This is a genomic window from Chitinophaga sp. W3I9, from assembly GCF_050434025.1.
Classification (GTDB): Bacteria; Bacteroidota; Bacteroidia; order Chitinophagales; family Chitinophagaceae; genus Chitinophaga.
The window spans coordinates 1,982,952-2,098,294 of sequence record NZ_JBNPWC010000001.1 but is presented as its reverse complement, the minus strand read 5'-3'; the positions used below and the strand labels follow the sequence as shown (position 1 = coordinate 2,098,294).

The window sequence follows — 115,343 nt, the reverse complement described above, 5'->3', positions numbered from 1 at the left end:
ATACCTGCCCGTTTTGTAATTTGATGATGCTGGTGCTGCCTTGTTTGCCGAGCGTATCATTTTTGGCTTCATCCAGCACAATCTGGGAGCCGTCTGCCAGGGTGAGCATGGCTTTATTGCCGCCGGGGGCGATGTCATTTTTATAACGCTGTGCGAGTGCAGGAACGGGTTTCATGGTGGCTACCGGCCGGAGCAGGAAATATAAACCGGTGGCTAACAGCAGGCCGGTAACTATGGCGGCAGCCCACCAGAGGCGGTGTATAAACTTCACCGGTTGCACGGTTTCCACAAAAGGAGTGGTAAGGTCTGCGCCGGTAATACTTTGCAGCAAAGCGGTGCGGGCGGCAGTATCGACGGGGGTGGTATCCGCAGGCGCCTGCCACATCAGATCCGTCAGCGCGGCCATGAGTATTTCCATGTTGCCGTCGTCTTCCAGCAATGTGTACAACTCTTCCTGCTCTTCGACCGTTTCGTTACCGGAAAGTCGCTGTTGCAATAAATATATGACCCTTTGCTCCTGCATGCGTAAAAAGAAAACCGGGATTTAAACGGCTCCCCGGTATTAAGAATAGGCTAACGACCTAAAGGACCTATCTGTTTAAAAATATTTTTTACCTGCAAATAAAAATCAGGTAAACAAGCGGGATGGCATGCCCGTTGCGACGCAGGTGCTCCCGTATGGCTTTCAGGGAAAACACCAGGGCATTTTTAACAGAGTTGGGCGACAAATCCAGCTCTGTGGCTATTTCCGGGATCTTCATACCACGATTGCGGCTCATCTGGTAAATGCGCCGGCGTTGCGGCGACAGCAACATCACGGCTTCTTCTATAACAGTATGCAATTCTTTCAGTGTGAGCCGCCGGGTAGCGGTATCGGTGTCATCGGCGGTAACCACTGCCGTTCCGCGCAGGCGGTATTCGTTGGCTTCTTTTTTCAGGTAAGTATAACACTCGTTGGCGGCCACTTTAAATAGCCAGGCTTTCGGATGGTCGATGTCCGCGAGCTTGTCGCGGCTCAGCCATACCCGCAGGAAAGTAGCCTGGATCACCTCTTTGGCGTTCTCGGGCGACTTCACCATTTTCCGGATAAATGGTTCCAGCGTTGTCAGGGAAGTATTGAAGAGGATACCAAACGCCGCTTCATCGCCCTCAGAAATGCGCTGAAACAGTGATTTGTCAATATAGATATTGTCGTGCATTATCGTTGCAGAATACGCTGATGGTTGATAAGGTTGGTGGTATCGCCACTAAAGTAATGAAAATTGAGCGGATCCTCACTGCCTCCTCATTTGAATAAATCAGATCTCATTCAGGAAGTCTGTCATCGACTGCTCCGTCAGCAGGTTCAGTTTCTTCCGGAGGCGGTACCGCTTTATTTCCACGCCCCGCACCGAAATGGCCATCAGCTGCGCAATTTCTTTGGTAGATAATTTCAGCTGCAGGTAAGCACAAACCTTCAGATCGGTATTCGTCAAGGCAGGGAATTTGCTTTTCAGCTTCTTCAGGAAGTTATTGTTGATCTCATCAAAATGAGCGGCGAACTGATCCCAGTTATCATTATTCTTTTCTACATCATTTAACAATAACAGCGCGTTCTTGATTTCCGGGTTGTTACCATTCTTTTTATATACCGATGCCAGGATATCTTTTACTTTCACCAGCGCATCGCCTCTCTCCACCAGGTGCATGGACGCATCTGCCAGCGCGTTGTTTTTAAAATGTATTTCATTCGCCAGCTTTTCATTCTGCAGCTTGATGATTTCCTTTTCGTTTTTTTCCCAGCTCCAGCTGGTGAATATATTTAAGACGCTGCTGCTCCTCGTCAAAGCGGCGCTGCTGGATGCGCAGGTTCCTTTCCTGCCAGCGGTTCAGGAGATATAGCACAGCGAGGAACAACAACACATAGCCAATATACGCCCAGGTAGTTTTATACCATGCGGGCAGCACTTCAAAACTGTAGGTCACCACTTCTGATTCATGTCCGAGGTTATCGTGTGCTTTTATTTTAAAAAGATATTTACCGTCCGGAAGGTTGGTGTAATCCTTTTCTGTTTTGGGCGACCAGGCGGACCAGCGCTGATCGTATCCTTCCAGCTGGTAGCTGTATTCTATATTACTTTGCAGTCCGTATGCCGGCGAGCTGTATTCAAAATGGAAGGAGTTATATCCTTTTGGTAAAGCCACCATTTCGGTGTCATCCTGTAAATAACCGGCCGCTCCGCGGTGATGGAAATAGCCGCCGAAAATAACACTGTCGGATTTACCAAAAGCCTTTACCTGCCCCAGTAAAACCTTCACCGCCTGTTTGTTGGTGGCATACTTTTCATAGTTCAGGTGAATAGTGCCTTTTTCGGAGCCAATGAAAATATTCTCTTTATTATAGGGATAAATGTTTTCAAATCCCAGTAATATCTTGCCGTTCAGCTCTGGTATCCAGGTAATGGTAAATGGTTTATCGCCGGAAGACTGGTTGAAATTCACCACCCCAATATCCTTGCCGCTGCAAAACCAGATATTACCATCGGCATCTTCATTCATATACCGTATTTCCATGTTGCCCAGTATGGGCGTCAGGAAGGCGGAAGGAACAAACCGGTTGGTGGCCGGATCAAATTCATATACCCCTTTACCCGTGCAGAACACCACGCGGTTCTTTATCTTAAAAACATAATTACTCAGCGCTGAAGGCAGCCCCGCACTATCCGTGAGCAATTGGGAAGAAACGGTTTTGTTATCGGCCGACAGCTGCAGCTTATAAACGCCCCGGTACGGGTGCGACGCCCAGATGATGTTGTTATTATCTATTTCCAGGAAACGCAGCGACTCTCCTACCCCTTCCAGTTTTCCTTTATCGGTAAACTGGCCGGCACTGTATTCCAGCAGCTGCACGCCGGTATAACTGCCTACCAGGACGTTTTTTGCAGGATACACTGCCGATACCGGTTTATACAGCCAGGCGCCGGGTTCAGCAAATAGCGGCACGGCGCTGTGATCTTTCAGGACAGCGCTGCCGGTGTGTTGTGCCAGCAGGATGTGATTGTTCACCTCATCGAGGCGCCACACTTCTGCCTTGCTGTTCCTTACGCGGGTAAAATCACCTTTGGAGAAACTGAGATCGCCCGAGGCAGCCGCCAGCGGCACGTACCAGGCGCCGTCCGATGTGGCAATGTACAGTTCATTATTAAAGATACGGGTGGAGTATCCCGACAGCTCATTGCTTTTACTGGGTGTAATATATTTTATGGCGGCATTGTAGGCGATAAAGCTGATACCATTATTGAGCCCGGCCCAGAGGTTATTATGTTTATCAAGGAAGACGCTGATCACGTCATTATTCTGAAGTCCTTCCGTGCGGGAAATCTTTTGCACCACTTCGCCGTTGAAGTTGAGCACCACGCAACCTTCCGTGGAGGTGCCTGCCACAAATTCCATGGCGTTGATCTGTGCGGAGATATTCACATTGCCGGTGGAAAAGGCTGCGTGTTGCTGGATGATGGAGTCGTTGCGTAAAAGGAATTGTCCTTTTGCCTGGGTTATCACCAGGAGCGTATCAGCCCCGATGCCTATAATGCCGGATATGAGGCCGTCTGTAAATTTATGGCCGGTATTAACGGGCTGCCATTCATTATTTTTAAACAGCATCAGTCCATTATACTTATCCTGTGCATACAGTCTATGGCCGGCCTGTTTCAGGTACAACCACTCGCTGGGATATACTTTAATACTGTTATTCCGGTATTCGAAGATGCGGTCGGAAGCCTGGAAGAAAACAGCTTCTTTTATAAATTTCTATCCGCCAGATGTCCGCAAACTTATTATGTGAGGCAGGAACAAGGTCCCTCAGGGAGGTATAAACGAGATTACCGTTTGGCCCGGGTGCGAAGTAGCCGAGTTCTCCCTGGCCACCGGCATAGATCCGGTCGACCGTATCAATGGCCAATGCGCGCACAATAGTACGGTTTGGAAGCGGGTATGCTTTCCAGTGACTGCCATCATAGGTAAGCATTCCTTCGTTGTTGGCGAAGTACATGATGCCTTTGCTGTCCTGTTCAATATCCCAGGTTTGGGTGCCTGCCTGGAAGTCGCTTTTACTATAATTGATGATCCGGGGCAACCCGATCGTATTCTGACCTGCGGCCATCCGGAAACACCCGATGCATAAAAAAAACAGCCACCATCTTTTCATAAAATATAGGATTACTTCCGGTGATGTAGTAATGATGTAGTTTAAATTTATTAATAATCAATCATTTATCCAATTGTGATGCAGTATAGATGTAGTCGGAAAATTGGCTTCGTTCTGTGGAAGGTGTAATTTTAGCCCAATCAAAACAGTATAAAAATAGTACTTAGTCAACTGAAATCATCCATCCATTTAAAAAAATGCAGAACACCACGATGCTGTAAAAAAGATCACCTGCAGCCATAAAATGAAATAAACATCAACGGGATTTCACGTTTACCGCCAGCACACCGATGCTGGTGAAAGTACCCCGCATGTAAAATCGTCAACAAAAAATTCACGTATGAAAAAACTCTTACAAAGCATTCTTATCCCGCTATTGCTATTATTTGCCTCCACATTGTGGGCGCAAAACAAAACCGTTACCGGTAAGGTAACAGATGAAACCGGGGCGCCTATACCCGGCGCTTCTGTAATAGCTAAACTATCCAAAACTGCCGTAGCAGCAGATGCCAATGGCGCCTTCTCTATATCCGTAACACCGGAAGAGAAAGTGCTGGATATCTCCGCCATCGGATATACCACCTTTCATATAGCGGTAGGAGCTTCGCCGTTAGCAGTACAGCTGGCGCTCTCCAATAAAGAACTGGGAGAAGTAGTGGTAGTAGGTTACGGCACCCAGAAGGTAACCAAAATATCCGGCGCCATCTCCACAGTGAAGGGAGCGGATATCGCCAATCTCCGGCCCGTAAGGGCAGAAGAAGCCCTGCAGGGAAGGGCTTCCGGCGTAAGCGTTATCCAAAGCGGTTCCCCCGGCGCCAAGCCTACTGTGCTGATACGCGGTATCCCCTCTTACAGCGGTTCCGACCCACTGGTGGTAATAGATGGCGTACCTCAAACGCTGGACGACCTGAATGCCGTGAACGCAGCAGACATTGAATCCATCAACGTGCTGAAAGATGCTGCTACCACCGCTATTTATGGCGTAAAAGGCGGCAACGGCGTGATTATGGTCACCACCCGCAGCGGCAGAAGGAATCAACGGCCCGAAATTACCGTGAACGCCAATTATGGCATACAGGAAGTATTCAAAACCATAGGAGTGCTGAATGCCACTGAATACGCCGGCATCATCAATGAAGGCAGCGTAGCTTCCGGCGGCAACATCATCTTTCCCGACCTTTCCAAAATGGGCGTAGGTACCAACTGGCAGAAAGAGATTTTCCACCAGGCGCCCATGCAAAATTATAATGCCAGCGCAAGAGGCGGTGGAGACAAGATCACCTATTTCATTTCCGGCAGCTACCTTGGACAGGATGGTATTGTTGGCGGCGGCAGTAAATCCAATTTCAACAGGATCAATGGTACTGCCAATATCACCGCCGATGTCACCAATCGCCTGAAATTGATCGTGAACACCAGCTTCGCCAATATTAAAAATAAAGGAATACAGGAAAATTCGTTCAATTCCATTATCGGCAGCGCACTGAACTTTGATCCTACCCTGCCGGTATATAATGAAATACCGAATACACCCGGTAAATATAGCTTCAGTAACCTCCTTACCTCCGAAATTTTCAACCCGCTTACCAAACTGGAAAATACCTACAATACTTCCAGCGGCAACAAACTGTTCGGAAAAGTAGAACTACAGTACGATATCCTGAAGAACCTAAAAGCGACCACCCGCTTTGGCTATACCAATTACGACCAAACCGGCAAGAACTTTACGCCGCTGGTGTTTTATGGTCCGCTGAACGTGGAAAACACCATGGGTGCGGATGGCAATGCCATTCCGCTCAAAAATGAACTGGGCATGCTGGCGGGTTCCACCCACAACAGCGTGAGCGAGTTTAAGAACAGCGCAGCCAGTTTTACGTCAGAAACCTATCTGAACTATAACTTCAATATCAAAAATGATCATCACTTTGATGCGGTAGCCGGTATCTCCTTTTTTAAATCTACTAACAACGGCATGACCGTTACCCGGCAGGACGTACCTTTCAACTCGTGGCAGTTTGCAGATTACAACGCCGCCACCGGTATCAATACCGCTGCTATTCCTTATATTATAGATACGGTGATCAATAATGTACCAGTAAAGATCTATAACTCCAAAGGAGATATTCCCGCCAACCTGAACGGACAAACAGCCAGCAAATACAACGGATTCCGTAAAAATTTATCTTACTTCGGCAGGATCAACTATGATTACAAAGATAAATACCTCGCCTCCGTTACCATGCGCAGGGATGGTTCCTTTGCCTTTGGTACAGATAATAAATTCGCAGACTTCCTTTCCGGTTCACTGGGCTGGGTAGCGTCTTCAGAAAATTTCTTTCACTCTGATTTTGTCAACTATCTGAAAATAAGAGGCAGCTATGGTACTGTGGGAAATGAAAACACCAACCCGGCTTTCCCCAGGATTGTAACAGGCGGTCCTAATTACGACGACGGCAATAACAACGGATATACTTTTGGCAATACTTTCCTGTCGGGATCTACGGTAGGTTCCTATGCCAATACTACGCTGAGCTGGGAAAAACAAACCCAGTTTAATGCTGGTTTTGATGTTACCTTCTTCCATAACAAGTTTAACCTCAGCGCCGATTACTTCCAGAAAAGCGTAAAGGGTTTGCTGTTCAAACCTATTGTATCCCTTTTCCTGGGAACGGCTAAAGTGCCGGATGCCAACATCGGTTCTACCAAAAGCAGTGGTATAGATCTCAACCTCGGTTACACCGATAAAATAGGCCGCGACCTTTCCATTAATACCAACGTGACTTTCACCACTTCCGAAAACGAAGTAACCGGCACCAACTCTGATAACTCCTTCATACTGTATGGTGGCAGTTATTTCAATGGTCAGTCGCAAACGGTTACTGCTTTTGAAACCGGCAAAGCGCCCGGCTATTTCTACGGATTCAAAACAGCCGGCTTATTCCAGTCGGCCGACGAAGTAAACAAAGCGCCCAAACAAAGTGGGGCGCAGCCCGGCGATATCCGCTTTGTGGATGTAAACGGCGATGGAGAAATTACGGACAAGGATAAAACAAACATCGGCAATCCCTTCCCGAAATTCACGATGGGCTGGAACCTTTCTCTGGGTTATAAAAACTTCGACCTGAACATTTTCACGTATGCTTCTGTTGGCAACGATATCTACCGGGCATACGAAAGAAATGCTACATATACCAACAAATTCCGCGATATACTCGCCCGCTGGACCGGGCCCGGAAGTACCAATGATGCCCGTCACCCACGCTACTCTTTTACGGACGCCAACAATAATGCGCGGGTATCCGACCGCTACGTGGAAGATGGTTCTTTCGTAAAACTAAAAAACATACAGCTGGGATATACCTTCCCCCGTTCTGTGCTGGACCGTGCAGGATTTAAACAGGTACGTGTATTTGCCCAGGTTAAAAACGCGTATACGTTTACCCGTTACTCCGGCTTTGATCCTGAAATCGCCGGTGGTATAATGGAATCGGGCATCGACAGAGGCGCTTATCCACAGGCCAGGACCTGGTCTTTAGGTATTGATTTAAAACTGTAATGTTCAAAGTAAAAAGACAACAAATGAAAAACATACTGAAAATAGCAGGCATACTTTATTTCACGATTGCCATGAGCTCCTGCAAAAAGTGGGTCGATTACAAACCGAGCGACAGCTTTAACGTAACAGACCAGGATTACCTGAAAAGTGAAAGCGATTACCGGACCATGGCGGTGAGTACCTACTCTCCTATCCAGTGGCTGAACCAGGCGGTACCCATTGGTGATATTGCTTCCGACAACTCCGTAAGCGGCGGTGAAAGTGCCTCCGATGTACTGGGATTACAACAGATGGATGATTATGCCATCACCACCAATAATGATTACTTAACGGAGATATGGTCTGCTTCCTATGAGGGCATTAACCGTGTAAACTACCTGACCCAGTTTAAGGACAAGAACCCCGGCGGCGGCACGGTTGATTTTCCCGGCAAAGAAGCGCTGTATGGAGAAACCTATTTCCTGCGGGCGTATTATTATTTCACGCTGGTGAAATTTTTTGGAGATGTCCCCCTGTTTGCTGATAAAAGATTAACACTGGCCGATTCCAGGACATTGCCCAGGTCTCCCAAAGCAGATGTATATAAACAGATAGAGCTGGATCTGAACAATGCCATTGCTGTATTACCTGCTACGCAGCCACAGGCCGGACGTATTACCAAATACGCCGCACAGGCATTGCTGGGGAAAGTACTGCTCTATCAGAACAAGTTCAACGAAGCCGCGGCCATGCTGGAGAATGTGGTGAATGGCCCGTTTACGCTGGTAGCTGAATTTGGAGATATTTTTCTGCAGTCAGGAGAAAATGGTATTGAGTCTGTTTTTGAAATTCAATATTCCAATCTTTCTCCCTACTACAACTGGGGCGCCGCTACCCGTGGACAGGGCAACTATGCTGTACAGCAGTGTGGAATACGGGGATTAAACGGTGGCAGTCCCTATGCCTCCGGATGGAGCACCAACTTACCCACCCAGAACCTCGCCAACGCCTACGCTGCAGGCGATCAGCGGAAAGACGTTACGGTACTGGATATAGAAGCCTACAAAAATGCACACCCGGATTTTAAAATTACTTACCAGGTAGCACCTTATAAAAATACCGGTTTATACAACCAGAAATATTTACCAAGAAAAGGAGAAACTTCCGGTCAGCTGGAACTAAACTATCTCAATAACTACAGAACTATCCGTTATGCCGATGTATTACTGATGGCCGCAGAAGCCAACAACCGTGCTACCACACCCAATGATGCCAAAGCACAAACCTACCTGAACAAAGTTCGCCGCCGTGCTTTCAGGGATAATGCGCACGATATTACCTTAACCGGCAGCGCCTTAACAGACGCCATCTGGAAAGAACGCCGGCTGGAGCTGGCCATGGAAGGCGACCGCTTCTTTGATCTCGTAAGAACAGGTAAAGCTGCTACCACCATCACCGGTTTCAAAACAGGTAAAAATGAGTTGTTCCCACTGCCACAAAGGGAAGTGGAAATATCCAACTTACCACAGAATCCAGGGTATTAATCGCTTATCAGTAAAACAAAAAGCATGAAAAGACTTTCATATATACTACTGGCATTTGCGCTAAGCAGTTGCACCAAGTTAACAGACGACGATCTGTCGTTTTTAAATTCCATACAAGCGCCTTCCGATGAATCGCTGTTGTTTAAAATTGCGGATGATAATTCCGGGCAGGTGACCATTACGCCCAACAGCGCAGGAGGTACCAGCTATGATATTTATTTTGGAGATGGGACTACCGCACCCGTAACGGTGTTACCCGGAAAGAACACCACGCATGTATATAAAGAAGGGACATATCCCGTGAAGGTGGTGACCACCGGTTTGAGCGGGTTAAAATCGGATACCACCGCACAGCTGACCGTCACTTTCCGGGCGCCGGAAAATGTAACCGTTACTACTACGGGCAACGCGCATGAACTCACCCTATCTGCCACTGGGCTGTATGCCACCGGTGGTTTCAAAGTATCTTTCGGCGAAGTTCCAAACGAAGAACCGGTGCTGATTGCCGCCGGCGCCAATATAAAACACACTTATGCCAAAGGCGGTGTGTATACCGTTAAAGTGGAAGCATTGAGCGGGGGAAAAGCCACCACCGTTGTTACAAAAGACGTGACGATTTATGATCCGCTCACACTGCCCATGACCTTTGAGCTGCCGACCGTTAACTATGCCTGGGGCGACTTTGGCGGCAGCGCTACTTCTGTGATCGCCAATCCCGTGCGGAGCGGTATCAATACCAGTGCTACCGTTGGTAAAATTGTAAAGACAAAAGCGGAAGTATGGGCCGGCAACTTTATTGTAATGACCGATCCCATTGATTTTACGCAGCACAAAAAGTTCAGGGTAAAAGTATATTCCTGGCGCGCCGGCATGCGGGTATTACTGCAACTGGAAAGAAACGGCGATAACACTTTCCAGGAAAACGTGGAGATGGTCACCACTGTAGCAAATGCCTGGGAAGAGCTCACGTTTGATTTCTCCGGAAAAATAAAAGATAACAGCAAACGCCTGCAGAACATCCTCTTTTTCCTGGACAACGGCGTAACGGGAGATGGCAGTAACAACTTCACCCTTTTGTTTGACGATATTACTTTAACTAACTAATCCACGGTTATGAGAATACATATAAAGCTATTAACACCGGTGCTGCTGTTTGTATTGATGGTGATGAACAGTTGTAATAAAGATGATTTCCGGTTCGGCGATATCATCACACCATCCAAACCGATCTTAAATATTGAGATCACGGGTAAAGACGCCACGCATCCAAATGGCGGCGGCGCAGGAACGATAGTGGTAAATGTTGCTGCCGACAATACCATCAACTATAAAGTAGATTTTGGTGATGGCAAACCCGCTAAAACATCTACCAGCTCTGTTTTTCAATACCAATATGATCATACGGGCATCAAAACGCTTACGGTAAGTGTAACCGTTTATGGAAAGGCCGGCAACTTCAGCACCAATGCACAGGAGATCACGGTATTCAGGGCATTTGAGCCGGATCCTGCTTTTGTGGCCATGCTTACCAACAACGGCACCAAAAAATGGCGGGTGGATAAAGACAATCCCGGACACCTGGGCGTATCAGATGCGGCGGTATTTACCCCGGCGTGGTGGGCGGCTGGTCCCGATGAAAAAGCGGGCCTGGGTATTTATGACGACGTGTATACCTTCACTGCGAACGGCAATGCCTTTACCCATGAAACCAACAATGATATTTTTGGATCTAAAGAGTACCTGAAAGATTTTGATCCGTCGCTTAGCGGCGAGGGTGACTTTACCTTAACAGGGCCTAAAGCTGCCGGCTACACGGAAACATTTGGTTACGACGGCAGTGCCACTGCGGAGTATATTACTTTTTCCAGCAAAGGACACCTGGGCATGTATAAAGGCGTACATAAATACCAGGTACTTGAAAGAACCGCCACGCAGATGACCCTGCGTTGCTTACAGAGTCCCGGTGCATGGTATGTTAAAATAATAGCAATTCAATAGCGTATGAAATATATCACAGGAATGATGCTGGCATTACTGATCAGTACTACCAGCTGCGGAAAAAATGAAAAAGCGCCACCGGCGAAAACCGCGCCCACCAATCTGACACTTCATGTGGTGGTAAATACAGACAACAGCGGGGCAGTAGCTTTTACCGCTGCTGCCAATAACGCGGTTAGTTATGATTATGATTTTGGAAATGGGATCAATAAAACCGTTGCCAATGGTATTACCAACTATACCTATCCCGGCAGCGGCACCTATGCCGTAAAAGTAACAGCTAAAAGTGCAGATGGACTTACGCTGAGTAAGTCCGCCGACGTAACGGTTACTATTGCTTCCGGGCTGGTATGGTCAGATGAGTTTAACACCGATGGCGCGCCCGATCCTGCCAAATGGGGCTACGACATTGGCACCGGCGATAATGGCTGGGGCAATGCGGAGTCGCAGTACTACACCGACCGGTCGAAGAATGTGAGTATTTCCAATGGTATCCTGAAAATTACCGCCATGAAGGAAAAACTATTCCGGCAGTGCTTATACCTCCGCAAGAATACTCACCCGGGATAAGTTTGCCTTTACCTATGGTAAAGTAGAGGTCAGCGCCAAACTGCCTGCGGGTGGTGGCACCTGGCCTGCCATCTGGATGCTGGGCAGTAACATTACTACCGCCGGCTGGCCTGCCTGTGGGGAAATAGATATTATGGAACACAAAGGTAACGAGCCCAATAAAATATATGGTACAGTGCATCATCCCAATCATGCCGGTGCTAACGCCGACGGGGGTACGGTAATGGTACAGAATGAAACCACCGTGTTTCATAAGTATACCGTGGATTGGTCACCTGCATTACTGAGGTTTTATGTAGATGACCAACTGTTTTATACTTTCCCTAATTCAGGCAATGTGCCGTTTAATCATGATTTCTTTGTGATCCTGAATTTCGCAATGGGAGGGCATTTCGGCGGGGCCATTGATCCGGCGTTCAACAGTGCTTCGCTGGAAATAGATTATGTAAGGGTGTATAAAAATTAAGAGCTACTAAAGAAAAAAGGCGTCCGGCCTTTGTCTTTACCAGTATAAACCAGGTACCGATGCGGGTTCCCGGTTGTCTGGTAAGGGCAAAGGCCGGCGCCTTTTTTATTAACTTATCTGGCGGGAGTATCGCTCCAGTTTTTCTTTTTCTGTTTTGGTTAAGCTGTTAATCCCTTTATGATGGATTTTATCAAGAATCGCATCCACTTCTTTCTGGCGGTTGGCTTTTTCCACATTGTACAGGTCATCGATATCCGCCAGCACATGATGCTGATTATAAAAATAGTTATCGACCAGGATAATATGTGGCTTGTGAATAATGACATACATGAAGAATACACAGGGTACTGTGAGCGCGATAATAACAGCGATATTTTGTGTAATCGCTGCCGGTTCAATCATCAACCCGATGAGCATGCCCGCCATAGCGCCGCCCAGGTGGGCATCGTGGCCTATGTTATCGCGGCGTGACTTGATACCGTAAATAGAATACAATATGTATACGATGCCATACACCCATCCGGGTACGGGAAACAGTCCGAAGAAGTTCACCATCATACCCGGATACAGGACGATAGAAGCGAAAATGATTCCGCAGATGGCGCCGGAAGCGCCTACTGCACTATAGTCGTTCTCACGCCGGTGAATGTACAGGGATAGCAGGTTTCCGCCAATAAGGCTTCCGAGGTAAATGCAAACGTAAGCGACGGGACCCATATCAGCTTCCAGCATGACGCTGAAAAGCAGGAGGGAAATCATGTTAAAGATCAGGTGTTTCCAGCTGACATGCAGGAATCCGCAGGTGATCAAACGCCGGTATTCCTTGTACAGCAGGATTCTTTCTACTTCAAATTCATACTTATTGAACACGGTGCGGCTTTTAAATCCTCTCCAGGAAATAACCACATTAGTGAGAATGATTAACAGGGTGATGATACCAGTATAACTCATTTTATTTACGGGTCGTTTACAAACACCCCTGCAATATGTGAAATACTTTAAATATATCAAAATCCTTGTAATGGTTCTTTTCCGGAAATATAACCGTTCCCGTTAGGGTCATATGCTCCAAACCGTTTGCAGTAAAGGATTATGTCGATGTATATTTCACCCACAGGTTAATAAATTTCTGATTTTATTCAAAAAAATTTGGTTGTTTGAAAATAATGTTGCTACATTTGCACTCCCCAAAGGGGGATATAGATCGGCTGAAAGGCCCGTCTGTATTAAGGATCGGTAGTTCAGTTGGTTAGAATGCCGCCCTGTCACGGCGGAGGTCGCGGGTTCGAGTCCCGTCCGGTCCGCAAAGCCACTCTTAAAGAGTGGCTTTTTTTATTAAAACCCACCAGAATCGGGTTTAAGCAAGAAAAGCATATTGAGTAATAACAAACATTACCAAAGAGAAAGGGTACCTGTTTTATTTCCGAAATTGGTACCCTCAGTTAACCCTATGTTTTTGTGAGAAGGGTTTAGGAATGAGCGAATTTTTATTCGATCACCTAAAATGTGTGTTATGAAGGTCAATGAAAAACTTTCCATTCTATTACTTTTGGAAAAATCAAAGGCATCTAAAGACGGAAAGATGCCAATTACTATCCGCCTGACTGTAGACTCCAAAAGAGCGGAACTATCCCTGGGTCAAAAAATACTACCCGATTTATTCATTGCTTTTTACACTGTCGTGTGTTAACAAAAAGGCAACCTTAAAAAAATCGCTGGTTAAGGCCAGCGTGAGTCAGCTTTTTTCATAACTTTAATCGAGTCTCGCAGAGAGAACTCGCTCCGGATCTGCTAATTAGTCGCCTAACGTTAGCGGCAACCCTAAAATAGCACTAAAAATAAGATGAAACAGGAAAATGTGCAGCCAAACAAATGGGAAATATTCAACCCCTATTTCAAACAAATAGAGGTTCCGGCTAAAGCCATCCTCTTGCAAGAAGGGAAAGTATCAAAAACGATGTACTTTATTGAAAAAGGATGTTTGCGGACTTGGGTTAACAATGACGGCAAAGAAATAACCACTCAATTCTTCTTTGAAGGTGACAGTGTATCTTCCATTGAAAGTTTTAGAACTAACCGGCCAAGTTTATACAGTATTGAAAGTTTGGAGCCCTGTGTCTTACAGACCATTTCACAAAAAGATTTTCAAGATATTATCCAAAACTCACCTGAGCTAAAAGACAATCTGGTTGAACATCTATTTATGCGGCTTATAAAAAGTCAACAGATTTTCTTTTCCTATTTAAAAAATACGCCTCAACAACGCTATGCAGAATTGTTGGAACAGCATCCAGAAATTATAAAACGCATCCCACAGCACTATATAGCTTCTTACTTAGGCATTACTTCTGTATCCCTAAGTAGGATACGTAACAGAAGATAAAAAAACTTTATTAACAATTGTTATCGTCCGGCGGTTAAATCCTTCTCAATTTTACATTGTAAATGAACAATAAAAATGAGAACAGTAATCGTATATAACCATCCTTTCGAAGGAAGCTACTGCAATGCCATACTTAGCGTGGTTACCAATGGGCTTCGAAAAGCCAATCACGAAATTGACCTGATGCACCTTGACCGGGAAGAATTTAACCCCAGAATGTCTGCGGAGGATTTAAAAGGCTTTGTAGCACATCAAGCCGTAGACCCACAGGTAATCGATTACGGTAAAAGATTGGAAAAGGCAGACCATCTGATTTTTATTTTTCCGATCTGGTGGGATATTATGCCGGCTACAACCAAAGGGTTTATAGACAGAGTATTAGCACCAGCCGTTGTGTATGATCATCACCCGCGAGGTTTCGGGCTCGTTCCCCTTTTAAAAAACCTGAAAAGTATTACGCTTATTACCACAATGAACAAACCCAAAATAATGTATTCGCTGCTCATCGGAAATTTGATTCAGAAAGTAATGCTTAGAAGCGTTTTCAAAACGATGGGATATAAGAACCTAAATTGGATTAGTTATAACAGGGTAAAATCGGTTACCCAGGAAAAGAGAGTCAAATGGTTAAATAATTTAGAAAAAAGGTTTACTGATTTTAAATAGACTTTAACAAAAAAAACGAATTCCAAAAAATGAAACCAGACAGAAAATATGTAACACCATTCATCTCCTTGCTATTTATGGTCTTGGCCATTACGGGGATTTTTATGCTATTTCATCTCTTTGACGGATATACTGAAGTTGCACATGAATTAATTGGAATTGGGTTCGTACTTGCCGCAATTTTACATATTATACTAAATTGGAAAGGCTTAAAAGTCCATTTTATGAAACAAGTATTTATGCCAGCGGCCATTGCTGTAACAGTGTTAGCTTTAACTTTTGTTTATCTGGAACGAAAGCAACTTCCATTGGATATTGTTATTGTCGACAAAACATTTAAAGCTCCTTTAAAGGAATCATGCAAAATTCTGAGCATAGACTATTCCATAGCAATCAGAAAGTTAGAAGAAAAGGGGTATAAAATAAGCGACATAAAAACGCTTGAGGATATTTGGAAAAAAAATGATACAGATCCACAGGAAGTTATTGAATTACTAATGGACTAAACTTTTTGAAATCAACAGGGCGGCAGCCTGTCAGGATGATACCAATGAGGTAAGGCCAGTTTAAACTTACTTCCAGGGTTACGTTTTAACTGTATTGGGCGGGATTTAATCCGACAAATCAAAAATTTGTTATCCTAACTTATTCTACAATTAATGTATAACGTTTTGTTGAAAAAAGACAATTAACTCTTTTGCGATTTTTTCCGGGCTGTTGTCATTGTCGGCGGCCGTATGTCCTAAACCATGGAATTCTACACGCTTTGCCTTTGGCAAAGTGGTGCTTAATGTATCAAGTGCAAGTTTAAGGTAACGTTGGCTCCTTGTCCCTCCCATCAGTAGCACTTCAGCTTTAATTTCTTTACAACCGTCTATCAGTCCGGAAGATTCACGGACCAATATGAGATCGTAATGCATCGTTGGAATTAAGGATTTAAAGCACACGTCATCGCCCGATTGTTTCTTAGCATTTGCGCTTATAGCAATATTTAGCAATGGTGCAATTAGGAAGCCGGGAAAGGACCTCTGGTTATACTGTTGCACGGTTTCCCGGAATTATGGTATTCCTGGAGGCAGCAACTGTCTGCGCTGGCTCAGGCAGGTTATCATGCTGTAGCACCAGATCTGCGCGGTTTCGGGGAGTCAGAGGTTACAACTGACGAAAGGGATTATAGTTTAATTCAGCATGCCAAGGATGTGAAGGCGCTTATTGACCATATTGGCGCTGACAAAGTTGTAATAGTAGGACATGATTGGGGGGCAAATCTGATTTGGACTATGACACAGCTATACCCGAATACGGTAAGTGCAGTAGTAGCACTGAGCATCCCTTTTTATCCGGAACCAAGAGACCCGGCAATGATCCGGAAAAAATGGTCAAGTGTTTTCACAAATTTTGAAAAGAAAGGGATTGTGGAAACTGAATTTGAAAAGAACCCCGAGCGGTTTTTCAAACTTTTTTTCTATGCCCTTTCCGGAGATGCACCGGACGGTGCCATCGAAAAACTTTACTTAAAGACAACACCCAATGACAGGTTAATGACCTCCTTTCCCCCAACAGATCAGCTCCCCGCATGGCTTAGCAAGGAAGATCTTGATTATTATGTCAATGCATATAAAAAGACAGGTATAACCGGCGCATTAGGTTTCTATCGTAATACTGATGAGGACTATCCGAAACTTAAAATAATTTATAAAAGAGGAATCACCCAACCTGCACTGTTCATTGGTGGAGCAAAAGAAGCTGCTATTAAATTTGGCAGTACAGAGCAGATGAAAAACAGTCTTCCGAATCTCAGAAAAGTCGTTCTTTTGGAAAATTGCGGCCATTGGGTCCAGCAAGAGCGAGCCCAGGAAGTAAACAATGAATTGATTGAGTTTTTAAAGCAGGAAATAAAATAAGCACAATAGCTCTGACCCTTCTTTTAATTGCTTTTCAACAACGAGTGCAAAAAGCAAAAGAACCCTTCGGTTTGTTGCTGCTGGAAGCTTTACATTTCCCGTCCGCGGAATAAACCCGAAAGTTTAGCAATACGAAAAAAGCCTTCAGATGAATAGTCTGAAGGCTTTTTTCGTATTGTGCCAATGAAGCTATTCCGTTTTCAAACTCCGCACCGGGTTGATCATAGCGGCTCTTACTGCGTGGAAACTCACCGTAAGCACGGTGATACCGACAGTGATTATGGCGGCCAGGATGAAAACCAGTGGCCCTATGCTGATGCGATATACATATTTCTCCAGCCAGCTATTAAGAAAATAGAAGGCCAGCGGAGAGGCGATCAAACAACTGATCATCACAAGAATAACAAATTCACGGGATAATAATGCCCATAACTGCATGACAGACGCTCCCAATACTTTCCGTATGCCAATCTCTTTGGTTCGCTGTTCTGCCATATAGGAGGCCAGTCCAAACAAACCAAGACAGGAAATAAAAATTGCCAACAGGGAGAACAGACCAGTTAATTTACCGATCAGCATTTCCAGTTCAAATTTCTTTGCATAAGCTTCATCGGCAAATTTGTAGATATAGGGATAAGCGGTATTATACTGTCCAAAGATCCCGGCAATCCTGTCAACTGCTTTTGTTGTACTCACCTTTGGAGACAACCGGTAGGTAATAAATCTTGCTCCATTAGGGTTGTACATAAAGACTGTCGGAGTAGGCGACGAAAAAGGAGATTCCATAATAGCATCCTTGGCGACACCTATGATCTTTAAATTATGACGGCCATTATAAGCAATAACCTGTCCTATCGGGTCTTTCAGCTTCATCCGTTTAATAGCGGCTTCATTCACGATTACATTCAACGAATCGGCGCTTGTGTTACCGGTAAAGTCCCTGCCCGCAGCCAGATCTATATCCATCGTTCTGAAGTAATTATTATCCGCAACAAACACAACTGCGGCGCCCACTTCCTCCACGGGTGTTTTTCCTGGCCAGCTTTCGATACTACTGAAGTTCCTGAGTGCAATGACGGTCTCCGAAGACATGGTAACATCCGTTACCACACCACTCTGCAGCAAATCATTTTTTAAAGCCGGATAATTTTTCTTCAGATCGCTGCTGGCGTCAGTCATCATCAATCGTTGCTGATCATAGCCTACAGGACGTTCCTGTGCATATTTTATCTGCTGATAAATAATGATGGTGCTGATGATGAGTGTTATGGAACAGGAGAATTGTATTAATACCAGCATTTTTCTCGAACGCACCGCTCCGCGATCGGCCTTTAATATTCTGACAGGTCTGAAAGAAGAAAGATAAAAAGCAGGCCGGCTGCCCGCCAATAAGCCAGTGAGCAGCAAATAGCTGATCATAATGATCCAGAAAAATACATTCGTATATGGAATGCGGATAGTTGCCTGTGTTAGTGTATTAAATGAGGGTAATGCAATTTGCACCAACAGCAGCGATACGATAAATGCGGCAAAAGTGATCACAAAAGATTCTGTCAGAAATTGTAAAATCAGTTCATATCGCTGGGAGCCCATGACTTTTCTCACGCCTACCTCCTTTGCTCTTTTTTCAGACCGCGCCGTAGAAAGGTTCATAAAATTGATACACGCAATCAGCAACACAAGTATCCCGGTAACACTAAATACCCTTACATAGCTGATCATCCCACCAGTAGCAATCCCATTTTTAAACTCTGTATAGAGATGCCAGTCTTTCATTTCCTGCATGATTACTTCAGTATGCGAATGCTTATATTCTTCGGGGTTATACCTGGCTATGATCTTCTTCAGTGCTGGTTCCACCTGCGCATAGGATACTCCGGGCTGTAATGACACATACACATTGGATGTAATCTGGCCCCACATGTTAAGGTATTCTTTTATATCGCTGTTCTGAATAAGATATTCATAAGGGATAACGTAGTTAAATTTCAAAGTAGAATTGTCCGGAATATCTTTTAACACACCCGTCACTTTCAGATTGTTCTGATTATCGATACGGACAATCTTATTCAGCGGATCTTCATTTCCAAATAATGATTTTGCGGTCGACTCCGTAAGTACGATCGAATAAGGATCATTTAACACCTGCTCTGCGCGGCCTCTTAACAAAGGATACTGAAATATTTTCAGGAAATCATTCTCCGCTATTATTCCCGGCAGGTATATCTTCTTCTCTCCTGCTACCAGCCCGTGAGGTTTTATCCAGTCCGTCATGACCGCATGTTTGATACCAGGAACGTCCCTTCTCAATGCTTCTGCCAATGGCATAGGTGAAACAAGATAGGCATATGCCTCTCCATTATTCCCGGTACCTTTTAGCCCGGCCTTATAGATCTGCTGACTATCAGGAAGGAACCTGTCATATGAATACTGATACCAGATCCACAAACCAATGATCAACGCCACCGCCATCCCCGTGGCAAGGCCCAATATATTCAGCAGACTATATAATCTATTGTGGATAAGGTTGCGCCAGGCGAGCTTAAAATAATTTTTAAACATGGAGATAGCTTTGACCCCACCACTACTAATAAAATACCAGTTTCTAATATTATAAAAACCAATGAATTAAAGTTGCCGGTATTTTTCAACCTGTCCGGTTTTGTACAGTTGATGTCCGGTTTAAAAGCTGGAATAATTCATTTAGCCTTCACTATTCTAATGCAGGCAATCGTACTTCACACCTATTTATCATCAGGTAAATTTTTCTATTTTAAAATCCTTCTCGGGAATATGAACCATTTTCCTTTTTTGCGATATTCCCTTATAGAAGAAATAAGCCATTTAGAATAGGTAGCGAAGTCTGCGTCATTATCCCGTGAAAAAAGTTCAAATATTTCACCGCCCCAGTCTACTACTATATAAAAGTAAAGGTCATCCGTTTTCCCTGTTCCCCACAAGAGACTATCGGTGGTCCGGTAAATTGGAAATCCATAGCCTTTTGCTATGTCTTGTTTAACTTTATCATCATTCCAGGTGTAATTGTCATAGGCTCTCCAAAAGAGATGTATTTGAAAAACATCTTTTCCGTTAGAGTATCTATCATCTTCTCCCATCGGATTGTCCCCTTCTATTAATTTAAACCCTTTAGGAAAGGATGCTTGCCCTAAACCAGTCATCACATAGAGCAGGAAGAGAAAACTAAAAAAATACTTCATAAGTTCGTATAAGTTGGTAACTCAATATATAATCTCTAACTGAATTTTTAAATTATTAACCGGTATTGAGCTCCGCTTACAGGTAACCTCCTTACCGGCATTCTGATGCTCTCAGCAGTTACTTGTGCAAGGCTACCCTGGTCTATAAACCGGTAGCTTTATGATAACTGGTTTTCTTCACCAGGAAAGCATTTGGGCGGTGGTCCCTGCCGCGGCGGGTTCCTTCATTCCCAGAATGCGATAGATAGGTTTAAAGGACAGGCAGCAACTAATGATTCATTGCAATTTAAGCCGAAATCTTTCGGGGAAGAATCCTATATTTAATGTGGATTAAATCCGCCGGTCTTTAGCACATCATAAAGCCGGAATAATATGAGTGTGGATCTGTCAGCATTTTTTTGGAGGCCGGGATGTAAGCCCTTATACAAGGCAACCATTTAACCGTCACTCCGGGGTTATCAATAAAAACGATTTAAATGCGCTGTTGCTTCAGGCAAGGCGCACATCCCGGCGTTAATAGACCTATGACAATATAAATGATACAAAGTATGGAAAGACTTTTACTGACTGCCGGTTTTGTGGCATTACTGGCTGTTTTGAATGGATGCAGCAGCGGCAAGCCCAAAACGCAACATAAGGCAGCGGATTCACTGGAAATCATCAATAATACGCCCCCCGATTCCCTGCCTGCCCCCGGTGCTACTCCGTCAGTCACTAATTTCAGTCACGTTATCGGTTGGGAAGATGGCAACAAACCAATTGCCCCGGAAGGATTTGTAGTCAACAAATTTGCTGATGGCCTGAAAAATCCCCGATGGATCTACGTGGCGCCCAACGGTGACATCTTCGTTTCCGAAGCACATGCCATTAAACGATTTTCCCAGGAAGTAATCAATGCAATGAGTGGTAAATCCAAATCAGAAAATAACAACATTACTGCGAACAGAATCACCATGTTCCGGGATACCAACCAGGACGGAGTGCCTGATGAGCGGCATGTCTTCCTGGAAAACCTCAATCAGCCAATGGGAATGCTGATCCTGAACGACAAATTTTATGTGGCCAATACCGATGCGCTGGTGCAATATCCATACACTGCCGGCATGACGGAAATGAAAGCAGAAGGCAAGAAAATTTTAGACCTTCCCGCGGGTGGTTATAATAACCATTGGGCGCGTAATGTGATCCAAAGTGAAGACGGCACCAAACTGTATATATCCGTAGGTTCCGGCACCAATGCCGCTGAACATGGAATGGAAAATGAAAAAAACAGGGCTAACATTTTGGAAGTAAATCCGGATGGTACCGGCGCCAGAGTATATGCGAGCGGATTACGCAACCCGGTTGGCATGGACTGGGCACCGGGTACACATACCCTGTGGACGGTAGTTAACGAGCGTGATCAGCTGGGTAACGATCTTGTACCCGATTACTTTACCAGTGTGAAAGATGGCGCATTTTACGGCTGGCCCTATTCCTATTTTGGTCAGCATGAAGATCCTGGTCTTAAAGGCAAGGCGCCCGAACTGGTAAAAAGTGCGCTGACGCCAGACTTTGCCCTGATGGCACATTCAGCGTCCCTTGGACTGCTCTTTTACAAAGGCACTGCATTCCCCGAAAAATACCGCAACGGCGCATTTATTGGTCAGCATGGCTCATGGAACCGCGACTACCTCTCTGGTTACAAAGTGATCTATGTGCCGTTCAAAGATGGCAAACCTGCCGGTAAAGCGGAAGATTTTCTGACCGGATTTATCGCAGATGAAACTAAAAGTGAGGTTCATGGCCGCCCTGTTGGCGTTACTATGGCTAAAGATGGCGCATTGCTGGTGGCGGATGATGCATCCAATACCATTTGGCGTGTAGCTGTAAAAAAATAGTCGATGGCGTGAGCGGACGCCGGTACTATTGAAGGTATTTCTCAGCCGGTACTAACACTTCTCCCCTTGGATGCTCCACGGCTTTGTAGCTGGAAGGATCTCCCGGATCTCCTCCGGTATATTCAGGAAATTGAGGATAAGGATAAACCGGTCGTTGAAACCTGAATGATGAATCGGCGCCGCAACAACCCAAAGCAGCGGCAATAATTTTGGCGGGAGCCACCCCTTCTTCTACCCACTTCACCAGCGCCAGCAAAACATCGTGTTCACTGTCCTGTTTTACAGCGGTCCTCAGATTTTGTCCAAAATCATTGATGCCTGGTCCGCCGCCACAATGTCCCATACCCGGTATCAAAAAATACCTGAAAAAATGCTGTGTTTTTTTCAAGCTGCCCTGCAGATGTATGACGCGCTCATAGTAGTTAATCGCATCCGGATAGGGAACAAGGGCATCCGCTGTTCCGGTATACATAATAAGTTTGCCACCGGCTTTTTTAAAGCTGCCCAGATCCGGGTTATTGGCGTTAAGCAACGGGGCAAGCATGGAGTCTACCACCACCTGGTGTTTATCAAAATCAAAGCTGCGGTAATCAAAATCGGCTCCCAGCGCCCAGCGATAAGGATACAACAGGCTGGCAGCTCCTTTTGGTGTTTGCTGAAGTTCAAGTCCGCCTCCGGAATTCTCAGCTCCGGGAGGGAGCGCGGCATATATCTGCTCTCCTGTACGGGGATTCACCGGTCCCAGATATATTTTTTTTAAGGCGGTCAACTGCGCGTCGGTCAGGCGCGGGCCTTCCTCCTTTCTTCCGCGTTTAAAAAGCTCACCAGGATCGAATCTGGCAAGTCTCGGATCAGTAAGGAAGCTGTCGGATGGCGCCCCGCCATCCTTACCGGCATATGCGGAAACAATCGTTTTTGTAATATACGCCAGGTCCGCCGGTGAATACCGGTTTCCCGGAGTTTCATTGATGGCATTATAGTTTAACAGGAACCCGGTATGTAAATGCGTGCGGTTATTTGCCGGCGCTCCTGCAATGATGCCGTTATAATCGCCGGGATATCGCTGCGCCTCCATCAATGCCTGCTGCCCACCAGTTGAACAGCCCACAAAGTAGGTATGATGCGGCGCCTTACCATAATATGCTTCCACTATCTGTTTGGAAACAACCGTCATCAAATGAGTGGCGCGATAACCGAAATCCGCCCATCGTTCCGGGTGATTAACAGCGGAATCCACGCCAGGTGAGGTACCCATGTCTGTATTAGCCGTTGCAAAGCCCTTTTTTATTCCGTTGGCCAGCCTGTCATAAATAATGGTGCCACCACCTCCGCCATTGCCGGTCCCTAAGAACCGGCCGTTCCAGCTATTGCGGGGCATCCACAGTTGAATTCTTATATTGGATACAGGTGTTGGTTTAAGTGTTATGGCAACGAGGCAAAATGCCGGCAACCCGGTAAATGTTGTTGTTGAACCAACAGGCTGGTAAGGACCATCATTGATGTATTGAATATCCGTGATAGTTAACCCTGGTATTTTTAGTGCAAGTATTTTCTGCCGCAGGCTGTCTGTTGCGGTGGCAGGATGCATGGCTTCTGCAGTTAGCAAACCCAATAAGGCCATAAGGAATATACCGGCGTGTATAATGGCTCGTAGCATAGCTTTCATAAAATTGTATAACGTGGTGGGTTGCACTATAAACACTGAAGGATGCGGGAACAATTCACGGCACCAGCGTTATTTACTGCACCCAAAATACAAATTCACGGATATTGCCGGATAATTTTTTTGTTGATGTTATTGCGGGAGTCTCTTCGACGATTCCCTTACAATCAACGTTGTTTTCAACGATTTCAGCACTGGTGAGTAGTCTTCTCCCTTTTTTATAGTGTCCAGCAATATAGCTGCTGCCGACCTGCCGATATCTGCTACCGGCTGCTGAACGGTAGTGAGCGCCGGTTCAATCACTTCTGATATAGGATCGTTGCTGAAACCAACAATGCCAAGCTCGGAGGGGATATCTATTTTCCGTTTTTTGGCAACCAGCATCAGTTGAATGGCTACCGGATCGTTCACACAAAAAACAGCATCCGGCCGCTGTTTCAGGTTCAGTAACTTTTCAGCGCAATGGATGGCATCTTTTTTTGAGAGATTGCAATGGACAACCAATTCTTCTTTAAAGGGCAGGTGATATTTTTCCAGTGCATCCCGGTATCCTCTTAGCCGGTTATGTGTTATCAGTAACGCAGGCGGACCGCCTATATGTGCAATATTGCGATAGCCGTTTTTAATAAGATGCTCCACGGCTTTAAGCGCTCCCTCGTAATCATTAACAAGCACCTTGGAGGTATTCATCTCATCGCAGATCCGGTTAAAGAAAACCACGGGAATCCCATGCCGCTCAAATGCCTTAAAATGGTCGAATTTTTTGGTTTCCCTTGTCATGGAAATCAACACGCCATCAACCCGGTTTGCCAGTAGTACATTGGCATTGGCTACCTCTGTTTTATATGATTCCTGCGACTGGCAAATAATAACGTTATAGCCCGCCTCCGCAGCAACCTGTTGTGCGCCCATGATAATGGTAGGAAAAAAATACGTCAGGAACTCAGGTACGATAATACCAATGGTGTTGCTTTTACTTTTTACAAGACTTTGAGCCAGCAGGTTGGGCTGATAATCAAGCTGCCTGGCCATTTCTAATACCGCTGCTTTTGTTTGCGGATTGATATCCCCATGTTCGTGCAGTGCCCTGGATACCGTAGACTTGGATATGTTCAGTGCTTTGGCAATGTCAACGATCGTGGTCATGTGCTTTTTAAGCTGCCGCATATCCACAGAATTTTCCCCGGGAAGTGTGAAATAGATATTACAATCCTTACAATAATAGCGCTGTTTCCCTCTTACAATACCAGATTTTGTGATCGTGTGTACTTGACTGCACCGGATACATTTTATCATTAAAACAGAAGAATTTTAAATTGGTCGTACTAAATAAAGTGCTTTTGCCCGTTTGTCTGCCACGCTCCCGTTACTCCGTGACTACCGGTATCGTTTGCGGTATCGTTCCCGGTAGATTCTGTTTTCCCGGAAGCTGGAAATTCTTTCATTGTTTAATATTCTTCTCTAACATTGCTTTACCACTTATGACTAATGTTTTATAAAAGTTAAAGACGCTTACGTTATGAAAAAAACAAGCTCCTTGTTTAAATCACGGGATCTTTTCAGGATCCTGCTGCTTGTACCTTTTTCCCTTTTTGCGCTGCCAACAAATGCCCAATCCGTTTTGCCAACTGTTTCAGGCAAGGTAGCGGATGAGAATGGGCAGGCATTGCCGGGCGCCACTGTTGCGGTAAAAGGTACATCAAAAGGAACGGTCACCAGCAGCACCGGCACGTTTACATTAAAAGAGGTAACCTCCAACGCCACCATTACCGTTTCGTTCCAGGGGTATGTAAATACCGCTATTGCAGTCCGCGGCCAGTCATACCTGACAGTGATCTTAAAACCTGATATTAGTAAACTAAGCGATGTAGTGGTGGTTGGCTATGGCACTCAACGCAAAGCGGCATCTACAGGGTCCATCGCATCCGTTAAAGCGGCGGATATTACGCAAACACCTGTTACGAATGTGGCCCAGGGCCTGGCTGCCCGGGTACCCGGCGTACAAATTACACAAAATAATGCGGCCCCGGGAGGTAATATCAGCGTACGTATACGCGGTACCAATTCCATCAACGGCTCCTCTGAGCCACTCTATATTGTTGACGGTATCCAGATCTCCAACAGCGGCGGCGTAAATGATGTAAGCCCTTTATCCACCATCAATCCAAATGATATTGAATCGGTGGAAATATTAAAAGATGCATCCTCCACTGCGATTTACGGGGCCAGGGGCGCCAACGGCGTAGTGCTCATCAGCACCAAACGAGGGAAGAGCGGCGTTACGCGGGTGCAGCTGGATGTTTACCAGGGCGTACAAAACATTACCAAAGAACTCTCAATGCTCAACGCAACACAGTTTGCTCAACTTGAAAATGACGTTTATAATTCCCCGATATACACCGACCCGTCTTCCCTGGGAAAGGGAACCGACTGGCAGGATGTTGTTTACCGCAGGGCCAGCATACAAAACTACCAGGCATCCGTAAGCGGTGGTTCGGAGAAAACACAGTTCTCTTTATCCGGCAACTTCTTCAATCAGGAAGGTATTATTATTTCTTCGGATTTCAAGCGCTATTCTTTAAGGGCAACGCTGGATCATAATATCAGCAAACGCTTTAAAGTGGGCACAAGCCTGGTTAGCAGCTACACCATCAACAATAACATTCCAACGGGTATAAATAATATTGACGGGGCACTAGTAACCCAAAGCATTATAGGCGCCACCCTTGGCGCACCCCCTACCCTGGTGCCTTACAGGGAAGACGGCAGCATTTATCCTTTTGCGGACCAGTTCAATAGCCGTTACCGGGAAATTGCCAACCCGGTTGGGCTGGTGACCATCCTTAACCGCAATACCATTAAACGCACGCTCTCCAATGTATATGCGGAGGCACAGATCATCGACGGGTTAAGCTACCGGGCCTCCTTCAATGCAGATATTGGCAGCACGCTGAACGATTATTATTCCCCCATTAGTATTCTTGGTAAAGCCGAAGTTAATGCCAATTCAGGTGTTGCTTCCAAAGGAAACATCAACACTACCAACTGGTTGCATGAAAGCATTCTTACCTATAATCGCCTCTTTGGAGACCATTCGCTCAAGTTCACGGGTGTGTATGCGATTCAAAGTAATTTATATAACGACAATATCATCAATGCAAACGGCTTTCCGAATGATGCCACCAGCAATGAAGCCGTTCAGCTGGCGGTAAACAGAACAGTACTCAGCAGCCGTACCAAAGAAGCACTCAATTCGTACATGGGCCGTATTAACTATGGCTACGCCAATAAATACTTCCTCGACATCACTGCCCGTTATGACGGCGCCTCCAAGTTCGGAGAAAACCACAAATGGGGTTTCTTCCCGGCCATAGCCGGCGCCTGGCGGATCATTGAAGAACCTTTCCTGAAAAACAGCCATTTGTTCAGCGATCTGAAATTAAGGGCCAGCTACGGCCGTACAGGAAACGCCGGAGCCATTGCACCCTACCAGTCATTGTCACTTGAAAATTCCGGAAGTAATTACCAGTTCAATCATATCTATACAGTAGGTATCAGCCCAACAGGTATTCCCAATGCTGACCTGCGGTGGGAGAAATCAACCCAGGCCAATGCGGGTCTTGACATCGGGCTATTCCAGGACAGGCTGACCATTGTGGTGGATTATTATAATAAGGAAACAAAGGACCTGCTGTTTGTGAAGAACTTACCACTTTCTTCGGGGTATAACGCCATCACCGGCAACTTTGCCAGCATCCGGAACAAAGGAGTGGAAATTGCCGCCGATGCCAGGCTGTTTACCGGGAAATTCAAATGGAACGTCAATGCAAATGTTTCTGTAAACCGCAACCAGCTTTTAAGCCTGGAGGGTGGTACAAATGAATACGTGCTGAGTCCCTACAGTGTGCTCAAGGTAGGGCAGCCGCTTGGCATCTTCAAAACCTATGTATTTAACGGCATTTATCAAACCGGCGAAACCGTGATACCAGGCAGCGGGAGCAGAACAGGCGGTGTAAAAGTAGCGGATCTGGACAAAGACGGGCAAATTACCGGGGCGGATCAAAGGATCACCGGCGATGCAAACCCTTCCTATATTTTCGGATTTTCTTCCAACTTCAGTTATGGCCATTTCGACCTGTCCTTCTTTCTTTCAGGCGTGCAGGGCAACAAGATCTTTAACCTCAGCCGCTACACTTTTGAAAACGGTTTGGGTGGAAGAAATGTGTTGTCGGGCATGGTGGACCGGTGGTCGCCCACAAACCCCGGCAATGAATATGCGAGCGGCTTCCAGGGAGGCAGAATACCGGTATCGGACCGTTTTGTAGAAGATGGCTCCTATATACGCATGAAAAATATCACCCTTGGTTATAAACTTCCTGCTGTAAAATATATCAGCAACGCAAGGCTGTATGTTAGCTGCAACAATCTTTTCACCATCACCAACTATAGTGGCTATGATCCCGAAGTAAATTCCTTTGGCGGTTCAAACACACAGATCGGGGTTGACAATCTCGTTTATCCCATGGCAAAGTCCTTCATCGTTGGCTTACAGGTTGGTCTCTAAAAAATGATATTTATGCAAACAAAGAAGAATATACAATTCCTGCTTGCCGGTTTATTACTGATGCTTGTGCAAACATCCTGCAATAAGCTCACAGAAAGCCCTTACTCTTCCATTTTTACTGATAACTTCTATAAGACGGCATCAGATGCAGAAGCAGCGTTGACAGCAGTTTATGGGCCACTTGGCGGTATATATGGCACCGCCGGCACCGGGGCATCAGACTTCAGCGCAGACCAGATCTATCCTCGGCCCGTAGTAGGCAGGGATACCTACACGCTTTTCAGTTATGATCCAAACTATACTACTCAAAAAAGTTTTAACAGGCAGTTTGAATCTCCTCAGCAAATCTGGCAATCCTGCTATCAGGGTATTGAAAAAGCAAATTGGGTTTTGCTGCGCGTACCCGACACCAATATGGATACGGCAAGAAGATCAGTTATTCTGGGAGAAGCATATTATATGCGCGCCTTTTATTTATGGATGCTTACCAAGAACTTTCGTGATATAGTGGTTAAAACAACACCCAGCACTAATATTGATACTGCTATCATTGGCAAAACCATGCAGGCCGATGTCTTTAAACAGATATACCAGGACCTTGAGCAGGCCGTTGCCAAACTGCCTTCCTATTCTGCCAGTATCCAGAAAGGCAGGCCTTCAAAAGAAGTAGCGCTGGCACTGTACGCAAAAACAGCGTTGTATGCACAGGACTGGCCAACCGCACTGGATAAAGCAAAGCAGGTGTTGAATTCCGGCAAATACAACCTGATGCCAGACGTGTTGGATGTTTATAACGTTACCAAGGAGGACGCCGCAAGGCAGGAAAACATGTGGGCGCTTGAATGTGAAAGCACTTCGCCGGGTATTTCTACACAGATTATCAGCTTGTTTGGCCCTAAGAACAGCGACGGGCCACAATATGCTGCCTCCACTTTTGGTTCTGCATTTGCCTACCAATCTTTCTTTAACTCATTTAACCCGGCAGACCGCAGGCGGTTGTTGCTGGATACCAATTATATCAACAGGCAGGGAAAGGTAGTGGCACAGAAAGATATTACACCTATCACGCCACAAGGCGTACTGGTTAAAAAATATATGGACCCGAACTCTATTGGTGGAAATGGGGCTGTTAACATCCCTATTCTGCGCCTCGCAGATGTTTACCTGATTGCTGCAGAAGCATCGGCACAGCAAAACGGTCCATCCAGTGAGGCATATGGCTATATTAATACCGTCAGGAGCAGGGCCGGCCTTCCCGGTTTAACCACCGGATTGGGCAAGGCACCGTTTGTTGATTCTGTACTACAGGAACGCAGCTGGGAGCTCTTTGGAGAAGGCGACCGCTGGTATGACCTGACCAGGACCAATACTTTTTTACAGGTAATTCCAAAAGCAGTAAATAATGTATTCCCTGTCCGGACACCACAGGCAAAAAACCGTTACTTTCCCATCCCGCTGGATGAGATCAATGCGAACCCGAAACTCGAACAAAATCCTGATTGGAAATGAGATGGATAATAACCGCTGTTTGTTTTCTTACTTTACAGCCTGCATGGGCACAGCATAAAACGCTATTCCTGGCTGCCGGTCAAAGTAATGCCGTTGGCCAGGGAGACAGCACCGCTTCGGTACACTGCACCGCCGGAACTGCTTTTGAATATCGGTTCTCGGGAGATACCCTGCTTGCTTTAAAAGATCCTGCCGGGCATCGTGAACTACAGTTTGAAAAAGCAAACAGCGGCAGCGCGTGGCCGGCTTTCGCAAAAGCCTATCACGACCTCACAGGAAGCCAGGTGGTGATTGTGCCGGCGGCAAGGGGCGGAAGCTCCTGCCACTATAAAGCGGAATTAAATAATTACGGCACCTGGGATAACAGGGGCAGACTGCCTTTGTTCGACAGCGCCATTGTAAAGGCCAGGGCTGCTGCCCGCAAAACAGGCTTACCGGTTACCGGAATATTATGGAGCCAGGGAGAACGGGATGCCAATGCCATTAATGCACAACAGCTTTCTCCGGATGAATACGAGCAACAGCTGACATGGCTGATCAATCAATTCAAAGCGGCGCTTGGTAACCAGGTCAACTTCTATATGATACAAACCGGCCATTACCTCAACCATCCGGCTAAGGGTTTTGATATCGTACGTAAGGCACAGGAAAATGTTGCCCGAAAAATGAAGCATGTATTCATTGTGTACCCTCAAACAGACAGCTTTAAAGAAAAAGGATGGATGAAGGATGAGATACACTATAATCAAACCGCATTAAATAACATCGGAGCAGCAGTTGCAAAACAGGTTGCACTTAAAGGAAAAAAGTAAACATGAAAGGAATATTATTTTGTTTGTTACTGGTCATTCCATTCTTACTCTTTGGACAACGCCGTACTGATAACAGCTTAAACAGTGAATGGAAGTTTGCCGCAGACCCCATAAAAGTGGGGGAAAAAGAACGTTGGCAGGATACATCATTTGCAACCGGCAGCTTTGATAAAGTAAAAGTGCCGCATTGTTTTTCTACAGATACCCGGTACTTCTTTTACACCGGCACGGCATGGTATTTTAAGCAATTTGAAGCCGCTGCACCGGGCGACAACCACGTGTTCCTGAAATTTGACGCCGTTTTCTATAAAACAAAAATATGGCTGAACGGCACACTGGTGGGTACCCACGAAGGCGGCTATACGCCGTTTGAGTTTGACATCACAACGTTGCTTAAAAACAGGAATACGCTGGCAGTACAAGTGGATAATTCCTGGGATACCACCACCATTCCCGGCGCTAAAACCCCTGTTCCCTATTCAGCCGCCAATCACCGCCAGTTTTATCCATGGATCAATTACGGCGGCATTACCAGGCCGGTACATCTTGTTACACGGCCTGCTACATATATCAGCAACAGTAAAATCATTGCCATCCCTGATCTGAATAAGGGAGATGCAACTATCAGGATAAAAGCATTTATCAGGAACAACAGTGCAACCGCCATTACCTCCGCAGTGAATGCCGGTGTTTACCGTAATGGGGGCAAAAGCAGTATCCGCTTTAAACCGCAGCAGGTAAAGGTGGAACCAGACAGCGTTATTTCCGTGGAGATGACCGGCACCCTGCCCGCATCGGAAGTGGCTTTATGGAGCCCCGACGCCCCTGCATTGTATAGTGCAGCCATTGTTTCCGGTAAGGATACCGTTGAAACAACATTTGGCATCCGGAAAATTGAAGTGAGTGGCACAAAACTGCTGTTAAATGGTGAACCCATAAAAATGGGCGGGTGTAACAGGCCGCTGGATTATCCCGGCTATGGCTCCATGGATCCCAACGAAGTACTGGAAAAGGACCTGACGATGATCAAAAGCGGTGGTATGGAGCTTTCCCGTATTAGTCACTACCCGGTACCGGAAACCATGCTGGAATGGGCGGACAAACACGGCCTTCTCATTATTGTAGAAGCGGGCAACTGGCAAATGACGCCCAAACAAATGAACGATCCCCTGATGCGCAATAAGTTCCGGTCGCAGATGAGGGAAATGATGGAGCGTGACTGGAATCATCCCAGCGTCATCGCTTATAGTGTAGGCAACGAATTCCAGTCACAAACGGAAGAAGGCAAAGCCTGGGTACGTGATATGAGCAGTTATGTAAAATCACTGGATGACTCACGCCTTATCACCTTCGCCACTATGCTCCTGGGACGTGAGGATATCAGGAAACCCGAAGATGAAGCATCGCAATACGTTGACTTTGTGAGCGCAAATATTTATGGTAATCATTTAAAAGTGCTGCAGCATATACATGCGCTGTATCCTTCAAAACCTGTTTATGTGAGTGAATTTGGCGTAAGAACAGATGCCGTTGGATCTGAAGAAGAGCGGATTGCCTATCTCAAAAAAGCGATGCAGGATTTCCGGCAATGTGATTATTTAATAGGCGCCTCCGTGTGGACCTTCAATGATTATTTCAGCCGCTTCCCCGGCACCAATGCAAACGGATACCGGCCGTGGGGGCTGGTAGCGCCAGACAGGACGCTGAGAGGCATGTACACGGCGTGGCAGGAAGAATTTTCTCCGGCAACCATTGAGCTTGTTAATAAAACTGCGGGGCAGGCAGGCATCCGTATTACCGCAAGAAAAGATTTCCCCTCATACACGATGAAAGGTTACCAGTTAAAATGTAACGGAACCTATATACCTGTAAAAACCCTGCATCCCGGCGAGAGCGTGGTGCTTAATGTTGACCTGGCCGGGGAAACAGCCGATGTTGCGCTGATAAAACCAGGCGGTTTTACGATCATCCAAAAAACCCTTAAATAATGATAAGATCAGAAAGCGCGGATAAACGTACATTCCCACTTGTAAAACTAAAGGCCGATCTGATCGTAACGGGCGGCGGACTGTCCGGTGTTTGTTGTGCTGTTACCGCTGCAAGGCATGGGCTGCAAGTAGTGCTTGTACAGGACAGGAGCGTGCTGGGTGGTAATGCAAGCAGTGAAATCCGTTTATGGATCCTGGGGGCCACCTCTCACATGGGCAACAACAATCGCTGGGCAAGGGAAGGCGGCATTGTAGACGAGATACTGGTGGAAAACATGTACCGGAACCCGGAAGGTAACCCGGTGATCCTGGATGCGATATTACTCGACAAAGTAACCAGTGAACCCAATATAACATTGTTGCTGAATACTGCTGTTTATCATGTAGAGAAACAGGACAGTACAACTATCTCCTCATTAAAAGCTTATTGTAGTCAGAATCAAACGGAATACGATTTAACGGCGCCGCTGTTCTGTGATGCCTCCGGCGATGGTGTAGTTGGTTTCCTCTCCGGTGCGGCATTCAGGATGGGCGCAGAGCCTAAAGAAGAATTTAATGAACTGTTTGCACCAACAAAAACCTATGGCGAACTACTTGGCCATTCGCTTTATTTTTATTCAAAAGACACCGGCAAACCCGTAAACTTTATTCCTCCCTCCTTTGCCCTCAACGATATTACACAGATACCCAGGTTCCGGAGCTTTAACTCGCAGGAGTACGGCTGTAAACTATGGTGGATCGAATACGGCGGACGTATGGATACCGTACACGACACAGAGAAAATAAAATGGGAGCTCTGGAAAATAGTATATGGCGTATGGAACTACATCAAGAACTCAGGCAATTTTCCGGAAGCAGACACTTTAACCCTCGAATGGGTAGGTATGATCCCTGGCAAGAGAGAGAGCCGCAGATTTGAAGGCGATTATATTTTAAAACAGCAGGATGTTGTAGAACAACGCCTGCATGATGATGCCGTAGCTTTTGGTGGCTGGAGCCTCGACCTCCATCCCTCGGACGGTATTTACACTTCCGGACCTGGTTGCAACCAGTGGCACAGCAAAGGCATTTATCAGATACCTTTCCGCAGTCTTTATTCCAGGAATATCCACAACCTTTTGCTGGCAGGCCGTATTATCAGCGCATCGCACGTGGCATTTGGCTCAAGCCGCGTAATGGCCACCAGCGCATATGTTTCGCAGGCATCGGCCATGGCGGCAGTGCTTTGTACCTCGCTGGGATGCACGCCTGCTTCCCTCTATAATAATGGCAGCATTCCGAAACTGCAGCAATTACTGCTGCGCAGCGGACAATATATTCCGGGTGTGCTGTCAAAAGATGAAGAGGATATTGTACAACAGGCAGCTATTACAGCCAGCAGTGAACTGTTGCTTTCGGGACTGGAAGAAGATAGGGCGCCGCTACCGCTTGATGTTTCCGTAGCGCAAATGATTCCGGTAAACGCAGGAAAACTGCCGGCCTTTCAGCTGCATGCGTACAGCGACGAAACAACTACCCTGCATGCTGAAATAAGAACCTGCTCCCGCACAGGCAGTTATACGCCGGATACTTCCATTGCTGCTTTTGAGTTCGCCATTCAGCCCGGCAGGAATTGCATACAGCTGATATCCGGTGCTACCGTTGAACAAACGCAGTATGTATTTGTTATGCTTCACAAAAACCCGCTGGTAAAGATCAGCAGGTCAGATAAAAGGATCACCGGTATCCTGTCTGTTTTTAATACGGTTAATCCCGCTGTCTCCAATTATGGCAAACAGGAGGCGCCTGACGGCATCGGCATAGACAGCTTTGAGTTTTGGTGCGCCCAGCGCAGACCGGCAGGACAAAATATTGCGCTCCGGTTTGACACCCCTTTGCAGTCATTTGGCCCTGCCAATATAGGCAATGGCTTTGCAAGGCCTACCACACAACCCAATGCGTGGGTGGCCGATCCTAATGACACAGATCCTACGCTGACCCTGACCTGGAAAGCGCCCAAGCATATTAAAAAATTGATCCTTTCCTTTGATACAGACTTTGATCACCCGATGGAATCTGTGCTGATGTCGCACCCGGAAAATGTGATGCCGTTTTGCGTCCGCAACTATGCCATCTTTGATGAAAATGGTCGCAAGGTGTATGAAAAAAAGGATAACTACCAGACAAGGAACGAGATTGATTTTCCCGACGCCATTGTCACTTCAAGCCTTACCATCAAAACCACGCATCCTTCGGCCAGCACACCCGCAGCAATCTTTGAAATACGTTGCTTTGAATAAGGTGTTCTGATGTGCGGATGATTACCTGTGAGAAAAGTTCTTTTCTCACAGGTAATTTTTTATATCATTTTCAATTAAAAATCTTCTCCAACTCTTTATATAACTGCTCTCCACGTAAACTCTTAGCTATAATTTTTCCACTGGGGTCAATCAGGAAATTTTCCGGAATTGACTGGATCATATATTTGCTCCCGGCTTCATTCTTCCAGCCCTTCAAATCGGAAACCTGTAACCAGGGCAACTTGTCTGCCTTCACCGCCTTCAACCACGCTGCGCGGTTCTCATCCAATGATACGGATAATATTTCAAGGCCTTTTTTATTAAAAGTGTTGTAAGCTTTGAGCACATTTGGATTTTCAGCACGGCAGGGGCCACACCAGGACGCCCAGAAATCCAATAGTACATATTTGCCGGCATAATCGGACAGTTTAACGATCTTGCCATCAACACCGGGTTGATTGAACTCAATGGCCTGCTTACCGGGCCCTATTTGTAACCGCTTTCTTTGATCAGCTATAGCACTGATAATATTTTTTGCCATGAAAGATGATTGAAGTTGTTTATCGAACTGCTTCAATTCATTCTCCAGTCCCGTCAGCCCACTTTCTTCGCGGGGTTATGTAGTCACTTAAAAGGTACAGATTAACAAAGCTGGCAGGATGTGTACTTGTGTATGCTCTCATATAATCAGTATACTTTTCCATCGCTGTTGTTCCTTCCTTTTCGAGGGCGGCAAGTTTCGCTGTATCATTTTTTTTCATGGCTATTTCATATTGCTTTCTTATTTCAGTTCTTCCTGAAATGTTGTTCGCATTTTCAAATAACCCGGTATATTCATCCTGCACTGCAGATCCTTTTATTTGCGGATCCTTTACTGAATTTTCATCCCAGCTGTATTTGCCGGTAACGGAGATATTTGAATTTTCAAGAAACATCGCCAGGATAACAGGGGAATTACGTTCTCCGGGCATACAGAAAATATAGGCCATGGAAGGTTCATCAACATTTCCCGTGAAAACAAAACGGCCATCAGTTAGTTTGGCGGAATCCGTTGTGTAGGCGCCGTTACGCACTATTCCTGAAAGGTAAATATATCCTGCTGTAAAGTTCTTCCCTTTAGCATACCCGGCCTTACTCACCAGGCCTTCAATATTACCGGTTAAGGTATACTGTGCATTCTTCACCTGCTGTCCGGATACGGTCAGAGAAAATAATATTAAACCAAGGAAAAAAAATAGTCTATTGCTGTTCATACTTCTGGTAAATAATAGTAAATAAAAAATTATTGCTGATCTCAGTTAGCTGATCTATAACTGAGATTTATAATCTCACCAAACCCGGTGAACTTCTTAACATAGGTGTGATTGATAATATCTCCCAGGTTATCCAGGTCGAAATAATATACTTCCCCCGCGGTTCCTGTGTTAGTTGCCGCCACAATTCTCTTACTGGTAAGGGACAACATTTTCAGGTCTTTTATTTTTACGCCATCGGGAAACGTGTATACCATTTTCGAAGAATTCGCCAGTATATCATAGAGATAAATTTTATTATCTGCGGCATAATAAAGATGCTTTACAACACCGGAAGCAGCAAAAGCAGTAGCTTTCTCTATATCCGGACTATTGCCGATCTGCTGGTTTAATGCCGGGGTTGCCCCGTTAAGCGAGTACACGTAACGGATACCGGCATCATCCTGCATAATAAAGTAGATTTCATCAGATGAAATGACAGACTGCGTTCCATAGCTCCAGCCAATCATCTTCTTTCCAACATCAGCCATATTGAAACCAGCGCCCGGAGTCGCAGATACAGGACTTAACATTCTGCCGCCCAGCGGAACAGACATAAATCGCCTGTACTTATTATCATAGAATAAAGTGACAGAAGTGGCGGAGTTTATCACAACCGGGAAAAGGGTATAATCACCTGTTAATCTTTCAGAATAAGGCTTCAACACATCCTGTGGATAAAACACAGGTCCGATGCCGGCATACAGTCCTCCGTCAGCAACAATATACTGATCGTAAGGTATTTTATTCATGGCATACGCGCATGAAGCAGTAAATTGCTTCGGCTCCGGAAAAATATCTGCTGTAGTACCATTCTGAATAAAATCGTCGGCATTAAACCTGTAAACACCCTGGTCGGTAAAAAACATCACCAGCGCAAGATTTGCATAAATACTGGTAATACCGGCACTGACCCCCACGGCCTTTCCAGGGTAAGTGGTCTTGTTCACATCTTCTGCCGGAGAAAAAAACACGGAATCGTTTGCCCGGATAAAAGACAACCGCGCCTTCCCGTCCTGGTTTGCAGCCACCAGCCACCCCTCGTAAAATGCTCCGTTTACAGTAAGCGGATACAACATAAAAGAAGATATACCTGTCTTCACACTTGTTACAGTATATATCAGGTCATATGACCCTGGTGACAGTTTAACTGCCACTTTCAGGTCCTTTTTATCAGATAATATCACGGCATCTTCCCCTACCATATAGGCTTTCCACTCATAAGTATAACTATCTCCTGAAGGCATGGACTCTGTCAGTTGTGTTTGAATACTGAGTGTATCCAGTTGTGTTATCACAAATGAAGAATCAGCTGTTTTGATCGAAACCGTATTTAGTTTATCATAGACAAACCGCTGATTATCCTTCTGACAGGAAGCCCAGGCCAGCGCCAATATTGCGAGGAATGCTCTGAATATATAATTACGCATGAATTTAATTTTGAGTTGAACTAAAAGGTGACCTCGTTACCGGATTCATCTATCATTGGCCCATTGACGGCTTCATATTCAGCAAGGGCATTTTGTAATTTAACCGGCAAATTGTAGTAACCATCCACGCCGATTGCATCGTAAGAAAAATCAGAAAGGCCGGTAACCTGCACCATAAACCTGAACTTACGCTCACTGAATGCTCCGAATGCACTCTCCACGTCGTCCCAATAAGAAGGTTTAATGATCTTGTTACTCACGTCAATGATAATTTTTTCGAGGCTGGTTGTTCCTCCGATCTCACGCCCTGTAGCGCCTACCTGGAAATCTTTACCCGGTGCAACCTGGGCAACAAGCCGGAAAGTGGTGGTAGTCATCTCCGGTGAATTCAACAGTACCACAGGATACAGCACCGTTAAAGCGCCGGCCGGCAACGTAATTTCCGGTAGCTCATAATCTTTACCCTGCCTGACCGTTGACCCCGCGCCCGCTGTTACGGAAATAACCCGGGGATAGTCAGCTGCAGCACCTACCACACGCATTTTAAGAAAAACGGTATCCCTGTTTTTGGGAACCGGGGAATACGCAAAAGAATAATTGAGGCTGTCTACTTCATACTCATCTACATAAAATGTAATCCCGTCGGGACCTTTATAGGTTGATACATTCTCCTTTTTACAGGCTGCCATCAGAAACAATATGCTGAGAAATAACAGGTACTTCATAAAAACGGGCTTTATCAGTTGTAGTTAGGATTAAATTCCAGTTCAGACGCGGGTATAGGAAGCACATACTTACTAAGCGGAATCTCAGCAGTCATAAACAGCATTTTGGTTACCTTTTTCCGTTTATAGTAAAAGAATAGCTGCCCTTCCGCGTAAAACTCTTTCTGATATTCTTTAGTGATTTCTTTCTCCAGTGTTTGCAGGGTAATGGTACCCGCCTGAAGCTCAGGCAGCGCCCTGTTTCTCCGCACTTCATTCAGATATCCGGCGCCTTCTTCCGGTGTTACAGCCGCTTCTGCCATGATATAGTACATTTCAGATAAACGAATGGCGGGTACATGCTGATCCAATCTGTTTGAATCCAGTGTATTAAACTGATATGTCTGCCAGAATTTAGAAGGAAAGGGGACGCCTCCGTCTTGTTCAATACGGTAAAGAAATCTGAAATCAGTGGCCCCGCCTGCTGCAGTTTCATAAAGTGTATTAAAGTTGGCGGCACTTCTTGTCAGCTTTATGTTGGCGCTTCCGTTAAAGCGGAAATATTGTTGTTCTGCCCAGTTCTTTATATTGCGCACACGGATACAAAATATCTCTTCATCAATGTAAAGACGATCCCGGTAACCTGCAGTGGATGAAGCGGCATAAGGGGTTACAAACGGGAATTTACCGGAGGTCACCACCACGGAAGCCGCCTGGAAAGCTCCCTGTTTGTCTCCTGCATAAATACGGATCCTTGCCTCCAGGGCCTTTACAGCAAAATAATTCATCCTGATACGCCTGTTCTGTGAACCGGTTAAAATGGGATCAGCATCTTTCATCAGATCTGCTGCCTCGCTAAGATCTGCGAGTGCCAGTGTCACTACTTCTGATGTAATGGAAGGTATTTTTGCGTATTGGTCAGCAGTAGTTTTATAGGGGATGGCCTTCATCGCTGCGCCTGCGGTATACTCAGGACCAAACATCCGCAATACTTCAAAGTGAAGGAATGCCCTGAGTGCAAGGGCCTCTCCTCGTATAAGCGCATAGCTGTTGGCAGAGAGAACATCTTTTCTTTTTTCAGTGTTGACAATGATCTTATTTATACCGGCGATGGCAGCATATGCCGTATCCCAGATATTGTTGGTATATCCAATTACCTCTGCAGATGCAAAGTTCAATGCCCGTGTTTGAACAAATGGGGCGCCGGCTCCGGATACTGCGTAGTTTTGTGCCAGTGCCGACACAAATCCCATTGACAGGTTATCACCATATAATGCCCGGCTGGCCAGCTGGGAATATACGCCGGTAAGCGCCTGTTGAAAACCAATTTCAGAGGCGAACAGCTGATCTTCCGAAATAACGGATTTAGGCTTTACGTCCAGGAATTTTTTACAGCTGCTGAACCCCAAAGATGCGACCAGGCATATTATTATAGTCAAGCTCTTTTTCATATTCATAATTTTAAAAACCGGCTCTGAGTGAAAGGGAATAGGTACGGGCAAATGGATTGCTGGTACCACGTTCTATCTGAATACTACTTGCACGGAAAAAGTCATTGGTGATGGCTGTCACCTGTAAACTCCGCATGCCAATTCTTTTTATGAACGGACTCCTGTAAAAGTTATATCCGAAGGAAGCCGAACTAAGCGTCAGGTTGTTATCATTTTGAACAAAACGGGAGGTCAGGCGGGTGGGTTGGGTGGAAACACCGATACGGGTATATGGACTTACATCTCCCGGCCCGGACCAGCCGAGATCATATGCCCTGCGGTCTACGTTAAACGAGGGATCCACAGATTCAACACGGTCTATCAGTGTCTGATTATAGACCTGGCCACCGCATTGATAATTGAAGATCAGGTTGACCTCAAAGCCCTTCAGCATAAAGTTGGTGCCGAAATTACCATTCCATTTAGGCTGACTAATGCCTACCGGTACTTTATCTGCTGCATCCCAGGTGAAAGTTCTTTTTCCGTCTTTTGTAAGATAGACTTCCGAACCGGTTGCCGGGTCTACACCCAGCGAACGAACCGCATAAATGGTATTAATAGATTCTCCTTCTTCAAACTGTACATTGGGAGTGACCTGATCAGTATTAGCCACATTGAGTTTGTTATTGGAAGCCTTCAATTTATTGGATAACTCTTTCAGGATATTTTTATTGGTGAACCCGTTTACATTCACTGACCATAAAAGCCCCTTAGCGCTCTTCTCCAGGATTTTATACCGTACAGAGAATTCGAGTCCTGTATTCTGTATCTGACCTAAGTTTTCTGCATAACTGCTGAAACCTGTGGAGGGGGCAAGGGTGATCTGCGTCAGCGAGTTTTTGGTATTTTCACGATACAGGTCCAGCCGGAAATCCAGTTTCTCTCTTAATAATACGGCATCCATACCAACATTCGCCTTATACACATTCTGCCAGCTCAGGAACTCGTTGCCCAAGCCGATGAGGACTGCTCCCAGTTCTCCAAAATAGCTGGTATTCACACCAAAGTTATACCGGGATTGGGCGCTGTAAGCCGGAATATTAAGTGAACCGGTAGAACCATAACTGGCCCTCAGTTTAAGCCTGTTCACCAGGCTGCTTTTATTGAAAAATGCTTCATTATGGATATTCCAGCCAATACCGGCCGACCAGAATGTTCCAAATTTCTTTTCCGTTCCATATTGTGATGACCCGTCCCGGCGGGCGGAAACATCGGCCAGGAATCGGTTGTCATAACTATAACTTCCGCTGTACACCACACCCACTCTCCTGATGGTACTCTCATCACCGGTTGGTCGCCCGTTTGTTTCGTATTGTGCCGCAAACAACAGGTTATCCAGCTTATCAAAAGGAAATCCTTCCGTTACCACGGAGTAATAGTTGCTGTTGCTGTTGGAAACATTAAACCCAAGCATTGAAAACAACTGGTGAGGTCCCCGTGAGATATTGAGGTTAGCGGTGGTCAGACTCTCATAGCTAGAACTATTTTCATTTCTTACGGTATAACTTCCCTTTCTGCTGAGGTCCGTTATCTCTGCAAAACGGGAATCCTGGGCGGAATAAAACTGGTCTCCGGAGGCATTCTGCTTATTAAGACTCAGGCTTGTTTCCAGGTACAGGAATGGTACCGGCGTATAACGCATCTGGAAGTTATTGGAAATACCAAAGTACTGGTTGCTGTTTACAGAATGAAGACTCGCATCATACGCGGGATTCGTTTGCGTGTAATTAGTGTAATTGATCAGCAGATCCTCCAGCATTTGTTTTGGTTTCCCTTTCTCATCATAAGGCGCCCAATAGGGATTCATTGCTACATATTCACTGAAGTCGCCGTAAGGAGATTCGTTTGACTTATTCTGGAAGATGCGGACAGAGTTTTTGAACTGCAGTTTATTGACTACATAATTAAGATCAAACTGCCCGGAATAATTTTTCCGGTCTTGTCCTTTCATTACACCTGATTGCAGATCGGCGGAAAATTGTAATCCATAGCGGATTGATTGGTCTCCCCCCTGCAGATATAGTGAGCTGCGGTTACTGACGCCATCCTGAACCGGGATCCTGAGCCAATCGGTATTCACGCCGCTTTTCATGGCTTTGTACCTTTCATTGCGAAGCACATTCAGCTTGTGCTGAGCCTGCGCACTTGAGGAAGTATAAACGCCGGCGCGCTGTTCAAAATCAAGTTTTTCCGCAGCGTCTAAAAGATGATACACGGACAGGTCGGGGGTCGTAAACCGGAAATCATTGTTGAATGTTACCTGTATCCTGCCTGGTTTTGGTGTAACAGTAGTAACCACCATTACGCCGTTTGCCCCGCGGGACCCGTAAATGGCAGTAGCAGACGCATCTTTCAGCAAGGTGATACTATTGATCAGGTTCATGTCCAGGTCCACGATACGCTGAAGCGTTACTTCAAATCCATCAAGGATAAATAAAGGGGCATTAGGATTGGCAGAAAGCTGACCGGTGAGATTGGGAAATGAGTTCTGTCCGCGCATCTGGATTTCAGGAAGCTGGTTAATGTTGCCACCGGCCACATTATTGGGCACAATCCTGAGAGAAGGGTCAAGTGCAGATACAGCTGCGAATACATTATTGGCGCTCACCTTTTTCAGTTCTGCACCGGAAATTGTTTTCGATGCGCCGGTAAAATTATTGCCCGAACGCTGGAAAAGTCCCGTTACCACTACGCCTTCAATGCCTTTGATCAGCCTGGCCAAACGCACATTTACCATACCGGAAGACAGCATGCGAAAATTGCTTTGGGCATTGCCTTCGGTTTGATCTGGTTGCCCGTTGCCGGTAGTAATACGGACAGGATCCGACATAATAGTATTATTGGCCGACAGTCGGAGCCCCATTGGCATATAACCAATAGATGATATGACAATGCTGGCATTGACCGGTATATTATTCAGCAGGAAACGTCCTTGTCCATCGGTGGAAGTAGCAATCGTTGTTTTCCATACCATTACTGTTGCTCCCGGCAGCGGGTTTCCGTCAATATCAGTTACCTGGCCGGAAAGAGAAGCGGCGGGGGCTGTTACCTCCTTCTTTGCCTCTAGCGGTGCCGGACCTTTCATCTGCAATGCGATGGTATTATCATCCAGCTCATAGGTGAACGGCGTTTCTTTAAGCAGCTCGTCCAGGAATTGCTTAAGCGGCATATTCTTCGCAGCAATAGTGATATTGCTGGTTTCCGTCAGCCGCTGAATTTCACGGCTCTTGAAAAAAGCGTAGAAGCCCGTCTGTTGTTCCAGCGCATTGAGTGCTTTTATCAGTGGTACTTTTTTAGCAGAAAAAGTAACCGATTGCGCCAGCCCGGATGCAGACACCTGTAGAAGAGCCCCTGTTAAAAGGAGAATGGTTAGTTTCATTACCAGCAATGTTTGGTTGATAATCTTTTTTTTCCGGACCGCCGCCATATGGCACGCGCCGAAAATGCTTAGCTGATAAGCAGTTTTTTGCATAATTTGCAGGTGTTTGGTTGATAAATTGAGCGGCACGCTCTTTAATAACTAAGCTTTATACCGGAAGTGGCTCCAATCACTTCCGGTTTTCTTTTGGTTGGCCTTTCTTTCTTACATATATACTTTTATCTGAAATTTATTTTCTTTCTGTTATTATCAGCTTACGGCCTTCTGCGAGGCGAAAACTAAGCCCTGTACCATCCATTAACCTGACTAACGTTTTCAGGCTGACCTTCCGGCTTATTTTGCCGCCAAACGGGACCTGCGAAATATGATGATCATAGGTCACCTCTATATCGTACCAGCGCTCCAGCTGTGTAGCTAATTCTTCTATAGTTACATTATTGAAATCAAAAGCACCGTTTTTCCAGGCAATAGCTTTATTGATATCTGCATGATCGGCAACGGTAATATCGCCGGCTATATTGGCTTCCTGCCCTGGTACCAGAATAGCTTCAGCCTTCCCGCTACGGATATTTACCTTACCTGTTACCAGCGTTGCTTTCACCCGTGGCTGATCGCCGTAAGCGTTGATATTAAAAGAAGTACCTAACACCAACACCTGGGTTTTATCATTCACCAATACCCTGAAGGGTTGGGATGAATTTTCCGCAACTTCAAAATAAGCCTCTCCTGTAAGCTGCACCTGGCGTTCTTTTCCCGAAAAGCGAACGGGAAAGCGGAGTGAAGACTCCGCATTAATCCAAACCTTTGAACCATCCGGTAAAACAATGGAGAACTGTCTTCCCCGTGGAGTAAGAACAGTATTCAGCTCCTCTGCAACCACCTCTCCGGACGTGGCAGGTGCATAGGCCAGGCCCTCGTTGTTCAGCACTATGTCAACACCCGCCTGCGAAGCCACTGTTCCGTTGCCTGCGGTATCCAGCACTACTTTATTACCGTTTGCCAGTATCAGCACCGCGCCGGGGCGACCAGGGCTAATGTCCTGAACAGCGATCTGGTTTTCATGGACCGGCTTTGTTTTTAACCGGTTAACGGTGTACCAGCCGATAGCCAGCATAGTAAGTACGGCTGCCGCAACAGACAACCATTTCCGCCGTTCCGGCAGGAGCCTTTTCACAGGCGTTTCTGCCTCGATTTGCCGGAGTATTTCTTTCAACACCACCTGTTGCCGCGTTTCATCCCACTGCTGACCCGTTGATTCAAGTGAGCCCTGGATAGACGCTTTCACGGTTTCATCGTAAGCGCCTGTAGCTATGGCTTCTGTAAATGCTGACAACTCGCCGGCGGAAATTTCGTTCTTACGGTATTTCTCAAGTAAGGATTGGAAATAAATCTCATCCATAAACGGTTTTTAAAGCGATACAATATAAAGACGACCACCACGCTAAAAGTGGGTAGATGAATTGAAAAAAAATGGATGTTGCCTATTATTGCATCAGCAGTACCAACAAAATCATTAAAACTTCGGGGTCTTCTATATGGGCCATCACATATTGGCGAACTGCCCGGGTAGCCAATTTCAGATGGGTTCGCACTGTCTGGATGCTGATCTCCATTCTTTCTGCGATTTCGGCATGGGAAATGCCTGATTCTTTTGCCAGTTGAAATATAATACGTTGCTGCGGGGTAAGGGATTCCACCGCTTGCTTCAAAATTCCTGCGTATTCTTTGGCAGCCAGGATCTTAATAGGTGAATCGGGACCATCGTGAAGCAATTCGCCCAGCTGTAGCTGGTGATGTAGCTGGCGTGCACGCGCTTTAAATGTGTCGAAAATAATATTCCGGGCAAGTATATACAGGTAATGTTCCGGTTTTTTTAATGTTCCCGGCTTTGTGCGGGTTTCCCACATACGCATAAAAACAAGCTGCACGATATCTTCACATAGTGACTGATCTCCTTTGGTAAAAACCATAGCGGTGTTGTATACTGCAGCACTATATTTATCATAAAAAATAGAAAACTGCCTTACATCTTCATCCGGTATCTTTTTATCACTGGCTGTATTGATATTAGAATGCTGATTGCCCAACCTTTCGCGTTTGGTCAAATTTAGAAAAAAACCGCGAATAGTGCTAATGGCTGGCGGATTGCTTTTGCATCACCATCATTGCATCAAACTTCTCTGCAATCACTTTTGGATCAATACCCTCCGCAAACTCACTGACCAGGTAATGCCGTTCATCGTTTGGCGCTAAACGCCACAAATTTGTTCCGTCTTCAAAAATGTGGTTATATCCGCGTTCTTCCAGCCTGAAATAAGGCAGGTGCCCTTTCACCGCCACATAAACCGCAATCAGGTCGGCGCTGTGGTGCCAATTCCTTTTCCAGCTTTCCAGGAACAGTTTGTAGGCATGCGCCATCGGCGTGTGTTTATATTGTTCCCTGAAAAAAATCCTCCCGGTTGGCACACTGTCAGCGAAAGCCCCGCCACCGGTGAAATATATGCGGGTGGGCCATGCTGCAACCACATGTTGGGTGGCGTGCGGATCGGATTTGAAATTTCCCCAGGGCCTTGGGTCCTGATCTGCCGGATACCTGCCTCCCATGCATACCAGGCGCTTCACTTTCTTCTTTACCAGGTCAATACCCTTCAATTCACTAAACTGATCTGCTTCCGTTTGCAGCAGTTTGGAAAGATTGGTCAGGTCGCCCACCGTCACCACCACCACGCTTGTATCCGGTTGTGACGACAGTATCTTCCGGTACAGCAACGTAGCTTCCGGCATATCTTCCCCCAGTTTAACATTGGGCTTAAATTCTTCGCAAAGCCTGCGTGCATATTTGGATTTATGATACACGCCAAATCGCTGCACAGCGCCAATAGGGATATCTGGCCTGCCGTAGTAGGTATTAATCACATCGGCTGCTCCCGGCGACCATGGATTAAGGCTGGATACCATAACCGCCAGTATCTCGGCATCCCCGAGATTGGCGAAACCATGGAGCATAGCCAGGGCGCCCACGTCATCGACGTCGGAGTCCATATCAGTATCAAAAATAATTCTTACGGGCTGCGCGAAGGTGAGATGACAGAGCAGCAGGCTAAGGATCAACAATCCGAGAGGCTTTATTTGTTTCATCTATTCAACGTGGTCAATTGGGTGATCGTTTTCAGTTTACATGGTACTTCCGTAAAACAGACGTTCAACCGGATAGTTAGGACCCATTGACAGCGAAAAAACTAGCTTAAATTTTCAACCTGGTCATGAAGCTGCTGATCCCAGATAAATTCTATATTGAACTTACCATCAGGCTCCAATCTGAAAATGGCCCTGTTCCATTTGTTTGCCCCTCTCTCAGTAGTAATACTGTGTAATTCTTTTATCCAATTCCTGATCTCCCTGGGAATTTTTCTGACAGACAGGTCAACGGTGGTACTACCAGCCTGGTAGTCGCCCGTGTAACCTACCACTCCATTGGCAACAACTTCTATATCCAATTTAGCATTTGTCCAGTTACTTTCGTCGATAGCATTAGCGATGCCTTTTGCTATGCTTAAATAAATTTCATCTGCTGTCATAATTTAACTTTAAGCTGTTCTTAAATAGTCCTGGTAATTTAACTATTTAATTACTTGCTTTAATGGAAAAATTATGCTTGATAACTTATAACAAATCTCCGCTATAATACTACCTGAACTTCTAAATTTTAGTCCGCTATATCGGTAAGCATTTTATTAACAATCATCCACCGGTTATTGATTTTATGAAACGAGAGAAATTCGTCATAATTAAACTCATACATTTTAACGTGAATTTTTGCCATCGCTATAGTATTAACAACATCAATCGAGATGATGGTTCCTTTAAAAGGTTTGCCGGAATCTTTCACACTTTGTCGGTTCTTTACACCATCCAGGTACTGATCAAGGGTTTTGGCGTATGGCTGGCCCTTTACATCTCCGAACAATAGGGTACCGGGATGGTAGATATTTTTCAGGATGCTGATGTCGCCTTCGTAAATTCCTTTGAAATAATATTCTTCCAGCGCCTGGGCAATTGCCAGGGAATCCTGTTGACTGGTTTCCATTTTCATTGAATTTTGTGCTTTTAATACCAGTAAGACGCCGGACAAAAAAGCGGTTAAAAAAAGTGTTTTCATGTTATTTCAGATGATGTCCTGCCGCCATTCCGCCGTCTACGGCGATGATGGCGCCTGTAATAAAGTTACTCTTAGCAACGGTATAAACCATTTCAGCAATATCTTCCGCTTCTCCAATGCGGTTCAGTAAATGTAATCCTGCGCTCTGACCGGCATTATCACCGTGCATAGGTGTGCGTATTACACCCGGGGCAATGGTGTTGACCCTGATGTTATCCTTGCCGAATTCGGCAGCCAGCTGCAAGGTGAGTGCGTGTATCGCCCCTTTTGATGCCAATGGCGCAGTAGATGGAGCGCCTCCCAACGCGTGGTTTACCAATGGCGTACCGATGTTGATGATCACGCCGTGGTGCTGCCGGAGCATTTGTGGAATAACCGCCTGAGTAGTGAAAAAAGTACCCTTCAGATTGGTATCAAGAAATTTGTCGAGATAAGCTTCATCCACTTCAAGAAATGGCTTTGTTTCATAAATACCGGCATTGTTTACCAATACGTCTGCCGAACCAAATTCCTCCATAGCCGTTGCCAGTATCTTCTCACCGGTACTTTTATGTTTCACATTACCGGCTACCATAGCCAGGTTTTCGCCTGCGCCTAACTCCTGGTAAACCTCTTCCAGTTTCCCGGCAGTTAAAGAATTAATTACTACATTATCTCCGTTTTTTAAAAAGTGCCGGGCTACCTCCTTGCCAATGCCCGATGAGGCGCCGGTAACTATTACTGTTTGCTTTTTCATGGCCTTATTTTTTTTCAGCGGTTATCCCTTTCTCTCTTAATACAGATACCTGTTCCCCGGCAACACCCCAGTCGTCCAGGTCATATTCCCGGATGACCACAAATGTCAGTTGCGGATCTTTATTCAGGGTGTCACTGATCAGGTCAGTGATACCTTTAATCAGGATTTGCTTTTGCTCTCTTGTAACGCCTTCACGGGTTACTTCTATTTTAACGTATGGCATGACTTAGGTTTTTATGCTAAAGCCGTTTTCAGGCGGCTTTAGCGGTTACAGTTACGTTTAGTTCAAAATCGTTATAGATTAAGGTATCTCCCAGGTCTTTAAAGAAATTACCTGAGCGGAACTTTATGCCGTACCTGGTACGGTCAATCACCAGCTTGCCGGTAGCAGTTACCTCGTCGCCGTTAATATTAACCGCCACATCAAAACCGACCGGATGCGTAATACCTTTAATGGTCAGATCACCTTCAACATGATTGCCCACCACGGAGGTGATTTCCAATGTTGCCTCCGGATATTTATCGGTAGAGAAAAAATCATCCGAAGCCAGGTGACCAAAGAACTGCGCATTTGTTGCAGGGTCTGTTACATCCAGTATTTTAATGGAGGTGGTGTCGATGACGAACTTACCACCGGCAAGTTTTCCGTCATTCAAAAGAAGTTCGCCTTCTTTAACGGCGATGGTGCCGTTGTGGGCGCCGGTTACTTTTCTGCCAACCCAATCAATGTTGCTTTGGGTGCTTATGATATAAAATTTTTTTGTTTCCATGTTTTTATGTTTTTATGTTTTTATGTTTTTATGTTACCCCAAAGTACGGTAGCATTTTCAACACGGCTGCGTGATCTACATCACATTTGAAGGGAGGCGTTACTTATGTGATCCAGGTCACTTTTCATTTAATCGAACCTTAATTGGGAAATAAAAAAAGCAGGTATTTAAATACCTGCTCCAGAAAAAGATATAGACTAGCTTATAGATTACAGCCTGCTGAGGGTTTCCCTTGAAACGCCCAGATATGCGGCAATGAGGTTCTTAGGAACCATGTTATAAAGTTCCGGATATAGTTTTAACAGCTCCTCGTAACGGTATTTCACATTATTGTTCATAAAGGACAACAACCGCTTTTGAGCAGCAACATATCCCCTGTTGGTCCTCCATCTGAAAAAATGCTCTACAGTATGCAGTTCGTTACATAGCTTTTCCCTGTCGCTGCTAGTAAGCGCAAGAACATCCGCATCGGTTATACAATCTACATTGATGGTGGCTTTGGTTTGATTATATAACGCATTGTAGTCAGAAGCCCACCATGTGGGCATGGCAAACTGCAGGATGAACATTTTCAGATCATCATTGATAAAAAAAGATTTTAAGCATCCTGAAATCACGAAGTATTCACAATCTACCGTATCGCCCTCGGCAATAATAGCCTGCCCTTTTTTAAAGCTCAGTGGCTTAAAATGTGAAAAGAAATAATCAAACTGCTCATCGGTTAAACTGACAAACTTCCCAATATGAGCTTTCAACGTTTCTTTAGCTTCCATAAGTGATTTTAACTAATGCTTTGACCTTTTCAAAGGTAAGCATTCTTCCAAAAAATATAAATATGGAAGAACATGACCACAGCGTTATTTCTCTAAAATCAATTGATTACTTTGGTTATCAATAGACCAGCGCCGGAATTTGTTAAGAAAAGTTTTGCCGAGCAAAAAGGTATCTGTTTCTTTAGAGGCACCAATAACGAGGTTATTAACGGTGAATTTACCCACCTGAACATTGTTGATCCTGTATACATCACACAAAATCTCCTTCCCGCTGGCAAGGGTATATGTTTGCTGTCCCAGGAAATCATTGTCGGAAACCAGTTTTAATTGAAGCAATTTATTGATCATGGTATCTGACACCAGCATGTCAGTGGCGCCGCAATCCAGCATCCACACGTTTACGAGCGGTCCTATTTTTACTTTCAGCTTCGTCATGGCGCTTACGGTAATTACATCAATAGAATCGATTCTCCTGTTACTGGTTACATCCAAGCTATCGGTCGCCCTCCAGGAAGTGGTAGGGGATACTTTTTTATAGGGATACCCACCGCAACGATAGGCAATTTCATTAAATAACATGGAATTGGGATCGTTCATATCTTTAATGGTTTGCGCATTTATTTTCCGCTTTGTCATAATAGATACCGCACAATCACAATATGGATTTATCCTGCTTTCATCCAGTTTCTCCTTTTGATTCCCGCGAATATAGGCGGCCATAGAATCACGATAAGCTAAAATCTGAGCGGGTGAGAAAAAAAGATTGGTCTGGGAAATATCTTTGTAACATTGATCAATGCGAGCCTGAAGCAGGGTATCTTTTTCTATAAGTTTAGCCAGTGAAAAATTAGGATACAAGCGCTCATACTCCTTTATCTTTTTCATAGGAAAATACCCGTCGATCGCGTCTACCTGGCAATTACAGATCTGAACGGCCTCTTTATTTGAGGCATCCGCTTTCATCCCATTTATGCAACGCCAGAACAGCGTACTTTTCGACCAAACAATTTTCCCCTCCCGGGAGCGGACATATTGCTCACCATCCGTAAACTGGGCAGATACACTACCTGCGATAAAAAGTAATATTAAAGTAAGAAAACGCATAAACAGATGCTATCAGTGTGGAAGCAAGTTAATTAAAAGTGTTTAAAGCAAAGAGATTCGTACTCCCCGATGCCGGGAACAAGATAAAAAGCCCCTGCAAATTTTCATTGCAGGGGCTACACCGCTTTGGCAGGCGCTTCTATTGCTGCTCCTTTCTTACATTAAAGAAGAGATAGTCTGTCCCCGGGGCATCCGTTATCCCGATACTTCTGCCGATAGTAACTATCTGTCCCCTGTGATAGGTGCCATGATTAACAAAATGTTGTATATACTCATAGCGGGATTGGTTGGCTTCAAACCAGGGACTTACCACTTTTATTTTTTCCACTAAATCATTCCGGGAAAATGATTTTATCTGGTTTGCCAGCACTTGCGACCTGTTAATGAGTCCCTGAAAAACTTCGTCCGCGTTGAGGTCTTCTATGCCATAACGATTTATAAAGTCTGTTTGCTGGCAAATAATGGAATACCAATATTCCTCCATTCCCCAAATGTGATTCAAGGTTTTGAGGATGCTGGAAAAACTTGACGGCGACTCCTGGTTCAACTGTTCCGTTGTTTTATTGGACAACCAATCCACAAACTGTTGGTTTACCGACAAATTATAGCCGGCATAATTTGTAACTAAATTTTGCAAATCCATTTTTATTCATTTAATGTTTAAGCAAAATTATGTGGGGGTATTGACAGCCCTATGTCAAGGGTAGGAAGGGGTTAGTAATATTTATCAAAATATTCCTGCAAGGTCATTTTATGAGGGGTAAACTTTTCAGACAGGGTTTCCAGTCGTTTAATCCTGTCCAGGCGAAAATACCGGAACTCTTTGCGTAAGCGGCACCACGCTACCAATAACCAGTTCTCCTTTGTGTTTAATAATGCAAAAGGCTCAATCAACCTGCTGGTCACTTTGTTGGCTTCATTGGCATATTCAATTCTTGTTACATAAAAATTGGTAAGGGCAAACTGCAGATCAGATAAGTTATTACTGTTCCTTTCCCTGTTGAGGTTCTGGTCAAACTGTGTCCGTTCTGCCAGGAGATTGGCTTTATCTTTTACATTATGTCTTAATACCGCTTTTATTTTTTCGATGGCTGCTGAATAATCTTTAATGAAAGAAGCATCCTTGTTTTTCAGGACTAACTGTTCTGCAAGAATCAAGGCGTTGGCCTGGTTCTCCGTAAACATAACGGGCGGAATCCGGTACCCTTCCATCAGGGAATAACCTCTTCCTTCTTCTGTCAGGATTGGAACGCCTGCCTGTTCCAGTGCTTTAATATCCCGGTAAATGGTTCTGTTGCTCACCGAAAATTTACCGGCTAATTCTGCTGCCGTCAAAAGCCGCTTTGTTTGCAACTGGGTTAAGATGGCAGTGAGTCGCGACAACCGCTTTGTATCATTATCAATCATTATCGAAATTTCCCGGCATTGAATTTTGTTTATGATTTCCTGTTCAGATCTGTTATCAGTAGAGGGTTATCTTTTTTCAGTTCACTGATCAGCGTAGCCACTTCGGTAGTAGTAGGATTCCGCATCAGTCTTTCCAGTTCAGCATTTGTTATGCCCACCAGTTGCAGGAAAGACACTTCGCCGTGTGGCGTTTCTATTCTTCCCAGTTCGGGGTCGAGCGCCAGCACAAAAGCGGTTATCTCTGTTTGGGTATCGAGCCGTATAGGGCCTTTAGCTGGTATAAAATGATTTTCTTCAAACCATTTTCCGCTATTAAATACATACCGCGCAAGGTTGTTCATTACATGAACGGCCCACAGCGGGTCATCCTTATCTTCCGCAAATGGTTTCAACCGGAAGGTAAATTCAAAGCCCCATTTGCTGAACTCACCACCAGCCTTGTCCTGGTCGTAGTACAGCTCCGACATGCCATAACTGATAATATGCCTGTGGTATTCATGTTTGCTGGAATCGTAAATGCTTGCGCCATCGATGGGGTCAGTACCTCCGGCCATAAAGTGTATGCCACAGAGCGGTCCGTAATGACGGGGCTCGGTTTTACCGTACACCGTTTCCAGGGCACTGTCTATTGAAAGCCATCCAACGGGATCATCTTCCCTGAATCTTTGTTTGTACTCTTCTGCTGTCATAAGAATAGTAGGTTAATGGCTCTAATATAAGCCAAGTTGTGAAAAAAGCCATGCCCGTATGTTGATTTTATTGTCGCAATTGCCCTGCAAATTGGCATTTTTGCACCCATCAGGATCGCGTGTTTTGATGTAGGTTTACCCTATCAAAATACATATCATATGCAACGCACATCCATTATTTTTATACTCTTATTAATCGTAACACATTTGCAGATAAATGCACAGCAAAAACAAACGGGCCACTATGCAGCGGTGAATGGCTTAAAGATGTATTATGAGATCCATGGCAGCGGGGCGCCGCTGGTACTGCTTCATGGCGGAGGTTCTACCATTAAGTCTAACTATGGTGCCATCCTTCCGGAGCTGGCAAAAACACACCAGGTAATTGCCATAGAACTGCAGGCGCATGGTCATACGGCCGACATCGACCGGCCGCTGAGCTTTGAGCAGGATGCGGATGATGTGGCCGCTCTTCTGGGGCAACTGCACATTGCCAAGGCTAGCTTTATGGGTTTCAGTAATGGAGGCACCACTGCGCTGCAAATTGCCATACGGCATCCGGAGCTGGTAAATAAACTGGTACTGGCCTCTGCCCTTTTCAGGCGCGATGGTACACCTCCCGGTTTCTTTGATGGCTTTAAAAACACTACTCTGGACAATATGCCTCCGCAGCTAAAAGAAGCGTACCTGGAAGCTAACCCTGATCCCAAAGGACTTGAAGCGATGTTTCACCGGGATGTGGCAAGGATGGAAAATTTTAAAGATATCAGCACTGAAGATATAAAAAGTATCCAGGCGCCGGCACTGGTGATAAATGGTTACGCAGAGCCTATACTGCCGGAACATGCGCTATTATTAGCACGCACTTTGCCCCATGCGCAACTGGCGATTCTACCGGGCGGTCATGGCGACTATATCGGAGAAATTTGCGCACCCGATAAGCAAAGTAAAATACCGCTGCTGGTTACCACCATGATTACAGCATTTCTTAAAGAATAACAGGGCGGAGAAAGAGTTACTCCGCCATACGTGCCTGCGCTGACGGTGTGAGGTAAGGATAAAACATGGCGGAGAAAATTTTACTATAATGTTTTATCGCCTGGCTTCCCCTCAGCTTCCCGGTTAATTCATTATTCGACAACCAAAAATCTCCCATAATAAATATCTGCGTTACCAACGACTCCCAGATACTTTCCGGAAAATCGGTCCGGAAAATCCCTGCTGCTTTCAACTGGCCGAAAATAATAAAGAATTCTTTTTCCCGGCGTCGTGTGAGCGCATAATAGTCTTTCCTGATGGCAGGCACGCGCAGGCTTATCTCCACGAAATGTAAAAATATAAAACGGTATTTATAGGCCAGCTCCAGCGAACGGACAGAAAAATCCTGGAGCGTATCCAGTGTAACGGGATTAATTAATTCCAGTTCCGAAACCAGGGCATCAAAACCGGCGGCCAACTGCTCATAAAGCGTCTTTACGATTTCATCTGTTTGCCTGAAATGATAATGCAGATTCCCCGGGCTGATGCCCATTTTTGCCGCAATATGCCTGCTGGTAATTGTGTTTACACCCTGGCTGTTGTAAAGTTCCAGCGCCGTTTTGAGAATATTTGTCCGCGTATCCATAATCAAATTTAGAACAATTGATCTAAAAATAATAATATTTAGTACATTTGTTCTAAATACCGATAATATGAATAATGAACCGGATGATCTGCAGGAGGAAGACAAGCCTTTACTGCAAAGATTAAGGAACAGCATTCTTCCTGTTAAATCAACAGATGCCACACCCGTAAAATTGTTGAAAGACAGTGCGTTTTACCTGTTTGCCGTAATGGCGTTACTTGTTACACTGCTGCTCGGAGGCGCTATTATGTTTGTATTGTAAAATGAAACGCTTACTTGATCCGTTATTCCTAAGTTACTGCGGACTATGGAGTATCATGCACCTCTTCCGGTATATGGGGCATCCGGTTCCGCTGCTCAACGGACACCTCACCGATTTCATGGCGATACCTGCTATAGCGCATCTTGCGCTTGCTTTTACGCGTAGCTACATTGTCCGCGACGAAAGTTACAGCTATCCAATTTCTTACCTGCTGTTTATCGCACTATATATGTCGGTTGTTTTTGAATGGGTAATGCCACAGTTTTCTGCTGCCTACACCGGAGATATGTGGGACGTGATAATGTACTTTGGAGGAGGACTATTTTCTTATTATGTACATGAAAAACGGATTACATTAAAGGGAAAGATGCTTTCCTGATACTCATCTCAAACCAATACACCCCGCCACCATCAATGCCACCGTACCTACAGCCGCCACCGTCCGCACCATATTCAACCGGTTCCATCGTTCCTCGAACGCTGCCCGCTGCTCCGCCAGCTGCCCCGCAGAAGTAGCGGTAAGATCCGCTTTGTCCAACGCATTATTGAGCGGAACATTGCCGGCCATCGTCACACCCAAAACGCCAATAAAATAAACGAATGTAGCTCCTAATACACACCAGCTTCCAGGCGACACTGAATAACTGAAATATGCCCAGGTGCAAACAGGCAATAAAGCAAGGGAGCCTAAAAAAGAAGCAAAAAATACCGGATTGAGGATAGCCCGGTTGATAGATTGCATGGCCGACAAATAACCGATATCAGATAACCGGCCAAGCCCCGGGTTAACAGAACAGGAATAGGCGTAGAAAAGGCCTCCCATCAATGCAGTGGAAACAGCCGTAATTCCCAATAAAATCTGCAGGAAAGTAAGTCCCATGAATGAAAAGTTTAAATGACGTGGACAATATATATATCTTACATGAAAATATAACATCCCCCTCATATAAACTATAACTGATTTACCAGCTGAGCTCCGTCAAACTCACTGTACCACTCATGTTTAGGTTCTTTATTAAATTGGGGCTACAATACAATGATCTGAGAGACTGTAATCCACGGATTTTCAGGGTCGACAAAAACATATTGTCATCGAGGTCCACCTTCTCCAGTTTTTTCAAAGATGTAAGATCAATGGAAGAAATATTATTATTGTTCAGATTCAGTTTTTTCACCCCTGATCCTTCCGCCACGAATTCTACCAGGTTATTATACTGCAATTCTACATTTTCCAGGTTCGGCAGGTGACTGAAATTCACTTTAAATAAAGCGTTCCGGTACATCTTCAGGTCGTTCAGCTTATTAAGCCCGGTGAGATCCAGCGCACGGATCTTATTATCATTGAGGTACATGGTTTCCAGGTTGGTGAGGCCCTTCACGCGTGCATACTCCATGTTGTTATTAGCGCCGTAAATGCTTCTCAGGCTGGCCATTCCTTCCAGGTCCAGTGTTTTGATCTGGTTATCATAAAAACCAAATTCCTTGAGGTTGGTAAAACTTTTAATACCGGTAAGATTGGCAATACCAGCGCCATTTACATACAGCCGGGTCACCTTCTGGGCTTCTGTTGCCTGTATCTCCCCGTCGTTGTTGGTATCAAAGCCCTGGTTGATCAGCGCCGCTTTGAAATTGGCATCCGGAATTTTGACGGTTTGTGCCTGTATTTGCAATGCCATCAAAAGAACAGCAAATAAGAATATCTTTTTCATGGCTCTGTTTAGTTACTGATAACGGTATTCACTACTTCTCCCTCTTTATTTACTTCTACAAATCCGGCTACTTCATCTTCTGCTTGATAATAATAAGAATAGGCATTATAAATAGGTTCAGACCTGACTTCATTGCCGCTGTATACGTTGTAAAAGGTACGGGTACCGGTGCGGAGGATAAGATTCTTCTTCCGCTCATACTCAATCCAGGTAACGAGATAATACTTCCCCGGTTTGAGTTCTGTAAATTCAAAGTTACCCTGGTCATCCAGGTAGCGGCCTTCTATGCGGTAAGTGAAGGCGTCGTTAGTCATGGAAGCTTGTTTCTTTCCTTTGTTGTACTTCTTCTTCAGCTCAAGAAACTCAGTAAAATAAGGGGTTACCGGAAACAGGATGATATTATGGCCTTTTGTGGCAAAATTAACTTTGCCTTTCTTTTTCAGAAAAGCATTACCCCGGATGGTAGCAGTGCCGGGCTCCAGTAACTTGTTGGTAGCCGCCTCATCGAAGGAAGCAGCAGGGAGAATATATTCCACTCCTTTTTGCGCAGATGCCGTGATGGAAGCCGATGCAAAGTATAACATACAACCGATCAGCAGTGATTTCCGGTTCATAACAAGTTCTGTTTTTAATATTCCAGCACATGATAACCATGGGGGAAATTATACCCCAAAAGACGGAATACCATGGCAATTCAGCAATACCTGCAAACAGTCATTTAAATCTACCTGGATACAGGTATAAAAAAACCGCATGGATCCATGCGGTTATATAGCTTTCCGGAGATGACTAAGCCAGTGTTTCTGTATATTTTTTGAAATTATCCAGGATAGCCTGCCAGCCGCCCTGTTGCATTTCAACGCTATGGGTGTCTTCTGCGTCAAAGGTTTCTGTAACAGCGGTGGTGTCGCCGGCAGTGGAGAAGGTCACCCGTACTGTTCTGCCATCACCCATGGTGTAGGTAATGAGTTCGTGTTCCGTCACTTCGTCGTACACGCCACCGAAATCAAAACCAAAACTGCCGTCTTTAGCTTCCATCCGGGTTTCGAACTTACCACCCGGGCGCAGGTCATTTACAGACTTTGGAGAGTGCCAGTCCTCTGAAGCAGTATTCCACTTAACAATATGTTCAGGTGCATTCCACAACTCCCATACTTTTGCAACAGGTGCATTAATGGTTGCGCTTACCGTGATCTTCGTTGTGTTATTAGCTGTTTGCATGTTTTTAAGATTTAAATGTTAACCGTTATTGTTAATGCAAACATAGCATGAGTATTTTATTCCCGGCATGGCTGAATACGACAAAATAGTGTCGTATTTGCGACAGCCGCCGCAATACCGGTTTACTTCCAGTTTACCACCGTAAATACAATGGAAGAATAGTGGTCCTTTTCATACAGCACACCTATTTTCTTCCTGCCCAGCTGCACAATGTCAGAGTATGCCGCGTAGCCATATCCGGCTTTTTTTAAGCCATCCCCTTTATAGATGATATAGCTTTTCTTCCAGGTGCGCCCGTCGTCGAAACTGATGCGGAGTGTGAGGTTATCCCTTTCCAGTGAATCGGCAGCATTGCAAAAGGCGAGTATATTTTTGCCTTTAGAAGTACCTATGTCCAGGATGCTGCCCTGGCATACGGCGTCTACCAGCTGATGGTCAAAATAAGTGGTATCCCAGGTAGCGCCGCCATCACTGCTGACAGACACGATCCGCTCCTTCACATCCTTTGCCTGGTTACGGCTGTTCATCATCAGCTTATCGCCGGAGAGTTGAGCAGCCATCGATTCATTGCTACCGGGCAAATTAATACTGTTGCCTAAATGAAATGTTTTACCATGATCATCGGTGTAGTACCCATGTGCCACATAATGCCGGGCGCCGGGCAATGCTTTACCAGCAGTGTGATTGGCAGCAATAAAAATTCTTCCTTTAAATTTCCCCTCAGAAAACTGCATAACATGGCCAGGCGTATTGGCGTAATAGCGCCAGTCTTCCGCAAAATTAAACGCCGGGTCAATATCAGGTTGCTTAGGACGATGCACCTGCAACGTAATATCCACCGGCGCCGCCCACGTGCGACCGCCATCCGCAGAGGTGATATAATAGCAATGCTTTATTCCTTTGCCTTTAATAATATCTCCCTCCTTATGTGTACCCGTGTTGTAAAAAAGAAAGACCCTGCCCTGCGGATAGGCCGGATCGGTAAGATCAACCACCGGCGCGGGATTGGAGAGTTGCAGGTTATCGGCGCCTGCCACCACCTGCATGGGCGACCAGGTTTTGCCTTTATCCTTACTGCGTTTCATCACCATATCAATATCCCCGAAATCGTCCATCCCGTTTACACGGCCTTCTGCAAAAGCCAGCAAATCGCCATCGGGCAATGCAATAATTGCAGGGATGCGGAATGTTTTATAACCATCTGTTCCGGAAATAAAAACGGGTATTTCTTTTTGTTGTGCATACGTAGTGCCGAGGCACATCAGCAGCAGCACAGTCATTATCTTTTTAATCATCATTATTTATTTATCAGGTCAATATCATTGGTTTTCGGACGCAAAAAACATAGTTGAATAATAATCGCCACCAGTACGATTCCCGCCAGCATGGCAAAGCTTTGCCCGAGGTTGCCCGCATCCGTGGAGCGTCCCAGCAGATCGGTGATAAAAGCGCCGGCAAATACGCCGGACATATTCAGTAGCCCATAGGCAGTAGCCCGGTACCCCGATGGCACAAACTGGCAGAGGATAGGCATGTTATTGCCATCAAACATACCAAAGCCCACACCAAACAGCACGGCCGCTCCCATTATGTGCGCCAGGCTGTGTCCCAGCCCTATCAGCAGCAATGCAGGGATGGTCAGCGATAAGCCGATGGCGCTGGTGTAAATTCTTCCCTTGTTATTTTGCTGTACCCACTTGTCAGATAATATGCCTCCGAAAATTACCCCGAGGAAAGAAGAAGCCGCGATAGTAATGGTAGATAAAGGGCCTGCGGCCGACATATCTATCTGTAAACTTTCAGAAAATAAAGTCGGCAGCCAGTTTTTGATCCCCCAGCCAGGTAGACTCGGAATGGCAAAATAAAACAGGAGTATCCAGAAAGAAATATTTGTCATCAGTAATCCAAACCCTTTCAGAAAAGGCGGCCGCTCCTTTAGCGTATCCGGCGGGCCTTTCACGGCTTCCCTCAAACATACGATCAACACCAGGGAATATACAATACCAATGATGCCAAACGTATGAAAGGTAGCATGCCACGAGAACCTGGCGGCAATAGTAGCGCCAAAACCGCCAAGCGCCTGTCCCATGTAAAGCCCGGTCATATGAATGCCCACAGCCAGCGACCGGGTGGCAGAGGAATGGAAATCTGCTATGAGCGACAGTCCGGCCGGTATATACAACGCCTCGCTAACGCCCATCACCGCGCGTAACCAATACAGCTGCTGAAAAGTAGTAGCATAGCCCATGGCAAATGTTACCCCCGACCACACAAACAGGCTGCCCACAATCAGCCATTTCCGGTTAAGCCTGTCCGCAATAATACCCGACAACGGGCTCATAAATCCATAGATCCATAGGAAGATGGCCATCAGGTAGCCAAAATTCGTGGCCGATTGCAAAGCCGCAATATCCGCCTGCATGGCGGGTTTCATGGTCGACAACATCTGCCTGTCCATGTAATTCAGCAATGCTACTACCCATAGCAATCCTACTACTACCCAGCGATAACTTCCTTTATTGGACATGATACTCAGATCAGTTGAAAAATAATTTACCCGAAATTATCACCGGCGTGCGCACTCCCGCTTTTATTTCCCCGGAAGGAATCATGATCACCCCGTTCCACAGCAATGCGGTGGTGGTAACAGGTCCTTCCATCGTTAAAGCGTTTGTTGCTTTCCATTGGCCGGTGGTGGTGTTATATAGTAATACTTCTTTTGTGAATCCCGGATGTGTATTCAGCAACGCCTTCTTTTCATTTGTCAGCGCTTCTTTCCTGATGGCATCAGTAGCCGCACTGATGGCGGCATTCAGCGCTTCCATCTTACTGAATACGGCTCCTTTGTCGCCGCTGAAATACAGGATTTCATGATCCCCCACGGCGAGCCCCGTGCCTGCGGATACAGGGTAAGGCAGCGGATTTTTCCGGGTCCATGCTTTTGTATGCAGATCATAGCGGTAAGTGGTATTAAAAATATCGCTGATGCCGTTACTGTTTTTCCGTCTGCCTCCGACCAGGTACACGCCGCCATCCTGTACCGCCATTACAGCATGGGAAACGGCCACCGGTATATCTGCCAGCGTTTGCCAGGCAGTGCCCGGCGTGGATACATCCAGCGAAAAGAATTTAGCGGAGGGACCGTTCACCGATTCGCCACCGGCTATATACAGCGTATGCTGATAACAGGCGCCCGATAAATTGGTGAGCGCTACCGGTAATGATGGCAGCGATGTGAAAGTAATTTCACCGGCAGTGTTACATGTTAGCAACGTTACTTTATCCGTGGGACCGTGATCATTTTCACCACCTGCGTAAATAAGGCCTTCCGGCATGCTCACATTGGCGCTATACGCCAGCGGTTGCGGCAATGTTTGCCGGCTTACCACACCCGGCAGCACATTCCCTTTTCCATCTTGCCGGAAAATATAAATGTCCTGTTTATAATTCTTTATACCGCCGTTCCACGGCATGGCCGCCGGGAAATTGGCGCCGCCGGCCACGATCATTATATCATTACTAATGCCTGCTACCGGCCCGGCTACGCCGGGTTGCACCGGTTGCCCGGCAGCAGGCGGAAGTACTGCCGCCACAGACCATTGCACATTTCTCACTTGGGCGTTGATATTGTTCACCGTTGTCATCATAAATATCGAATAAAGCAGGTATTTCATGAATGCTGTACTTTCTGAAAAAATGAAATGGCTTCCAGCTCTTTATACAATTTATCGTATTGCGCGGGAGTAAACGTGGTTAAAGGCAGCCGGCATGGCCCCAGGTCCCAGCCCAGCATTTTCATAATCGCCTTCTGCGCCGGTATAGGCGGGTATTTTGCAAAGATCCTGATCGCCTCTACCATGAATAAATGCTGTTGCTGCGCGGCTTTTATATCGCCTTTTTCAAAATACGCTTTTGTTTGCAGATACAGCGGTGCGGCAAAGGTATACGTGCTGCCGATAGCACCTTTCGCGCCCACAGCCAATGCAGGCAGCAACAATTCATCGAATCCGAACAGCACATCGAAGCGACTGTTCTGGTAATTAAAACAGGATTGATATTCCTGGATGGTGGAAGAGGTGTATTTGATCCCTGCCAGGTTGGGGATCCTGTTGCCGGCTATTTCCAGGAACTCCATCATATCCATGCCTACACCGGTGAGCGTAGGAATATGATAATAATAAAAAGGCAGTGCAGGCGCGGCAGCGGCAATATCCGCCATGGCATCGGCGAGCACTTGTACCGAAGTAGGTTTAAAATAAAATGCGGCCACCGAGGAAAAGGCGTCTGCTCCTATGGAGGCCGCATGGGCGGCCAGCTTCCGCGATTCGGCGATGCTGCTGTGACCAACGTGCACAATGATCAGCAACCGCTTAGCGGTTGCTTTTACAAATGCTTCTGCTACCTGCATTCTTTCTTCGGTGGTCATGTTAGGACCTTCGCCATTACTGCCGCAAACAAATATTCCTTTTAAGCCGTCTTTTACCAGCTTATCGGTTAAAGCGGGTACCAGCTCCAGGTTCAGGGAGCCATCCCCGTGAAAGGGAGTAAATGCGGCTGCGATCAGTCCTTCAATATGTTCATGCTTCATGAAATGATACTTTTATATTGGGTTATTCGGGTTTCGAAGTAGCGTAACCAGGCGTTTGGTTAACGAGCAAATCGGTGGTCCATACGTTGGCATCGATCGGCCATAATATTTTATATGCCTGTGTGGCTTTATTCAGCACGCCAAAAGGATGGCCTGCATTGATAAATACCAGCGGTTCATTGCCGTATTTCATTCTGCGCAAATCGTACCAGCGTTTGCCTTCATGTACAAACTCTTTACTGCGTTCTGCGAAGATGGCAAGTTCATTGGCATCTTTAGACGAATTTACGAAAGGAGCCGGATCAATACCAGGGCCGCCGAAGGCACGGTCGCGCACGGCTTTGATATAAGGCGACGGATCGCCCCCTTCTGCATTCACTATTTCTGCCAGCATCAGCAGCCGGTCGGCCTCGCGGTAAACGGGCCAATCGTCGGAGAAATATCTCTTTTGTGTTACGGCATCAAAAGCGCCGAGGAATTTACGTAATACGGTGTTCCGCACTTTCACCACGGGGGTTCCACTGGTTTTATCTACTTTATAAAAATCGTAGAAGGTGGCCGCTTTGCGCTGGTCCAGGTTATCATAAGCCTGGAATAATTTAAAGCTGTAACGGTAACGTTGAATGATCTGTTTTGAATTTACCTGTCCGATGTTCAGCGGATCCGTGAGCTTTGGCCCCGAGGCGAGTGAATCTGCGTACCAGTCCTGCGCCATACCGGGCAGGTCGTAAGTAAACAATGATACGCTGGACATTTCAGCTTCGTTTACCATGAAAGAAATCGCAAAAATGATTTCGCTATTTTTTTTGTTGGCATAAGCAAATACGTCGCTGAACTTTGGCAACAAACTGGTACCTGTTACAGCATTGAGCGCAGATTTTGCGGTGGCCAGATCCGCCGTGTTACCATACACCCTGGCTGACCATAAATATATTTCGCCTTTCAGCATTAATGCCGCCGCCGGCGACCATTGTCCTTTGGATTTTGCCGCTGCCATACCAAAATTAGTGACCGCCTTATCCACATCCGACTTCACCGACGCCAGCACTGCTGCTTCCGTAGCCCGTGGCATGCGCAGTAATACGGGATCTGTTACACCGTTAGCCACATCAGGAGTTAACCGCAGCGGCACACCGCCATAAGTACGTAACAGGTGAAAATAGTAATAGGCTCGCATGGCATATGCCTGGCCAAGCAGGTATTTCTTTTTATCATCTCCCAAAAAACTGGCAGCTTCCACTTTTTGTATAAAGAGATTTATTTGTAAGATGGGTCCGTAGAATCCGGCCCAGTTGTTCACACCGGAAACGTTTTCTTCCAACCGTTGCTCAATAAGGGGACTTTCCTGCAACGATAATGAAAAAGCTTCTTCCGTGGTAAAGCCACCACCGCGCATTTCCCCCAACCGGAAGAATTGGAACTGGTCGTTGCGAAACTCATTATGCAAGCCTGTCATAAAGCTGGTAATCTGTGCTTCATTCTTCCAGAAGTTAACATCTCCGAAAGAATCTTCCGGCGACAACTGCAATGTTTTTTTACAGGAGCTGGCAGCGGTTACTATCAGTGCCAGCAGGAAAATATATGTTGTTTTCATGAGTGCTGATTTGATTGCGTTAGAAAGTGAGGTTAGCGGAGAATACCAGTGATGTGGGAATCGTATATACGCCATCCTGCTGCCCGGTGCGTTCCGGCAGCGCCAGCATTTTATTACTGATGTATCCAAGGTTTTGCCCGGTAACCATCACCGTTAAGCCCGCAATATTTGCGTTATTAAGCATCTTCTTCGGCACTATGTAGCTCAGCGTTACTTCGCGGAAAGCGAGATAGCTGGAGTTTTTCCAGAACATATCACTGTGGCGGTCGTAGTTCTTTTTCAGCTGCTGATCCTGGTTTACGTAGATCGGGTATTTAGCGTTGGGATTTTCCGGTGTCCAGGTATCTTTTACCAGGTCGGTGCCATTGAATTCTCCCTGCATGCTGCCGAGCGCCCACATTTGTTTTACATCCATCTGCATAAAACCGATGGCGTAATCAAGACGGGCAAACAGTTGTAATCCTTTCCAGCCGGCAGCTACATTGACCCCACCGGTCCAGCGCGGAATGGTGTGACCTAATGATACACGGTCCCTGAAATCGATCGTATCGTTCCTGTCGAGGTCTTTCCATTTCATATCACCTAGACTGGTAGCCCAGAATCCGGTGAGCCCGTTTTTATCTATCAGCTGCTGACTGGCTACCGGGCGGCCGGCGGCATTGTTCAGCTGCACCTGGCCGGCAGCGAGATCTATTTTGTTGTAGGCCGCTAAATCAGCGGTTGTTCTGATGATGCCATCCGTTAAATAGCCGAATACTTCGCCTGGCTCCTGCCCTTCCTGCAAACCGCCGGCCCATATAAGCCTACCGGTAGATGGATCATAGATCTGCACCCCGTTCTGACGGTTATTTTCATTTCCGTTGTAAGGCAGTTTCAACACCACGTTTTTATTCCACGCCACATTAGCACCCACGCTAACATTCCAGTTGCCCGACTGCAATACTTTATAATTCAGGTCTGCTTCAAATCCCCTGTTCCGCATGGATCCGTTGTTGGTGAGAATGCTGCCTACACCGGCGGATCCGGGCAGGTTTACGCTGGCAATTTTATCGGTGGTGATCCGGTTGTAATAAGCGATACTTCCGTTCAGGCGGTTATTGAATAATCCGTATTCCACGGCGCCTTCAACGGTATTTGTTTTCTCCCACCGCAAGCCGGGATTGGGAATATTACCCAATGAAAATCCGATCACACTTTCATAACGGGTGGTAGCCGGGTAACCACCCTGGAGGGAATATACATCGATAGTGCCGTCGGAGCGTTTTCCCACTTCACCGATGTTACCATTCTTTCCCCAGCTGCCGCGCAATTTCAGGAAGGATAACCACTTGCTGGTGTTCACCATAAAGTTCTCCTTGTGCAGCAACCAGCCCACTGAAGCACCGGGAAACAGGCCATACTGGTTATCGCCTATCAGCCTGGAATAGCCGTCCCTTCTGGCGGTAAACGTAGCGAGGTATTTTCCTTTCCAGTCGTAGTTAATACGCCCAAAGCCAGAGAAGATACGTTCCCGGAGATGATACGAATTTTGCCCGCGGGTGTTGGCGTCGCCGGAGGTTAATCCCAACGTCGGGAAATCATCTGTAGGCGCCAGTTTCCCGCTGGCCGACAAGCCATAATTATAAGCGTCAAAAAATTCACCGCCGATCATGGCGTCGATGTTGTGATCGTCGTGAATAATTTTGTTGTAGTGAAGGGTGGCGTTATAGGTTTGACGCACCGTGCGATCGAAGGCTGCACTGCTGTTGCGGGTGCGGTCCCATCCTGCGTTGGGATCGGTTTTACTCATTACGCCGGTACGGAAATCTTTGTTGAATGATTCGTTAAAGCTTTCGTCGTACATGAGAATGGCGCCCGCTCTGAAGTAGAGATCTTTGTACAGGTCAACTTTAAAAGATTGGGCGAGGGTAAATTTATCTGCCTGGTTTTTCCGGGAATATTTGTCCATGTTCACGGCGGGGTTACCATCGCCTGCATTCCTTCCCAGGAGCGGTTCCCCGTTGGTGTTGCTGCCACGCATGGTAGGCGCGGCCATCAGCAAACGCCCCCAGTAATTCACATCGCTGGTTTGTGCCTGATCCCGGGAGTTGGCGCGGGAAAAGGACACATTGCTTTCCGACTTCAGCCAGGTTCTTATTTTGTAATCGCCGTTGAGCGTAAAATTCAATCGCTTGTAAAACGATTTGCGTGCAATACCATCTTCGTTATAATAACCGAGGTTGGCATAGTAGGCGCCTTTTTCGTTACCACCGGTCATACTGATATTATAATCCTGTGTGAGTGATTTTTTATTAAAGGCATTGTCTCCATAACTGAAGCCTTTATAGATAAGGTCTGCATAGGTACCGTTGGGATCATACTGCCCGGCGGCATTGGTGGGGATAGCGTCTTTCATCACTTTCCAGCCGTCGTTGGTGGAGAGCAGTTCCCTGTTCTGATCGGTGAGGCGCATGGGGCTGAATAAGGCATTGAGGTTGTAGTTGCCGTCTACAATATTTCCATCGGCATCTTTATAAACGTTGCCGGTACCACGTGGACCGGAAGCATTGATCAGGCTTTGGTTACCGTTTACCTTATAGGTTTCCACCAGTGCTTTTCTTCCCCAGTATAAATATTCTTCCGGGGTGAGTAAGGTGTAGGGAGAATTTAAATAGTTGAATCCTGTTTTTACTTTCAGGTTAATTTCCGATGTCCCTGACTTTCCTCTTTTGGTGGTGATCATGATGACGCCGTTGCTGGCGCGGGCGCCGTAGATGGCTGTAGCCGATGCGTCTTTCAGTACTTCCATACTGGCAATATCTTCCGGGTTGATATCACTTAAAGAGGGGCGGAATTGTCCGTCGATGATGATGAGTGGACTGCCGGAGCCATCGAAGTTGGTACCACCACGGAGGATGATGTTGGGGATAGCGCCGGGTTTACCGGAGTTGGTGGATACTCTCACCCCGGCAACGGTGCCGGCCAGCGCCTGTGCGGGGTTGGCGCGGATACCGGATTCGAGGATCCGTTTGTCCAGTCGCGCTACTGATGCGGTCAGGCTGCTCTTCTTTTGTGTACCATATCCCACTACTATTACTTCATCCATTTTAGAGGTAGCGGATACCAGGGAGATGTTTACCGTAGTGCGGTTTCCTGCTGCGATTTCCTGCGGCGTAAACCCGATATAGGAAATGCGTAGCACATCTTCGGGTGCAGCTGCTATGCTGAAGTAGCCTTCCGCGTTGGTGATGGTGGCCGTTTTCTTCCCTTTGATGACAATGCTTACACCGGGCAGTGGCTGCTGATCTTCTGAAGAGATGATCCTGCCGGTGATTTTCTTTGGTTGAGCTACAGCTATTGTACTGATGGCAATGGCAAGGAGTACCCCCATCAGTTTGTTGAGAGCAATTTTCATACGGGAATTTGTTTAGACAATTAACTTGTACTAATATTCTTAAATACTTATGTACTACATATTAAAATTGCCTAAAAAAATCCATACCGCAAAACATTTTTCAAAAAAAGAAAATGCCGGTGTATGGAAAGATGTATGAAAGCGAAGGCCATAGCCACTTTTGGAGCAATGGACTGGCGTAACTTATCGTGCTTACTTTTTCAACTTTTTGAAATGATGTTCAAGATGTTTCCGCATGCCTTCGCGGAATTCTTCCCGGGAGCCATTCTTCAACAGGTTTACCAAATCGATATGTGATACCTTGCCTACGATCGGCACTTTTTCTTCGTTCACCAGGTGTCCGAAAATAGGAAGCAGCATCGTCTGAAAACGTTGCATGGTGCGGTTACCGGTCATCTGGTAAATTTTACCATGAAATTCTACTTCATGTTTAATCCGGAAATTTTGTTTGGTGGGTGTTGTCTTCTGACTGAGGGCAATTTTCTCCAGTTCTTCAATATCCTTTTTTGTTTTGCGGATATACAGGATATCTGCCAGCCCCATTTCCAGGGTAAGCCGCAATTCAAAAATATCCTGCAGCGTGGTATCGTCGATGATCAGCGGATCCATTACACGTTCCATGGAGCCCAGGATATCGGGGCTGGACAGTACCATGCCTCTCCGTTTCTTTGTTTCAATCATGCCCAGCATTCTCAAGCGGCTGAGGGCCTCGCGCAATACATTACGGCTCACTCCCAGGGCTTCTGTCAACTCCATTTCTTTTGGCAGGGCATCCCCGGGTTTGAACGATTTTCGTTTGAGATATTCCAGCAGCTTCATTTCCACCTCGTCTGCCATCGTTTTATAACTCACTTTTCCAATATCGATATGTAAATTCTCAATTCCCATAAAACAAGCTGATATTTTGTTTAAATGTACTACAAATTAACAGATCACCAGGATCACATCAATAATATGCGTTTACTCATGCAGCATCACCGGCTGCTCTTGTAATTGACGGCGGGTATATTCAAGCCCGGCTGTATAAATAGCCTCCAGGTGCTTGAAGTCAAACATACCGAATTTACCCAGGTCTGTTGGTTCAATAAAATAGCTGCACAGCAACTTGTTTTTCAGTACCGGCTCACGAATGGCCAGGTGAAGGGTTCTTTCCACATTGGCCAGGAAACCTTCTGCCGGGTTGTAAGGCGTAAGCGGATTTACATGCACCCCAATGATATCGTGGTATTCGGCCAGGAGTGGTTCTATGGGCAGGTTGCCGGAAAGGCCGCCATCTACATACTGTACACCATTTATCTCCACCGGCGGGAACAGCAGCGGCACAGAGGATGCCGCCAGGATAACCGGGATCAAGGGACCTTCACTGAAAATACGTTGATTGCCCGTTAAAAAATCAGTGGCGGTGATATACAAAGGCGTATTCAGTTCTTCAAATGTCTGATGCCGGAGTGTTTGCTTTAGTACTTCTGCTACTTTTTTGAGAGACAGAAAACCGGCACGCCAGTTCCGCCAGTGCATCGACAGCCCAAGCTTATGCACCCGGAATATTTCCCTCACCTCATCGGTGTTGTATCCATCACAAATAAAAGCGGCTGCTATAGAACCCGCGCTGGTAGCCGAAATTGCTTCCGGGTAAATATCCTGTTCGGAAAATGCTTTTAAAACGCCCAGGTGGGCATATCCCCTGGCGCCACCACCGGATAAAACAAACGGGCGTTTCACAGATGGGCGGGTTTGCTGATCATTCATCCGGCTAATATAAAAAAACCTTCCGCATTTTACGGGGTAGTCTGAAACATTATATAAACGGGGCTCTCCCCCACTTCTAAACGCACAGCAGTATCCCCGGTTTTCTCCCACTTTACCTGTTTTGCAGGTTCATCTGCGGTGGTCATAGCGGTAGCGCTCACCGGCAACGACGGCAGATTATCCAGTACCGCATTTACCACATGTGGCTGATAGCCTTTCTGCTGATGGGTTTTGGCGCCGGTAGGCGACCAGGCCACCCATACCAGCATCTTCGGATCATCTCCCTTTATAAATTCAAACACATACAGGGAATCTGTTTCTTTTTTTACTACACGCCGGAAACGGTAGTCTCCCAATGTCTGGTACAGTTGCTTCACCGCCCAGAACGACATCTTCGGAACAAAATTCCGCGTAAGCCCGGAAGCGGCGTGAAAAGAAGCTTCATCTTCATCATTATAGTAATACAGGTAAGCACGCCGTATGTCAAGCGTAGCGAACATCAGAAAAGATCGCACCAGGTACTGCGCCTGCTGCAGATCACTGGCTCCCTGCCAGTTCAGTTTCAGCGCCCAGTCTTTCCGGTGCTTCATGGCCTCCGGCGTACATGCATCATACCCGAATTCCGTTACCCATACTTCTTTGTCTTTTGCATGCTGATTGCGCCATGTAATGGCATCCTCTATTACTTTGAGATATTGCAGGGAATTATCTTCAGGATAACTTCTGTTCCAGCTGTTTTCATTGCCGGCAGATTGTGCTATTGTAGGATAAGTATGTACATTGATCACATCATAAAGGGGAAGTATTTTTTTATCTATATACAAATCATTCAATCCCTGTGAATATGGATCTGCCTTTACGGCTACTGCCGGTGTAACAATTTTCATAGCCGGATCGCCGGCACGCACCCCTTCGGCCATTTTTGTAAACAGCGTTTTGAAAAGCGCGGGATCAAACCTGGTACCTGGCTCGTTATCAATTTCCAGGGAAGTACATAATTTTTCCGCTCCTGATGGCCCGTAATAAGCCGCCATTGCTTTGCCATAATCATATGCCCACTGTTCCTTACCGGCCCATAACTGTTTGTAGTTAGGACTTCCCAATCCTACCCCCAGGAATTGCATGCAGATATCTGTTTCAAACCCCGCTTCTTTCCACGGACCATAAGCATCGCGTTTCCAGTTAATATTATTGATGGTGTTAGGAATGGTGATGGGATCGCCGGGGGCATTCACATCCCAGCTGATATTATGATAACTGCGCACCAGCCGGCATACCTGCTTATATAAATCCGGTTTGAAAGTAAGATGGCCGTTGACACCCATAAAATCCCTGAATAGCGGCCGGCTGGTAACCGGTATGGAATCAGTGGTGGCGAGGCTCGTTTGTGCAGGACCATGTTCTGCACAGCTGATCATAAGAGCAGTAAAGAAGAGGATGGTGGTAAACAAATACTTCCGTGGCATAATACAATGAGCATAAGGAGTGAAACAAAAGAGGCGAATGGTAAGGGTGAAGATATATAAATATCTTTACTCTTACCATCCGCCTGTATCATTGTTCGCTATTCGCGGTTAGTTCCTCCAGCCCGGCACCTGTTTATACACGCCGTTGCTCTGCGCAATTACATCAGGATTCATGGGCCATGCCATATGTTTGGCCGGGTCAAAATTACGTGCCGGCCATACCTGTTTTATTTCATAAGACGATAATGGATTCACCTTATCGCTGTGGATACGGCCATGTAAAGGCGCATTGATCTTTGCATAATCGCCCCATCTCTTGAGATCCTGCAGGCGGTCTGTCCATTCGCAGGCCAGTTCCACGCGGCGTTCATGCTTGAGATCCTCCATCGTAGGATTTGCAATACCTGCCAGTCCTACGCGGCTGCGCACTTCATTCAGCGGTGCAGCGGCTTCGCCTGCCCTGCCCAGTTTGATCAGCGCTTCTGCTTTAAAGAGCAGTATTTCCGCATAGCGCATCAGTGGTAAATTGAGTGCGGTAGTTGGATAATCCGGGCTCTGATTGATGTTGGTATTGGTGGTAATAACACCATCTTTACCATAAGAGTAAGGCTCCATATACTTATTCATCTGGAAACCCGACAAGCTGTTGGTAGAATAGTAAGAACGCACCAGGCCAAAGAAAGTGAACTTATCACCAAATTTCAGGATGGTTACTTCCCTTCTTGGGTCATTCGCTTCGTATTCATCATACAGTTCTTCTGTAGGCTGGAAATAGCCCCAGCCATTGAAAATAGCCCAGCCGGTATTTTCCAGTACTACGCCCGGAAATTCAGAGCCACCCTGCACACCGGAAGTAACAGACCACATATATTCAGAGCTCCAGTTATTGGCGATACTGAAAACAGCGCGGTAATTCTGCTGGCTGTTTTCTTTTCCTTTGATGAGGGCGCGGTGACCTTCATCCCTGATCTTATCGGCGAGTGCGGGGATCAGCGACCATTTGGAGGCATCGTACTGTGCCCAGTAAGCGTATGCTTTTACCATATAGCCCCATGCAGCGGCTCTGTGTGCGCGTCCCTGGTCGGAGGTGCTGTACGTTTCAAAGAGGGGCAGCAGGGAGGCTGCCTTTTCCATATCGCTGACGATTTGTGCATAGTTGTCCGTTACAGAAGGCAGCTGAGGCGGAATACGTTTTCCGAATTCGGGATTTTCCGGTCCGTCGAAAGGAACGCCCTGGTCTTTATGCCCCCAGAGATAAGCCACCCAGAAATGTGCAAATCCGCGCATGAAATACGCTTCGCCCAATGCCTGGTTGCGTGCCGCTTCTGTAGTATTTTTTGAAGTGGGTACATTCTGGATCACCTGGTTGGCACGGTTGATCATTTTATACAGATCGGCCCACCCGCTTTTCAGGTAACCTTCACGGCCACTTGGAATAAAGTTCTTGATATTTTCACCGTCTGCCTTTGCCCGTCCTACAATCAGGTCGTCGCTGGCGTCCTGCACCCAGAAAAGGTCACGGCCCCAGGTAGATTCATTGCGCATGGCCACGTACATGTCGTTGGTAGCCTTCCGGAGATCATTGTCACTTTGCCAGAAGTAAGCAGTGGTAGGTGCGCCGTTGGGTTTTGTATCCACCCATTTGTTACAGGCACTAGCACTCAACATCAGCGATCCCGCGAGAAATATATGTTTGAATGTTGTTTTCATAAAAGCGTTTGGTTTGATCAGAATTTAATATTTGCACCCAGGGAAAACACACGTGATACCGGGAACTGGCCACCATCCAGGCCGATACCGCCCACTTCAGGGTCCATGCCGGTGTATTTGGTAATGGTGAGCAGGTTATCACCGCTGAAGTATACGCGAAGACCCTGGTTCCAGCTCATTTTCTTAAAGGTATAGCCGATCAGCAGGTTCTTTAATCTCAGGTAGTTACCATTTTCGAGATACCAGTCGGAGTTGGTCTGAAAATTTTTATTGGGATCATTCGCGGAGATACGGGGAATGTTGGATCCTTTATTTTCAGGAGACCAGGCATCCAGGATTTTATCCCAACGGTTGTATCCCTGTTCGGAGCCGCTTAAGGTGGTCATCTTGAAAGCGTTGAACAGCTTTACGCCGCCTACGCCCTGCATAAACAGGCTCAGGTCAAAATTTTTCCAGGTGAAGCTGGCCGTGAATCCATAAGTGAGTTTTGGGAATGCGTTGCCCATGTATACACGGTCGCCATCATTAATGGCACCATCACCATTCTGATCTACAAATTTCAAGTCACCGGCCTTGGCACTGGGCTGGATCATTTTACCATCTTTCTGATAAGCTTTTGCTTCGTCGTCTGATTGGAAGATACCGGCCGTTTTTATCAACCAGTAAGAATAAAACGGCTGCCCTACTTTAGAACGGAAAGGCGTGAGCACTCCTCTGAAAGCATCATTGTGTACCATTACAGAGGAGGGATCAGTATCGATATATTCCACATTGTTTTTTAATGTGGCAATATTGGCGCTCAGGCTATATCCCAGCTGTCCTACGTGATCATTCCAGGATACGGCAACTTCCACACCTTTATTGCCGATTTCCCCTTTGTTAATCAGGGGCGCATCCAGTCCAAAGGTATTGGGCCAGGCAGCGGCCTGTTGTTGAATCAGGTCGTAGGTGAGTTTATCAAAGTAATCGGCGGTAATGGACAGGCGTTGTTTCAGCAGGCTGATATCAATACCGATGTCTGTTTGCTGTGAAGTTTCCCAGGAAAGTGAAGGATTGAAGGCTGCTGTCATTGCCAGGGAATTGCTTCGTGGCGCACCATCGCCGATCTGAAAGGTATAATCCGGTGTGAGTTTAGCATAACCATAATAGTGTGCGATAGAGCCCAGGTTACCTATTCGGCCCCAGCTTCCCCTGATCTTGAGCAGATCCATCCATTTTACATTATCCATGAAAGACTCTGAGCTGATTTTCCATGCGGCGGTTACACCCGGAAATCCTTTGGAGCGGTAGCCTTCTGCTAACCTGCCGGCAACATCATTACGGTAACTGGCGGTTACAAAGTACCGGTCTGCCCAGCTATAGGATAATCTTCCTACGTAGGAAACTGTCCGGTCTTTCCATTCATCATCAGCCGGCAGATTCTGATCAAAGATGGTGGCATTGGTAAAAAACTGCGCCCAGTCTGCCTCATTTTCAAATCCTTTTGCAGCAGCGGAGAAATTGCGGTTAGATTCTTCCTGGCCGGTCATAGAGGCCATCACACCGATGTTATGCCGGTTGATGATCTTATTATAGTTAAGGGTATTTTCCCAGATCCAGTTATAACCTTTGTCTGTAGAATAAGTTAACGTATTCTGGTCATTTGGTTTTCCGGGTTCTGTTCTTCTGGGCTCAAAATTCTTCCACAGTGCATTTTGCTGACGGTAAGAAAAACGGGAAAGGTAAGTGAGGCCAGGGATAATATCAGATACTGTTAATTCTGTTACCGACTGCAGATCGTTTCTTTTGTTATAGGGTTTGTTTCTCAAGAGGGTAGCTACCGGGTTGATCACATCTCCATAGATCCCGTTATACTGGGAACCTCTCGGACCTACGCCGCCAAAGGTACCATCGGCGTAATACGGCGTGGCAGAACGGGGCATATACAGCGCAGAGAGAATAGCGCCGCTGTAGCCACTGGCTGTTTCTGCATCTCTGTTATCGTTGTTATTCCAAAAAATATCCTGGCGCAGTTTAACGTTCTTAGTAAACTGATAATTTGCATTAAATCTCAGGGAAATATTTTTATTATAGGTATTGATCAGCGTACCTTCTTCCTTCTCATAACGTGCCTGGAAAAGGGTAGAAAATTTATCTGTTCCGGCGTTTACACTGATATTGTGTCGTTGTACGAGGCCAGTGCGGAAAATTTCATCCATCCAGTCGGTGCGGTTTACCAGGCCATCCGGGTTTTTAGCAGGATTCCATCCTTCGAGCGGGGGCAATCCGGCATTGGTTTGTGCGAGGTTGGATACCCTGCCTTGTTCTTCCGCGGTGAGCGACTGCAACGTACGCCATGGTTGCTTGGCGCCTACGAAGCCGGTATACTGCACACTGGGCAACCCTTGTGTTGCCTGGCGGGTAGTGATGAGGATAACCCCTGCCGAACCGGAGAAAGCGCCGTAAATAGCTGCGGAAGCCGCATCTTTCAGCACCGTGATCGATTCCACATCTGCAGGGTTGTAAGGGGCGCCGGGCACTCCATCCACCACATACAGCACATTTTCACTGTTGGCCGAACCCACACCACGAATGGTTACCTTGTTGGCATTACTGGTATGTCCACCATTACTTACCACGGTGATACCAGGCACTTTACCCTGTATCATATTGGCAACATCCAGTACCGGGCGTTCTTTGATCTGTTTCATGTCTGGCACTACTGCTACGGCAGCGGAGAGGTCACCTTTTTTTGCGGTGCCATAACCAAGTACCACCACTTCATTCAGTGCGTTGTTGCTGGTTTTCAGTGTCAGGTTTACCGTATCTGAGCTACCGGCAGGCATTTCCACGGTTTCATAGCCTACATAACTGAAGCTGAGAATTGCTTTATCGTTTTCCAGGGTGATTTCAAATTTGCCATCGGCATCTGTAACGGTTCTTGTTTTAGTGCCCTTTACCCAAACAGATACGCCGGGAATAGGTTCTTTATCTTCGGTAGTTACGCGGCCGGTAATTTTGCGGGCGACTGCCTGGCTGGTTTGTACTTCCGGATCTTTTTCCGCTTTCCTGAGCAGGATTGCTTTGTCGCTTACGCTGTACTCTATACCTGATTTACTACGGAGCATGTTGAGGGCTTCGTTCAACGTAATATTATCCGGTTTGTAATCCCTGACAATAATTTTGTCGAAGTCCTGTTTTACATAATTAAATGTAAAGCTGCTCTGGTGCCCCAGTGCGCTCAGCACCTGGGAAAGGGAGGCACGGGAAATATCCAGTTTCACTTTTTCGCTCAACCCGGTTTGCCTGGCGTATCCGAAGGTAGCTGGCAACAGGGCACATCCCATTAGCAGGAAACGTTTGATGCGGGATACAGCAGGCCCGCTGCTGCGGGTATGCTGATCAGCGGAAGTAAATGTCATTTTCATGTGTTGAAATTTTCAGGAGCGTTCACGTGTTATTTAATAGATGGTCACCTGTTTGTCGGAAATACGGAATTGTTTACGGCTGATGTAGCATAGATTCCCCAGCATTTTTACGAAGCTGTCTTTTTGGAAGAGCACAGAAACATTTTTTTCGATGCCTTGTGTGTTCTCCCATTTCACCTGATAACCGTTGCGTGTGCACAATCGCATTACAGCATCTTTGAAAGGCAGATCGGTAGCGCTGAATGCGCCTTCTTTCCAGGCGGCCACTTTGCCGGCTTCTGTAGCGGAAATATTCAGTGCTTTATCTTCATTATTATAAGCGGCGGCATAGCCAGGTTTCAGTATGGTACTGTCTTTTCCCGTATGTACTTTTACTTTACCCTGTACCAGTGATACACGGGTTAATCCTTCGCCGGCATAGGCTTCTACGTTGAACTGCGTGCCCAGTACCTGGATCGCGAGATCCCTGGTGTGGATGACGAACGGCTTGTTCCTGTTGCCCTGTACTTCGAAAAAGCCTTCTCCGGTGAGTTGTACATTGCGGCTTTGTTTATTGTAGTCCTCTTTCCATTTGAGAGAAGCGGCGGTATTCAGCCAGATGCGGGAGCTATCCGGCAGTACGACCAGTTTAATATCGCCGGTTTCATTGGTGACCTGGAATGATTTGTTATCTGCGAGGCGGGCAGGTGGCTGCTGTGAATAACGGAGCCACATAAATCCTGCACCGGCCAATAACAAGATGCTGGCGGCGGCAGCCCATTGGGCAGCACGTTTTTTCCACCAGGCCACCGGGGCAGCCGGCAACATGCTGTGAAAATTAGCCAGGAATTGCTGCCGGTAAAGGTTTGATTCCAGGGCAGACAAATCTGCTTCGCTGTTTAAACCGTCATACCAGTTGTCCAGTAATACCAGTTCTTCCTGCGTACATTTTCCAGCATGAAACTTTTTCAACAGGGCTTCTGCCCTTGGATATTTTTGTATTGCCATCTGTTAATGAATACCCGCAACACAAAAAATGTTAACTCGATCTAAGGTTAAGGAATTGTAAACAGTAAAAAAGAGGAGATAAGGCTGGCAGACAAAGCCGGATTTGCTTTAATATGTGCCTTTACCTGTTTAAGGGCACGGCTGTATAAAACGCGCGCGGATCCGGCATCTATACCCAATTGCTGGGCAATTTTCTGATAAGAATAGTGGTGGTTTACGCGAAGGATAAATAGTTGGCGCTGACTGGGAGAAAGGATTTCCAGCGCTTCAGAGATAATGGTTTCTTTTAGTCCGTGCAGTTCGTCGGAGGCTATTGCACCCGGTGACTCCAGGGTGTCGTTTAATAGTATTTCCAGCTTTTTCAGGTGTGCCTGGTAACGGCCATTGGTGCGATAGTATTTAAAGATGCGCAGTTTCAGTGCATGGAGCAGGTAAAACTCCAGCGTTTCATCTTTGGGCACTTCCTCCCATTTCACCCATAGCGAAAGCAGCACATCCTGTACAATATCAAATGCGTCGTGCGGATTGGTTTTGGCCACGGCAATACCGAGTAACTTATCCCAGTAGGAAGCTACAGCCGCTTCAAAGTCGGCCTGGCCGGAAACCCCGGATGCATGATGGAAAGATATTTTCTTAAGCGCAGACATAAGTTGAAATATAACAGTCCCTACAAAAGTAATTGTCTAATATTACGTGGATATTAACGTTATGAATCCAGGCTTCTTTTCTTTTGAAAATCGATTTAGCAGATCCTCACAGGAAGAAGTGGTGTTGCTCCTGTGCTGTTCATTATAAAGTTGTTACTGTTCTTTGATTGATATTTTAATGTGGACTGATTGGCCTCAATCAAATATAAATTTACTTTTTCAAACGGGAAAGAATATTTATAAAGCGTACATCTTACCTCAAAAAAAGTATCTTTCTGCCTGTTTTAAAAAGTCGCCTATGCTCACCGAAGATGCAGCTATCGCCATACAGGAAGAATTGCGCCGGCAGGTAATCACCACCGATGAATTGCCGGATACCATTAAAATTATTGCCGGCACCGATGTGGAATACGACAAAGATTCCAACCTGATTGCCGGCAGCATTGTATTGCTGGATTACACCACGCTGCAGGTACTGGCCGTGGCTACTCATTGTATGGAAGTCACCTTTCCCTATATCCCCGGATTATTTTCCTTCCGGGAAATGCCTCCCCTGCTGAAAGCCTGGGAAAAACTCCCCCTGCTTCCGGACCTCATCGTTTGTGACGGCCAGGGACTGGCCCATCAGCGCCGTTTTGGAATGGCCTGTCACTTTGGGGTAGCGGTTAACAAACCCGTGATCGGCTGTGGTAAAACACGGCTATGTGGTGAATATCATCACCTCGGAGAAGAAAGAGGCAGTGTTGCGCCCTTAACAGAAGCCGGTGAGCATATCGGTAATGCACTGCGGACACAAACCGGCATTAACCCGGTATTTGTTTCCACAGGACATAAAATATCGCTGGCTACCGCCACTGACATCGTACTGAAACTATGCACACAATACCGCTTACCGGAAACCACCCGGATATCCGATCATTATGGACGACTGGCGCTGCTTGAATACAAAAAAGAAGGGTGATAGAAATATTTGGAGAAATGATTTTATTATTTATATATTTGCAACCCCAAACGGGGAATACAGAATGGCTGAAAGGCTTGCCTGTAGGAAGGATCGGTAGTTCAGTTGGTTAGAATGCCGCCCTGTCACGGCGGAGGTCGCGGGTTCGAGTCCCGTCCGGTCCGCAAAGCCACTCTTTAAGAGTGGCTTTTTTTATTAAAACCCGCTAGAATTAGGGTTTTAGCAAGAAAAGCATATTAAGTACTAACAAACATTACCAAAGAGAAAGGGTACCTAAAAGGGTGCCTGTTTTATTTCCGAAATTGGTACCCGCGGTTAACCCTAATGAATTCACTCCTCCCGCTGACTATCTTGATTTTATTAAGAAATATAATGGGCCGGAAAGAGCAATCGGAAATAATCAAAATCTGAAATTGTGGGGTATTGAGGAACTTGTTAAATTAAATACGTACTATGAGGTGGACCGCTATGCACCTGATTATTTCATTTTTGGCTCTGATGTAGGAGGAACAGCATACGCTTTCAATAAGCAAAATTCGTCAATAGTATAAGCTGACCGACAGAAAAACTATCACGGAATATGAAAATTGAGCAACACTTATCTAAGAATGAGTTGACTGACAAGCAGTTTTTGGTGATTGCATCTGAAACGGTTAAATATCTTGGCTGGCGTATCAGATTTATCTCAGATGCCGGTGTCATCGCTTATACCAATAATGGCGAGCATTCCTGGAACGGAGAAATCACTGTTAAACTGGACGCATCTGGTGCTATGGTGCAATGTGTCACCATATCAAGTCTGCTAACTGACAACGGACGCAGCGAGGCCGTGGTACGTGCATTTGTTTTCTCATTTGAAAAGTTAAAATCAGAGATTAACGAAGATGAGGTGTGTGAAAAATATAAAAGCTACAAAAAAGATTTTGTTCCCGCTTACGAAGATACTTTAAAGCCCGATATCAGGCCGAAATTTCATTTTTTAGGTGGGTTGCTGTCTTTTTTTAAACCGGCAACAGGCTACTTTTTTACCCCAATTCTAATTGTGCTCAATATTTTAATCTACCTCATCATGGTATGTTCGGGTGTAGCTGTATTCGAGCCTGATGCTGTAAGCATGACCACATGGGGAGCGAACGCAACTATTTATACGCTCGGGGGTCAATGGTGGAGATTAATTACGAGCTGCTTTATTCACTTCGGCATAATCCACCTGCTGCTAAATATGTATGCCCTTGCTTTTGTAGGATTATTTTTAGAACCGTTTCTGGGAAGGGTAAAATTCATCACAGCATACCTTCTGGCTGGCATTTTTGCAAGTGTGATCAGCCTTTGGTGGCATGACAATACCGTGAGTGCCGGCGCCTCAGGCGCTATCTTCGGATTATATGGGGTATTCCTTGCACTGTTAAGCACAAATCACATCGAGCGTTCCATGCGCAAAGGTTTGCACACAAACATCGGCCTTTTTGTGGTTTACAATTTAGTATTCGGCAGTTTTAAAAGTGGAATAGATAACGCAGCACACCTGGGGGGACTACTTGCAGGCGTGATGATCGGATACGCCTTTTACCCCGCTTTGCAAAAACCCGGGAATGTCTTGTTAAAATGGCTTACACAGATATTGTCGGTAACTGGTGTCATTCTTGTCTCAGCGGTAATCTACGTTAACCTTGCCAAGAGCGACAAGGTTACCTACCAGAAGCAGATCCAGGAATTTTACCAAATCGATACCAATGCATTAAAAGTGCTAAGAGGGCAGGAAAACGGTACGGGCGAAGAATTATTTCGGGCACTGCAACAAGGAAAATCAGCCTGGAGCCATGGTATTGAATTGATCACCGAATTGGATAAAATGAACCTCTCTAACCGGTTACACCTGCGCAACCAAACGCTCATCAAATATTGCAGATTAAGAATAAAAGCTTGTGAACTAATCGCCCAGGACCCGGAGCAAGGTATAAATAGTTATTCATCAGAAATGCAACAGATTAATATGCAAATAGGGGAAGTTCTTGACGATCTGAAATAAGACTAAGGGTATAAATAGACTAAGGAGCTGCACCGTGGAGTAGGATACGCACTTCCTCATCCAAGGTAACCATATTTAGCTATGCAACCTTTTTATTCAACAGATTTACGAGTTCCATATTACCTACTTTTTCCGCAAAAGATAAAGGGCTTGCACCAGCGTTGTTTTTATGGTTTGGATCCGCATGATGGTTCAAAAAAAGTTCTACAATAGCATGCTTTCTTTTGTCACCCCGAACGTAAAAAACAGCTGGCCATAGCGGTTGGTTACCAAAACTATTTGTTGCGTCAAGATTAGCATGATGATTTAGCAATAAAACTGCTATATCAAGCAAATTGTTTTCTCTTTTGGTAGGAAAAAGAAGGCTGAAGCTTTGATTATTATAGAATAGGTAAATAATAGCTAAATTGCCGACGATCTCTTCTGTTCCATGATGAACATACAGGTATCAACAACTAATGAATTTAAAGTCTCTTACCGGAACGAATAACACAAATAACAGACATAATCCTATTCAAATGATAAAACAATATCGATTGTTACTTTTAGCAGTTTTGCTGATAGGTTGTAAAAAGGAACCAGCTATAGAACTGGAAGATTTTAACCTGGGCAGCAATTTATCGACATTTGTATCGGCCAAAAACAAGCACAAAACTTATACTAATTATTATCAAATAAAATCTGAAATAATTGGCGCAGACACCGTTTTAGACGGTGAATTTATAGGAAGTGAGCAGCCCATAAGAATTGACTATAAACAACAAATGTTTTCCCAGAAAGATGTTATTGCAAGATTCGGTGATTTTGAGTTTAATGCGATCAATTTTGCCACAACGGTAACCGGAAAATTGATGGTTTTCAACGCGGTTGCGGGGAAGATTTCTTTGAAAGAAACCCAACGCTTTGTGCAGCTATTGAATGACAAATATGGGAAGGCAGTTAAGACCAAGAGCGAGTTTATTAAACCATTTGATATTTATTCCTGGCAATTAAAAGACAGGATCATTAAATATTGTGTGGTAAGTGAGAATGATAGCAATGCTTTGAAAGTTGGTACTGATAAGGACCAGCAGACCATAAAAGAGGGGAAGAACGAAACTTATCTGAAAGCATTTATATATATTATTAAGAAGGAATATGCAGACCAGGTAATTGGTAAAATGAGTAGCGGCGACTTACTGTATTGCGAATAACATAACAATTCGTTATTTTTCCGGGGAAATGGATTCTGTTATATGAAAAAAGTCAAAGTCAGCCGCTCCCCCTATGTTTTTTGTAGCATAATTAAACAAAGCAAAACGATAGCCCATGAAATGCGGGAAGGTATAGGCCATTTTTAATTGTGTGCCCAATGGTATCCACGTTTTCCCATCGAGACTATAAAAAAAATCTGCTACATCTTTTCTGTTTGTAAAATTGCATTCCGCCTTAAAGTATACTACCTTTTGGTCCAGGGGGATTTTTTGTGCTTCTACAGGTTGGCCGGTGCTGGCATTGATCATTACGACAGCTTTGTTATTCCCGGTTATTCTGACACCAGCCAATCCGTAATTTTTTTGCAAAAGGCCCAAACCCGCAAAATCACCATCTTTCATATTAGAAATGTCAAGCGAAACTGTTCCGGAGCATACCGGGCCAATAGTGCGTTGTGTCAATGAATTTCGTGCCATCACAAAATCGGTGTCAATCCTGCCGGTGGTGAGTCGTAAATACCCTTTCCGATCTGTAACAGACCATAAACTATTATCCGGGTTGTGGTTCCATTGCCAAACCAGTGGTAATGCCCGTTCGCCTTTTTTACGGGTAAATTCGTCCGAAGCAACAATGCCGGGGATCAAACCTTTACCGGCCGGCAGATCGATTGTATCGGGCACTTTGCCATTGGTACCCAAAACGGGCCATCCATCCTCCCACTTTACAGGGACCAAATAGGGTATCCGGCCTACAGCGCCATAATCACGGAACAAATAAGAATACCAGGTTCCATTTGGCGCTTCGACCAATCCGCCTTGCGCCACGCCCAGATCCTGTAACCCAATTCGTCCTTCGTACGGGCCGGTGATTTTATCTGCCCGGTGTATTATAACAGTACGTATGCTGCCCTTTGGCCATGTAATATTGAAAAGATAATATTTGCCGTTTATCTTAAACAGCTGAGAACCCTCTGGACCGAGGCCGCCCGAAGGAGGGCTTGCATTCTCAATGATAAGCAGGTCTGTTCCGCCTGGCTTTATGCCCGAAAGGTCCTCATTTAATTCAACTAACCTTAATTTCCCGCTTCCACTAATCATATAAACCTTCCCATCATCATCAAAAAACAAAGAGTTATCACCCAGGTCGGGGGCAAATGACCTTGCCTTCCACGGGCCTTTTTCGATATCTTTTGTAGAGTAGATATAAGTTTTGCCCGTGGTTTCCGCAAATGTGCTTACATAATAGGTACCATTATGAAAACGAATAGAACTTGCCCACGAACCATGCCCATATGCGTTTTTGCCATTTGTGAGATTTAATGCATCAACATTTGCTAAAGTATCATATGCATAATTCACCAGCTTCCAGTTCACCAGGTCGGTCGACTTCATAATCGGTACACCGGGACTCATATGCATCGTTGTGCTGCTCATGTAATAGCTATTGCCTACACGTACTATTGATATGTCCGGTACATCCGCATAAATAATGGGATTAGTTGCTTTTTGTGCGTATAAACACGGTACTACAAGGGTGATAATGAAGGCCGTCATCCATAACCTGTAAATCTCATTTCTCATATTCAGATTTTTTTTCCTGGTACGCTTACCTGATTTTAGTTAATGTATTTATTTAAAGCACGCCAACTAAATATGGGTCGAAAGTACTTCGATAGTTCGATAGTGCTTTGAGTTCGAACATTATCCCCTAATGATAATTCGAATACTGAAATTTACGAACAAACATCAGATCTATATAATCTGTAATCAAAGACGCTAACTCATCAACTTTCTCCAGTAATTTTTCCTCCGCTGCAGGATCAATATCATTATCTCCTGATATCTTACTCTTAATTTCTTCTTTAAACAAACCTATATATAATGACCTGATATTTTTATACACCGGTAAACTGTCGACAGGATCCAGACAATAGAGATCATATTCAACATAAGCCGGTATTCTCTTGTATTGATGCCCAAAATACGTTCCTCCGTGATGTAATTCCCCGTAAATCTCATTAACATATCTATACAACCTAAGCAATCTTTCTCTTCTCAGATGCTGGTTAACATTCTTCTTTTTCCAAAAATAACCATAAAGGAGATAGAACTCATCCTGCCCTGCTTCACCACCAAAACGGGCATCTTCCGGTGTTGGATGACACCAAAGGTTTGCATAAGCTTCTGCCGGGCTGGTTGGATATTTCTCCATGAACACCGGATTTCGTTTTAAGATATCTTTTAGCTCATTTTCAGTATAGACAAGATTAGCGTCGCTATCTATTGTGATTTCAGGGCTACTATCTTCTTTTTTTGCAGTATCAACTTTTGTGCGGTGATCAGGTTTGTTTGCATGACAGGCAATAAGGCAGAACAGTAGAAAAAAAAGAAATCCTTTGTGCATATAAGTAGGGCTAGTTATGATAAAGTTACCCTTCTCTGAATTAAAAAAGTTCGAAACTTTTCCTTCCACCGCGCAAAGCCACTCTTAAAGAGTGGCTTTGCGCGGTGGAGCAGCAGTTCCCAAATATATTGCTATGCTACAACAAGGATAACTTTACCGTTTACGCCGCCAGCCGTTAAGAAATCCTGGGCCTTTGCTGCTTCTTCAAGCTTAAATGTTCTGGAAACAATTGGTTTGAATTTTCCGGCTGCTATCAGGTCCAGGCCATTTTTCAATGTTTGAAACGATAAGTCGGAAGCGATAAAACGCGCTTCCACATGGAACTGTTCTGCCAGCTCCTGTGAAGGCGGCACCACGATACTCAATAGTTTACCACCCTGCTTTAATACCCGGAAAAGCCCGGCCTGGGCTTCGCCGCCAGCCGTATCCGCAACCAGGTCAACGCCTGTAACAATGCTGGTCACATCCTGCAATTTATAATCAATCACTTCGTCGGCGCCGAGGCTCTTAGCTAAGGCCACACCTTCTCCGGATGCAGTGGCAATCACATATGCACCGGCAGCCTTTGCCATTTGCACCATAGCCCCGCCAACTGCGCCGCCTCCACCCTGGATTAAAACTTTCTGGCCTTTTGCTAACTTCCCTTCTGTAAAAAGAACAGATTGAGCAGTCCCGATATTAACACCTATCGATGCTGCCTCTTCGAAGGACAGGCTTTGCGGCTTTGGCACAACGAAATTTTCGTTTGCAACCACAAATTGCGCATACCCGTTTTTTAATGGGATAGCGATGACTTCATCACCTGCTTTAAATTTTGATACCTTTTCGCCGGTGGCAACAACTATCCCCGCAACTTCCCCACCTGGTATAAAGGGCATTTCTACCGGACGGATCTGCTTCATAAATCCCATGCGTATTTTCATATCTATCGGGTTTACACTTGCTGCCTTCACCTGGATTAAAACATCATTTTCATTTTGGATAGATGGTGTCGCAACCTCTACCTGTTCAATCACCTCTGAACCACCAAAGGCTTTATATTGCATTGCTTTCATATTATTTTTATTTTTTAAAATTGCAAATAGTTTTTTTACTGAAGTGAACTGTAAATTGGATAATCAATGTAACCTGTTTCGCCGGGTGTATACAATGTGTTGAAGTCAACATCATTGAGGGGGTCGTTTTTTTCGATGCGCCTCACAAAATCAGGATTAGCAAGAAATCCCCGCCCAAAGGCTACAAGGTCTGCCGAGTTGTCCTGTAGTTTTTGCTCTGCTGTCTCTAGTGTCAAGCCGTTACAGTATATGATGGTGTTATTAAATGCTGTGCGGATGGCGTCATATGTTTTTTCAGGAATTTCCGGGTTGGTTGAAAGATGAATATAGGCGATCCCTATCTTATTCAATTCACTGCTCAGATGGGCGTATGTTTGATGCACCTCTTCTGTATCGTAAGGCTGTTGATCGCTTAATTGGGAAAACGGGGAAAAACGAATCCCTATTTTATCCGGACCGATAGCAGCTGCGATGCCCCCGGTAATCTCTACAATGAGGCGGCTTCGGTTTTTAAGGTTCCCTCCGTATTGGTCTGTCCTGTTATTTACATTTGGATTTAAGAATTGCTCCAGCAAATAACCATTTGCGCCGTGGAGCTCCACCCCATCAAAACCTGCAAGGATCGCATTTTTTGAAGCGCTTACAAATTCCGCTATCACACGCGTAATCCCCTCCAGGCTAAGAGCTTCCGGAACAGAGTGTTGCTGTAAACCAAGCGAGTCGGTAAAAATCTCGCCGGCAGCCCTGATATTCGAAGGACCTACGGGCAGTTGTCCGCCTGGTATATTGGCAACATGAGCAATACGTCCGGTGTGCATGATCTGCAAAAAAATCTTTGATCCGTTTTGATGAACAGCATCCGTAACTTTTTTCCATTCCTTCACCTGTTCATCAGAATAAATACCGGGAATACGTGGATAACCAAGTCCCTGGGGGCTCGGTGATGTACCCTCGGTTACAATCAATCCGGCGCCTGAACGTTGTGAGTAATACGTTGCCATCAGTTCATTTGGAAGATTGCCAATGGCCCTGCTGCGGGTCATGGGCGCCATTACCAAACGGTTTTTGAGTTTTAGCGGGCCCTTTTCAAAAGGCGTAAATAACTTTTTCATTTTGTATGATGATTTAATTCTGCAAACAAAATTAGAAGTTATGTTATGGGTAAAATAACCCAAAAAGGCGCAAGAATAGTCCAATGCGACAGGGGCACATTTAAACTTAAAAAAGTTGTGAAGTAAAGATGGGGACTATCCTTTGTAGGAAAACTTTTTGGGGGTAATACCATATTGCCTTTCAAACAATCTGCTAAAGTGGCTCAGATTGGAGAACCCGAGCTCATAACCCACGTCAGAAACGGAGAGTTTGGCCTGTTTCAATAAAAAGGCTGCTTCTTCCATTCGTGCACGCTGATAGTAATTGTATATAGTATCGCCAAAAGTTTGTTTAAAGAGCTGCTTAAGCTTGGTTTCACTCATTGAAGCGATCGTAGCTAATTCCTTTAAAACCGGCGGAGTACTAAGATCTCGTAATATCTCGCTGCGTATTACCAGGAGTTTCTCGGCGTCGGTACTATTAATATTTTTAAATGTGGTGTTCTCCCTGAGCGACAGCTTACTAAAAAGCAAGTACAGTACTTCCTGTACCTTAATCTGCACATAGAAATTGTTCAGGGAGTTGTTCATATCGACAGACACAATATTTTTAAGCAGCAATTGCATTTCAGCATCCAAACTTTCGAAAAAGAGAAAGGAAGCATTTTCTGCTGTAATGGTTTTTATTGTACTGTTAGGGTTTTCGATAGATAGAATGCTGCGCAATCTATCTGCAGCAACACCCACTACTACATACTGAATATTGCTGCCCGCTGGGAAACGGATTTCTGTGCGCAAGTCGTTTGTAGAAAGCTGTATGGCGGAATCATTCTTTTGTGAGAACGGTATGTTTTCCTCGTTATTATATTTAAGTTCAAAATCTTCTTCATTATTGTAAAAGAAAATGGTACGTATGTTATTGTATATGATGGCCGGATTACGTTTAATAACAAAATCTTCTTTTAATTTATACCGGTGGATGGTTAACCTGAAATCATCCCCAAACCCAACTTTACGTATGTAACCTTCTCCCAGTCGCGCTGGGATTTCCAATACATTATCTCTCACAGGCACATTAATCTGTTTTGAAAAAAATGTTATAAAGTCAAAATCTGGTGACGCTGTAAATTCAAAAATCATATAACCAGGTAAGTTATTACTCACTCTAAATTAACGTAAATAACCTGTAAGAAACCGAAAAAAACGACTATTTTGTTGATTCACCCTACATCACGTATGTTCAAGAAAAAGAAGCGTTATGCTGTTCCACTTATGATAACAAGTCCCCTCTTCCTATTTACGAAGACATGCATCATCATTTTGCTGATAATGTGGTGCTCCTTGCCCGGAAAATCCCAGTCCAATCCCTTCGGCAATGCACTTATCCCCGATATGATTGCTGATGCAAGTATCCAGGAAATAAATGGCACATTCTATTGCTATGCAACTACGGATGGTTATGACGACGGCCTTCGCACATCGGGACCTCCCGTGGTTTGGAAATCTACAGATTTTGTTCACTGGAGCTTTTCAGGGACTTACTTTCCGTCTGCCGCCGGGCAGTTGTATTGGGCGCCAAGTAAGGCAATCAGCGCAAACGGGAAATACTATCTTTACCCCACTGTCAACGGATACATGTATGCAGCAGTTGCAGACTCTCCCGACGGTCCATTCCGTTTGGCTACAGGGGCCGATACTTTTATAAAGCCCTATTCACCCAATACACTGCTTAAACTAAAAACACCCAAAGGTCCCACTGGTATCGATGCAGAGATTTTTACAGACGACGACCATAAAGCTTATTTGTACTGGCAATTGAGGCATGCGGCCCCGCTTAATGAGGATATGATCACTGTTGACACCAATACTGTTACCATACAAACACCGCGCAGTGGCTATTCCGAAGGACCCATTTTTTTCAAACGGAAAGGCATTTATTATTTTCTTTACACGCTTGGCGGAGATGAAAAGTATCAATACGCTTACGTTTCAGGAAAGGCATCTCCACTGGGACCGTTCGATTCTCCCAAAAACAACGACATCATCGCTACCACCAATTACGAGCGCCAGATCTTTGGTCCGGGGCACGGATGCGTTTTCAATGTTCCAGGTACAGATGATTACTATTTTGCGTATCTCGAGTATGGAAGAGGAAGTACCAACCGGCAAACGTACGTCAACAGATTACGCTTCAATGAAGATGGGTCCATTCAACCGGTCGACCTGACAATGACAGGTGTTGGCGCACTCCATCAGGTGAAGACCGGCGCTCCAAAAAAAATCGTGCAGGTCACAGCATCGAGCACCCGGGCCGAATTAAAAATTAAACCGGCAAAAGATTCATTGCTTCACCGTGTTGAATATTTCATGCCCACCTTTGCTTTTGATGGCTCAAACGGATCACGCTGGATGGCTTCCCCCGAAGACTCCGCAGGCTGGATCATGGCCGATTTAGGTAAAGTTATGAGCATCAAACGCAGCGAGGTTTACTTTGTCCGGCCAACAGCCGGACACGCATACGCTTTGGAATGTTCCACGGATGGCACACACTGGTTGTCATGTGGTGGTCATAATGATGTTAAAATACAATCCCCTCATTCCGATGCTGTCAATATCAGAACGCGCTTTCTGAGAATTAAAATTACTAACGGAATAAAAGGTGTTTGGGAGTGGAATATTTATTAAAAGATGGGATTTATGAATAATGTCAAGCTATTGATAGCCCTTTGGACGTGCCAGCTGCTATGCTTAAATTCATTTGGTCAGCAAACCGGGAAATGGGGAGACCAGGGAAATGGAACTTATATTAACCCCGTGCTGCCAGGCGACTTCAGCGATTTGGACGCGATTCGTGCAGGCAACGATTTTTATGCTATATCATCCACCATGCAGTATTCTCCGGGTATGGTCGTTCTACATTCAAAGGACCTTGTTAATTGGGAAATTATCAGTCATATTGTACCGGATCTTACACGCATCTCACCCAATCTCAACTGGGATAAGATGAATTGTTATGGCAAAGGCATATGGGCGGGTTCTTTACGGTATTACAAAAATAAATTCTGGGTATATTTCGGTACACCGGATGATGGCTTCTTTATGAGTACGGCAGCAAATCCTGCAGGACCATGGGAACCGGCTCATCAATTGTGGAAAGTATCCGGCTGGGATGATTGCTGCTCCCTCTGCGATGAAGATGGTCAATTGTATTTTGTTGCCACCAACTATGAAACTGATCCCAAAAACAATAAGAAATACAATATCCATGTTTTCAAAATGACACCGGACGGAAAAAAACTGATGATGGGAACGGACAGTATCATCCATCAGTCACATGGAAGTGAAGCAAATAAATTATACAAAATAAATGGCCTTTACTACCATCTCTTCAGTGAAGTAAAGTCAGAAGGCCGGGTGATCATGATGGAACGCTCGAAAAGCATTTACGGACCATGGGAGATAAAGCAATTAAATCATGTAAATAAAATGCTGGATAAAGAACCTAACCAGGGAGGGCTTATCCAATTAACCAGCGGAGCATGGTATTTTTTTACGCATCATGGTACGGGTGATTGGGAGGGCCGTGCCGCCAGCCTGCTTCCTGTTACCTGGATAAATGGCTGGCCAATTATTGGAAAGGTAGGGAATGATACCATTGGTTCAATGGTTTGGTCGGGTCGCAAACCAATTCATCTTAAGGCGCCGCTGTTAACCATACAAACCGACGATAATTTTAATTCTGCTACCCTTCTTCCACAATGGGAATGGAATTACCAGCCGAGATCAGATAAGTGGTCCTTAACTGACCATAAAGGATTTTTACGATTGTATGCTTTCAGACCTGTAACCTCTGATAATAAGAATATCCTCTTACAGGCAGGCAATACCATTACCCAACGCAGCTTACGCACAAAATCCAACGCAGTTACCGTTAAGTTAGATATTGATGGAATGCGTAACGGTGAATATGCAGGGTTAACGCATTTTTCAACCTCGGGCACGAGCTGCATTGGAATAAAGCAGGTTAACAACTCGCGGTACCTGACCTACACACATAATGATCAGGACTCTACCGGACCAACCATTGCCGGGCGTACTATCTGGCTCCGATCTGCCTGGACCTACGAGGGAGAGAACAGATATTTTTACAGCGTTGATGGAAAATTATTTTTACCATTCGGAGGCGTGGCCCGGTTAGCCTGGGGCAGTTACCGCGGAGACAGGATCGGTATTTTCAACTTCAATACTGAGTCGGATAGCGGGTTTGTTGATATAGATTCATTCCGTTACTCCGATTCCCGGTTAAAGTACTAATGTGCTTTGATGCTTAAAGCACCTTCAGATAACCCATCTGAAGTAACTGTAAGTTTAATATCACCTGTGTTCCGGCTGCTTCTGATTACAACTAATGCACGCCCACGCCATGCTTTACGTGTATCACCAACATACGGATCAGTATCTTTAACATCGGCATTATCTGTTCCGGCAATAACACCAGGCCCATCAATCCGGAAATGCAAACGGTTTGCGGCTTCAGGTTGAAAGGTTCCATCCCTATCCGTTATCTCTATTGTGACATAAACTAAATCCTGCCCGTTTGCCAATATTTCTTTTCGATCGGAAGTTAGTTTTACTTTTGCCGCCATGCCGGCAGTTTGCAGGGTGGCAGATTCAATTTCCTTATCATTTTCCACACCAACTGCTTTCAGTAAGCCGGCTGAATAAGGCACCGGAAATGTTGCTTTAAATTGCTGATCAATGGTAGTTGCCTGTTCACCGATAAGCTTGTTGTTGAGGTAAAGCCGGACTTTGGGATATTTTGAATAAACTTCCACCTGAACATTCTTCCCTTTAAATCCGGGCCAAGTCCAGCTTTCCCAGGTAGGCCATACCGACCACCAGGTTTCCTTTATCTCAATTGGCTCCGGAGCCGGTTCCCTGACAGCCATATAGAGTTTTTCACCGTTATTGTACAACATACTTCTGTAATGTGATATAGGTTTTCGCCATCCGATCAGATCTACGTCGCCACAGTAAGCACCATGCCAGGGGAAAAAATCATGTTCCCAATGTTGGCCAGGAACGTCTCCCGAGTAATACCAACGGCCTATTGACGATTCACCCAGGTAATCCATGGCGGTCCACACGAAATCACCCAAAACATAATTGTTCTCCTGTACCAGTTTCCAATTGATAAAAGCATCTTTCGGATAGGATTCCGTTTGAACAATTATACGTGAAGGAACTCTTTGATGATCAGCAGGAGCGCTATACAAATGATAATTATAACCAGCCACATCATGTACATCCATGAGTGAATCAAATGCCGCCCAATTCTTATTATTTTCTACAATGGCAGATGTGATGGGGCGGGAAATATCTATCTTCCCGAGATCATCCGCAAGCATTTTTGCTGTTTTTATTGCTTCCGGTTCACCTCTCTCTGGTATCTCATTACCTATACTCCACATAATAACCGATGGGTGATTACGATCGCGCTCCACCATTGATTCCAAATCACGCGTCCACCATTTATCAAAATACACGGCATAATCATTTTTATTTTTTCCTCTTCTCCAACAATCAAATGCTTCGTCCATCACCAGTAGACCTAATTTATCACAAGCATTTAAAAAAGTTTCAGAGGGAGGATTATGAGAAGTTCTTACAGCATTGAAACCGGCAGCTTTGAGCAACTCCACCTTGCGTTCCTCGGCGCGATCAAAAGCAGCAGCGCCTAAGCATCCATTATCGTGATGCACGCAGCCACCATTCATTTTTATTGTTTTCCCATTCAACTGAAAACCGTTTGCGGCCGTAAATTTTATAGCGCGGATACCAAAGCCGGATCCCATTCGCCGGGAACCTGAAACGCTTTCCGGTACCATCCAATCCCTGCCGGAAAGTATCCGCCTGCACCCCCGGTCGGATTTTTGGGATTTATTTTCCCCTCAATACTCCAATCGTGTGGTAAGTCGAGTTTTCGCCAATTGTTATCATTGAAATCTTTTGTTTTCGCTTCAGGTACATCGCCTAAAAAGAATTTCCAGCTGTAGTCAAATAGTTGTTTCCGTTCAATACTGCCACCAGCACCATTTCTTCCTATCGAAGTACTGTCGTTGAATGCTTTCGAGGTAGTCACAGCATAACCTGATGACTGGTAAAAAATTGTTGCGACTAACGTAACTACTATCCTTGCAATTGTTTTCATGTGTTATAATCTTTACCTGGTGATCACATCTACTTCGGCATATCCGGCATTATTGTTACCGCCCGCCTCACGCACGGCACGAAGCTTTATGTAACGGGCTTTCACGGGCGTAAAACTACTGACCTGCCACAGGGGATTATTTTTGATATTCGGAAATTCTCCCTCATCTACCTGTTTCCACGCTGTATTGTCAGGCGAAACAAAAAACTGATACTTTGAAATTGCGCCGTTGGTGCTGCCCTGGTCTGGCAGATATTTAAACCCGGAAAGGTTTTGCTCACTCCCCAAATCGATTACCAGGTCAATAGGCATTTTCTTGTCGTTACTTTGATGCCAGGCAGTAGATGGGTTACCATCCAGTATGGCATTTGCCTTTTCATCGTTTACCCCGGTAATCTTCCAGTTCTTCCGGGAAATATCAAATTTTTCCCGTGACACAGGGCTACTTTTACCAGTAGCTGGTTCACAGGCGATGGCACTTATCTCCAATTTCCCGTCTGATTGAAAAGGGCCTGTGTACTTTTTTGATTTAGAAGTAGGGTGCCCGCCGCCGGATATGTAATAAACAACCGACTCTGCATCTGCCGGCGTTATGGTTATTTCCCCGGACTGATTTCTGGTAATAGAAGGTGCAGCGAGAATCTGGGGAGCATTATAAATGCCGATATTGGAAATTACAGGGCAGCTTTTCGAACCGGTAACAGTAAAGCGGACTTTCGTGGCTTTTACGCCAGGGAAGCGGAGAATACGCTTATACCCGATAGTTGTTGCGCTTGCCAGTTCTTTCCAGTTTCCATCAACAAGCGCTTCTACTGTGAATGCTTTCACACGTTGTCCTAACGGGATATATTCCTGCACCAGGAAGCGGTTGAAAGTAGTTGGTTTACCCAAATCTATTGTCAGTGAGGCGTTGTTTACTTCATCGTCAGTTGCCCAGTAGGTATCCTTGTCATCGTCAATCGCCATAGCCGGACCAAACTCCTTTGCATTTCCACGAGCATTTGATGCTTCTGCTTTCTTATTTACAGCAAGATTTACGGCAAATGCTTCCTTTACGGCTTTCGCTAATCCAAGTGCTGCTTTTTCGTCGTTTGGATGAATCAGGCCATTAGGCATTATCGGGAAGTTAAGCAGCAGCGAACCGTTGCGTCCTATGGAGTGATAGTAAGTTTCCAATAACCGGGGAACTGTTTTCACCTGGCCGTCTTCGTGTGGATGATAGAACCATTCCGGTCTTATAGAGGTATTTACTTCAGCAGGTACCCATGAATCCCCGTTTTCTAAACCATGATGCAACATATTCCATTCAACCTCACCTTTAGCGTTTAATAAACTCCAGTTCGTTTCACCCACCCAACCCCCTTCGGTTCCTACCCAGCGCAGATCACCCCTATCGCCGCCATCGTTCCATATTACACAATCAGGCTGCAGCTTGCGGATCAGCTTATAGGTGTTCTGCCAGTCGTAGTATGTGGTACGGTCGATGGTACGGGTTTCATTGGCGCCGCCATAAAATCCGGAACCACCGTTAGCTCCGTCGAACCACACTTCAAAAATTGGTCCGTAGTTGGTAAGCAACTCCGTAAGCTGATTTCTGAAGTAGTTGATATACTCAGGCTTTCCATAATCCGGGTGATTTCTGTCCCACGGCGACAAATATATTCCCAACTTCAGGCCGTATTCTTTACAGGCTTCGGCCATTTCCCGGACTACATCACCCTTACCATTTTTCCAGGGCGCATTTTTTACGGAGTACTCCGTATATTTTGACGGCCACAGGCAAAATCCGCAGTGATGTTTTGCGGTCAGTATTATTCCTTTCATACCGGCTTCCTTGCATATACGGGCCCACTGACGGCAATCCAGCTTTTCCGGGTTAAATAGTTTAACATCTTCATTGCCAAATCCCCATGATTGGTCGGTGTAAGTGTTTAAGGAGAAATGAACAAAAGCGTAGTACTTCATTTCCTGCCATCGCATCTGATTTGCGGTTGGCACTGGACCAAACGGAGCGGGCGCTTTAGTCTGAGCATAGTTAATACTAATTGAACACAGGGAAAGAACGAGTCCATACAGCAAACACTTCATTGCACTAATGATTATATAGTTAATATTATTTATTGCCTTCTAATTTACTTTAACAATCTTAAATGTTTTTAACCATTTTGTTCCTTCCACCCTCACTATATAAGTTCCTGGTTTCAGGGCTGCTCCCATTGTATTCAGATTTGATACTGACCTGCGCGCTATCATTTCCACCTGCTTTCCCATGATGTCAAATATGAGAATACGGTCTACCTCACCTGGTTTATCCACCGATAGTCTGAATGTTGATGTAAATGGATTTGGATATAATGATACCTCCGTATCAGATGGCTCAGTTATCTTCCCGGATGACGAAGTATCTATGGCTACTGATTTTCTTGCCTGTGCAACCGGTGCTATGGTCCAGAACTGGTTATAACTGCTGCTTTCCGACCATTGACCTGCATCTGAACCATTGGCAGTTTGGCCCAAACCGTCGAGGTATAGCCCTGTAGCACGGTTTTTCAGCTTGATATAACTCCCTGAAGTAATCTGTTGCCATTGCTGGTTATAACTGCTGCCATTACTCCATTGACCCGCCACAGCCCCATTGGTGGTGCTGCCCATGCCATCGAGATACAGACCCGAAGCGCGGTTCTTTAGCTTCACATAGCTACCTGTTGTTTCCGCGGACCATTGCTGTGCATCACTGCCGCTGTTGCTCCATTGCCCCGCATTGGATCCATCGGAATACCTGTACATGCCATCCAACTGTAATCCGGTGGCACGGTTAGCCAGCGTAAAGTAAGTTGCAGGAGCGGTGGTTTTAACCAGCAGAATGGCCGTAGTAGAAAGAGCCGGCACAGTTATGGCAAGTGAATTTGAATTTACCGCCACTGTATTTTCATTCAGCGCATTTTGTGTGTGCGAGATAAAAGTTTCCTGAGCCGGTAAAGATGATAACTGTAATGTTTTGTAATTTCCATTAGCAACCGTGAAATTACTCAGGTTAATGGTAACAGTGCGGGAAGCAGTCCTGTCGCGGTTTACCAGCATTACCGTCAAAGAGTCGGCATTTTCATTTACCGAGGAGTAAGCAGATACCGTATTTTCGAGTGAAGAAGTGCTTGAAACACTATATTTTTTCGCATTTCTGCTAAAGAGATGCAATGTTTCCCACATGCCGACAGACCAGTTCCACGGAGAAAAGAATTCAACACCATTGTTCGCAAATGTACCAAGATGCGACGCATATATAACAGATTCAAGGCTTGGGTTGCTGCTCGACATGGTGCCCCATTCACTTATACCACATGTTATGCCATGGTTGGCCCCAAAATGTTCAGTTAACCAACCGTCGATACGCTTGAAAATATATTGTTTTGTAAGTGAGGCATCCCATCCGCCGGTGCTTGTTCTGATACCATTTGAACCCGGATAATCATACGTAGTATCATAATAAATCCGGTGTCCCTGCAGTGCGGCAGCATCGTCATTATTATACCAGGGGTAGTTGTGAATATCTACCACATCTACCAGTTTGATACCGGTTGCCTTATACTCATCCCCAAGGCGTTTTATAAAATACTCAATCCAGGAATAATACCTGCCGTTTATGTACAGGCTTTCATCTGACCATTTATACCATTGCCATTCAGAGGTAGCAACAGGTCCGCAAAGTTTGATGCCTGGATATAAAGCTTTCGCTTTCTTTGCTAATTCTATGTAGTGATCCATAAAAACAGCGGCCGACACTTGTGTTGGCATAGCATAGTCATGTGTGCCACTCCATATATCTACTTCATTGTCCATATTCCAGTATAAAAACTGGTTTTTGTTCAGGCCTAAACCACCGGCTCCAAACCAATGATTAAGAATACCCGCAGCAGAGTCGGCAGGCCATGGCTGTGTAAACAAATCAATATTCCCTTCCACTAACGCCTTCCCCGAAGGATTCTGCGTATTGGGTACGCCACCACCTGCTAAATTCTGGCCAACCCCGGCCCAGTACTGGGCTTGGTTGAAAGACCAATCATCGAAGTTGTTATTGGTATTTGATGCAACCCTGCCCATTAATTGAAAGGCAAACATCCCCTGCATGCCGGGATAATTGGCCGCAATGTTTTGTGCATATGCATCCCAATCGGTGCCATAAACATTATTATACCAGTCGGGATGGACCGTAATTTTCTTTCGCCAGTTATAACCTGTTGCATTATTACCTCCATTCATACGGGAGAATTGTAAACCGGCATCCTTGTAAAATTGCGCTGGTTTGTCAAAGGTTTGGTTCCGGCCATATATGTATGGAGAAATCAATCGTTTGTTTTGAGCAGAATTAACCGAAATAGTAACGTTCTGTGCAACGGCTGTATAAAGGATGATGTGGCACAACAAAAACAAAAGGGTTTTCTTGATCATTGATTTTGTTTTTATTAATTGTTTGCAATCATTACAGTTTGATAATATCCAGGAAGAAAACATCGTTCTCACGAATCTGCAACTCTTTCACAAAAGGAGTCCCGGCTTTCACAGTAACGATTTCCCTGGTAACGGGCGAACCATCATTTTGTCTTTTAATTTGCTCAACTTGTTGCTTTGTAAGTTGTGCCGGCTTCCCTATGGAGAGATAAGCAGAATAGGCATCGTTGCTGTGGTAACCTACTTTATACACTTCAAGGGCATAAGCACCATCAGGCACGTTTGCAATACTGACCTTCAATTTTCCTTTAGATTTTGAAGGGAGATCACGGACATAATATTGCTGGTTGTGTACGGAGTCGCCAGGATGGGTATTGGTAAAATCCCAAACCAACGCCTGCATATTTCCTGCCTGATCCCTGCATACCCATGAGGTGGAATCACTATTTACCAATTCAGTATTTCCAAGCCTGTTCAAAAACTGGTAGGCATAGAACACCGGTTTATTAATGCCTTGTGTGTTCAGCATGCCGAAGCCACCGTGAAACGGTGTAAAGCGGGGTCCGGGCTCTTCAAAAATATCAGTAAAAACCCAATACGACATAGAGTTGGCAGCGTTGCCTACCTGTTTTATTTTTTGCAATACATAGGCTGCTTCGTGGTAGCTGTCATGGATAGGATCGGCGGGGGTATAAGAAGCGCTCCACTCGGTGTAATGAAGTTCCAGATGAGGCATAGATGAACCGGCAATTTCCTTCCGCGATTGAAGTACTTCTCCACTAACGCTCATGGGATTTTTATCAAGTACGGTACCTGAGTTACCAAATTCATCGAGGTATCCCTGCTTTACGCCATAGGCATGCGTGCTTACAAAATCAATGGGCACATTATTCTTATGGCAGTATGCAATCATTTCGGGTTCCCATGCAGCTCCCGCTGTACCTGGTCCTCCAACGCGGTAGGATGAGTTAACACTTTTAATTGCTTTGGCACTGTAAGTGTATAATTTGAAATAGTCATCCTGCGTCCCTGCCCAAAAACCATCCAGGTTAGGCTCGTTCCAGACTTCGAAATACCAGGTTTTCACTTCCTCAGCGCCGTAACGTTCTGTGAAATGCCGGGTAAGGTCCCGTACCAATGCTGCCCATTTTTCATAATCCTTTGGAGGTGTTACGTTACCCCTCCACCAGAAGATTGTTTTGGAACCACTGGCCAATGCAGCAGGCATAAAGCCCAATTCAACAAAAGGCTTCATTCCGATACTATGTAAAAAATCGAATAAAACATCGATATAACTATAGTTGTAAACCGGGTTGCCCTTGTTATCTTCTGTGTATACAGCCATATCATCTGTTAATAGGCCGTGCATGCGAATATATCTGAAGCCGCATTCCTTTCTTACATATGCGAGCTGTTGTTGCCAGTCGGCCCGGAGCCCTTCGTTAGCGCGGCCTGCACCCACACACTCATTAAACATGGTATTGAGTTTTCCCGCTGTTTTATTGAAGTCGGTGTTAATGACCCGTTCCCCGATGGCTGGCTTCTTTTGTTTTGCCGTTTGGGCAACCAGTGTTCCTGCAATGGATAAAAGTAGGAGCATTAATAGCAATAAAATTCTTTTCATCTTCCAATATATTTACCTTTCTTACTACCGTTTAAAAATATGCCGGGAAAATAGATACAGGTTACGATCCCACTCAATGTTGTCATGCCCATTAGTATCTGCACTCCAAACGTGTGGGACAGCTATTTCGTCAAGATACTGATGGACCCTTTCACTAATCTGCCAAAGGCCGTCTTTATTACCGCATGCCACCCATAGCAGTTTCAACTTTTCCTGGGCAGCTTTAATATCCGGCACAAATTTGACATCTGTATACATACCACCGAACATATTCGTATTGGGCGCCGAAGAAAATCCACCTATATAGGCGAAAATTTCCAGATGATACAAACCTATATTTAACGACTGTCCTCCACCCATTGACAAACCCGCTATAGCACGATGTTCACGGTCACTGATAGTGTAATAATGTGAATCGATGTAAGGAATTATATCTTTCAATAAATCTTCTTCAAATGATTTTCTGTAACCTTCAAAACCATCGGCTCTCCCGGAACGGCTTGCTGTTGCCGTATCCGTCACTGTCAGCTTAGAATCGCAATTGGGGAAAACCAAAATTACCGGCTGAATTTTACTATCTGCAATCAGGTTATCTACAATGTCATCTGCCTGGCACCATTCAGTCCATTGACGATAGTCTGATCCCAAGCCATGCAACAGATACAGCACAGGATATTTCTTGTCAGCCGAATATCCCGGAGGCGTATATACACTCATTTCCCGGCGCTTTCCAAGCGTTTTTGAGTCGTATTGAACAACGGTTAATTTTCCGTGAGGTACATTATTACGCTGCACATTAAATCCGGCTGGTGGATCAGGAAACGAGGTGATAGTGTCCGCGTTAAAAGAAACCTTGCCTGTTTGTGCCAGGCTGATATGACTGGCAACAATAAATACCATCAAAACAAATAAATACCTGTTACTCATTTCATACTTTTATAACGTTACTTTATTCGTTCCAAACCAATACGCCTGCTGGTTCCAATACTTTATCCCCGATCAATATTTTGGCTCCGGCCGGTATTTTCATTTCATAATTATCCGAAGAATAATTGACGGCCACATAAAAACCATCCCGCCAATAAACAAATACGCCGGGAGGGTAACTCTCGGTGGTAGCGCCCGCGCTGGTATAGATCTCCTGCAATATGTTTGTCTCCAGTTTAGCATCATCGGTATCCACGCCGATATAGGTAACAGTGCCTTTACCGATTTTATGCTTCACTACTGCCGCTTTTCCTTTATAAAACTGGTTATCGAATGCCGCAAGAGTTGCTGCATTTTTATCAGGGACGAGTAAGTCGGCCCAGTTATTCCAACTGTAGTGGGTTGACCCCATAAGGATATCACCTTTGGCGCTTCCGGAAAGCATATCAGTCGCTTTTACCTGCGCTCCAATCAGCCCCGATATGGGAGCGGCCCATTCACCTTCCCAGAAATGGCCCATGCGATCTTTGGTGGCCGTGCGGCAGGTAATGATCAAATGGCCGCCGTTGGCTGTATATTCCCTCCATTTATGTACCAACGCACTATCCACCATTTCGTAGGCAGGAACAATCACAAATTTGTATTTCGACAAATCAGTGGTTTCCGGAATTACGTCTACCGGTGCGCCGAATGATTTTGCTATCTCCAGGAATTTAACCGGGTAATTCCAGGTATCCCATTGCCAGGTTTGTTTTTGCCGGTCAATCGTCCAGTAATTTTCCAGGTTCCAAAGGATTGCCGTTGAACGGGCCGCCAGTTTCTGAGGTATTGCAGTATTGGGTTTATATTGTTTTCTCAACTCTTTTATTTCCTTCATGAATTGCATGTACTCCTCGCCGCCCTGCGAAGGGGTTACGCCATCTGTTTTTATTACGCCGGCATGATACTGTTCCGCGCTATAATTAATCTGGCGGAAGCGGTAGGAGCAGGCCAGCTTTCCGCCTGCTGCGAAGGTGTGATAGAGCCACATACGTACGGTACCCGGCAAAAGCAGCGGGTTGTAGCTTCCCCAGTTTACAGGGCCGGGTTGAATTTCCATCACACCGGATATGCCGCCAACTGATTTATAATATTCAGCGGCAAAAAGAATTACTTTACTATTGCCCAAGCGGAAACCCTGGTCTCCTATATTATTGGTACCACCATTCGGATAGGCGGTATAAGTAGCAAAATCAAGTTTACCTGTACGCCTGGGATCTGCTCCTGTAGAAACGGCTGTATAATTAGTAGTGATATATTGATCTTTTGAGATGTGGTTCCGCAATATGCCCGCCTGAAAATCGAGAAATTCACCCTGGGCATCTGCGCAGTAACGTTTAAAGTCAAGCAACGCATGAGGATTATTTCCCCACCAACCAACGAGGTTGGTATTTGGAATGATCACCTGGTCAAAATTATTGTACCACTGGCTCCAGAAGGCGGTTCCCCAGGCGCTGTTCAGTGCTTCAATTGTTTTGTATTTTTGTTGCAGCCATTGCCTGAATGCTTCCTGCGAAGACGGGCTGTAATCGGGTTTGGCATCAGGCTCATTATCAAGCTGCCAGCCAATCACGTTTTTATTTGTTCCATACCGTTTAGCCATTTCTGTTACAATGGTGGCTACAAACTTCCTGTAAGCGGGGTTAACGATTGATCCTAATCCACGTGTGCCCTGCTCCCCACGGATGTAATGGCCATCCATCACAAAAGTTTCCGGGTAATTTGCCCTCATCCAGGCAGGTGTAGTTGCGGAAGGGGTACACATCAGCACTTTCAGGTTGTATTTGGTACAGAGACCAATCACCTTGTCGAGCCACGAAAACTCAAATTTACCCTGTTCGGGTTCCATTTTAAACCAGGCAAATTCAGCCAGGTGCACAAATTCATAGCCCATGCCGGCAATCTTCTTTATATCCCGCTCCCATTGGTTTTCATTCCAATGCTCGGGATAATAATAAATGCCGGTGGTGATAAGATTTTTTTCAGGAAAGAAGTGGTTCACCTCCTGCGAGGTGGCATTCAATCCCGAAATTAAGATTGTTATAATAACAAGTAGCGAGCGTTTATTCATCTGTTGATCTATTTTACTTATTTACTACCAAGGTGTTCACCGATTTTGAAATATCATATTGGTTTCAACACCGCCGCAAAACCGCCGCGGCGAAGCATCTTAACCTCAACGGTACTGGATCTGTCCACCACCAAATACTGTGTTGTCAGCGCTTTATCGTGTATTCCATCCGTAATGAGTGTCAGCTTGTATTTAATTCCTTCCGGCAGGAAAGCGAAGCTGATCGTTTCCTTCTTCTCCCACTCCTCGCCATTCATGCCACCGATATACCATGCATCGTTTTTGCGGCGGGCAAGTATAATATCTTTACCAGGATAGCCACTAAGCAACCGAATATCGTCCCAGGCATTCGGAACTTCCTTTAAAAATGTTCTGGCGGCATCCGGTAATTCATGATAGCCTTCCGGACGATCGGCCAGGTGCTGAATCCCTGATTCAAACACAATACTGAGTGCCAGCTCATGCCCATATGAAGTAATATGCGGGTATTGGGAATTGGTGAAGGTAACCGGTGTGTAATCCATAGGACCCACCACGTTGCGGGTAAAAGGCAGCGTGGTATTATGTTCTGGCGCAGCGGGTGTAAAATCCGGGACATTGTTGTACCATTCAGCGCCGCGTACTGCCTCGTATGTCATCAGGTGCGGATAGGTTCTTGTCCAGCCCCGTGGCACCAGGCAACCGTGAAAATATACCATCATTTGAAATTGAGCCGCATCTTCCAGGATGTCGAGATAATATTTGATCATGTCCTGCTTCTCGCTTTCAAAGAAGTCGACTTTGATGCCTGCAACGCCCAATTTCCTCAACTTCGTAAATTCTTCCACCCGGCTTTCATGCGTCAACAATTTGTCGCGGGGAGTTGAGGTAACGCCGGTATGAGGGCCACCTGAATTGTACCACATCAATGGCTTCACTCCTTTTGAATGAATGTATTGAAGGGCATCTTCCAGGCGTCCGCCATTGCTCATCGCATCCCATTCCCAATCGAGCAACGTATAAGGCCAGTTCATCTCGGCTGCCAGGTCGGCAAATGCACAAACAATTTTATAGTCCTTTGTGCCATGGTTACTTGACCAATAGTTCCAGGAGGCGATTCCCGGTTTAATCCAGCCGGTATTTTTTACAACAGACGAGGCAGACACATCATCTACCAAAGTAGAGGCTACTATATCAGCAAGGGTACCTGTAATCATCACCCGCCAGGGCGATTTCCACGGCAACGTGATCGTAGGCTGCGATGCTCCCAGTCCCTGTCCATCCCGCGGATCCGGGAAAGTAAGTTTGTATGTTGCTTCATCAGCGGCATTGCTGAGTTTAGTGCCGCAATAAGTACTGTTTACATCTGCTTCATGCAGCAGGAACCAGCAGGAATTATCCTTTAACTTAAAAAGTGCCGGGTAACACCATTCCTGTTGCTGCACTTTGTTATCGCTCATGGAAGTGTACAACCATTCATTGGCAGTATTCCATTTTTCCATCCAGCGGGTTGTTTCCTTTGGAATGGTGTAAGCAGTCAGTTCATCCTTTACAACAAACGTACCCTGCTTCTCCGGAAATTCATAACGGAAAGCAATGCCATCGTTATACGCCCTGATAACAATATTCAATTTTGCTTTGGAAGGATTCTCAAAAGAAACCATCACTTCATTGGCAGCATTGGTACAAACGGATTTCTTACCATGCAACGCATTGTATTGCTCCCGGATCAAAATGGGTTTACCTGCTTTGAGGAATTTCAGTTCTTTTGAAAAATCCTGATCACTGCGCGACAGCCCTAAATCAATATGCGGAACAACTTCCGAAACCTTCCCGTTGTTATGGTAAGACGCTTTGATGTACCAGCTCCCAATATCACTATTTTGTACTGAAAACAGTTCAACACTGATTTTCCTATCCGGCGATTGCACCGTTGTCCTTTGTGCAAATAACGACAGAGAGGTAAGAGAAAAAAGGACAACGGAAACAACCGCAAATTTCATATTCAACATTTCTTCGTTTAAATTTTATTTACCGCCAGCAACAAGGGCATCAATAGTGCGTTTATCCAGTACTGTGTTATTACGTCTGTCTAAAGCACCCCCTGTATCCCAGAAAAAAGGTTTAATACCATTGGCTATTGCCTGTTTGGTTACATAAGTCAACCAATAATCCACGGCATCGTTGTGGGTAGCCAGATCTTTGGGAACGTTATTACTCCCGCCGCGTCTGTAAGCGCCATACTCGCCCATTATAACAGGGATTTGTTTGTCGACGAACTTGGTTTTCATCTTGCCAAAGGCGGTGTTTACGTCACCTTCCTCTCCCCAGGTGGAATTCCGGTCAGGTTCAATGGTAGAATGATGTCCTGCCCCCCAGTAGTAAAACATTTTACCCCAGGATGCATCGCCTTCCAATAAACAGAACTGGAACGGTGTATAATAATGTATTTCCACCATCATGCGATCTTTCACGGCGTCTGTGGGAAGTGTGTTCATCAGGGTATTGGTTTTATCAATATCCGTTGACGGCCCCTGTACCACCAACACCCTGTAGCTGTTGCGTCCACCTGTGGATCGAACGGCATTGATGAAGGTTTGATGATAGCTGGTGAGTATGTCCATCTGCTCCGCAGTTTCAGCAGGAGGCTCATTAGCGCTGGCAAACATCACGTGCTCATCAAAATCACGCATGGTGGTCGCAATTTGCTCCCAGAATGCTTTTTGTTTGGCATTGACAGAATCCTTTTTTGCACTGTTAATATTGGCATCCAGCCAGCCACCATCCCAGTGGATGTTGAGTAAAACATAGATGTCGTTATTAACACAATATTGAACCACCTCTTTTACGCGGTTCAGCCAGGCATCCTGGATCTTGGCAGTAGTTTTGTCTGAATACTGGTTCCATGAAACTGGCAGGCGGATGGCAGTAAATCCCTGCTGTTTTACAGCCTGTACATAGCTTTCGCTGATCAGAGGATTTCCCCAGGCGGTTTCCCCGCCAATAGCTTCCAGGGTATTGCCAATGTTCCAGCCCAGTTTAAATTTAGCGGCCAATTGCACAGCGTTACTTACCATGCCTGTTGAATTAGCCGGCGCAGGCGAGACATTGTAACCCGGATAAATACCGCTGGCCTGCGTTACTTTAACCCTGCGCACCTGGCTACTTCCGGCATTCACCTCCAGCACCACCGACCGGGGCGCACCGGTGGTATTGGGTACAGTAGTCAACCGGATGGCAGCCTTGCTATTACCGGTCGACTGACTTACCTGCAACCAGGAAGAAGCGGGATTATTAATATTCCAATTTACATTACTGGCAATGGTTACATCGGAAGTGCCACCATCCGGCTGAAAAATAACTTCAGATAAAGAAACCGACAATTCCGGCGTAACCGTGCTCTTTTTACTACAGTATGTAAACATTACCGCGGAAACCATTAGTCCGATAAGTCCATACAAATTTCTGGTTTTCATAATCATGATATTTGGTTAAAATTTATTGGTACTATTTTATTTTTACTACCCTGATATTATCTACAGCCGCTTGTAAACCGGAAGCAGAAGGAGAAGCAGAAAAGTTTTTGGTATGAATATTTACAGATCCCTTGGCCGAGCTGCCCAGCAAAGTGGTCAGATCGGCAGCTGCGCTACCTTTGCCTTCATTAGTCCTGAATGTGGATAACGGAATGGTGACTGTATGCCAACCCTTTGTCTTAAAGGGGATAACAGTGCCATCAGCGCCCTGCCACGGCTCATAGCGGGCCATATAGTCAAATGAGTTACCTCTTAGTACATAAATAGAGGTGCCTGACCATGCGGCGGGGACATTGATCTCAAACTTAACGGCATATTGATCAATAGGAACGCTTAAACTGTCAACAGGGATCCACTGTACGTCGTTGGTATTTATACTCCGTTGCCAGTTCCACCAGCTACCCTCGCCGGCAGGCAGAACATCATTATTTAACACTGCATAACTGCCCCTGTTGCCGGGAAAATTAACACTGCTGTTATCTGTACCGGTACCCCAACTGAAAGTATTTACATTATCAAAATTACAGAGCGCGCCGGTTGTGGGATCGTTTACATTAAAGGTGGTGGAAGCGTTACCAGATTTTGTGTTGATCACTACCGGCCCGCCTTGCGAAAGCGTTGGCAGTACAAACCCGATGGCCGTACCATCGTCGGCTGTACTATAATCGGTAATTGGTGTACCGGCAAAAGTCAGTTCATTTATAAAAAACAAATTTAGCCCATAGATATAAACGGAATCACCTGTGTTGGCATTTTCGTTGGAAATGCTGGTAATAGAAGGTGGTGGCGCCACAATGCCGAATGTAAAAGTGGTGGACCCGTGCCGGGTCACATAGCGGATCGTATTCAGACTTTCTGCCGGCACCGATGGGAATGGTATCACAGCTGGTACCAGCACGGCAGCACTGGTATCTGAAAACATGATGCTATTGATATTAGCGGGTACGCCGTTGAAAGAGATCTGCACAGCATCCTGCAGATTATGCCCCACCAGCACCACCCATTGCCCGGTAGTGAGGGAATTGACAAGCGTATCAGCAGGAGAAGCTGCATAATTTCTAACGCTGGTGATAACAGGAGCTGCTTCAGTTACATCTTTCTTACAAGCAGATTGCATTAGTGCAAAAACAGCAGCAAGTGCAAAAAACGGTAACCTCCAATAGCGCTGGTTGAATATTATTTTATTCACGGTATAATGTTTTTAGTGGTTCTTAATAATATGACACCGGAGGTTCCAGCAATTTCGGGTTGGCGGTTACCTCAGAAGAAGGTATTGGGAATGTGAAACTTTGAATGGTGGCAGGCGTAATAATACCATATGGATCTCCGGGTGTTATAACACCATTTGAAATGGTAAATGGTGCCCGCCTTTCTCCATTTAATTTGCTGATGGCCTTGACTGGGTTATAATAAGATAGTCTGACCAGGTCGATCCAATATTGTCCTTCTCCTGCCAGTTCAATTCTTCTCTCATTAATGACGGAGTCCATATCTATTCTGGGGGCAGGAGCCATCCCGGCCCTTGTACGAACCTGGTTAAAGTAGAGCAGCGCATCGCCGTCGGCACTCGAAGCACTGTTACCAAGTATTGATTCAGCATAAATGAGATAAACATCCGCCAGTCTTAATAAAGCATTATGCTCTGTAGAGGAAGTCAGGGTCATAGTTGGCGCACTGTTATCCTTGTTGGTTCCGATAATGTGCTTTTTCAACCCGGAGCTACCTGTATATTTAAATCCTCCGCCTGCTGCATTCAACTCGGGGTAATAGTCGCCGTTAATCATAAAAGTGGCTTTACGCCTTATGGAATCCTTTGTTTGATAAAGCTGGTACATATCAATGGTCGGACTAATAGCAAACCAGCCTGCTGAGCCATTGGCAGATATTTCCACACCTCCCGGAGAATATACCTGCAACATATTTCCTTCCACCCAACCTCCTCCCGGCGCCCACTGCAATGCAAACAATGACTCCGGATTGTCGTTAAACTGGGTTTTGAACAGGTCGGCGTAATTTTTTACCAGCGCGAGGCCGCTCTTCTTACACACATTTCCGGCGTATTTCTTTGCACTGTCCAGGTAAGCCTGGTTCCTCGTGCCTCCCTGCTGATTTAACCCGGCTACAGTCAGATAAACCTTGCTTAACATCCCTTGTGCCGACCAGGTAGTTACCCTTCCGGCAGCATCAGCAGCGGGGAGATGGCTGGCTGCAAAGGTGAGGTCATTGATCGCGAATTTATATACGTCTTCCGTTTTTACACGGTTGATCAACGGAGATACAATCAGTTCGCTGTTATCTTCAATAACGGGTACCGCGCCCCATAATATCGCCAGGTTATAATAGGCAAATCCACGTATAAAACGGGCTTCAGCAATAGCCGCATTTTTGTCCTTGTCAGGAATGGAAGCCGGCGCCTTTTTTGTGATGGCATTAATCGTAACATTACAGTGCGCAATGATATTATACATCCCTTTCCAGTTGGAAATCATGATGCCGTTTAATCCGGTAACGGTGAAAGTATTCAACTGCACGGCATCTCCCCAGTAACCAACCGCCATATTTCCACTCAGCACATCGCCTACAGGCAAATAACAATTGTAGTTCCAGTCAGCCCAGGGTGTACCAGCATATAATGCAGCTGTTGCCAACCTGAGATCACCAGCCGATTGATAAAAATTATCCGCACTTATCTGCGACAGGGGCGGACGATCCAAAAAACTTTTGGAGCATCCTGTTATAGCTATCGTAGCTATCAGGAAGACAATTATTTTATCCAATATTGATCTCATAACTATTTATATTAACAGATGAATATTTTATTTAGTCAGTTTAATGTTCGCACCAATGGTAAACACGCGGGGCTGCGGATAAAAGCCGCCATCAACACCAGCGCTCAGCGGGTCCCACGATCCGATCTCCGGGTCCATTCCCTTATAGTTTGTAATCATAAAGGCGTTTGAAACATTGAAATAAACTCTCAGGTATTTGATGCTGGCTTTACTGATCAGCTTTTCGGGAAAGGTATATCCCAAGGAAATATTCTTACATCTCAAAAAACTTCCGTCTTCTACAAACTTGTCAGAATTCCTGTTATTATCATTGGTATTATCATTCCTGATTCCGACAATTCTTGTTTCAGGGTTAGTTACCTGTATATTATTAATATCAGTGGCGCTGCCTTTCGGGTCAATCAGGGTTAATTTCGCATAGTCGTTTAACGCCTTGAAATAACCAAAGCTGGTACCCGGAAATTCTCCATTTACGCGAAGCTGGTTAAACACTTTATTGCCAACGTTGGCCGCAAAAAATATATTCAAATCCACATTCTTATAGGAGAAGGTATTGTTGAAACCAATCTGGTATTTAGGTATGGGGGAACCGAGGTAGGTTTGATCAGATTCATTTATAACGCCGTCACCATTAAAATCCTTGAATTTCAGATCACCGTACCAGATGCTTCCACCGGCAGCTCCTACCGACAGTGGCACACCATTTTTAGTGGGCAATGCGTGCGTTTCAAAGTCTTTTCTCGTAGCAAACACACCTCCGTCAATAACATAGCCGTAAAACTCGCCGATAGATCTGCCCACTGCAGTTTTGCTGTACTGCCTGTTCAGTGAAGCGCCATCCGTATTGAGTTTAAGCACTTCATTGATATTGCGGGAAACTGTCACATCAGTTTTCCAGGTAAAATTTTTGGTTTTAATACTGGTTGAACTGATCCTGAAATCAAAGCCCTTGTTATTAACAGTACCTACATTGACATACGGCGCTTCCATTGCGCCTGGCGAGTAACCGATCGCCGTTCCGGAATACAGCGGTAAAGGGATCTGCAAAACAAGACCATCGGTTTTGCGGTTATAAAAATCAACGGAGAAATTCAATCTCCAGTTAAAAAGTGTTCCTTCCAGCCCGATGTTGGCATACTTTGTTTTCTCCCATTGCACATAGGGGTTTCCCACATTCTGGGTAAGCTGGGCGATGCCCGTTAGCCCGGTAGCCACTGTAGCCAGTGTAGAGGTATAGGCATAATCCCGGATGTTCTGGTTATTTGTTAACCCATACCCCAGGCGCAGTTTTAATTCATTAATATCTTTAACCGATTGCAGAAAATTCTCCTTATTCAATTTCCAGGCAAATGCTCCTGAGTAGGTATTTACCCAGCGGTTTTCAGGCGCGAACTTTGAAGAGCCGTCTGCCCGGAGGTTGGCAGTAAACAGGTACTTATCGTTGATGCCGAAATTGATACGGCCAAAGTACGATTCCTGGGCACTTTGCCCTTTGGAGCCGCTATTGGTGGCGGTGGTTGGATCACCGCTGCTGATTACCTGCACATTATTTGAAGGGAAATTTGTTCTTGCTGCAGAAGAACCTTCATTTGTACCGAGTTGCGCTTCATGACCCAGTAACACATTTACATTGTATTTATCTTTAAACAGATGTGAGTAGGTCAGGAAGTTCCTGATGGTGGTAAACAAATTTTGCGAAAAATTATAAGACCCGCTGTTGGTATTATTTTTTACAAGACCAAATGTATAGGTAGGATTAAACCGGTCTTCCGTTGCCATGGAAAAACTTCCTGTTGCTTCATTCCGGAGGGTGAGATCTTTGGTAAAAGCAATTTCTGCATATAAATTACCATAAAGCTGGTTTCTTTTTGCCTCGTCTTTATTAATGAGGGCGATCGCATACGGGTTCACGGTACTGTTCACCCAGCCATTGGGGTTATAGGCTCCGCCCCAGCTGCCATCCTCATTCTTTACGGCGATATCCGGCGTTTGGCTTAATGCGGTATTAATTACATTGGAGCTGGTTGAATTTACATTTTCCTTGATATTCACCAGTTGGAGGCTGGTACCGATCTTTAACCAATTGGTTGTTTTATTATCGAGATTCAACCTTAATGAAATCCTCCGGAAATTGGATCCAAGCGCGATACCCTCCTGGTTAAAATAGGAACCCGACAGCAGGTATTGTGTTCTTGTATCTCCCCCGCTAATGGATAAGGTATGGTTAGACATCGGGGCATTTCTGAAAAGCTCTTTCTGCCAGTTGGTCCCTTCGCCCAGGTATTTTGGATTTACAAATTCAGGCCGGGTGTCAAATCCCCATCCTAACCCTGTATTCCTCTCGCTTATAAAGGTTGCATATTCCCTTAAATTCATTACAGGTAACCTTTTAGGTATTTGCTGGTAGCCTGTATACATTTCATAAGAAATGCTTGGCGGAGCGACCTGTCCCCTTTTGGTGGTGATTACTATTACGCCATTTGTTGCCTGTGAACCATAAATCGCTGTTGCAGATGCGTCTTTCAATACATCAATGGTTTCAATTTCAGAAGGATTGATACCTGCCAATGGATTCACACCTGCGCCCAATGTGGCGGTGCCGCCAATAATGATCCCATCTATTACATACATAGGCGAACCTCCTCCAAAAGAAGACAAGCCACGTATCTGTATCGATACAGCTCCACCTGGTTGACCTGATATTTGCTGAACCACTAGTCCGGGCACCTTACCCTGCAAAGCCTGGTCAAAGGTTACCGGTTGTGTTTTACGGATCTCGTCACCGGAAACAGAAGATATGGCGCCGGTAACATCCGGCCGTTTTACTTTGCCGTACCCGATTACCACCACATCCTCCAGTTGTGAAATATTCTCAGCCATTTCTACTTCAAGGGAAGCAGTTTTAGCCACCACTTCTTTTTTCTGGTAACCTATCATTGAAATTACCAATGTACTCCCCGGGGAAGCATCGATCGTAAACTTTCCCGCTCCATCAGTAATAGTGAAGTGGCTGGTGTTTTTTAAGGTAACAGTGGCGCCAGGAATGGGGGAATTACTTTTACTGATGATTCTACCACTTATTTTTATTGTTTGCGCAGAGAGGTTTAGGGTGGAAAGGAATCCCAAAAGAATACCCAATAGCGGTAGTATTCGCAAGCGAATCATTTTGGTTGAATTCATTTTTCTAATTTTAACGTGGGTAGATGATGATCCTCACAGTCGTTTTCAGCGAGGATGATGTTTCATAAGGCCGGAACATTCGTGACAGGAGCCATGCAATCGATAAGTGCCTGTTCTTTTTCAGCAGCTTTCGTTGTTTCCAATAGTCACTTTCTACTGTAATTGGTGACGACCTCAAGTTGAAAAGCCTGAGGTGAAGGACTAAGTAAAGGGATTGAAAAGGTAGACAGGTGGTCAGGATCTGCAACGTAGGCAGAAGGACTTGCCAATAAGTCTCCATACGAGACATAGGCCGGCAAGTTAAGTGGCAGCAATTGTAGTTTCATATACGTGGATTGAATATTGTAAAGCTATTGTTATGTTCTCTGAATCAAGGGGGTCATTTGATTCAACCAGGAGGCCCAAATGTTACAATTCGTTGAATATCACTAGCAACTGTCAATAAACCAGGGAAAACCGGGGCCACTATGTTGCATTCATCCAACATCCGCATTGTCTCCCTGCCCGGTTCTCCTGATAATTAATTAGAACGGCCCTGGCTTATTACCAACCCGCGTTTTGTTTCAATACGTTATCCGATAAAGTGATTTGTGTATAAGGTATCTGCACCAGCCCCTTTGTTTCGATTACCTTCGATGCTAAAATGGTTTTGGTGGTATTCACGCCGCCATTTTGAACGGTCACCGATTCTGCAATGGCTGAGGCAGCAACATTGATGCCCTGGCGAAGAAGATCCCAGTAACGGATTCCTTCTCCCGCAAATTCAAGTCTTCTTTCATTTATAATATTTGCCTTGCTAACCGGAACCTGGACAAAGCTGGTGCCCAATGCCCTTTTGCGCACCTCATCCAGGTAATTCTGTGCCCCACCGGCGCCTAATTCAGCCGCCATTAACAAAACATCCGCGTAGCGGATAGACACATAATCCTGGTACTGGCTGATCATGAAGCTCGCGCCCCCCATTTTTTCAGCAAGACTTCTTCCTGCCTCATCCGCCATCGGGGTATATTTTTTAATGCAGTAGCCTGTATACTCCCGTTGATCCTTTATGTTCTGAAAATTGAGCCCTTCATCCACTATTGAAATGATAGAGGCGCTTCTCCGGCTGTCACCGGCAGGGAAAGCATTCCAAAGTTTCGGGTTTACAGTGGCTCCACCCCAGCCCATCCCATACGGATAAATGCTCTGAACGCGAATACCGAATAACACCATCCATTGGTTACCATCCACGTTTCCATTCCAATCGCTGGTAAAAGTGTATTTGATGGCAAACACCGTTTCCTTATTATCCTCTCCTACGTAATTGTTAAGAGAGGCAGCGGGCCATAAATTGGCAAATTTGTCTACCAACCCAAATCCTCCATTACTGATAACATCCTCCAGGTAAGCAAGCGCCTGCGATTTTGAAACAGTTCCCACCAGGTCGGCTTTATTGTAATAACCGGTATAGCAAAGGAACACACGGCCAAGCAGCGATTCTGCCGCCCATTTGGTTACCCGTCCACGGCTGGAGGGATCCTGGACGCCATAGCCGCCAGCAGGAAGATTGGAAGCTGCAAATACCAGGTCGTCGGCAATAAGTTTATAAACGCTGTCGGGGCTGGCCTGAGGTACATTATCCGTAGTAGGCTTTGTAATCAACGGAATATTGCCCCATAATCTGACCATATCAAAATAACAATAGGCACGTATAAACCTTGTTTCCGCTTCATACGTTCTGCGCAAACTGTCATTGCCTTTCCAATCCACCCCGTCAAGATGCGACAGAAGCATATTGGCGCGATAGATAGCCTTGTAGTACAGGTTCCAGGTATCTCCAAACATATTCTCATCAGAAGGCGAACGGAGTTTATCAAATTCGTCCATCATCTGATAACCAAATCCGTCGGCATTACCGGTGCCTCCAAATGCTTCGTCAGACATGATGGCAGACGCAACAGGAAAAGCAACGCCGCTTGCCCACACACGCTGTAATCCATCATACACGCCTACCAATGCCTTCCAGGCATCGTTCGGTGTTTTATAAAAGTTCTGCTCGGTAGCAGACGTTACATCTTCTGAGTCCAGAAAGTCCTTGTTACAGGCTATCAACGACAACAGCGCAGTAACCAGCATATAAAATTTTAAGTTTTTCATCGCCAATTCGTTTTTAATTTAAAACCGGATGTTTGCTCCAACCATAAATGTTCTGGGCCTGGGATAATATCCTAAGTCCACTCCCGATGAAAAGCCTTCATTATATCCAACTTCGGGATCCATACCATTATATTTGGTAAACAGGAAAGCATTCAGCACGGAAGCATATAATCTTACTTTGCCCAGGTAATTTTTTTTGATCAGGTTTGAGAAATCATAACCGAGGGTAATCGTATTGATACGCAGATAATTTCCTTTATGTATGTACAGATCAGAGAACTGCGCCCAGTTGGCGCCATCTTCTGTGACCCTGGGAATTTTATTGGAAGTTCCCGGGCCATGCCAGCGGTCCAGTATTTCTGAGGTATAGTTACCAAACCCGCCCGGTCCCCTGTACGACTGTACAATTTGATTACCTGTTACGCCGGAGGCCTGTACTAAGAGATCAAACCCTTTGTAATCAAGCGTTATATTAAACCCATAGGTAAAATCAGGATTGGGATCGCCGATATTTGTTTTGTCGTTGGCGTCAATAACACCATCGTTGTTTAAATCAACATACCGGACATCGCCAGGCTTGGCGGTGGGCTGAATGGGATTACCCGTTTTGCCTTTATACGCCGTTACCTCATCGTCCGATTGGAACACGCCTGCGGTTTTAAGTCCCCAGAAATAGCCTACCGGTTCACCGTTTGCCGCCCGGTAAAATTCACCTGCATTGGCATACAGCACATTGGTATTACCATGAAGCACATGATCGTTTGTAGGAATATTCCCTATCCTGTTTTTATTATAGGCGCCGTTTACGCCCACTGAATAATGGAAATTTTTGCCGATGCTGTTTCGATAATTAAGCGCCAGTTCAACGCCGGTATTTTTCACATCACCGCCATTGATCAGCGGCGCATCTGCGCCGGCAGTAGCCAGAATAGGCACGGTAATCAACCAGTCTTTTGTTTTTTTGACATAATAATCAAAGGTTATATCCAGCCGTTGTAACACAGTAGCATCAAACCCGATGTTTGTTTGCTCCGACGTTTCCCATTTTACAACCGGATTGGCAATACGGCTTGGATAAGCTCCCTGTGTACTGGCTCCTTCCACCGGTCCGAATATATAACCCGCATTACTGAAGCTGATAGGAGACACAAACTGATATGCCGCTACATTCTGGTTACCTACCTGTCCCCAGCTGCCACGTAGCTTAAGGAAATTCAACCACTGCACACCCTGCATAAACTCCTCCATAGAAGTCACCCATCCGGCGGACACGGAAGGGAAATATCCCCAGCGATGATCCGGCGCGAATTTAGAGGAACCATCAGCCCTGAAGGTGAGGTTCAGCAGGTATTTCTCACGGAAATTATATTGCAATCGTCCGAAGTAAGACATCAACGCATTCTCAGACGGGCCACCGCCAAGACTCATATATGGCGCACCCTTGTTCACATTCTGCGCAACAGAAAGGTAAGCATGCTGCAGATCGGCAACACGCAGGTCCCAGTTGGAACCATTCATACCAACAGTTTGTGTTTTCAGCGAAGAGCTACCTGCCATTACACCAAAATGGTGATCAGCAGCAACATCAAAATCGTAGCTGAGTAAATTGTCGAACTGAATGGTACGCCCACTACCCATTGACTGGCTCACCTTCGAAGTGTCATTAAAGGAATAAATAGAAAGATGATAAACGGGTGTATAACCATGACCTTGATTCGCGTAATAGTTTAAACCCAGGCTGGAACGGAATTTTAAGCCTTTAATGGGTTCCGCCTGTATGTACACATCGCCAAATAAACCCTGGTTACTGTTGCGGTTCCGCGTGGTATAGTCCATCACTGCATAAGGATTGGCCTCTGTATTGTTCCACGCCTGATCAGGTTTTCCCGGGTACCAGCCTTTTTTATCGCTGCTGAAATAACTACCGTCCGTGTCATACGTGGGCAGGAAAGGGCTTGTAGTGAAAGCAGCACGTAATGTATTATTATACTGGCCGTCTATCGCAATTCCATGATTGTTTTGATAATTGAACGTAAGATGTTCTCCCAGCTTAACAATATTCTGGTACAGGTTATGTTCGGAGTTTATTCTAAACGTGTAGCGGTCAAGGTAAGAAATGTCCGATCCTCCTACAATGCCGCCCTGGCTGGTGTATCCCAGTGACAGGGAATAGGTGGAATTGGGACTGCCTCCCTGCACGCCCAATACATAGTTTT

General features: G+C 45.5%; 94 protein-coding genes and 2 tRNA genes (2 of these 96 cut by a window edge). 28 read left to right on the top strand and 68 right to left on the bottom strand.

What is annotated here, in order from left to right; translation table 11 throughout:
• The 5 genes from QFZ51_RS08965 to QFZ51_RS08945 all read right to left on the bottom strand — a co-directional run.
• Positions 1-523: the beginning of a FecR family protein gene (locus QFZ51_RS08965; protein WP_429045198.1), read on the bottom strand. 665 nt of this gene lie to the left of the window's left edge; 523 of the gene's 1,188 nt are visible here — the first part of the coding sequence; its start codon is at positions 521-523; the stop codon falls past the left edge of the window.
• Positions 524-611: 88 nt separating this feature from the next.
• Positions 612-1,199 carry an RNA polymerase sigma factor gene (locus tag QFZ51_RS08960; protein ID WP_429045196.1) on the bottom strand — a complete coding sequence of 196 codons (588 nt, stop codon included), beginning with the start codon at positions 1,197-1,199 and terminating at the stop codon, positions 612-614.
• Between the two features lie 99 nt (positions 1,200-1,298).
• Entirely contained in the window at positions 1,299-1,826 is a 528-nt protein-coding gene (locus tag QFZ51_RS08955) for a helix-turn-helix transcriptional regulator (RefSeq protein ID WP_429045194.1), read from the bottom strand.
• Positions 1,741-3,699, bottom strand: a complete 1,959-nt coding sequence (locus tag QFZ51_RS08950; protein WP_429045192.1) for a triple tyrosine motif-containing protein — start codon at positions 3,697-3,699, stop codon at positions 1,741-1,743. The genes QFZ51_RS08955 and QFZ51_RS08950 overlap by 86 nt, the downstream gene beginning before the upstream one ends.
• Before the next feature lie 28 nt (positions 3,700-3,727).
• A complete protein-coding gene (locus tag QFZ51_RS08945) occupies positions 3,728-4,186 on the bottom strand; it encodes a hypothetical protein (protein WP_429045190.1) in 459 nt (152 codons plus the stop codon).
• Between the two features lie 340 nt (positions 4,187-4,526).
• Between QFZ51_RS08945 and QFZ51_RS08940 the strand changes: the two genes are divergently transcribed.
• The 6 genes from QFZ51_RS08940 to QFZ51_RS08915 are packed head-to-tail and all read left to right on the top strand — an operon-like array spanning position 4,527 to position 12,299.
• Complete coding sequence (locus tag QFZ51_RS08940) at positions 4,527-7,742, top strand: SusC/RagA family TonB-linked outer membrane protein (RefSeq protein ID WP_429045188.1); 3,216 nt, start codon at positions 4,527-4,529, stop codon at positions 7,740-7,742.
• Between the two features lie 23 nt (positions 7,743-7,765).
• The gene (locus QFZ51_RS08935) at positions 7,766-9,265 is read left to right on the top strand and encodes a RagB/SusD family nutrient uptake outer membrane protein (protein ID WP_429045187.1); all 1,500 of its coding nucleotides are present in this window, start codon (positions 7,766-7,768) and stop codon (positions 9,263-9,265) included.
• Between the two features lie 24 nt (positions 9,266-9,289).
• Complete coding sequence (locus QFZ51_RS08930) at positions 9,290-10,369, top strand: hypothetical protein (RefSeq protein WP_429045186.1); 1,080 nt, start codon at positions 9,290-9,292, stop codon at positions 10,367-10,369.
• 9 nt (positions 10,370-10,378) lie between these two features.
• Positions 10,379-11,263 (top strand): hypothetical protein, encoded by an 885-nt coding sequence (locus tag QFZ51_RS08925; protein WP_429045185.1) that lies wholly within the window; start codon positions 10,379-10,381, stop codon positions 11,261-11,263.
• A gap of 3 nt (positions 11,264-11,266) precedes the next feature.
• The gene (locus QFZ51_RS08920; RefSeq protein WP_429045184.1) at positions 11,267-11,833 is read left to right on the top strand and encodes a PKD domain-containing protein; all 567 of its coding nucleotides are present in this window, start codon (positions 11,267-11,269) and stop codon (positions 11,831-11,833) included.
• Complete coding sequence (locus QFZ51_RS08915; protein WP_429051575.1) at positions 11,817-12,299, top strand: glycoside hydrolase family 16 protein; 483 nt, start codon at positions 11,817-11,819, stop codon at positions 12,297-12,299. The genes QFZ51_RS08920 and QFZ51_RS08915 overlap by 17 nt, the downstream gene beginning before the upstream one ends.
• A 108-nt stretch (positions 12,300-12,407) precedes the next feature.
• On the opposite strand, the gene QFZ51_RS08910 is transcribed toward QFZ51_RS08915, so the two are convergent.
• Positions 12,408-13,250, bottom strand: a complete 843-nt coding sequence (locus QFZ51_RS08910) for a rhomboid family intramembrane serine protease (protein ID WP_429045182.1) — start codon at positions 13,248-13,250, stop codon at positions 12,408-12,410.
• Positions 13,251-13,529: 279 nt separating this feature from the next.
• Here QFZ51_RS08910 and QFZ51_RS08905 point away from each other — a divergent pair.
• The 5 genes from QFZ51_RS08905 (at position 13,530) to QFZ51_RS08885 (ending at position 15,854) form a co-directional block, all read left to right on the top strand.
• Positions 13,530-13,603 (top strand) — tRNA-Asp (locus QFZ51_RS08905).
• 209 nt (positions 13,604-13,812) lie between these two features.
• Positions 13,813-13,989 carry an Arm DNA-binding domain-containing protein gene (locus QFZ51_RS08900; protein ID WP_429045180.1) on the top strand — a complete coding sequence of 59 codons (177 nt, stop codon included), beginning with the start codon at positions 13,813-13,815 and terminating at the stop codon, positions 13,987-13,989.
• Positions 13,990-14,142: 153 nt separating this feature from the next.
• Positions 14,143-14,682, top strand: coding sequence for a Crp/Fnr family transcriptional regulator (locus tag QFZ51_RS08895; RefSeq protein ID WP_429045179.1), 540 nt, complete (start codon positions 14,143-14,145; stop codon positions 14,680-14,682).
• A gap of 75 nt (positions 14,683-14,757) precedes the next feature.
• The gene (locus tag QFZ51_RS08890) at positions 14,758-15,348 is read left to right on the top strand and encodes an NAD(P)H-dependent oxidoreductase (RefSeq protein ID WP_429045177.1); all 591 of its coding nucleotides are present in this window, start codon (positions 14,758-14,760) and stop codon (positions 15,346-15,348) included.
• Between the two features lie 29 nt (positions 15,349-15,377).
• The gene (locus QFZ51_RS08885) at positions 15,378-15,854 is read left to right on the top strand and encodes a DUF4405 domain-containing protein (RefSeq protein WP_429045174.1); all 477 of its coding nucleotides are present in this window, start codon (positions 15,378-15,380) and stop codon (positions 15,852-15,854) included.
• Positions 15,855-16,004: 150 nt separating this feature from the next.
• Here QFZ51_RS08885 and QFZ51_RS08880 read toward each other — a convergent pair whose 3' ends face one another.
• A complete protein-coding gene (locus QFZ51_RS08880) occupies positions 16,005-16,394 on the bottom strand; it encodes a hypothetical protein (protein ID WP_429045173.1) in 390 nt (129 codons plus the stop codon).
• Here QFZ51_RS08880 and QFZ51_RS08875 point away from each other — a divergent pair.
• Positions 16,389-17,252, top strand: a complete 864-nt coding sequence (locus QFZ51_RS08875) for an alpha/beta fold hydrolase (RefSeq protein WP_429045171.1) — start codon at positions 16,389-16,391, stop codon at positions 17,250-17,252. The genes QFZ51_RS08880 and QFZ51_RS08875 overlap by 6 nt on opposite strands.
• Positions 17,253-17,441: 189 nt before the next feature.
• On the opposite strand, the gene QFZ51_RS08870 is transcribed toward QFZ51_RS08875, so the two are convergent.
• Positions 17,442-19,814 carry an ABC transporter permease gene (locus QFZ51_RS08870; protein WP_429045169.1) on the bottom strand — a complete coding sequence of 791 codons (2,373 nt, stop codon included), beginning with the start codon at positions 19,812-19,814 and terminating at the stop codon, positions 17,442-17,444.
• Positions 19,815-20,020: 206 nt separating this feature from the next.
• On the bottom strand, positions 20,021-20,470 hold the full coding sequence (locus tag QFZ51_RS08865) for a hypothetical protein (protein ID WP_429045167.1): 450 nt from the start codon (positions 20,468-20,470) through the stop codon (positions 20,021-20,023).
• A 548-nt stretch (positions 20,471-21,018) separates the two neighbouring features.
• Here QFZ51_RS08865 and QFZ51_RS08860 point away from each other — a divergent pair.
• Positions 21,019-22,350 (top strand): PQQ-dependent sugar dehydrogenase, encoded by a 1,332-nt coding sequence (locus QFZ51_RS08860; protein ID WP_429045165.1) that lies wholly within the window; start codon positions 21,019-21,021, stop codon positions 22,348-22,350.
• A gap of 25 nt (positions 22,351-22,375) precedes the next feature.
• Here QFZ51_RS08860 and QFZ51_RS08855 read toward each other — a convergent pair whose 3' ends face one another.
• Complete coding sequence (locus QFZ51_RS08855) at positions 22,376-24,007, bottom strand: tannase/feruloyl esterase family alpha/beta hydrolase (protein WP_429045163.1); 1,632 nt, start codon at positions 24,005-24,007, stop codon at positions 22,376-22,378.
• A gap of 138 nt (positions 24,008-24,145) precedes the next feature.
• Positions 24,146-25,180 carry a LacI family DNA-binding transcriptional regulator gene (locus QFZ51_RS08850; protein WP_429045161.1) on the bottom strand — a complete coding sequence of 345 codons (1,035 nt, stop codon included), beginning with the start codon at positions 25,178-25,180 and terminating at the stop codon, positions 24,146-24,148.
• Between the two features lie 352 nt (positions 25,181-25,532).
• Here QFZ51_RS08850 and QFZ51_RS08845 point away from each other — a divergent pair, with 352 nt between their 5' ends.
• The 5 genes from QFZ51_RS08845 to QFZ51_RS08825 are packed head-to-tail and all read left to right on the top strand — an operon-like array spanning position 25,533 to position 35,165.
• Positions 25,533-28,577 carry a SusC/RagA family TonB-linked outer membrane protein gene (locus QFZ51_RS08845; protein ID WP_429045159.1) on the top strand — a complete coding sequence of 1,015 codons (3,045 nt, stop codon included), beginning with the start codon at positions 25,533-25,535 and terminating at the stop codon, positions 28,575-28,577.
• A gap of 12 nt (positions 28,578-28,589) precedes the next feature.
• Positions 28,590-30,086 (top strand): RagB/SusD family nutrient uptake outer membrane protein, encoded by a 1,497-nt coding sequence (locus QFZ51_RS08840; RefSeq protein WP_429045158.1) that lies wholly within the window; start codon positions 28,590-28,592, stop codon positions 30,084-30,086.
• Positions 30,083-30,898 (top strand): sialate O-acetylesterase, encoded by an 816-nt coding sequence (locus tag QFZ51_RS08835; RefSeq protein ID WP_429045156.1) that lies wholly within the window; start codon positions 30,083-30,085, stop codon positions 30,896-30,898. Before QFZ51_RS08840 ends, QFZ51_RS08835 begins: the two co-directional genes overlap by 4 nt.
• Before the next feature lie 2 nt (positions 30,899-30,900).
• Complete coding sequence (locus QFZ51_RS08830) at positions 30,901-32,886, top strand: glycoside hydrolase family 2 protein (RefSeq protein ID WP_429045154.1); 1,986 nt, start codon at positions 30,901-30,903, stop codon at positions 32,884-32,886.
• Positions 32,886-35,165 (top strand): FAD-dependent oxidoreductase, encoded by a 2,280-nt coding sequence (locus QFZ51_RS08825; RefSeq protein ID WP_429045152.1) that lies wholly within the window; start codon positions 32,886-32,888, stop codon positions 35,163-35,165. Before QFZ51_RS08830 ends, QFZ51_RS08825 begins: the two co-directional genes overlap by 1 nt.
• 70 nt (positions 35,166-35,235) lie before the next feature.
• Here QFZ51_RS08825 and QFZ51_RS08820 read toward each other — a convergent pair whose 3' ends face one another.
• The 19 genes from QFZ51_RS08820 to QFZ51_RS08730 all read right to left on the bottom strand — a co-directional run bounded on the left by QFZ51_RS08820 (position 35,236) and on the right by QFZ51_RS08730 (position 53,098).
• The gene (locus QFZ51_RS08820; RefSeq protein WP_429045151.1) at positions 35,236-35,706 is read right to left on the bottom strand and encodes a TlpA family protein disulfide reductase; all 471 of its coding nucleotides are present in this window, start codon (positions 35,704-35,706) and stop codon (positions 35,236-35,238) included.
• Between the two features lie 37 nt (positions 35,707-35,743).
• Entirely contained in the window at positions 35,744-36,418 is a 675-nt protein-coding gene (locus QFZ51_RS08815; protein WP_429045150.1) for a DUF4369 domain-containing protein, read from the bottom strand.
• Between the two features lie 41 nt (positions 36,419-36,459).
• Positions 36,460-37,887, bottom strand: a complete 1,428-nt coding sequence (locus tag QFZ51_RS08810; RefSeq protein WP_429045148.1) for a PKD-like family lipoprotein — start codon at positions 37,885-37,887, stop codon at positions 36,460-36,462.
• Positions 37,888-37,907: 20 nt separating this feature from the next.
• The gene (locus QFZ51_RS08805) at positions 37,908-38,612 is read right to left on the bottom strand and encodes a DUF4843 domain-containing protein (protein WP_429045146.1); all 705 of its coding nucleotides are present in this window, start codon (positions 38,610-38,612) and stop codon (positions 37,908-37,910) included.
• A 14-nt stretch (positions 38,613-38,626) separates the two neighbouring features.
• The gene (locus tag QFZ51_RS08800; RefSeq protein ID WP_429045144.1) at positions 38,627-40,042 is read right to left on the bottom strand and encodes a RagB/SusD family nutrient uptake outer membrane protein; all 1,416 of its coding nucleotides are present in this window, start codon (positions 40,040-40,042) and stop codon (positions 38,627-38,629) included.
• 10 nt (positions 40,043-40,052) lie between these two features.
• The gene (locus tag QFZ51_RS08795) at positions 40,053-43,553 is read right to left on the bottom strand and encodes a SusC/RagA family TonB-linked outer membrane protein (protein WP_429045142.1); all 3,501 of its coding nucleotides are present in this window, start codon (positions 43,551-43,553) and stop codon (positions 40,053-40,055) included.
• Positions 43,554-43,689: 136 nt separating this feature from the next.
• The gene (locus QFZ51_RS08790; protein ID WP_429045140.1) at positions 43,690-44,859 is read right to left on the bottom strand and encodes a FecR family protein; all 1,170 of its coding nucleotides are present in this window, start codon (positions 44,857-44,859) and stop codon (positions 43,690-43,692) included.
• Positions 44,860-44,944: 85 nt separating this feature from the next.
• Complete coding sequence (locus QFZ51_RS08785) at positions 44,945-45,565, bottom strand: RNA polymerase sigma factor (RefSeq protein ID WP_429045139.1); 621 nt, start codon at positions 45,563-45,565, stop codon at positions 44,945-44,947.
• 25 nt (positions 45,566-45,590) lie between these two features.
• On the bottom strand, positions 45,591-46,598 hold the full coding sequence (locus QFZ51_RS08780) for a nucleoside hydrolase (protein ID WP_429045137.1): 1,008 nt from the start codon (positions 46,596-46,598) through the stop codon (positions 45,591-45,593).
• A 101-nt stretch (positions 46,599-46,699) separates the two neighbouring features.
• Positions 46,700-47,038, bottom strand: a complete 339-nt coding sequence (locus QFZ51_RS08775) for a hypothetical protein (protein ID WP_429045136.1) — start codon at positions 47,036-47,038, stop codon at positions 46,700-46,702.
• A gap of 128 nt (positions 47,039-47,166) precedes the next feature.
• A complete protein-coding gene (locus tag QFZ51_RS08770) occupies positions 47,167-47,547 on the bottom strand; it encodes a nuclear transport factor 2 family protein (protein ID WP_429045135.1) in 381 nt (126 codons plus the stop codon).
• 73 nt (positions 47,548-47,620) lie between these two features.
• Positions 47,621-48,355: an SDR family NAD(P)-dependent oxidoreductase gene (locus QFZ51_RS08765; RefSeq protein ID WP_429045134.1), complete on the bottom strand. Its 735-nt coding sequence runs from the start codon at positions 48,353-48,355 to the stop codon at positions 47,621-47,623.
• Positions 48,356-48,359: 4 nt separating this feature from the next.
• Positions 48,360-48,578 carry a tautomerase family protein gene (locus QFZ51_RS08760; RefSeq protein WP_429045132.1) on the bottom strand — a complete coding sequence of 73 codons (219 nt, stop codon included), beginning with the start codon at positions 48,576-48,578 and terminating at the stop codon, positions 48,360-48,362.
• Positions 48,579-48,606: 28 nt separating this feature from the next.
• Positions 48,607-49,125 carry a YceI family protein gene (locus QFZ51_RS08755; RefSeq protein WP_429045130.1) on the bottom strand — a complete coding sequence of 173 codons (519 nt, stop codon included), beginning with the start codon at positions 49,123-49,125 and terminating at the stop codon, positions 48,607-48,609.
• A 209-nt stretch (positions 49,126-49,334) separates the two neighbouring features.
• On the bottom strand, positions 49,335-49,898 hold the full coding sequence (locus QFZ51_RS08750) for a Crp/Fnr family transcriptional regulator (protein ID WP_429045128.1): 564 nt from the start codon (positions 49,896-49,898) through the stop codon (positions 49,335-49,337).
• An 84-nt stretch (positions 49,899-49,982) separates the two neighbouring features.
• Positions 49,983-51,002, bottom strand: coding sequence for a retroviral-like aspartic protease family protein (locus QFZ51_RS08745; RefSeq protein WP_429045127.1), 1,020 nt, complete (start codon positions 51,000-51,002; stop codon positions 49,983-49,985).
• Positions 51,003-51,141: 139 nt separating this feature from the next.
• Positions 51,142-51,645 (bottom strand): DinB family protein, encoded by a 504-nt coding sequence (locus tag QFZ51_RS08740; protein WP_429045125.1) that lies wholly within the window; start codon positions 51,643-51,645, stop codon positions 51,142-51,144.
• A 71-nt stretch (positions 51,646-51,716) separates the two neighbouring features.
• Complete coding sequence (locus tag QFZ51_RS08735; RefSeq protein WP_429045123.1) at positions 51,717-52,409, bottom strand: helix-turn-helix transcriptional regulator; 693 nt, start codon at positions 52,407-52,409, stop codon at positions 51,717-51,719.
• 29 nt (positions 52,410-52,438) lie between these two features.
• Positions 52,439-53,098 (bottom strand): suppressor of fused domain protein, encoded by a 660-nt coding sequence (locus QFZ51_RS08730; RefSeq protein ID WP_429045121.1) that lies wholly within the window; start codon positions 53,096-53,098, stop codon positions 52,439-52,441.
• Between the two features lie 159 nt (positions 53,099-53,257).
• On the opposite strand from QFZ51_RS08730, the gene QFZ51_RS08725 reads away from it, so the two are divergent.
• Positions 53,258-54,097 carry an alpha/beta fold hydrolase gene (locus QFZ51_RS08725; protein ID WP_429045120.1) on the top strand — a complete coding sequence of 280 codons (840 nt, stop codon included), beginning with the start codon at positions 53,258-53,260 and terminating at the stop codon, positions 54,095-54,097.
• Between the two features lie 16 nt (positions 54,098-54,113).
• On the opposite strand, the gene QFZ51_RS08720 is transcribed toward QFZ51_RS08725, so the two are convergent.
• The gene (locus tag QFZ51_RS08720; protein ID WP_429045119.1) at positions 54,114-54,722 is read right to left on the bottom strand and encodes a TetR/AcrR family transcriptional regulator; all 609 of its coding nucleotides are present in this window, start codon (positions 54,720-54,722) and stop codon (positions 54,114-54,116) included.
• Between the two features lie 67 nt (positions 54,723-54,789).
• Between QFZ51_RS08720 and QFZ51_RS08715 the strand changes: the two genes are divergently transcribed.
• Complete coding sequence (locus tag QFZ51_RS08715; protein ID WP_429045118.1) at positions 54,790-54,984, top strand: hypothetical protein; 195 nt, start codon at positions 54,790-54,792, stop codon at positions 54,982-54,984.
• Position 54,985: 1 nt separating this feature from the next.
• Positions 54,986-55,363, top strand: coding sequence for a hypothetical protein (locus QFZ51_RS08710; RefSeq protein ID WP_429045116.1), 378 nt, complete (start codon positions 54,986-54,988; stop codon positions 55,361-55,363).
• Positions 55,364-55,366: 3 nt separating this feature from the next.
• Here the strand turns inward: QFZ51_RS08710 and QFZ51_RS08705 are convergent, their stop codons facing one another.
• The 17 genes from QFZ51_RS08705 to QFZ51_RS08625 all read right to left on the bottom strand — a co-directional run bounded on the left by QFZ51_RS08705 (position 55,367) and on the right by QFZ51_RS08625 (position 77,456).
• The gene (locus QFZ51_RS08705; protein WP_429045114.1) at positions 55,367-55,864 is read right to left on the bottom strand and encodes a DUF1772 domain-containing protein; all 498 of its coding nucleotides are present in this window, start codon (positions 55,862-55,864) and stop codon (positions 55,367-55,369) included.
• 82 nt (positions 55,865-55,946) lie between these two features.
• A complete protein-coding gene (locus QFZ51_RS08700; RefSeq protein ID WP_429045113.1) occupies positions 55,947-56,693 on the bottom strand; it encodes a hypothetical protein in 747 nt (248 codons plus the stop codon).
• Positions 56,694-56,701: 8 nt separating this feature from the next.
• Positions 56,702-57,307 (bottom strand): hypothetical protein, encoded by a 606-nt coding sequence (locus QFZ51_RS08695; protein ID WP_429045111.1) that lies wholly within the window; start codon positions 57,305-57,307, stop codon positions 56,702-56,704.
• 175 nt (positions 57,308-57,482) lie between these two features.
• Complete coding sequence (locus tag QFZ51_RS08690; protein ID WP_429045109.1) at positions 57,483-57,914, bottom strand: SRPBCC family protein; 432 nt, start codon at positions 57,912-57,914, stop codon at positions 57,483-57,485.
• A 122-nt stretch (positions 57,915-58,036) separates the two neighbouring features.
• On the bottom strand, positions 58,037-59,209 hold the full coding sequence (locus tag QFZ51_RS08685) for a sialidase family protein (RefSeq protein WP_429045107.1): 1,173 nt from the start codon (positions 59,207-59,209) through the stop codon (positions 58,037-58,039).
• A gap of 2 nt (positions 59,210-59,211) precedes the next feature.
• The gene (locus QFZ51_RS08680; RefSeq protein WP_429045105.1) at positions 59,212-60,441 is read right to left on the bottom strand and encodes an MFS transporter; all 1,230 of its coding nucleotides are present in this window, start codon (positions 60,439-60,441) and stop codon (positions 59,212-59,214) included.
• Positions 60,442-60,451: 10 nt separating this feature from the next.
• A complete protein-coding gene (locus tag QFZ51_RS08675; protein WP_429045103.1) occupies positions 60,452-61,588 on the bottom strand; it encodes a kelch repeat-containing protein in 1,137 nt (378 codons plus the stop codon).
• The gene (locus tag QFZ51_RS08670) at positions 61,585-62,502 is read right to left on the bottom strand and encodes a dihydrodipicolinate synthase family protein (protein WP_429045102.1); all 918 of its coding nucleotides are present in this window, start codon (positions 62,500-62,502) and stop codon (positions 61,585-61,587) included. Before QFZ51_RS08670 ends, QFZ51_RS08675 begins: the two co-directional genes overlap by 4 nt.
• A gap of 22 nt (positions 62,503-62,524) precedes the next feature.
• Positions 62,525-64,096, bottom strand: a complete 1,572-nt coding sequence (locus tag QFZ51_RS08665) for a RagB/SusD family nutrient uptake outer membrane protein (RefSeq protein ID WP_429045100.1) — start codon at positions 64,094-64,096, stop codon at positions 62,525-62,527.
• 19 nt (positions 64,097-64,115) lie between these two features.
• Positions 64,116-67,490 (bottom strand): SusC/RagA family TonB-linked outer membrane protein, encoded by a 3,375-nt coding sequence (locus QFZ51_RS08660; RefSeq protein ID WP_429045098.1) that lies wholly within the window; start codon positions 67,488-67,490, stop codon positions 64,116-64,118.
• A 192-nt stretch (positions 67,491-67,682) separates the two neighbouring features.
• Positions 67,683-68,378: a FadR/GntR family transcriptional regulator gene (locus tag QFZ51_RS08655; RefSeq protein WP_429045096.1), complete on the bottom strand. Its 696-nt coding sequence runs from the start codon at positions 68,376-68,378 to the stop codon at positions 67,683-67,685.
• Between the two features lie 72 nt (positions 68,379-68,450).
• Positions 68,451-69,239: a patatin-like phospholipase family protein gene (locus QFZ51_RS08650; RefSeq protein WP_429045095.1), complete on the bottom strand. Its 789-nt coding sequence runs from the start codon at positions 69,237-69,239 to the stop codon at positions 68,451-68,453.
• Positions 69,240-69,268: 29 nt separating this feature from the next.
• Entirely contained in the window at positions 69,269-70,705 is a 1,437-nt protein-coding gene (locus QFZ51_RS08645) for a hypothetical protein (RefSeq protein ID WP_429045094.1), read from the bottom strand.
• A gap of 108 nt (positions 70,706-70,813) precedes the next feature.
• Positions 70,814-72,415: a RagB/SusD family nutrient uptake outer membrane protein gene (locus QFZ51_RS08640; protein ID WP_370909496.1), complete on the bottom strand. Its 1,602-nt coding sequence runs from the start codon at positions 72,413-72,415 to the stop codon at positions 70,814-70,816.
• 17 nt (positions 72,416-72,432) lie between these two features.
• Complete coding sequence (locus QFZ51_RS08635) at positions 72,433-75,822, bottom strand: SusC/RagA family TonB-linked outer membrane protein (protein WP_429045091.1); 3,390 nt, start codon at positions 75,820-75,822, stop codon at positions 72,433-72,435.
• Between the two features lie 33 nt (positions 75,823-75,855).
• On the bottom strand, positions 75,856-76,809 hold the full coding sequence (locus QFZ51_RS08630; protein ID WP_429045089.1) for a FecR family protein: 954 nt from the start codon (positions 76,807-76,809) through the stop codon (positions 75,856-75,858).
• 47 nt (positions 76,810-76,856) lie between these two features.
• Positions 76,857-77,456 (bottom strand): RNA polymerase sigma factor, encoded by a 600-nt coding sequence (locus QFZ51_RS08625; RefSeq protein ID WP_429045087.1) that lies wholly within the window; start codon positions 77,454-77,456, stop codon positions 76,857-76,859.
• A 298-nt stretch (positions 77,457-77,754) separates the two neighbouring features.
• Between QFZ51_RS08625 and nfi the strand changes: the two genes are divergently transcribed.
• The 4 genes from nfi (at position 77,755) to QFZ51_RS08605 (ending at position 80,446) form a co-directional block, all read left to right on the top strand.
• A complete protein-coding gene (gene nfi / locus QFZ51_RS08620) occupies positions 77,755-78,417 on the top strand; it encodes a deoxyribonuclease V (RefSeq protein ID WP_429045085.1) in 663 nt (220 codons plus the stop codon).
• A 90-nt stretch (positions 78,418-78,507) separates the two neighbouring features.
• A tRNA-Asp gene (locus QFZ51_RS08615) sits at positions 78,508-78,581 on the top strand.
• A 117-nt stretch (positions 78,582-78,698) separates the two neighbouring features.
• Positions 78,699-78,968 carry an SMI1/KNR4 family protein gene (locus tag QFZ51_RS08610; RefSeq protein WP_429045083.1) on the top strand — a complete coding sequence of 90 codons (270 nt, stop codon included), beginning with the start codon at positions 78,699-78,701 and terminating at the stop codon, positions 78,966-78,968.
• Positions 78,969-78,997: 29 nt separating this feature from the next.
• Positions 78,998-80,446 carry a rhomboid family intramembrane serine protease gene (locus QFZ51_RS08605; RefSeq protein WP_429045081.1) on the top strand — a complete coding sequence of 483 codons (1,449 nt, stop codon included), beginning with the start codon at positions 78,998-79,000 and terminating at the stop codon, positions 80,444-80,446.
• Positions 80,447-80,525: 79 nt separating this feature from the next.
• Here QFZ51_RS08605 and QFZ51_RS08600 read toward each other — a convergent pair whose 3' ends face one another.
• Positions 80,526-80,780: a hypothetical protein gene (locus QFZ51_RS08600; RefSeq protein WP_429045079.1), complete on the bottom strand. Its 255-nt coding sequence runs from the start codon at positions 80,778-80,780 to the stop codon at positions 80,526-80,528.
• Positions 80,781-80,964: 184 nt separating this feature from the next.
• Between QFZ51_RS08600 and QFZ51_RS08595 the strand changes: the two genes are divergently transcribed.
• The gene (locus QFZ51_RS08595) at positions 80,965-81,639 is read left to right on the top strand and encodes a hypothetical protein (protein ID WP_429045077.1); all 675 of its coding nucleotides are present in this window, start codon (positions 80,965-80,967) and stop codon (positions 81,637-81,639) included.
• Between the two features lie 12 nt (positions 81,640-81,651).
• On the opposite strand, the gene QFZ51_RS08590 is transcribed toward QFZ51_RS08595, so the two are convergent.
• The 5 genes from QFZ51_RS08590 to QFZ51_RS08570 form a co-directional block, all read right to left on the bottom strand.
• On the bottom strand, positions 81,652-83,193 hold the full coding sequence (locus tag QFZ51_RS08590; RefSeq protein WP_429051573.1) for a glycoside hydrolase family 43 protein: 1,542 nt from the start codon (positions 83,191-83,193) through the stop codon (positions 81,652-81,654).
• A 154-nt stretch (positions 83,194-83,347) separates the two neighbouring features.
• Positions 83,348-84,043, bottom strand: a complete 696-nt coding sequence (locus tag QFZ51_RS08585) for a hypothetical protein (RefSeq protein WP_429045076.1) — start codon at positions 84,041-84,043, stop codon at positions 83,348-83,350.
• A gap of 131 nt (positions 84,044-84,174) precedes the next feature.
• Positions 84,175-85,098: an NADP-dependent oxidoreductase gene (locus tag QFZ51_RS08580; protein ID WP_429045075.1), complete on the bottom strand. Its 924-nt coding sequence runs from the start codon at positions 85,096-85,098 to the stop codon at positions 84,175-84,177.
• A 35-nt stretch (positions 85,099-85,133) separates the two neighbouring features.
• On the bottom strand, positions 85,134-86,210 hold the full coding sequence (locus QFZ51_RS08575; RefSeq protein ID WP_429051571.1) for an alkene reductase: 1,077 nt from the start codon (positions 86,208-86,210) through the stop codon (positions 85,134-85,136).
• Positions 86,211-86,345: 135 nt separating this feature from the next.
• Positions 86,346-87,329, bottom strand: coding sequence for a helix-turn-helix domain-containing protein (locus QFZ51_RS08570; protein WP_429045073.1), 984 nt, complete (start codon positions 87,327-87,329; stop codon positions 86,346-86,348).
• 201 nt (positions 87,330-87,530) lie between these two features.
• Here QFZ51_RS08570 and QFZ51_RS08565 point away from each other — a divergent pair, with 201 nt between their 5' ends.
• Both QFZ51_RS08565 and QFZ51_RS08560 read left to right on the top strand, forming a co-directional pair.
• Positions 87,531-88,874 carry a family 43 glycosylhydrolase gene (locus tag QFZ51_RS08565; protein WP_429045071.1) on the top strand — a complete coding sequence of 448 codons (1,344 nt, stop codon included), beginning with the start codon at positions 87,531-87,533 and terminating at the stop codon, positions 88,872-88,874.
• Positions 88,875-88,886: 12 nt separating this feature from the next.
• The gene (locus QFZ51_RS08560; protein WP_429045069.1) at positions 88,887-90,503 is read left to right on the top strand and encodes a glycoside hydrolase family 43 protein; all 1,617 of its coding nucleotides are present in this window, start codon (positions 88,887-88,889) and stop codon (positions 90,501-90,503) included.
• On the opposite strand, the gene QFZ51_RS08555 is transcribed toward QFZ51_RS08560, so the two are convergent.
• From QFZ51_RS08555 to QFZ51_RS08490, 14 genes are all read right to left on the bottom strand, one after another.
• Positions 90,500-91,987 carry a glycoside hydrolase family 2 TIM barrel-domain containing protein gene (locus tag QFZ51_RS08555; protein ID WP_429045067.1) on the bottom strand — a complete coding sequence of 496 codons (1,488 nt, stop codon included), beginning with the start codon at positions 91,985-91,987 and terminating at the stop codon, positions 90,500-90,502. The genes QFZ51_RS08560 and QFZ51_RS08555 overlap by 4 nt on opposite strands.
• 26 nt (positions 91,988-92,013) lie before the next feature.
• Positions 92,014-92,400 carry a hypothetical protein gene (locus QFZ51_RS08550; protein WP_429045065.1) on the bottom strand — a complete coding sequence of 129 codons (387 nt, stop codon included), beginning with the start codon at positions 92,398-92,400 and terminating at the stop codon, positions 92,014-92,016.
• A 12-nt stretch (positions 92,401-92,412) separates the two neighbouring features.
• On the bottom strand, positions 92,413-94,380 hold the full coding sequence (locus tag QFZ51_RS08545; protein WP_429045063.1) for a discoidin domain-containing protein: 1,968 nt from the start codon (positions 94,378-94,380) through the stop codon (positions 92,413-92,415).
• 147 nt (positions 94,381-94,527) lie between these two features.
• Positions 94,528-96,846 (bottom strand): RICIN domain-containing protein, encoded by a 2,319-nt coding sequence (locus QFZ51_RS08540; protein WP_429045061.1) that lies wholly within the window; start codon positions 96,844-96,846, stop codon positions 94,528-94,530.
• A 31-nt stretch (positions 96,847-96,877) separates the two neighbouring features.
• Entirely contained in the window at positions 96,878-98,470 is a 1,593-nt protein-coding gene (locus QFZ51_RS08535; RefSeq protein ID WP_429045059.1) for a GH39 family glycosyl hydrolase, read from the bottom strand.
• A gap of 24 nt (positions 98,471-98,494) precedes the next feature.
• Positions 98,495-99,397 carry an alpha/beta hydrolase gene (locus tag QFZ51_RS08530; protein WP_429045057.1) on the bottom strand — a complete coding sequence of 301 codons (903 nt, stop codon included), beginning with the start codon at positions 99,395-99,397 and terminating at the stop codon, positions 98,495-98,497.
• 22 nt (positions 99,398-99,419) lie between these two features.
• Positions 99,420-101,507: a beta-galactosidase gene (locus QFZ51_RS08525; RefSeq protein ID WP_429045055.1), complete on the bottom strand. Its 2,088-nt coding sequence runs from the start codon at positions 101,505-101,507 to the stop codon at positions 99,420-99,422.
• 53 nt (positions 101,508-101,560) lie between these two features.
• Positions 101,561-103,489, bottom strand: coding sequence for a glycoside hydrolase family 97 catalytic domain-containing protein (locus QFZ51_RS08520; protein WP_429045054.1), 1,929 nt, complete (start codon positions 103,487-103,489; stop codon positions 101,561-101,563).
• 24 nt (positions 103,490-103,513) lie between these two features.
• Positions 103,514-104,962, bottom strand: coding sequence for a cellulase family glycosylhydrolase (locus QFZ51_RS08515; protein ID WP_429045052.1), 1,449 nt, complete (start codon positions 104,960-104,962; stop codon positions 103,514-103,516).
• Positions 104,963-104,993: 31 nt separating this feature from the next.
• Positions 104,994-106,211, bottom strand: a complete 1,218-nt coding sequence (locus QFZ51_RS08510) for a glycan-binding surface protein (protein WP_429045051.1) — start codon at positions 106,209-106,211, stop codon at positions 104,994-104,996.
• 22 nt (positions 106,212-106,233) lie between these two features.
• The gene (locus QFZ51_RS08505) at positions 106,234-107,811 is read right to left on the bottom strand and encodes a RagB/SusD family nutrient uptake outer membrane protein (protein ID WP_429045050.1); all 1,578 of its coding nucleotides are present in this window, start codon (positions 107,809-107,811) and stop codon (positions 106,234-106,236) included.
• Between the two features lie 27 nt (positions 107,812-107,838).
• On the bottom strand, positions 107,839-110,967 hold the full coding sequence (locus tag QFZ51_RS08500; RefSeq protein ID WP_429045048.1) for a SusC/RagA family TonB-linked outer membrane protein: 3,129 nt from the start codon (positions 110,965-110,967) through the stop codon (positions 107,839-107,841).
• A 567-nt stretch (positions 110,968-111,534) separates the two neighbouring features.
• The gene (locus QFZ51_RS08495) at positions 111,535-113,127 is read right to left on the bottom strand and encodes a RagB/SusD family nutrient uptake outer membrane protein (RefSeq protein WP_429045046.1); all 1,593 of its coding nucleotides are present in this window, start codon (positions 113,125-113,127) and stop codon (positions 111,535-111,537) included.
• Positions 113,128-113,145: 18 nt separating this feature from the next.
• On the bottom strand, positions 113,146-115,343 hold the 3' portion of the coding sequence (locus QFZ51_RS08490) for a SusC/RagA family TonB-linked outer membrane protein (protein ID WP_429045045.1). Its footprint extends 925 nt past the window's final position; only the last 2,198 of its 3,123 coding nucleotides appear in the window; the start codon falls outside the window, past its right edge; the stop codon is at positions 113,146-113,148.

Excerpts from the sequence above, each read along its gene's own strand:
- QFZ51_RS08570 (WP_429045073.1), bottom strand. The coding sequence starts at position 87,329 with ATGATTTTTGAATTTACAGCGTCACCAGATTTTGACTTTATAACATTT.
- QFZ51_RS08680 (WP_429045105.1), bottom strand. The coding sequence starts at position 60,441 with ATGTCCAATAAAGGAAGTTATCGCTGGGTAGTAGTAGGATTGCTATGG.
- QFZ51_RS08665 (WP_429045100.1), bottom strand. The coding sequence starts at position 64,096 with ATGAAAACAACATATATTTTCCTGCTGGCACTGATAGTAACCGCTGCC.
- QFZ51_RS08520 (WP_429045054.1), bottom strand. The coding sequence starts at position 103,489 with ATGAAATTTGCGGTTGTTTCCGTTGTCCTTTTTTCTCTTACCTCTCTG.
- QFZ51_RS08865 (WP_429045167.1), bottom strand. The coding sequence starts at position 20,470 with ATGAAGTATTTTTTTAGTTTTCTCTTCCTGCTCTATGTGATGACTGGT.
- QFZ51_RS08855 (WP_429045163.1), bottom strand. The coding sequence starts at position 24,007 with ATGCTACGAGCCATTATACACGCCGGTATATTCCTTATGGCCTTATTG.
- QFZ51_RS08945 (WP_429045190.1), bottom strand. The coding sequence starts at position 4,186 with ATGAAAAGATGGTGGCTGTTTTTTTTATGCATCGGGTGTTTCCGGATG.
- QFZ51_RS08930 (WP_429045186.1), top strand. The coding sequence starts at position 9,290 with ATGAAAAGACTTTCATATATACTACTGGCATTTGCGCTAAGCAGTTGC.
- QFZ51_RS08895 (WP_429045179.1), top strand. The coding sequence starts at position 14,143 with ATGAAACAGGAAAATGTGCAGCCAAACAAATGGGAAATATTCAACCCC.
- QFZ51_RS08550 (WP_429045065.1), bottom strand. The coding sequence starts at position 92,400 with ATGAAAACAATTGCAAGGATAGTAGTTACGTTAGTCGCAACAATTTTT.
- QFZ51_RS08730 (WP_429045121.1), bottom strand. The coding sequence starts at position 53,098 with ATGACAGCAGAAGAGTACAAACAAAGATTCAGGGAAGATGATCCCGTT.
- QFZ51_RS08810 (WP_429045148.1), bottom strand. The coding sequence starts at position 37,887 with ATGCGTAATTATATATTCAGAGCATTCCTCGCAATATTGGCGCTGGCC.
- QFZ51_RS08585 (WP_429045076.1), bottom strand. The coding sequence starts at position 84,043 with ATGCACAAAGGATTTCTTTTTTTTCTACTGTTCTGCCTTATTGCCTGT.
- QFZ51_RS08650 (WP_429045095.1), bottom strand. The coding sequence starts at position 69,239 with ATGAATGATCAGCAAACCCGCCCATCTGTGAAACGCCCGTTTGTTTTA.
- QFZ51_RS08670 (WP_429045102.1), bottom strand. The coding sequence starts at position 62,502 with ATGAAGCATGAACATATTGAAGGACTGATCGCAGCCGCATTTACTCCC.
- QFZ51_RS08690 (WP_429045109.1), bottom strand. The coding sequence starts at position 57,914 with ATGCAAACAGCTAATAACACAACGAAGATCACGGTAAGCGCAACCATT.
- QFZ51_RS08595 (WP_429045077.1), top strand. The coding sequence starts at position 80,965 with ATGATAAAACAATATCGATTGTTACTTTTAGCAGTTTTGCTGATAGGT.
- QFZ51_RS08590 (WP_429051573.1), bottom strand. The coding sequence starts at position 83,193 with ATGACGGCCTTCATTATCACCCTTGTAGTACCGTGTTTATACGCACAA.
- QFZ51_RS08545 (WP_429045063.1), bottom strand. The coding sequence starts at position 94,380 with ATGCGATGGCAGGAAATGAAGTACTACGCTTTTGTTCATTTCTCCTTA.
- QFZ51_RS08830 (WP_429045154.1), top strand. The coding sequence starts at position 30,901 with ATGAAAGGAATATTATTTTGTTTGTTACTGGTCATTCCATTCTTACTC.
- QFZ51_RS08920 (WP_429045184.1), top strand. The coding sequence starts at position 11,267 with ATGAAATATATCACAGGAATGATGCTGGCATTACTGATCAGTACTACC.
- QFZ51_RS08885 (WP_429045174.1), top strand. The coding sequence starts at position 15,378 with ATGAAACCAGACAGAAAATATGTAACACCATTCATCTCCTTGCTATTT.
- QFZ51_RS08580 (WP_429045075.1), bottom strand. The coding sequence starts at position 85,098 with ATGAAAGCAATGCAATATAAAGCCTTTGGTGGTTCAGAGGTGATTGAA.
- QFZ51_RS08820 (WP_429045151.1), bottom strand. The coding sequence starts at position 35,706 with ATGGCAAAAAATATTATCAGTGCTATAGCTGATCAAAGAAAGCGGTTA.
- QFZ51_RS08640 (WP_370909496.1), bottom strand. The coding sequence starts at position 72,415 with ATGAAAACAACATTCAAACATATATTTCTCGCGGGATCGCTGATGTTG.
- QFZ51_RS08575 (WP_429051571.1), bottom strand. The coding sequence starts at position 86,210 with ATGAAAAAGTTATTTACGCCTTTTGAAAAGGGCCCGCTAAAACTCAAA.
- QFZ51_RS08695 (WP_429045111.1), bottom strand. The coding sequence starts at position 57,307 with ATGAACCGGAAATCACTGCTGATCGGTTGTATGTTATACTTTGCATCG.
- QFZ51_RS08925 (WP_429045185.1), top strand. The coding sequence starts at position 10,379 with ATGAGAATACATATAAAGCTATTAACACCGGTGCTGCTGTTTGTATTG.
- QFZ51_RS08815 (WP_429045150.1), bottom strand. The coding sequence starts at position 36,418 with ATGAACAGCAATAGACTATTTTTTTTCCTTGGTTTAATATTATTTTCT.
- QFZ51_RS08750 (WP_429045128.1), bottom strand. The coding sequence starts at position 49,898 with ATGGAAGCTAAAGAAACGTTGAAAGCTCATATTGGGAAGTTTGTCAGT.
- QFZ51_RS08675 (WP_429045103.1), bottom strand. The coding sequence starts at position 61,588 with ATGAAATACCTGCTTTATTCGATATTTATGATGACAACGGTGAACAAT.
- QFZ51_RS08850 (WP_429045161.1), bottom strand. The coding sequence starts at position 25,180 with ATGCGGCAGCTTAAAAAGCACATGACCACGATCGTTGACATTGCCAAA.
- QFZ51_RS08775 (WP_429045136.1), bottom strand. The coding sequence starts at position 47,038 with ATGACAGCAGATGAAATTTATTTAAGCATAGCAAAAGGCATCGCTAAT.
- QFZ51_RS08835 (WP_429045156.1), top strand. The coding sequence starts at position 30,083 with ATGAGATGGATAATAACCGCTGTTTGTTTTCTTACTTTACAGCCTGCA.
- QFZ51_RS08645 (WP_429045094.1), bottom strand. The coding sequence starts at position 70,705 with ATGCCACGGAAGTATTTGTTTACCACCATCCTCTTCTTTACTGCTCTT.
- QFZ51_RS08560 (WP_429045069.1), top strand. The coding sequence starts at position 88,887 with ATGAATAATGTCAAGCTATTGATAGCCCTTTGGACGTGCCAGCTGCTA.
- QFZ51_RS08735 (WP_429045123.1), bottom strand. The coding sequence starts at position 52,409 with ATGATTGATAATGATACAAAGCGGTTGTCGCGACTCACTGCCATCTTA.
- QFZ51_RS08720 (WP_429045119.1), bottom strand. The coding sequence starts at position 54,722 with ATGGATACGCGGACAAATATTCTCAAAACGGCGCTGGAACTTTACAAC.
- QFZ51_RS08625 (WP_429045087.1), bottom strand. The coding sequence starts at position 77,456 with ATGTCTGCGCTTAAGAAAATATCTTTCCATCATGCATCCGGGGTTTCC.
- QFZ51_RS08790 (WP_429045140.1), bottom strand. The coding sequence starts at position 44,859 with ATGGATGAGATTTATTTCCAATCCTTACTTGAGAAATACCGTAAGAAC.
- QFZ51_RS08705 (WP_429045114.1), bottom strand. The coding sequence starts at position 55,864 with ATGGGACTTACTTTCCTGCAGATTTTATTGGGAATTACGGCTGTTTCC.
- QFZ51_RS08515 (WP_429045052.1), bottom strand. The coding sequence starts at position 104,962 with ATGAAAACCAGAAATTTGTATGGACTTATCGGACTAATGGTTTCCGCG.
- QFZ51_RS08800 (WP_429045144.1), bottom strand. The coding sequence starts at position 40,042 with ATGAAAAAGAGCTTGACTATAATAATATGCCTGGTCGCATCTTTGGGG.
- QFZ51_RS08825 (WP_429045152.1), top strand. The coding sequence starts at position 32,886 with ATGATAAGATCAGAAAGCGCGGATAAACGTACATTCCCACTTGTAAAA.
- QFZ51_RS08605 (WP_429045081.1), top strand. The coding sequence starts at position 78,998 with ATGAAAATTGAGCAACACTTATCTAAGAATGAGTTGACTGACAAGCAG.
- QFZ51_RS08630 (WP_429045089.1), bottom strand. The coding sequence starts at position 76,809 with ATGGCAATACAAAAATATCCAAGGGCAGAAGCCCTGTTGAAAAAGTTT.
- QFZ51_RS08535 (WP_429045059.1), bottom strand. The coding sequence starts at position 98,470 with ATGAAAAGAATTTTATTGCTATTAATGCTCCTACTTTTATCCATTGCA.
- QFZ51_RS08765 (WP_429045134.1), bottom strand. The coding sequence starts at position 48,355 with ATGAAAAAGCAAACAGTAATAGTTACCGGCGCCTCATCGGGCATTGGC.
- QFZ51_RS08900 (WP_429045180.1), top strand. The coding sequence starts at position 13,813 with ATGAAGGTCAATGAAAAACTTTCCATTCTATTACTTTTGGAAAAATCA.
- QFZ51_RS08740 (WP_429045125.1), bottom strand. The coding sequence starts at position 51,645 with ATGGATTTGCAAAATTTAGTTACAAATTATGCCGGCTATAATTTGTCG.
- QFZ51_RS08540 (WP_429045061.1), bottom strand. The coding sequence starts at position 96,846 with ATGATCAAGAAAACCCTTTTGTTTTTGTTGTGCCACATCATCCTTTAT.
- QFZ51_RS08770 (WP_429045135.1), bottom strand. The coding sequence starts at position 47,547 with ATGGAAACCAGTCAACAGGATTCCCTGGCAATTGCCCAGGCGCTGGAA.
- QFZ51_RS08530 (WP_429045057.1), bottom strand. The coding sequence starts at position 99,397 with ATGAGTAACAGGTATTTATTTGTTTTGATGGTATTTATTGTTGCCAGT.
- nfi (WP_429045085.1), top strand. The coding sequence starts at position 77,755 with ATGCTCACCGAAGATGCAGCTATCGCCATACAGGAAGAATTGCGCCGG.
- QFZ51_RS08840 (WP_429045158.1), top strand. The coding sequence starts at position 28,590 with ATGCAAACAAAGAAGAATATACAATTCCTGCTTGCCGGTTTATTACTG.
- QFZ51_RS08940 (WP_429045188.1), top strand. The coding sequence starts at position 4,527 with ATGAAAAAACTCTTACAAAGCATTCTTATCCCGCTATTGCTATTATTT.
- QFZ51_RS08795 (WP_429045142.1), bottom strand. The coding sequence starts at position 43,553 with ATGCAAAAAACTGCTTATCAGCTAAGCATTTTCGGCGCGTGCCATATG.
- QFZ51_RS08755 (WP_429045130.1), bottom strand. The coding sequence starts at position 49,125 with ATGGAAACAAAAAAATTTTATATCATAAGCACCCAAAGCAACATTGAT.
- QFZ51_RS08805 (WP_429045146.1), bottom strand. The coding sequence starts at position 38,612 with ATGAAGTACCTGTTATTTCTCAGCATATTGTTTCTGATGGCAGCCTGT.
- QFZ51_RS08710 (WP_429045116.1), top strand. The coding sequence starts at position 54,986 with ATGAAACGCTTACTTGATCCGTTATTCCTAAGTTACTGCGGACTATGG.
- QFZ51_RS08935 (WP_429045187.1), top strand. The coding sequence starts at position 7,766 with ATGAAAAACATACTGAAAATAGCAGGCATACTTTATTTCACGATTGCC.
- QFZ51_RS08660 (WP_429045098.1), bottom strand. The coding sequence starts at position 67,490 with ATGAAAATTGCTCTCAACAAACTGATGGGGGTACTCCTTGCCATTGCC.
- QFZ51_RS08860 (WP_429045165.1), top strand. The coding sequence starts at position 21,019 with ATGGAAAGACTTTTACTGACTGCCGGTTTTGTGGCATTACTGGCTGTT.
- QFZ51_RS08870 (WP_429045169.1), bottom strand. The coding sequence starts at position 19,814 with ATGTTTAAAAATTATTTTAAGCTCGCCTGGCGCAACCTTATCCACAAT.
- QFZ51_RS08960 (WP_429045196.1), bottom strand. The coding sequence starts at position 1,199 with ATGCACGACAATATCTATATTGACAAATCACTGTTTCAGCGCATTTCT.
- QFZ51_RS08745 (WP_429045127.1), bottom strand. The coding sequence starts at position 51,002 with ATGCGTTTTCTTACTTTAATATTACTTTTTATCGCAGGTAGTGTATCT.
- QFZ51_RS08845 (WP_429045159.1), top strand. The coding sequence starts at position 25,533 with ATGAAAAAAACAAGCTCCTTGTTTAAATCACGGGATCTTTTCAGGATC.
- QFZ51_RS08655 (WP_429045096.1), bottom strand. The coding sequence starts at position 68,378 with ATGGGAATTGAGAATTTACATATCGATATTGGAAAAGTGAGTTATAAA.
- QFZ51_RS08760 (WP_429045132.1), bottom strand. The coding sequence starts at position 48,578 with ATGCCATACGTTAAAATAGAAGTAACCCGTGAAGGCGTTACAAGAGAG.
- QFZ51_RS08890 (WP_429045177.1), top strand. The coding sequence starts at position 14,758 with ATGAGAACAGTAATCGTATATAACCATCCTTTCGAAGGAAGCTACTGC.
- QFZ51_RS08505 (WP_429045050.1), bottom strand. The coding sequence starts at position 107,811 with ATGAGATCAATATTGGATAAAATAATTGTCTTCCTGATAGCTACGATA.
- QFZ51_RS08910 (WP_429045182.1), bottom strand. The coding sequence starts at position 13,250 with ATGAGTTATACTGGTATCATCACCCTGTTAATCATTCTCACTAATGTG.
- QFZ51_RS08715 (WP_429045118.1), top strand. The coding sequence starts at position 54,790 with ATGAATAATGAACCGGATGATCTGCAGGAGGAAGACAAGCCTTTACTG.
- QFZ51_RS08725 (WP_429045120.1), top strand. The coding sequence starts at position 53,258 with ATGCAACGCACATCCATTATTTTTATACTCTTATTAATCGTAACACAT.
- QFZ51_RS08685 (WP_429045107.1), bottom strand. The coding sequence starts at position 59,209 with ATGATTAAAAAGATAATGACTGTGCTGCTGCTGATGTGCCTCGGCACT.
- QFZ51_RS08700 (WP_429045113.1), bottom strand. The coding sequence starts at position 56,693 with ATGAAAAAGATATTCTTATTTGCTGTTCTTTTGATGGCATTGCAAATA.
- QFZ51_RS08495 (WP_429045046.1), bottom strand. The coding sequence starts at position 113,127 with ATGAAAAACTTAAAATTTTATATGCTGGTTACTGCGCTGTTGTCGTTG.
- QFZ51_RS08525 (WP_429045055.1), bottom strand. The coding sequence starts at position 101,507 with ATGAATAAACGCTCGCTACTTGTTATTATAACAATCTTAATTTCGGGA.
- QFZ51_RS08635 (WP_429045091.1), bottom strand. The coding sequence starts at position 75,822 with ATGAAAATGACATTTACTTCCGCTGATCAGCATACCCGCAGCAGCGGG.
- QFZ51_RS08780 (WP_429045137.1), bottom strand. The coding sequence starts at position 46,598 with ATGAAACAAATAAAGCCTCTCGGATTGTTGATCCTTAGCCTGCTGCTC.